Origin of the sequence: Yeguia hominis (assembly GCF_014384705.1) — a bacterium.
In the GTDB taxonomy this organism is placed as follows: domain Bacteria; phylum Bacillota; class Clostridia; order Oscillospirales; family Acutalibacteraceae; genus Yeguia; species Yeguia hominis.
Window position 1 is genome coordinate 1 of record NZ_JACRSN010000012.1, and the last position, 88,758, is coordinate 88,758.

At 51.2% G+C, this 88,758-nt stretch carries 83 protein-coding genes, 7 tRNA genes, 3 pseudogenes and 1 other annotated feature; of the genes and pseudogenes, 61 read left to right on the forward strand and 32 right to left on the reverse strand.

Translation table 11 applies throughout. From position 1 onward, the window contains the following. Positions 1–128, forward strand: a 128-nt coding sequence (locus IAG03_RS14560; protein ID WP_430472450.1) for an IS3 family transposase, incomplete at its 5' end; no start/stop codon positions are given. A 71-nt stretch (positions 129–199) separates the two neighbouring features. On the opposite strand, the gene IAG03_RS08630 is transcribed toward IAG03_RS14560, so the two are convergent. Next, entirely contained in the window at positions 200–3,271 is a 3,072-nt protein-coding gene (locus tag IAG03_RS08630) for a phospholipid carrier-dependent glycosyltransferase (RefSeq protein ID WP_249319727.1), read from the reverse strand. Between the two features lie 190 nt (positions 3,272–3,461). On the opposite strand from IAG03_RS08630, the gene IAG03_RS08635 reads away from it, so the two are divergent. From IAG03_RS08635 to sigG, 5 genes are all read left to right on the forward strand, one after another. Further along, positions 3,462–4,571, forward strand: a complete 1,110-nt coding sequence (locus IAG03_RS08635) for a GntR family transcriptional regulator (protein WP_249319728.1) — start codon at positions 3,462–3,464, stop codon at positions 4,569–4,571. 51 nt (positions 4,572–4,622) lie between these two features. Beyond that, a complete protein-coding gene (gene araD / locus IAG03_RS08640) occupies positions 4,623–5,315 on the forward strand; it encodes an L-ribulose-5-phosphate 4-epimerase (RefSeq protein ID WP_283243084.1) in 693 nt (230 codons plus the stop codon). 130 nt (positions 5,316–5,445) lie between these two features. Then, positions 5,446–6,369, forward strand: coding sequence for a sigma-E processing peptidase SpoIIGA (locus IAG03_RS08645; RefSeq protein WP_249319729.1), 924 nt, complete (start codon positions 5,446–5,448; stop codon positions 6,367–6,369). Next, positions 6,366–7,073, forward strand: coding sequence for an RNA polymerase sporulation sigma factor SigE (sigE, locus tag IAG03_RS08650; RefSeq protein WP_249319730.1), 708 nt, complete (start codon positions 6,366–6,368; stop codon positions 7,071–7,073). Before IAG03_RS08645 ends, sigE begins: the two co-directional genes overlap by 4 nt. Positions 7,074–7,158: 85 nt before the next feature. Beyond that, complete coding sequence (gene sigG, locus IAG03_RS08655; protein ID WP_249319731.1) at positions 7,159–7,941, forward strand: RNA polymerase sporulation sigma factor SigG; 783 nt, start codon at positions 7,159–7,161, stop codon at positions 7,939–7,941. A 53-nt stretch (positions 7,942–7,994) separates the two neighbouring features. Here the strand turns inward: sigG and IAG03_RS08660 are convergent, their stop codons facing one another. Further along, complete coding sequence (locus IAG03_RS08660) at positions 7,995–8,261, reverse strand: TIGR03905 family TSCPD domain-containing protein (protein WP_249319732.1); 267 nt, start codon at positions 8,259–8,261, stop codon at positions 7,995–7,997. Between the two features lie 201 nt (positions 8,262–8,462). Between IAG03_RS08660 and xylB the strand changes: the two genes are divergently transcribed. Next, the gene (gene xylB, locus IAG03_RS08665; RefSeq protein WP_249319733.1) at positions 8,463–9,992 is read left to right on the forward strand and encodes a xylulokinase; all 1,530 of its coding nucleotides are present in this window, start codon (positions 8,463–8,465) and stop codon (positions 9,990–9,992) included. A 46-nt stretch (positions 9,993–10,038) separates the two neighbouring features. Here xylB and IAG03_RS14565 read toward each other — a convergent pair whose 3' ends face one another. The 3 genes and pseudogenes from IAG03_RS14565 to IAG03_RS08675 form a co-directional block, all read right to left on the reverse strand. Beyond that, positions 10,039–10,251, reverse strand: a complete 213-nt coding sequence (locus IAG03_RS14565; protein WP_430472448.1) for an integrase core domain-containing protein — start codon at positions 10,249–10,251, stop codon at positions 10,039–10,041. A 218-nt stretch (positions 10,252–10,469) separates the two neighbouring features. Beyond that, a pseudogene (locus IAG03_RS08670) lies at positions 10,470–11,111 on the reverse strand (P-type ATPase actuator domain-containing protein); the annotation flags it as partial. Between the two features lie 188 nt (positions 11,112–11,299). Continuing rightward, on the reverse strand, positions 11,300–11,575 hold the full coding sequence (locus IAG03_RS08675; protein ID WP_249319734.1) for a metal-sensing transcriptional repressor: 276 nt from the start codon (positions 11,573–11,575) through the stop codon (positions 11,300–11,302). Positions 11,576–11,861: 286 nt separating this feature from the next. Here IAG03_RS08675 and IAG03_RS08680 point away from each other — a divergent pair, with 286 nt between their 5' ends. The 3 genes from IAG03_RS08680 (at position 11,862) to pheT (ending at position 17,406) form a co-directional block, all read left to right on the forward strand. Next, entirely contained in the window at positions 11,862–13,346 is a 1,485-nt protein-coding gene (locus IAG03_RS08680; protein WP_346726126.1) for a DUF1846 domain-containing protein, read from the forward strand. Positions 13,347–13,511: 165 nt separating this feature from the next. Beyond that, positions 13,512–13,744 (forward strand) — a binding site (T-box leader). Positions 13,745–13,924: 180 nt separating this feature from the next. Then, on the forward strand, positions 13,925–14,947 hold the full coding sequence (gene pheS / locus IAG03_RS08685) for a phenylalanine--tRNA ligase subunit alpha (protein ID WP_249319735.1): 1,023 nt from the start codon (positions 13,925–13,927) through the stop codon (positions 14,945–14,947). 65 nt (positions 14,948–15,012) lie between these two features. After that, positions 15,013–17,406, forward strand: coding sequence for a phenylalanine--tRNA ligase subunit beta (gene pheT / locus IAG03_RS08690; protein ID WP_249319736.1), 2,394 nt, complete (start codon positions 15,013–15,015; stop codon positions 17,404–17,406). 171 nt (positions 17,407–17,577) lie between these two features. Here pheT and IAG03_RS08695 read toward each other — a convergent pair whose 3' ends face one another. The 4 genes from IAG03_RS08695 to IAG03_RS08710 all read right to left on the reverse strand — a co-directional run bounded on the left by IAG03_RS08695 (position 17,578) and on the right by IAG03_RS08710 (position 20,695). Next, on the reverse strand, positions 17,578–18,057 hold the full coding sequence (locus tag IAG03_RS08695; protein WP_249319737.1) for a DUF2975 domain-containing protein: 480 nt from the start codon (positions 18,055–18,057) through the stop codon (positions 17,578–17,580). An 86-nt stretch (positions 18,058–18,143) separates the two neighbouring features. Continuing rightward, entirely contained in the window at positions 18,144–18,476 is a 333-nt protein-coding gene (locus IAG03_RS08700; RefSeq protein ID WP_249319803.1) for a hypothetical protein, read from the reverse strand. Then, positions 18,431–20,470 (reverse strand): ferrous iron transport protein B, encoded by a 2,040-nt coding sequence (feoB, locus tag IAG03_RS08705; protein WP_249319738.1) that lies wholly within the window; start codon positions 20,468–20,470, stop codon positions 18,431–18,433. Before feoB ends, IAG03_RS08700 begins: the two co-directional genes overlap by 46 nt. A 3-nt stretch (positions 20,471–20,473) precedes the next feature. Next, complete coding sequence (locus tag IAG03_RS08710; protein WP_249319739.1) at positions 20,474–20,695, reverse strand: FeoA family protein; 222 nt, start codon at positions 20,693–20,695, stop codon at positions 20,474–20,476. A gap of 204 nt (positions 20,696–20,899) precedes the next feature. Here IAG03_RS08710 and IAG03_RS08715 point away from each other — a divergent pair, with 204 nt between their 5' ends. The 16 genes from IAG03_RS08715 to IAG03_RS08785 all read left to right on the forward strand — a co-directional run bounded on the left by IAG03_RS08715 (position 20,900) and on the right by IAG03_RS08785 (position 31,908). After that, positions 20,900–21,724, forward strand: coding sequence for a Cof-type HAD-IIB family hydrolase (locus IAG03_RS08715; protein WP_249319740.1), 825 nt, complete (start codon positions 20,900–20,902; stop codon positions 21,722–21,724). 171 nt (positions 21,725–21,895) lie between these two features. Next, positions 21,896–21,971 (forward strand) — tRNA-Thr (locus IAG03_RS08720). A 21-nt stretch (positions 21,972–21,992) separates the two neighbouring features. Further along, a tRNA-Tyr gene (locus IAG03_RS08725) sits at positions 21,993–22,077 on the forward strand. 990 nt (positions 22,078–23,067) lie between these two features. After that, a complete protein-coding gene (locus IAG03_RS08730; RefSeq protein ID WP_249319741.1) occupies positions 23,068–23,535 on the forward strand; it encodes a hypothetical protein in 468 nt (155 codons plus the stop codon). Between the two features lie 237 nt (positions 23,536–23,772). Then, entirely contained in the window at positions 23,773–23,961 is a 189-nt protein-coding gene (locus IAG03_RS08735) for a hypothetical protein (protein WP_249319742.1), read from the forward strand. 75 nt (positions 23,962–24,036) lie between these two features. Continuing rightward, the gene (locus IAG03_RS08740) at positions 24,037–24,672 is read left to right on the forward strand and encodes a TetR/AcrR family transcriptional regulator (RefSeq protein WP_249319743.1); all 636 of its coding nucleotides are present in this window, start codon (positions 24,037–24,039) and stop codon (positions 24,670–24,672) included. A gap of 419 nt (positions 24,673–25,091) precedes the next feature. Continuing rightward, entirely contained in the window at positions 25,092–25,805 is a 714-nt protein-coding gene (locus tag IAG03_RS08745) for an ABC transporter ATP-binding protein (protein WP_249319744.1), read from the forward strand. Further along, positions 25,799–27,397, forward strand: coding sequence for a hypothetical protein (locus tag IAG03_RS08750; RefSeq protein ID WP_249319745.1), 1,599 nt, complete (start codon positions 25,799–25,801; stop codon positions 27,395–27,397). Before IAG03_RS08745 ends, IAG03_RS08750 begins: the two co-directional genes overlap by 7 nt. An 88-nt stretch (positions 27,398–27,485) precedes the next feature. Beyond that, positions 27,486–28,400 (forward strand): ATP-binding cassette domain-containing protein, encoded by a 915-nt coding sequence (locus tag IAG03_RS08755; RefSeq protein WP_249319746.1) that lies wholly within the window; start codon positions 27,486–27,488, stop codon positions 28,398–28,400. After that, the gene (locus IAG03_RS08760; protein WP_249319747.1) at positions 28,397–29,296 is read left to right on the forward strand and encodes an ABC transporter permease; all 900 of its coding nucleotides are present in this window, start codon (positions 28,397–28,399) and stop codon (positions 29,294–29,296) included. The genes IAG03_RS08755 and IAG03_RS08760 overlap by 4 nt, the downstream gene beginning before the upstream one ends. 92 nt (positions 29,297–29,388) lie before the next feature. Beyond that, positions 29,389–29,808 (forward strand): hypothetical protein, encoded by a 420-nt coding sequence (locus IAG03_RS08765; RefSeq protein ID WP_249319748.1) that lies wholly within the window; start codon positions 29,389–29,391, stop codon positions 29,806–29,808. After that, positions 29,798–29,998 (forward strand): methyltransferase family protein, encoded by a 201-nt coding sequence (locus IAG03_RS08770; RefSeq protein WP_249319749.1) that lies wholly within the window; start codon positions 29,798–29,800, stop codon positions 29,996–29,998. Before IAG03_RS08765 ends, IAG03_RS08770 begins: the two co-directional genes overlap by 11 nt. A gap of 131 nt (positions 29,999–30,129) precedes the next feature. Continuing rightward, a complete protein-coding gene (locus IAG03_RS14430) occupies positions 30,130–30,345 on the forward strand; it encodes a hypothetical protein (protein WP_346726127.1) in 216 nt (71 codons plus the stop codon). Continuing rightward, positions 30,321–30,827 (forward strand): alpha/beta hydrolase, encoded by a 507-nt coding sequence (locus IAG03_RS08775; protein WP_346726128.1) that lies wholly within the window; start codon positions 30,321–30,323, stop codon positions 30,825–30,827. The genes IAG03_RS14430 and IAG03_RS08775 overlap by 25 nt, the downstream gene beginning before the upstream one ends. Before the next feature lie 113 nt (positions 30,828–30,940). Beyond that, positions 30,941–31,429: an MGMT family protein gene (locus tag IAG03_RS08780; RefSeq protein WP_249319750.1), complete on the forward strand. Its 489-nt coding sequence runs from the start codon at positions 30,941–30,943 to the stop codon at positions 31,427–31,429. 20 nt (positions 31,430–31,449) lie between these two features. Next, positions 31,450–31,908: a GNAT family N-acetyltransferase gene (locus tag IAG03_RS08785; RefSeq protein ID WP_249319751.1), complete on the forward strand. Its 459-nt coding sequence runs from the start codon at positions 31,450–31,452 to the stop codon at positions 31,906–31,908. Between the two features lie 263 nt (positions 31,909–32,171). On the opposite strand, the gene IAG03_RS08790 is transcribed toward IAG03_RS08785, so the two are convergent. Genes IAG03_RS08790 through IAG03_RS08800 form a run of 3 tightly spaced genes read right to left on the reverse strand, consistent with a single transcriptional unit; the run spans position 32,172 to position 33,728 of the window. After that, entirely contained in the window at positions 32,172–33,209 is a 1,038-nt protein-coding gene (locus IAG03_RS08790) for a GH25 family lysozyme (protein ID WP_249319752.1), read from the reverse strand. A 4-nt stretch (positions 33,210–33,213) separates the two neighbouring features. Beyond that, a complete protein-coding gene (locus IAG03_RS08795) occupies positions 33,214–33,438 on the reverse strand; it encodes a hypothetical protein (RefSeq protein ID WP_249319753.1) in 225 nt (74 codons plus the stop codon). Continuing rightward, positions 33,435–33,728 carry a phage holin gene (locus tag IAG03_RS08800; protein ID WP_249319754.1) on the reverse strand — a complete coding sequence of 98 codons (294 nt, stop codon included), beginning with the start codon at positions 33,726–33,728 and terminating at the stop codon, positions 33,435–33,437. The genes IAG03_RS08795 and IAG03_RS08800 overlap by 4 nt, the downstream gene beginning before the upstream one ends. 737 nt (positions 33,729–34,465) lie before the next feature. On the opposite strand from IAG03_RS08800, the gene IAG03_RS08805 reads away from it, so the two are divergent. The 6 genes and pseudogenes from IAG03_RS08805 (at position 34,466) to IAG03_RS08830 (ending at position 39,965) form a co-directional block, all read left to right on the forward strand. After that, positions 34,466–35,254: a class I SAM-dependent methyltransferase gene (locus IAG03_RS08805; protein WP_249319755.1), complete on the forward strand. Its 789-nt coding sequence runs from the start codon at positions 34,466–34,468 to the stop codon at positions 35,252–35,254. A gap of 12 nt (positions 35,255–35,266) precedes the next feature. Next, positions 35,267–35,898 (forward strand): annotated as a pseudogene (locus IAG03_RS08810) (class I SAM-dependent methyltransferase). 188 nt (positions 35,899–36,086) lie between these two features. Beyond that, complete coding sequence (locus IAG03_RS08815) at positions 36,087–36,992, forward strand: alpha/beta hydrolase (RefSeq protein ID WP_249319756.1); 906 nt, start codon at positions 36,087–36,089, stop codon at positions 36,990–36,992. 121 nt (positions 36,993–37,113) lie between these two features. Beyond that, a complete protein-coding gene (locus IAG03_RS08820) occupies positions 37,114–37,332 on the forward strand; it encodes a hypothetical protein (protein ID WP_249319757.1) in 219 nt (72 codons plus the stop codon). Between the two features lie 50 nt (positions 37,333–37,382). Continuing rightward, positions 37,383–38,279 (forward strand): ABC transporter ATP-binding protein, encoded by an 897-nt coding sequence (locus IAG03_RS08825; RefSeq protein WP_346726129.1) that lies wholly within the window; start codon positions 37,383–37,385, stop codon positions 38,277–38,279. Further along, positions 38,236–39,965, forward strand: a pseudogene (locus tag IAG03_RS08830) (ABC transporter ATP-binding protein). Before IAG03_RS08825 ends, IAG03_RS08830 begins: the two are co-directional and overlap by 44 nt. A gap of 64 nt (positions 39,966–40,029) precedes the next feature. Here IAG03_RS08830 and IAG03_RS08835 read toward each other — a convergent pair. The 7 genes from IAG03_RS08835 to IAG03_RS08860 form a co-directional block, all read right to left on the reverse strand. Continuing rightward, entirely contained in the window at positions 40,030–40,371 is a 342-nt protein-coding gene (locus IAG03_RS08835) for a DUF4368 domain-containing protein (RefSeq protein ID WP_249319758.1), read from the reverse strand. Positions 40,372–40,531: 160 nt separating this feature from the next. Next, positions 40,532–40,816, reverse strand: a complete 285-nt coding sequence (locus IAG03_RS14570; RefSeq protein ID WP_430472449.1) for a recombinase zinc ribbon domain-containing protein — start codon at positions 40,814–40,816, stop codon at positions 40,532–40,534. Positions 40,817–40,826: 10 nt separating this feature from the next. Next, positions 40,827–41,291: a DUF3021 domain-containing protein gene (locus IAG03_RS08840; protein ID WP_249319759.1), complete on the reverse strand. Its 465-nt coding sequence runs from the start codon at positions 41,289–41,291 to the stop codon at positions 40,827–40,829. Between the two features lie 10 nt (positions 41,292–41,301). Then, on the reverse strand, positions 41,302–41,742 hold the full coding sequence (locus IAG03_RS08845; protein ID WP_249319760.1) for a LytTR family DNA-binding domain-containing protein: 441 nt from the start codon (positions 41,740–41,742) through the stop codon (positions 41,302–41,304). Positions 41,743–41,920: 178 nt separating this feature from the next. Continuing rightward, positions 41,921–42,169, reverse strand: coding sequence for a hypothetical protein (locus IAG03_RS08850; RefSeq protein ID WP_249319761.1), 249 nt, complete (start codon positions 42,167–42,169; stop codon positions 41,921–41,923). Next, positions 42,162–42,938 (reverse strand): ZIP family metal transporter, encoded by a 777-nt coding sequence (locus IAG03_RS08855; protein ID WP_249319762.1) that lies wholly within the window; start codon positions 42,936–42,938, stop codon positions 42,162–42,164. Before IAG03_RS08855 ends, IAG03_RS08850 begins: the two co-directional genes overlap by 8 nt. A gap of 676 nt (positions 42,939–43,614) precedes the next feature. Further along, entirely contained in the window at positions 43,615–44,907 is a 1,293-nt protein-coding gene (locus IAG03_RS08860) for a class II aldolase/adducin family protein (protein ID WP_249319763.1), read from the reverse strand. Positions 44,908–45,122: 215 nt separating this feature from the next. On the opposite strand from IAG03_RS08860, the gene IAG03_RS08865 reads away from it, so the two are divergent. Together IAG03_RS08865 and IAG03_RS08870 are read left to right on the forward strand one after the other, a co-directional pair. Further along, entirely contained in the window at positions 45,123–46,028 is a 906-nt protein-coding gene (locus IAG03_RS08865; RefSeq protein WP_249319764.1) for a sugar phosphate nucleotidyltransferase, read from the forward strand. A 53-nt stretch (positions 46,029–46,081) separates the two neighbouring features. Next, positions 46,082–46,888 (forward strand): alpha/beta hydrolase, encoded by an 807-nt coding sequence (locus IAG03_RS08870; protein ID WP_249319765.1) that lies wholly within the window; start codon positions 46,082–46,084, stop codon positions 46,886–46,888. Between the two features lie 345 nt (positions 46,889–47,233). Here the strand turns inward: IAG03_RS08870 and IAG03_RS08875 are convergent, their stop codons facing one another. The 4 genes from IAG03_RS08875 to IAG03_RS08890 all read right to left on the reverse strand — a co-directional run bounded on the left by IAG03_RS08875 (position 47,234) and on the right by IAG03_RS08890 (position 53,443). After that, positions 47,234–50,635: a coiled-coil domain-containing protein gene (locus IAG03_RS08875; protein WP_249319766.1), complete on the reverse strand. Its 3,402-nt coding sequence runs from the start codon at positions 50,633–50,635 to the stop codon at positions 47,234–47,236. After that, entirely contained in the window at positions 50,625–52,727 is a 2,103-nt protein-coding gene (locus tag IAG03_RS08880; protein WP_249319767.1) for an MMPL family transporter, read from the reverse strand. Before IAG03_RS08880 ends, IAG03_RS08875 begins: the two co-directional genes overlap by 11 nt. Positions 52,728–52,804: 77 nt before the next feature. Then, complete coding sequence (locus IAG03_RS08885) at positions 52,805–53,092, reverse strand: hypothetical protein (RefSeq protein WP_249319768.1); 288 nt, start codon at positions 53,090–53,092, stop codon at positions 52,805–52,807. Between the two features lie 42 nt (positions 53,093–53,134). Then, positions 53,135–53,443: a hypothetical protein gene (locus IAG03_RS08890; RefSeq protein ID WP_249319769.1), complete on the reverse strand. Its 309-nt coding sequence runs from the start codon at positions 53,441–53,443 to the stop codon at positions 53,135–53,137. Positions 53,444–53,605: 162 nt separating this feature from the next. On the opposite strand from IAG03_RS08890, the gene IAG03_RS08895 reads away from it, so the two are divergent. The 4 genes from IAG03_RS08895 (at position 53,606) to IAG03_RS08910 (ending at position 57,416) form a co-directional block, all read left to right on the forward strand. Next, positions 53,606–54,205 (forward strand): TetR-like C-terminal domain-containing protein, encoded by a 600-nt coding sequence (locus IAG03_RS08895; RefSeq protein ID WP_249319770.1) that lies wholly within the window; start codon positions 53,606–53,608, stop codon positions 54,203–54,205. Between the two features lie 264 nt (positions 54,206–54,469). Beyond that, positions 54,470–55,564, forward strand: coding sequence for a redox-regulated ATPase YchF (gene ychF / locus IAG03_RS08900; RefSeq protein WP_249319771.1), 1,095 nt, complete (start codon positions 54,470–54,472; stop codon positions 55,562–55,564). Between the two features lie 103 nt (positions 55,565–55,667). After that, a complete protein-coding gene (gene rbr, locus IAG03_RS08905; protein ID WP_249319772.1) occupies positions 55,668–56,213 on the forward strand; it encodes a rubrerythrin in 546 nt (181 codons plus the stop codon). Between the two features lie 21 nt (positions 56,214–56,234). Then, a complete protein-coding gene (locus IAG03_RS08910) occupies positions 56,235–57,416 on the forward strand; it encodes an iron-containing alcohol dehydrogenase (RefSeq protein ID WP_249319773.1) in 1,182 nt (393 codons plus the stop codon). A 93-nt stretch (positions 57,417–57,509) separates the two neighbouring features. On the opposite strand, the gene IAG03_RS08915 is transcribed toward IAG03_RS08910, so the two are convergent. The 5 genes from IAG03_RS08915 to ruvC all read right to left on the reverse strand — a co-directional run bounded on the left by IAG03_RS08915 (position 57,510) and on the right by ruvC (position 62,370). After that, a complete protein-coding gene (locus tag IAG03_RS08915; protein WP_249319774.1) occupies positions 57,510–58,139 on the reverse strand; it encodes a thiamine diphosphokinase in 630 nt (209 codons plus the stop codon). A 578-nt stretch (positions 58,140–58,717) separates the two neighbouring features. Then, complete coding sequence (gene glmM / locus IAG03_RS08920; protein WP_249319775.1) at positions 58,718–60,076, reverse strand: phosphoglucosamine mutase; 1,359 nt, start codon at positions 60,074–60,076, stop codon at positions 58,718–58,720. Between the two features lie 22 nt (positions 60,077–60,098). Further along, positions 60,099–61,178 (reverse strand): Holliday junction branch migration DNA helicase RuvB, encoded by a 1,080-nt coding sequence (gene ruvB / locus IAG03_RS08925; protein WP_249319776.1) that lies wholly within the window; start codon positions 61,176–61,178, stop codon positions 60,099–60,101. A gap of 70 nt (positions 61,179–61,248) precedes the next feature. Further along, positions 61,249–61,860: a Holliday junction branch migration protein RuvA gene (gene ruvA, locus IAG03_RS08930; RefSeq protein ID WP_249319777.1), complete on the reverse strand. Its 612-nt coding sequence runs from the start codon at positions 61,858–61,860 to the stop codon at positions 61,249–61,251. Between the two features lie 3 nt (positions 61,861–61,863). Next, the gene (ruvC, locus tag IAG03_RS08935; RefSeq protein ID WP_249319778.1) at positions 61,864–62,370 is read right to left on the reverse strand and encodes a crossover junction endodeoxyribonuclease RuvC; all 507 of its coding nucleotides are present in this window, start codon (positions 62,368–62,370) and stop codon (positions 61,864–61,866) included. Positions 62,371–62,768: 398 nt separating this feature from the next. Here ruvC and IAG03_RS08940 point away from each other — a divergent pair, with 398 nt between their 5' ends. Next, positions 62,769–64,100 (forward strand): PepSY1/2 domain-containing protein, encoded by a 1,332-nt coding sequence (locus IAG03_RS08940; protein WP_249319779.1) that lies wholly within the window; start codon positions 62,769–62,771, stop codon positions 64,098–64,100. Positions 64,101–64,243: 143 nt separating this feature from the next. Here IAG03_RS08940 and IAG03_RS08945 read toward each other — a convergent pair whose 3' ends face one another. The 4 genes from IAG03_RS08945 to IAG03_RS08960 all read right to left on the reverse strand — a co-directional run bounded on the left by IAG03_RS08945 (position 64,244) and on the right by IAG03_RS08960 (position 71,121). After that, complete coding sequence (locus IAG03_RS08945) at positions 64,244–66,313, reverse strand: elongation factor G (RefSeq protein WP_249319780.1); 2,070 nt, start codon at positions 66,311–66,313, stop codon at positions 64,244–64,246. Positions 66,314–66,615: 302 nt separating this feature from the next. Further along, positions 66,616–69,786, reverse strand: coding sequence for a hypothetical protein (locus tag IAG03_RS08950; protein ID WP_249319781.1), 3,171 nt, complete (start codon positions 69,784–69,786; stop codon positions 66,616–66,618). Between the two features lie 14 nt (positions 69,787–69,800). Beyond that, positions 69,801–70,580, reverse strand: coding sequence for a 23S rRNA (guanosine(2251)-2'-O)-methyltransferase RlmB (gene rlmB, locus IAG03_RS08955; protein WP_249319782.1), 780 nt, complete (start codon positions 70,578–70,580; stop codon positions 69,801–69,803). A 274-nt stretch (positions 70,581–70,854) separates the two neighbouring features. Then, positions 70,855–71,121: a hypothetical protein gene (locus tag IAG03_RS08960; RefSeq protein WP_249319783.1), complete on the reverse strand. Its 267-nt coding sequence runs from the start codon at positions 71,119–71,121 to the stop codon at positions 70,855–70,857. A 427-nt stretch (positions 71,122–71,548) separates the two neighbouring features. On the opposite strand from IAG03_RS08960, the gene IAG03_RS08965 reads away from it, so the two are divergent. The 22 genes from IAG03_RS08965 to IAG03_RS09070 all read left to right on the forward strand — a co-directional run bounded on the left by IAG03_RS08965 (position 71,549) and on the right by IAG03_RS09070 (position 88,606). Further along, positions 71,549–72,262: a DUF6062 family protein gene (locus IAG03_RS08965; protein ID WP_249319784.1), complete on the forward strand. Its 714-nt coding sequence runs from the start codon at positions 71,549–71,551 to the stop codon at positions 72,260–72,262. Next, entirely contained in the window at positions 72,259–73,146 is an 888-nt protein-coding gene (locus IAG03_RS08970; RefSeq protein WP_249319785.1) for a DNA-3-methyladenine glycosylase family protein, read from the forward strand. Before IAG03_RS08965 ends, IAG03_RS08970 begins: the two co-directional genes overlap by 4 nt. A gap of 398 nt (positions 73,147–73,544) precedes the next feature. Continuing rightward, a tRNA-Pro gene (locus IAG03_RS08975) sits at positions 73,545–73,620 on the forward strand. A 440-nt stretch (positions 73,621–74,060) separates the two neighbouring features. Continuing rightward, the gene (locus IAG03_RS08980; RefSeq protein WP_249319786.1) at positions 74,061–74,936 is read left to right on the forward strand and encodes a class I SAM-dependent methyltransferase; all 876 of its coding nucleotides are present in this window, start codon (positions 74,061–74,063) and stop codon (positions 74,934–74,936) included. Positions 74,937–74,957: 21 nt separating this feature from the next. Further along, positions 74,958–75,812: an energy-coupling factor transporter ATPase gene (locus tag IAG03_RS08985; RefSeq protein WP_249319787.1), complete on the forward strand. Its 855-nt coding sequence runs from the start codon at positions 74,958–74,960 to the stop codon at positions 75,810–75,812. Between the two features lie 5 nt (positions 75,813–75,817). Next, positions 75,818–76,687, forward strand: a complete 870-nt coding sequence (locus IAG03_RS08990; protein WP_249319788.1) for an energy-coupling factor transporter ATPase — start codon at positions 75,818–75,820, stop codon at positions 76,685–76,687. Beyond that, a complete protein-coding gene (locus tag IAG03_RS08995; RefSeq protein ID WP_249319789.1) occupies positions 76,684–77,499 on the forward strand; it encodes an energy-coupling factor transporter transmembrane component T family protein in 816 nt (271 codons plus the stop codon). Before IAG03_RS08990 ends, IAG03_RS08995 begins: the two co-directional genes overlap by 4 nt. A gap of 4 nt (positions 77,500–77,503) precedes the next feature. Beyond that, positions 77,504–78,241: a tRNA pseudouridine(38-40) synthase TruA gene (gene truA / locus IAG03_RS09000; RefSeq protein ID WP_249319790.1), complete on the forward strand. Its 738-nt coding sequence runs from the start codon at positions 77,504–77,506 to the stop codon at positions 78,239–78,241. Between the two features lie 29 nt (positions 78,242–78,270). Continuing rightward, positions 78,271–79,488 carry a DUF5711 family protein gene (locus tag IAG03_RS09005; protein WP_249319791.1) on the forward strand — a complete coding sequence of 406 codons (1,218 nt, stop codon included), beginning with the start codon at positions 78,271–78,273 and terminating at the stop codon, positions 79,486–79,488. Between the two features lie 382 nt (positions 79,489–79,870). Beyond that, complete coding sequence (locus tag IAG03_RS09010) at positions 79,871–80,569, forward strand: CvpA family protein (RefSeq protein WP_249319792.1); 699 nt, start codon at positions 79,871–79,873, stop codon at positions 80,567–80,569. Between the two features lie 13 nt (positions 80,570–80,582). Beyond that, positions 80,583–81,176, forward strand: coding sequence for a CDP-alcohol phosphatidyltransferase family protein (locus IAG03_RS09015; RefSeq protein WP_249319793.1), 594 nt, complete (start codon positions 80,583–80,585; stop codon positions 81,174–81,176). A gap of 72 nt (positions 81,177–81,248) precedes the next feature. Further along, entirely contained in the window at positions 81,249–83,522 is a 2,274-nt protein-coding gene (locus tag IAG03_RS09020) for an ATP-dependent Clp protease ATP-binding subunit (RefSeq protein ID WP_249319794.1), read from the forward strand. A 127-nt stretch (positions 83,523–83,649) separates the two neighbouring features. Next, positions 83,650–83,723 (forward strand) — tRNA-Gly (locus tag IAG03_RS09025). Positions 83,724–83,758: 35 nt separating this feature from the next. Continuing rightward, positions 83,759–83,835: transfer RNA gene (locus IAG03_RS09030), tRNA-Arg, on the forward strand. A gap of 69 nt (positions 83,836–83,904) precedes the next feature. Further along, positions 83,905–83,981 (forward strand) — tRNA-His (locus IAG03_RS09035). 57 nt (positions 83,982–84,038) lie between these two features. After that, positions 84,039–84,114: transfer RNA gene (locus IAG03_RS09040), tRNA-Gln, on the forward strand. A gap of 218 nt (positions 84,115–84,332) precedes the next feature. Further along, complete coding sequence (locus IAG03_RS09045; protein WP_249319795.1) at positions 84,333–85,460, forward strand: IS256 family transposase; 1,128 nt, start codon at positions 84,333–84,335, stop codon at positions 85,458–85,460. 422 nt (positions 85,461–85,882) lie between these two features. Continuing rightward, positions 85,883–86,356 (forward strand): hypothetical protein, encoded by a 474-nt coding sequence (locus IAG03_RS09050; RefSeq protein ID WP_249319796.1) that lies wholly within the window; start codon positions 85,883–85,885, stop codon positions 86,354–86,356. A gap of 24 nt (positions 86,357–86,380) precedes the next feature. After that, positions 86,381–87,568, forward strand: a complete 1,188-nt coding sequence (locus IAG03_RS09055) for a phage minor capsid protein (protein ID WP_249319797.1) — start codon at positions 86,381–86,383, stop codon at positions 87,566–87,568. Next, complete coding sequence (locus tag IAG03_RS09060) at positions 87,550–87,861, forward strand: hypothetical protein (RefSeq protein ID WP_249319798.1); 312 nt, start codon at positions 87,550–87,552, stop codon at positions 87,859–87,861. Before IAG03_RS09055 ends, IAG03_RS09060 begins: the two co-directional genes overlap by 19 nt. Positions 87,862–87,944: 83 nt before the next feature. Further along, positions 87,945–88,130, forward strand: a complete 186-nt coding sequence (locus IAG03_RS09065) for a hypothetical protein (protein ID WP_249319799.1) — start codon at positions 87,945–87,947, stop codon at positions 88,128–88,130. 122 nt (positions 88,131–88,252) lie between these two features. Beyond that, complete coding sequence (locus IAG03_RS09070) at positions 88,253–88,606, forward strand: hypothetical protein (RefSeq protein WP_249319800.1); 354 nt, start codon at positions 88,253–88,255, stop codon at positions 88,604–88,606. Positions 88,607–88,758 lie beyond the last annotated feature (152 nt).

The following is an 88,758-nucleotide window of genomic DNA, read 5'->3' on the forward strand; positions in this document are numbered from 1 at the left end:
CTTCCTTTGAATCCTTCTCTAAGGCGATTGCCGAGTATATTGATTATTACAATAACACCAGAATCCAAGCTAAAACAAAATGGATGCCTCCCTCTAAATTCAGGGAAGCATCCATGATGAAAAGTTAATTATTCAATTTTGAACCGGTGTCCAGAAAACCGGGTACATATCACTTTCGGCGAAGCGGGACGCTGCTTTTTTATCCAAAATACCAGGAAGAAAACCACTCGAGCGATTGAAGCGTGGAGAGCGGCACGCCGGCCCCGGAGATAACCGGGAAGAACAGAATGAAAAGTCCGAGCGCTGCGGCCGGCAGCAGCCAAGTTGCGGCCTGAACGGCGGCCTGTTGGAGAGACAAAGCCTTTTGGCTCTTTGGTTTCTGCCGGATTTGTTGATGGGTAAAGGAAAGCACCCATACCATAGAGAGAATCAAAAATGGAACCGCAGTATAGTAGTGATAGAGAAACGCAATTCGGGTCACGCCCACCCACGGCAAGTAGACGCTGAGATAGCCAACCCATAAAAACGCTGCGCGGCGATCACGATAAAGCAGTCCCCAAACGGCGGACAAGAGCATCGTTGCGATAGACCCCCACCAGATAATAGGATTTCCAAGTGCAGAAATGGAATGGGTCAGACCGTCCGCAGTGTTTTCCGCCCACGTGATGTGATACCAGACCGGCCGTTTGAGAATCGGCCACTCATACCAGGCAGAGGAAAATGTATGCGTTGCGTCGAGCGTTGCGTGATAGGAATACATCTTTGCCTGATAGGAGAAAAATTCACGGTAGGAATGTCCGGTTACGGTAAAGACCGGCAGATAGGCGGCAGAGTACAGGCATGCCGGAATGATGAGAAAGAACAGGCAGCACCAGAGAATCAGCGCACGATAACGCCGCAAAAGCGCAGGGCGTTCTGCTTTTGGCGTTTGATTTGCCGTACGAAAAAGCCGATAAAAAAAGAGGAAGGCAAGCCCAAGACCGCCGTATAGAGCGGTCCATTTTGCGGCAGCTCCGAGTCCGAAGGAAACGCCGCAGAAAAATAACGGCAGACAAATTTGGCGCAGGGTGGCGGTTTTCAGATCGGTATCGAGAAAAACTGCCATGCAGCCGTACGTCAGAATCAGGAAAAACACGGCGTAGGTATCAATGGTTGCAATTCGGGACTGTGTATAATGCATGAAATCCACGGCAAACAGACAGGTTCCGCAAGCTGCAAGCCCGGTCTTTCCGAAAAGCCGTTTGAGGAGAATATAAAATGCGGGCAGCATCAGCACGCCGAACAGTGCGCCGGAGAAGCGCCACCCAAACGGCGTCATACCAAATCGTGCAATGCCCAAAGCAATCAGGAGTTTTCCCAGCGGCGGATGGGTTGTTTCATAGGGCCAAATGCCGTGCAGATGCTCATAGGCGGTGCGTGCATGATAAATTTCATCAAAATACATCGAGTCATACCATGTCGGATACAGCGGAACGGCGTCCTGTTCGTCAAGAAGTGCCGCCGCATTTCCGGCGACTGGCGTAAGCGTGAGAAGGCGATCCTCGCCGTCGGCCTTCAGTGCAAACTCATTGAGAACTGTGGTGCCATAGGCAGTCAGACGGAGATACCGAAACTCTGCGGAGAGGGGGATACTTTCCCATGCATAGACTTCGCCCTCCGTGAGATCGTCCCACGACTGCCAGAAAACGCCGTCCATAGAGAGCTCCATGCGGAGAGAAACTCCGGCGCAGGTGTTTTGACGGCCGTCTGCACCGATTCCGGGCAGGTAAAGCAGCTTATCCGCCCGGCCGCTGGTTTCCAGGACGACAGACTCTCCTTCCGCCGGGATCCAGCTGGTCTGCGCACTTTGGAAAGAACCGAGATTCCAAAAGAGTAACAGCGCCGAACCGAATGTCAGTGCCAAAAGCGGGAAGAGATCCTTGGTGGTAAGACGCCGGCAACCATCCGCGCCTGCCGGCAGCGTTTTTTTAGGAAACGATATTTGGAGTTTCGAAACAGGCGCTTTTTTTCGGATGCACAAATCCCAGGCCAATTTGCCGGTGTAGAGAATCACCGCTGTCTGTGCAGCGGAAAGCAGCAGCATCGGCAGATGAAACGCCGAAACGGACGTATTGTTGAGATGCAGAACATACGCAACATTGAGAAAATGCGTAAAGGAGAGGCCAAGAAACGAGAAAAGCAATCGCAGATCTTTCCAAAACACAAAAGAGAGAAGCAAAAACAGCAGAGCCGGGAAGAGATAGCGCTCATGCATTTTTACAGAAAGTAGAAAGGTGCCGGCGGTTAGAAAATAGGCACAGAAGAAGAATCCGCCCCGGTTCGGTGTACGCCAGTAAATCCATCCGCTATAGAGTACGACGAGAACAATGGGAAGCACGGTCAAAAGTCCCCGGCAAAATGCAGAGGGGATCGCGGTTTCTATGGAACCCCAGTTGAGCCCGAACAGGGCGTAAAGGTTGTAAGCATTAATGGAAAAATAGGAATACGATTGCAGCGTTGCAAGATACTGACGCAGTAAGGTGAGGTAGTCAAAATGTTCTGTGAAGGGCAGGGCAATCAGCAGTACGCTGAGAAAGAAGGCGGCGATTCCGCGGAAAATCCAGCGGTATCGCTTCTTGCGCAGGAGAAACAGAACAAATAGCGGCGCGTAAAAAAGCGCCTGGGGCTTGAGCAGCACCGAAACAGCATAGACTGCGGCGCAAGGGAAAATCTTTTTTTGGAGCAGAAACAGCAGCGCGCAGAAAACAAACAGCAGACAGAAGCTGTCGACCTGGCCCCAGACAGAGGAGTTGATCAGGATGGCCGGGCAGAAGAGATAGGCGCCGCAGAGCAGCGCGGCGTCAACGGATCGGATTCTGTTTTGGGCAACACGGTAAAGAAGATATGCACACAGCAAATCTGCAAGAATGGAGGGTAATTTTAGAATCAGGTTCCAGACGGCGTCCTGCGAGGAAAGTCCAAACCAGAGACGGAGCTGTTCTAAAAAATAGAGAACGTAAAGGTAACCGGGTGGATAGTCCAGAAAAAAATCGGCGTGATACATGCCGGAAAGCCCGTGAATATGCGTCAGCTGCGCCCAGGCTTTAAAGGTGCTCATATCCTGCGGATACCCGTTTTGGGTCAGGGCGAGCCAAATGCGCAGAAGGAAGGCGGCAAAAAAGAAAGCGGGCAGAACCGCTTTTCGCAGCGGCCGACGGCTGCGCAGAGAGAACTTCCAGATCAGAACCGCGGCGCACGGATAGAGCAAAGAGCAAAGCAGAGAAAGCGTCATGCGGGGAGCTCCTTTTTTGTCAGAATGGATCAGAATGGAAGGGGGACCCTTCCTAGAAAATCGTTCTGGTTCCATAGTAGGGGATCACGATGAGAAAGTCAAGCATGCAGAAATAAAGTACGTACTACTTGAAATAGGATTGCAAAAAGTTGTACGGTATTGTATGATAGAAACAGAAAGAGGGGATCAGATGGAAGAACAGAGGAAAGAATCTAAATATGCGGCCTTGTGTTCGGATTTGCGGGAACAGATCCAGCAAGGAATATTTGGGTCCGGAGATAAGCTTCCCTCGGAAGGAACACTTTCCGAGCGGTATGCATGCAGCAGACAGACGGTGCGGCAGGCGCTCAATGTTTTGGAGCATGAAGGCCTGATTGTACGCAGGCGCGGAAGCGGGACATATGTGGCCGGCCTTTGGGAAAAGAAACAGCAGACACACCGCATCGGCGTGATTACCACGTATATTACGGATTACATTTTCCCGTTTATCATCAAAGGAATTGAGGGAACCGCTGCAAAGAGCGGGTACCACCTGGTTTTTGGCGCGACAAAGAACCGCGTGGAGAACGAAAAGCGGCTCTTGCGCGCATTTTTATCGGATGGGATTGACGGGCTGATTGTGGAAGGTACAAAGTCTGCATTGCCGAACCCGAACCTCGAATTGTATCATGAACTGGAACGGGCAGGGCTTCCTGTCGTCTTTTTAAACGGAAACTATCGGGAACTGAAAACAAGTATTTGTGTCCGGACAGATGACCGGAAATGCGGTGCCGATGCGGCGGCATACCTGTTCCGGTGCGGCTGTCGGAAACTTGGCGGTATTTTCAAGTCGGATGACATCCAGGGCCACGATCGGTACGCCGGCTTTGCAAAGGCGGTTCTTCAAAACGGCGGAACGCTTTTTGATGATGCATTGTTCTGGTATACAACCGGGGACTATGAAACGCTGTTCTCTACCGAAAATCTGACGCGGCTCCTCAGCGCCTTGCGGCAGTGCGACGGCGTGGTCTGCTATAATGATCAGGCTGCCTATGATCTTCTGATGGTGCTGCTCTCTCATGGAATTTCGGTGCCCGGACAGCTGGCGGTCATCGGTGTGGATCATGCTGGAGTTTCGGAATATGCGCCGGTTAAGCTTACAACATTTGAACATCCGAAAGAAAAAATGGGAATTGCTGCTGCAGAAAAGCTTCTCCGAATGATAGAGACTGGAGAGCGGGAAAAATCTGAGCAATTTGTGATGCCGTTGGTTCCGAGAGAATCCACCGGTGTTCCGGGAAAAAAGTCCGATAAAAAATGATTATAAAAAAGGAGGGAGCGGCTCTGTTTTAAGCGGGAGCCGGGAAAGAAAATGCTGGAGTCTTTAAAAAAACAGGTTTATGAGGCCAATATGCAGCTTCCGCAGCACGGTTTGGTGGTGTTTACCTGGGGGAATGTTTCTGCAGTCGACCGGGAAAAAGGCCTTGTGGTGATTAAGCCGTCCGGAGTGGACTATGCAGAAATGAAACCGGAAGATATGGTAGTGGTGGATCTCGAGGGAAATCGGGTAGAGGGAGACCTCAATCCGTCCTCGGATACGCCGACGCACTGTTACCTTTACCGCAGCTTTCCGGGAATCGGCGGAATTGTCCACACGCATTCCCGTTGGGCGACGATTTGGGCGCAGGCCGGACGCGGAATTCCTGCATACGGCACCACGCACGGCGATTATTTTTACGGAACGATTCCCTGCACCCGTGCGATGACGCCGGAAGAAATCCGGGAAGCTTACGAGAAAAATACCGGTGCGGTAATTGCGGAGACTTTTTCGGGCATGGATCCCACAACGATTCCGGCTGTGCTGGTGAAATCCCATGGACCGTTTGCCTGGGGAAAGGATTGCATGGAGGCGGTGCATAATGCAGTCGTCTTGGAGGAACTTGCCATGATGGCCTGGCATACGGAAGCAATTGCAAATCCGGCGCCGCCGATGCCGCAGGAATTGCTGGATAAGCATTTTCTGCGCAAGCATGGCGCAAACGCTTATTACGGCCAGAAAAAATAAACAAATGCGTGATCACGGAAAGCCTGACAGAACGATGTTCTGTCAGGCTTTTTTTCGGTGAGTGCTGATTGCGACAGAAACCGCAGAAGTATGCAGTCTATACTGTTCTTATAGCCCGGAGGTGAGCCCTTTGAAACAGACGATCTATGTAGATGTGCTGCTTGCCGTCAATTTGTTTGTCAACTATTTTTTGCTCTTGACGGTGCGGGGATTTTTGCATCTTACGGTTTCTCGGCTTCGGCTTTTGCTCGGTGCAGCAGTGGGCGCAGCCGGAAGCCTGTCGATTTTGCTGCCGACGCTCTCGCCGGTGCTTTCGGTTCTGTTTCAGCTGGCGCTTTCGGCAGCAATTGTGTTTTCCTCGTTTTGGCGGCAGCGTCTGGGACAGCTTTTGCGGGCATTTGTCTGTTTTTATCTGATAAGCTTTGCCTATGCCGGATTTATGCTGGCAATTTGGTATTTTGTGTCTCCTGAACGGATTGTGATCAAGAATTCGGTCGTATATTTTGAAGTTCCGCCGCTGCTTTTGGCGCTGCTTTCTGTGGCGGCCTATGGCATTGTCAGTCTGCTGAGCCGGTTGGCAGGACAGCGGGAGGCTGACGGCGGCTTCTGTAAGCTGACCGTTTGCTTAGATGGCCGGGAAGTTTCCTGTGTTGGAAAATTGGATACCGGCAGCACGCTCATGGAGCCTTTTTCGCGTGATCCGGTAGTGGTTGCGAGCCGACCGGTCTTAAAAGACTTGCTGGTGCAATCGCTGCCGGGATTTTTAGAAGATCCGGATGCCGGAAATGCGGCGCCGGATTTTGCGGAAGCGGGATCATCCGTACAGAATATCCGCATGATTCCCTATTCCGATTTGTCGGGAACCGGCGTACTGCCGGCTTTTCGCCCGGAATGTTTACGGATCCGCCAGGGAAACCGGGTGATAGAGGTTCGGGACTGTTATGTTGCGGTTCGTCGGGAACCGTTTCCGGGGGGGACTTTTGATGCACTGCTAAATCCGGCGTTTCTGACGCGCGGAAATCATAATCGGAAAGGAAAAGAGGAAATGGTATGAGGACATTTGCATGGCTTCAGAAACTTCGAATCTGGATTTGCCTCCGATTGCCGGAGGAGATCTATTATATCAATGGTCCGGAAACACTGCCGCCGCCGCTGACAAAAGAGGAAGAAAACCGCGTGATGGAAGCCATTTTGCAGGGAAAAGAAAACGCGCGGGAGCCGCTGATTACGCACAATCTGCGGCTGGTTGTGTATATTGCAAAAAAGTTTGAGTCCTCCGCGGTCGGCGTAGAGGATCTAATCTCCATTGGCACCATCGGGCTGATGAAGGCGGTCAATACATTCCGGCCGGAGAAAAAAATTAAGCTGGCGACATATGCTTCCCGCTGTATTGAAAATGAGATTCTCATGTTTCTGCGCAAACGGGTGCAGCAGCGCAACGAGGTCTCCATTGACGATCCGCTCAATGTGGATTGGGACGGCAATGAATTGCTGCTTTCGGACGTCTTGGGCAGCGACAGCGATTCGGTTAATCGGGAATTGGAGCAGGAAACGGAGCGGGAACTGCTGCTGGAGGCAGTTTCCCGTCTGCCTGATCGGGAACAGACGATTATGGAACTCCGGTTCGGCCTCAATGGGACAAAGGAACACACGCAGAAGGAAGTGGCGGATATTCTCGGAATTTCACAATCCTACATTTCACGTCTGGAAAAACGAATTATCGAGCGCCTGCGCGCTGATTTGGAGCGTATGGAATAAGCTGTATTTGGCGGTGGAAAGACTTTCATAAAAGATGCATGAATCGATCTCCCGGAGGCAATACTGAAAACCAGGGGGCGATTCGATGCAGTATAATAAGGTGGAAATTTGCGGAGTCAATACCTCAAAGCTGAAAGTACTTAGCGAAAAGGAAAAGCTTGCGCTGCTGACAAAAATGCGCGAAGGAACGCCTGCTGAGGCGGCGAAGGCGCGGGAAGAATTGATTAACGGAAATCTTCGGCTGGTTCTGAGCGTAATTCAGCGGTTCACAAACCGTGGGGAAAATCCGGATGATCTCTTTCAGGTAGGTTGTATCGGCCTGATGAAGGCGATCGATCACTTTGACGTGACGCAGGGTGTGCGGTTTTCAACGTACGGTGTACCGATGATTATCGGAGAAATCCGGCGGTATTTGCGCGACAATAACAGCATTCGGGTCAGCCGCTCCATGCGGGATACTGCATATAAGGCGATGCAGGTAAAAGAAAAAATGACTTCCGAAAACGGCAGGGAGCCCAGTGTTGAAGAAATTGCCAAAGCGCTCGGAATTCGCCGGGAAGATGTGGTTCTCGCTTTGGAGGCAATTGTGGAGCCGGTTTCTCTTTATGAACCGGTCTTTTCCGACGGCGGCGATACCATTTATGTCATGGATCAGATCGGGGACGGAAATGATGACGGAAACTGGCTTGATGAGATTGCGCTCAAGCAAGCCATTCACGATTTGAGCGACCGCGAAAAACGGATCCTCGCCATGCGGTTTTTTCAGGGTAAAACCCAAATGGAGGTCGCGGCGGAAATCGGGATCAGCCAGGCGCAGGTGAGCCGGCTGGAAAAAGGCGCACTGGAAAAAGTGAAGCGGGATTTATAGAAAAAAGGGACGCATTTTCGCGTCCCTTTTTGGCTTTTGCTTTTCAAAATATTTTATGCTTTTGCGGCGCGTTCTGCTTCTGCCGCAGCATGGACGGCGCGGGCAAGCTGGTCGGAACAGGAGGTCGGCCGGATGCCGCAGGTGATTCCCCGGCATTTGGATTCAATTTCCGCAGCGGTCATGCCGTTTACAAGCGTGGAAATGGCTTTTAAGTTGCCGTTGCATCCGCCGGTAAAGGAAACATTTGTGACGACGCCGTCATTGATGTCAAAGGTGATGGCGCTGGAGCAAGTCTGATGGGTTTTGTACTGATATCGCATGAAAAGCCTCCGCTGATATGCGGTTTTTCCTTTTGAAAAAACCGAATTTTTATTATCATAGCATGAAATCTACCGAAAAACAACGGAATGAGGACAAAATAATGATTGAAATGAAGAGAAATCCATGATACCATAAAGAAAATTGTTTGCATGATGGAGAAGTCGTCTCCAGTGTGGAAAACGTAGTTTGGGAGGTAAAAAATGGAATACTTATTGGGAATTGATCTGGGAACGTCCGGAACCAAAACCGTGTTGTTCGATACAGAGGGCAATGCCTGCTGTTCCAAAACGGTGGAGTATCCGCTCTATCAGCCGCAGAACGGCTGGGCAGAGCAGGATCCGCTTGACTGGTGGAACGCAGTCATAGAGGGTACCAACGCGGTGATTGCGAAGAGCGGCGTGTCGCCTTCCGAGATTCGCGGTGTTGGAATCTCCGGACAGATGCACGGTCTGGTGATGCTCGATAAAGACGGACAGGTGCTGCGCCGTTCCATTATCTGGTGCGACCAGCGAACTGCCGCCGAATGCGAGCAGATGAACCGGGTGATCGGCGCACAGCGGGTGATCGAGATTACGGCAAACCCGCCGATGACGGGCTTTACTGCTTCTAAAATTTTGTGGGTGCAGAATCATGAACCCGATTTGTACGCGCGTTGCGCGCATATTCTGCTTCCGAAAGACTACATCCGCTATATGCTGACCGGCGAGTTCGCGACCGAAGTTTCGGATGCTGCCGGAATGCAGCTGATGGATATTCCGAATCGTTGCTGGTCCGATGAAGTCCTCACAAAATTACATATTGACCGTTCGCTTCTCGGTAAAATGTATGAATCTCCGGATGTCACCGGTACAGTGACCCGCCAGGCCGCGGAGCTGACTGGTCTATCCGTGGGTACGGTGGTCGTCGGCGGTGCTGGAGATAATCCTGCAGCGGCTGTCGGAACCGGAATCGTCCGCGCCGGGAAAGCGTTTACTACGATCGGATCGTCTGCGGTGGTTTATGCCGTTTCGGATACGGTCTCGATTGATCTGCAGGGACGCGTCCACACGCTCTGCGCTTCTGTGCCGGGCAAATGGACTGTGATGAGTTGTACCCAGGCAGCCGGACTTTCTCTGAAATGGCTCCGGGATACCTGCTGCAGCGAAGAGGTGCTGAAAGCCAAAGAAGCGGGCGTGGATCCGTATGTGATTATGGATCAGCTTGCGGTAGAGGCCGGTATCGGTGCGGATGGGCTGTTATATCTGCCGTATCTGATGGGCGAGCGGGCGCCGCATCCGGATCCGGATTGCCGCGGTGTATTTTTCGGGCTTTCTGCGATTCATGACCGGAAGCATCTGATCCGTGCGGTCATGGAAGGCGTCGCCTATTCGCAGCGCGAATGTGTGGATGTATTCCGCGAGATGGGCATTCAAATCGACGATATGATGGCATGCGGCGGCGGTGCGCGCAGCAGCGTTTGGAGACAGATGCTTGCGGATCTGTACGGCTGCCCGGTCAGCACGGTCAATACTTCAGAAGGCCCGGCGCTTGGCGTGGCAATTCTGGCCGGTGTCGGTGCGGGAATCTACGGCTCTGTGGAAGAAGGCTGCGATGCCATTATCCGCAAAAAGAAAACACAGGAGCCGGATCTTGAAAACCATGCGGCTTATGAGGGGTACTACACGCTTTACAAGCGTCTGTATTGCGATTTGAAAGATGACTTTAAGACACTTTCTGCCCTCAAACGCTAATTCAAATCATTGTGAACTAGTCAATAGATAGTAGGCACAAAATTTTCTATGCCACTAGTTCTGTTCTGAACAGGACTGGTGGTTTTCCATTCAGCTTGCGAACAGGACGTTCGTTGTTAAAATAGGAGAGAGCACGTTTAATAGTCGCTCTGAGGTCGTCACTCTCCCGGTAGCGAAAGTGCTTTCGCAATGTGTCTTTGAATCTTCCCCAAAAACTTTCCATAACAGCATTGTCATGAGGATTTCCAGCTCTTGACATACTTTAGAATTGCATTGTATTCTTTGAGCAGGTTGCAATAACCTGCTGATGAGTACTGGACACCTTGGCCGCTGCGCAAAAGGACTTGGTGTTCGGTGCTCATTTTTCTTTTTTCAGAAGACGCTCTGCGGGTCTCATAACAAGGAAGCTGTCAAAGGTATCGCTGAGTTCCCACTCCGCAATCTCGTTATTGAATAGATCCAGGTAGCCAGCTAAATAGTATCCTCGCCGACTTTTGCAGCCCGCATTTCAAATGCACCGAACTGGTTGACGGTTCCGCTGGAAACTTCATCCCCGACGGTCTTATCAACGGGCAGCGATTCTCCGGTCATCACAGCCTGATTGATAGAGGTCTGTCCAGCGGTAATGGTGCCGTCTACCGGGATGGTTTCACCGGGCAAGACCCGAAGCAGATCTCCAACCTGCACTTCGCTGGAAGAAATCACAAATTCGTTTCCATTGCGAAGAACGCGTGCGGTTTGCGACGTCAGGTGTACGAGCCGTTCAATTCCGGCGCGTGCTTTTGCGACGGTCAGATCTTCAAGCAACGCACCGATTTGCATAATAAAAGCGACTTCGCCCGCAGCGAAATCTTCGCCGATGCAGACAGAGGCAATCAGGGCGAACGAGACAAGGACATCGGCTTTGATGTCAAAAGCGGTGATGAGGCCGATGACCGCTTCCAGAATGATGGGAATTCCGCAGAGCAGGATGGATACCCAGGCGATGTCAAAGGGCAGCGGAACCATTCCGGTCAGACTTAAAATGAGCGAGATTCCGGAAAGAATGAGCAAAATGATTTCTTTTTTCGTTCCGCCGAATTCCAGAAACGCCTCGCATTTTTCCATTGCTTTTTTCATAGCTTCCTCCTTTATACCATATGGGGTATTGGCATATTATACATATAGGGGTATGGGTTTTAAGGAGAAAAAATAAAAAATCTGTTTTTTTGGATTTCTCCGAAAAAACAGATTTTTAGAAAAGCAAACCGTACCTTGATGCAGCAGGTTTTCATAATCCGCTGCAAAAGAAAGGGCGCCTGAAAGCGTCAGCCCATATTGGCAAACCGCTCGACGGATTTCGTAAAATCTTCAATTGTTTTATCGGCATCTCCGTGCTCAATGCCGTCTTTGACACAATGCTTAATGTGTCCCTCCAGCACAACCTGTCCGCATTTGTGCAGCGCGGATTTTGCAGTGTTGAGCTGGGAAAGAATATCCTCGCACGGGACATTTTCATCGACCATTCGGTCAATGGCCTGTACCTGCCCGATGATTTTCTTGAGTCTGCGGTGTAAATTTTCGGCATCCATGCATTGCTTCATGGCGGGGTCCTCCGTGTCTTTTAGCGCTTTGTTTTATTGTACTGCTTTTGAGAAGGCTGTCAAGACTTCCGGGCGGGTAGAATTTTTTCCGGGCTTTGCGAAACTGAAAAAACTGTAAAATTCCATGGAATCTTTTTTAAGTGAGGGCTTACAAGGGAAGGAATTTGTGGTATAATGTCAAACAGTTGGGTTTTAGCGAAGGGAAAATTGGAAAGGGGGGCGTGGCACGGATTTCTGCGGCGCTTTTGTGGTGTGTGGAAAAAGCGAAGGAATCCTGCCGCCGTGTGTGAACAAAATCGGATTTGACAATGACCAATATCTACATATGCAATCAGGGCATATTCGGGAGAGAATCCATGCTCTGGGAGGAAAGCTTTATCTGGAGTTTGGCGGCAAACTCTTTGACGACTTTCATGCATCCCGCGTATTGCCGGGATTTAAACCGGACAGCAAAATCAATATGCTGCTCCAGCTGCGCGATCAGGCAGAGGTGATTATCGTCATCAATGCTTCGGACATCGAAAAAAACAAGGTGCGCGGCGACTTGGGAATTACTTATGATCTTGACGTTCTTCGTCTGATCGATGCGTTCCGCGGGAAAGGCCTTTATGTGGGAAGCGTTGTTATTGCACAGTATAGCGGACAGCCGTCGGCCGAGGCGTTCCAGAGGCGGCTGGAATCGCTGGGGGTCAAAGTGTATCGGCACTATCCGATTGAGGGATACCCCAATGATATTCCGCTGATTGTAAGCGACGAAGGATACGGAAAAAACGAATATATCGAGACGGAACGGTCGCTCATTGTCGTCACGGCGCCGGGCCCGGGAAGCGGGAAAATGGCGACCTGCCTTTCGCAGCTTTATCATGAACACCGGATGGGAAGAAAGGCCGGGTACGCCAAGTTCGAGACCTTCCCCATTTGGAACCTTCCGCTGAAGCACCCGGTCAATATTGCGTATGAGGCGGCTACCGCCGATCTCAATGACGTCAATATGATCGACCCGTTCCATCTGGATGCCTACGGTGTGACAACGGTCAATTATAACCGCGACGTGGAAATTTTCCCGGTGCTTCGGGCAATTTTTGAAAAGATCTTCGGGGAATGTCCGTATAAGTCTCCGACTGATATGGGCGTCAATATGGCCGGCAACTGTATTACCGACGACGAGGCGGTGCGGAAAGCGGCCAATGATGAGATCATCCGCCGCTACTATCATGCGCTTTGCGGACAGCGGCAGGGCTTTACTTCTCCGGAAGTTGTCTATAAAATTGAGCTTCTGATGAAACAGGCGCAGCTTACGACCGAGGAGCGCGCGGTAATTCGTCCGGCGCTTGCAAAAGCCGAGGAAACGAACGCACCGGCCGCTGCCATGCAGCTTAACGACGGACGGATTGTTACGGGAAAAACCTCCTCTTTGTTGGGATCTTCTTCTGCGCTGCTGCTCAATGCGCTCAAAGCGCTTGCGGGAATCGATGAAGAGGTTCACCTGATTTCGCCGACCATTATTGAGCCGGTTCAGAATCTGAAAGTGGACTATCTCGGGAACCATAATCCCCGCCTGCATACCGATGAGGTGCTGGTTGCGCTTTCGATTTGCGCCGCCACCAATCCGAATGCCGCTGCTGCCATGAAGCAGCTGAAAAACCTGCGCGGCTGCGAGGTGCACTCCAGTGTGATTCTTTCCCAGGTTGACGAGGGAATCTTCCGGAAATTAGGCATCAACTTGACTTGTGAACCGAAATACCAGACCAAAAAACTGTTCCATAAATAAACCGAACGGTTCTTTCCGGATCCTTGCAGGTTCAGCTTGCAAAATGCGGGGAATTATGCTATAGTAGCGGTATCTCAGGTGTGCTGGTTTTGAATTTGCGTGGGCATTGACTGAGAGAAAAAACATGTTTCTGCAAGAGAAGCATTTTGGCAGAAACCGATAAATTGCAACGCATGGAAGAAGGAAAGTACCCGGTTGACTCCGGACAGAGAGGGTGCGCCATAGGCTGAAAGCGCGTCTGCGGAAAGCGGCAGGAGAAGTTCCCTTCGGAGCGGCACAGCGGAACCCGATTTTCGGAAAGTAGGCTGTGACGGATGACCCCGTTACCGGTCGATGAGGGCTGCGGTTTTACGCAGCTGAAGCAGGGTGGTACCACGGAGACAATCTCCGTCCCTTTTGGGACGGAGATTTTTTGTACCCTTTTGCTGCAGGTGCCATGCAGGCGCGGATCCCGGATGACGGAGAAATGACCTTTCGGCGGCGAATCCGGGAACTGCAGCAGCGCAATCACAGAAAACGGTATGGAAAAATAAAAATGGGCATCCAAAGGGATCCCATGGATGAAAGGACGAACGCCCATGAGACAACAGATTGAAGCAATCCGGGAGGCTGCGGCAAAAGCCTTGTCGGAAGCAAAAGCAAAGCAGGAACTGGAAGCTTTACGCGTCCAGTATCTTGGGAAAAAAGGGGAATTGACCGCAATTCTCAAGCAAATGGGAAAACTTTCCGCAGAGGAGCGTCCGGTTATCGGACAGCGTGCAAATGAAGTGCGCGCCTATCTGGAAGCCAAAATTACAGAACGTGCGGAACAGCTCAAGGCGAAGGAACTTGAAGCGCGTCTTGCGTCGGAAAAACTGGATGTCACCATGCCGGGCAAACGGCCGGCAGCAGGCAGCCTGCATCCGCTCAACACGGTGCTGGAAACGCTGATCGATTTGTTCCGTTCCATGGGCTTTGATATTGCGGATGGCCCGGAAGTGGAAACAGACTACTATAATTTCGAGGCGCTCAATGTGCCGAAAGATCACCCGGCGCGTGATATGCAGGATACCTTCTATATCAGCGAGAATGTGCTTCTGCGGACGCAGACCTCCGGCATGCAGATCCGTACCATGGAGAACCGCAAACCGCCGATCCGGGTGCTCTGCCCGGGCAGAACGTACCGTGTCGATGAGGATTCGACACACTCCCCGATGTTCCATCAGATCGAGGGCCTGGTGGTGGACAAAGGCATTACGATGTGCCATTTAAAGGGGGTCCTCGAGCAATTTGCACATGAAATTTACGGGCCGGAAACCAAAGTGCGGTTCCGTCCTTCCTTCTTCCCGTTCACAGAGCCGAGCGTCGAAGTGGATGTCAGCTGTTTCTCCTGCGGCGGCTCCGGATGCCGGACCTGCAAGGGAACAGGCTGGATTGAAATTCTTGGCGCAGGTATGGTGCATCCGCATGTGCTGGAGGGCTGCGGAATTGATCCTTCGGTCTACTCCGGTTTTGCGTTCGGAATCGGTCTGGAGCGGCTGACGATGACGCGCCATAAGATCAATGATATTCGGCTGCTGTTTGAAAATGACGTGCGTTTTCTTGAGCAATTTGGAAGATAAAAAGAATTTGCAGAACGCAAAAAAGGAAGGAGGCAGGCAGAACAATTTGGTTCTGCCGATGCAATATGAAAACACCGTTAAAATGGCTTCGCCGGTATGTCGATATTGATATTCCCCTGGAGGAACTCTGCAACCGAATGGTTTTGAGCGGCTTTGAGGTAGAAGAGGTCATCGACCTTTCCAAAACCATGGAAAATGTGGTAACCGGAATTGTGGTCACCATGGAAAAACATCCGGATGCGGACAAGCTCATGGTCTGCGGAATTGATGTAGGCGGCGACGCACCGCTGCAAATTGTAACCGGTGCATCGAATCTGTTTGTCGGCGCAATGGTACCGGTCGCGCTGCACGGCGCGAAACTTCCGAATGGAATGCAGATCAAAAAGGGAAAACTGCGCGGTGTGGTCTCTGAAGGCATGCTGTGCTCCGGAGAAGAGCTTTGCCTCAAAGAGGCGGATTATCCGGGCGCCGAGGTTTACGGAATTCTGATCCTGCACGAAAACTGCCCGGCCGGGACGGATATGCGGGACGTTTTGGGCCTGAATGATCAGGTGATCGATTTTGCCGTTACGGCGAACCGTCCGGACTGCCAGAGCGTAATCGGAATTGCGCGTGAGGTTGCCGGCGTGCTCGGCAAAGAGCTGCACCTGCCGAAGCCTGCCTATCGGACAGCGGGCGGGGATATCAAAGAGCATATTTCCGTCTCTGTAGAAGATACCGATCTGTGCCCGCGGTATTATGGCCGTGTGGTACGGAATGTACGGATTGCGGAATCCCCCGTCTGGATGAAAGAGTGTCTTAGCGCAGCGGGAATGCGTCCGATCAGCAATATTGTCGACATTACGAATTTTGTGATGCTTGAAACCGGACAGCCCATGCATGCGTTTGATCTGCGGGATGTCCGCGGTTCAAAGATTATTGTTCGCCGTGCAAAAGCGGGCGAGACGATTACCACGCTGGATGACAAGGATCATACGCTTACACCGGAAATGCTTGTAATTGCCGATGCAGAAGGTCCTTCGTGCCTTGCCGGCATCATGGGCGGGCTGGATAGCGAAATCAAGCCGGACACCAAAGATATTTTCTTTGAATCCGCAAAGTTCCGCAGAGACAGCGTGCGGCGTACGGCTCGTGCGCTGGGAATGCGCACAGAGTCAAGCGCACGGTTTGAAAAGGGCATGGATATCCTGGGCGTCGAGTATGCCATGGAGCGCGCGCTGCAGCTCATTGACGAGCTGGACGCGGGCGACATTGTCGACGGCGTGATTGACTGCAACGAAGGATTGCCTGCGCCGCGGAAACTGGATGTTCCGGCTGATAGCGTCAATTCGCTGCTGGGGCTTTCCATTCCGGGCGAAGAAATGGCGCAAATTTTGAACCGTCTGAGCATTCCGACAACACTTTCTGATGCGGTGCTGCACTGTGAGATTCCGTCCTTCCGCGACGACATGGAAGGCCGCGCGGATGTGGCAGAAGAAGTCATGCGGATCTATGGGTATGATCATATTACCGGAGAACCGATGCGCGGCGCCATCACCCGCGGGCAGAAGTCCAAGGAGCGTCTGAATGACGATCAGGCAAAAGCCTGCCTGATTGCGCATGGACTCCGGGAGATGGAAACTTACGCCTTTATTTCTGCCAAAGCGCCGGATCTGCTTTCGCTGGACGCAAATGATCCGCGCAGAATGGCGGTTCCGCTGATGAATCCGCTGAGCGAGGAATATGCGGTGCTGCGGACGCAATTGGTCAGCAGCACGCTGAATGTGTTGGCAACGAACTACAGCCGCAAGAACCCTTCCGCCCGGCTCTTTGAAATTGCCCGGCGCTTTATCCCCAAGGCGTTGCCGGTAACCGAACAGCCGGCAGAGCTTCCGACTTTGAGCATCGGCCTTTACGGGGACGATATTGATTTCTTTGTGCTCAAGGGTGTTTTGGAAGACCTCTTTGCAGTGTTTGGCCTGACGCCGGACTATGCGCCGTATCGGGAGCCGTATCTCCATCCGGGCCGCTCTGCATCTGCGGAAATGGATGGAAACAAGCTGGCGGTGTTCGGAGAGCTGCATCCGGCGACGGCCGCGCGCTACGGATTTGAAACCCGGGTGTATGTCGCGGAAGTGTATCTCGACGTGCTCTACCAGGTTGCAGACGAAAGTGTGACCATCTTTAAGCCGATGCCGAAGTTCCCGGCCGTCGAACGCGATCTGGCACTGTTGTGCGACGAAGATCTTCCGGTGGCAACGCTGGAGAAGATTATCCGCAGCTGCGGCGGACATCGTCTGGAAAAGGTAACACTGTTTGACGTGTACCAGGGTTCGCAGATCGAAAAAGGTAAAAAGAGTGTCGCTTACCGGATCTTGCTTCGCTCACAGGAGGGCACGATGACGGAAGAAGAGGTCAGCACCGTCCTAGAGAAAATGATGCGAGAGCTGGAAAAAATCGGCGCAGTGCTTCGTTCGTAAAAACAGAGAACGAGAAGAATAAAAAGAGGCTATCGAATCCGTGGTTTGGATTCGATAGCCTTTTCGATTATTTTTGAAAACTGAAAATTGCAGCGGATCGTTCAGGGTGCGGTGTGGGAACGGCGAATTTGCGCCGTCAGAACAGTTCGAACGAAAAAGAAAGCGGAAGGCTTAACGTGTATCCTCAGAATCTTGGACGGCAAGATAGGCCTTTTCCACCAAATGGGAAAGCGCTGCAGATACCGCACAAACAACTGCGCTGACCAGCATGACCGCAAGAACAACCAACAGGACGCCGGGATTTAAAATCTCCAGTAATAGCAATGCCACAACCGCGAAAAAATAGAGCAGACAGTCAATCAGCGCCAGAAAGCTGATCCGCTTTAAGCGCAGGACGTTTTTCGGCGTATAGGAAGCATCTTGCGCGATGGCGTTAAAAATTCTCCAGGCATACCCCAGCGCCAGGTAGAACGGAATCACAGACGCCCAGAGAAAGAGCAGAAATGGCCAGAACAGGTGGCGCAGTTCCGGGTTCTGATGCGCAAATTTTTGGCCGAGCGAGACTGCAACCGGTCCGTATAAAATCAGAATGACCGCCCCTGCAATGACCGCAAGTCCTTTTAATAGGGTAGAAAGTTCGGTTCGTTTCATAAAATGCCCCCTTGTTGCCGGATGGCTTCATTTTATCCTGAACGGCAGGAAAAGTCAATCCAAAGCGCTTGCATCGGATGCTGTTTTTACCGGGGCAGAAAATCAAAATCGGTATATTTAGAAAAAAATTTGGCCGTGCAAAAAGGAAAATCCCACCGAATGTTGCTTTCGGTGGGATTCCCTCTTTTCGGGAAAACGTCGGCTTCCAGCCGGCATGAATTTATTCCTGCGCAGAGGGAGGCGGCCTTTTTTGATGACAACGCATGGTGCAGCCCGAACATCCGCAGCACCCGGATTTCCGGTTTCGTATTTTTCGCAGGAGGATTCCGGCGCAGCATAACACAAGCAGTCCCCAAAGTAAAATTTCCATCGGTCACCCCACAAACAGAGAAGCGACCTGGAAAAAGAGCGTCGCGCACACCCAGGCGATCCCGAGCTGTAAGAGAACGGTTCCGGCGGTCCATTTCAGAGATCCGGTTTCCTTGCGGATTACGGCAATGCTTGCGATGCACGGAACATACAACAGGCAGAAAATCATCAGTGCATACGCATTGACAGCGGTAAAGCCCTGTGTTCCCAAAAGTGCCGAAAGAGAAGCCATGCCGGCGTCGGAAGAAATATTGCTGATTCCATAAAGAACGCTCATGCTCGACACGACGACCTCTTTGGCTGCGATTCCGGAAATCAGCGCGACCACGATCTGCCAGTATCCCAGTCCGGCCGGACGCATGATGGGCGTTAGCCACTTCCCAAGATATGCGCCAAAGCTGTCTGACATTTCTCCGGCCATTCCGTGCGGTCCAAATTTTAGTAGGAACCATAGCGCGATCGACGCCAGGAAAATGGTGGTTCCGGCTTTGGTGAGATAGTCTTTGACTTTCGTCCACACATAGATCATAACGGTGCGGGCATTTGGCGTTTTGTATTCCGGCAATTCAATCAGGAGCGTGCCCTGGTTATCCTGATGGTCGATTTTATTCGTAATTAAAGCAATCAAAATTGCAACCAGAATGCCGATCAAATACATCGAGTAGGCTGCCAGCATGGCGTACTTTCCAAAAAACATTTCCGAAAACAGCACATAGACCGGAAGGCGCGCACTGCAGGACATGAAGGGCGTAATCATGATGGTTTTCAGCCGATCCCGGCGGTTTTCCAGCGCCCGGGAAGCCATCACGGCAGGAACGGTGCAGCCGAATCCGAGCAGCATGGGAATAAATGCACGTCCGGAAAGGCCGACTTTTCCCATAATACCGTCCATGACAAAAGCGACTCGCGACATGTAGCCGCTGTCCTCCAAAAAGGCAAGCGCCAAAAAGAGAATAAAGATGTTTGGCAAAAAGGTTAAGATTCCCCCGACACCGGCAATGATGCCGTCGACAATCAGGGAAGTCAGGACTGCGCCGACGTGAAGCGAGTTAAGAAGCTGTAATACTGTGTCTGAGAGCCAGCTAAGGCCGATTTCAAAGTATCCCTTCAGCCAGTCTCCAACCGTAAAGGTCAGGAAGAAGACCAGCGCCATGATGAGAAAGAAGATGGGAATTCCCCAGAAGCGATGCGTCAGAATGGCATCGACCCGGTCTGTCCGTGCACTTTTTTCTTCACGGTTGACAAGAACCTCGCCGATGATCTCTTCGATAAATTCGTATTTCTCGTTGATCATAACCGATTCCAGATCGGTTTGCCCGAGGTCGTCAAGACGAATCGGGTGTTTCTTCCGGACCTCTGCATCGTTTTCCAGGATTTTAATTGCGTGCCAACGAGTATTTTTGATGTTGGGATCCTGCTTTTTCAGGCGTTCAGAAATCTGGTCAATTTTATCTTCGATCGTATCGCTGTAGACCATGGCATATTCATTGTGGTGATCGTGTGCATGATGGCCATGTGTATGGTGGTGCTCCAGGTATCCGACCGGCTGATCTTTGTGGTGCTCCACCGCGTGCATCAGGGCGCTCAGACCGCTGCGTTTTCGGGCGGACACCGGAATGACCGGAATTCCAAGCATCTCCGGAAGACGGTGCAGATCAATTTCCAGACCGCGTTCTTCCACGATATCCATCATGTTGAGTGCAAGCACAACGGGCTTGCCAAGTTCAATGAGCTGTAAGGTTAAATACAGGTTGCGCTCCAATGCGGAGGCGTCCACAATGTTGATGATGACGTCGACTTCGTCCTCCAGGATGTAGTTGCGCGCAACAATTTCCTCCATGGTATAGGAGGTCAGCGAGTAGGTCCCGGGCAAATCAACCATCTTGTAGGTCTGATTGTGGTATTTCATATGCCCTTCTTTTTTTTCAACGGTAACGCCCGGCCAGTTTGCAACCTTCAGATTGGCGCCGGTTAAAGCATTAAAGAGCGTGGTTTTGCCGCAGTTCGGGTTGCCCGCAAAGGCAACATTGATGGTATTTGCCATTGCTTAGCCCCCTATCAGAATGCCTTCTGCAAATTTTTTCCCGATTGCGAACCGGGTGCCCCGGAATTTGATAATCATCGCGCCGGAACGTTTTTTGTTGAGCACAGAGACACCGGCTCCCTTTGTCATGCCGAGAATTTCAAATCGCCGTTTTACGGCGGTATCCAAGCGAATATCCATCACACGATAGCGTTTGCCCGGTTCCCCTTGCACGAGTGCAATCATCTGATTTCCCCCTCTTTTTGTTCCCTCCCGTTCAGTTTACCATTCTCGGAAACAGGCTGTCAACGAATTTGTGTGTTTGCAGTAGGATCCTTGCATTTTTTACAGAACTTTTATGTATGGACAGAACCGGGAATCTTGCATTCTGGAAAAAGTTTTTTTATAATAAATATAATAGACACAAGATTCCATCAGGAGGCGTATGGTATGCAGACATTTTCGGCAAAGATTCTTTTTAGCGATATCGACGGCACACTGCTCAATTCGCAGCATGAGATGCCCCAGGCGGTTGCAAAGGCAATCCGTAAAGTCGAAAAGCAGGGCATTCCATTTGTTTTTGTTTCTGCAAGAATGCCGAAGAGCATCCGGCGCATCCAGGCTGCCGCCGGCGGGCATTCTCCGGTGATCGCATACAGCGGTGCGCTGGCGCAGGATCAGGAGGGGAATTGTCTGTTTGAAGAGATCGTTCCGGCGAAAACGGCTGTCTCAATTTGCGAGATGGCGAATGCAGCATTTCCCAATGTCTGTGTCAGTATTTATGGCGGCGATCACTGGATGGTGTTGGATCCGGAAGATTTATGGGTGCGGGAAGAAGCTTCGATTACCGGGCTCTGTGCAGAGCAGGGATCGTCCTGGCAGGCAATTTGTGCGAAAATTCCGGTGCACAAAATCTTTTGTATGGGAATGCCTTCTGAAATTCTTCGGCTCGAGAAAGCCGTGTTGGATGCGTTCCCAAATTGCGATGGGTATCGTTCCAAAGATACCTATCTCGAAATTGTTTCTTCCGCCGCGTCAAAGGCGAATGCGCTTCGTCTGTTTTGCGGACGGTATCAATATCCGGTGGAAACCTCCCTTGCATTTGGCGATTATTATAATGATGTCGAGATGCTTCGGGCGGCAGGGCTTGGTGTGGCGATGGGAAATGCGCCGGAGGATGTAAAAGCGGCAGCGGACGCGGTAACGGAAAGCAATGATTTGGAAGGTGTTCGGCGCTTTCTGGAACGGATCGGCGTTTTATCGGCTGCTGACTGAAGTTGCGGCTGGTGATGCAAAAGGCCGGAGTGGGACAAGAACGCAGAGCAGAGACTATGCGCATCTGAAAAACGCGAAATTTAAAAGAATTTTTCGGGAATTTTGGAAAAAGGCTTGACAATCGCCCTCAAATCATGGTATAGTGTTCTGGCGCTAAGAAATACGCCTTATGCTGGTGTAGCTCAGTTGGTAGAGCAGCTGATTTGTAATCAGCAGGTCGGGGGTTCGAGTCCGTCCACCAGCTCCACCAATTACCAAAATTTCATATGGAGGAGTTCCCGAGTGGCCAAAGGGGGCAGACTGTAAATCTGTTGTCAGTGACTTCGATGGTTCGAATCCATCCTCCTCCACCAGGTTATGTGCCCGATTTTATTGTCGGGCACATTTTTTGTTTTTATGCGGATTTGCGTTTTTTGGGAATTTCAAAAAAGGATGAAGGATGGGTTGATTACTTTTGGCATCTAAATATCTGCCACTGCCAATTTGATACGAGATTTTGATTTTTTACAGAAAATTTACTGTAGGAAAGTGTGAAGTTGCGTGATTGATGATTCCAGAGAACATGCAGAAACCTGCAGCTATATGGGATTGGGATGGATTTGGTAATTCATTAGAATTAAGTGTTGATGCGAATATGCAAAACATGATGGGGAAAAAGTATCGACACCATTGTGTGTTAGGTCAAACAGGAGTAATATAGGGCACAGAAAGGGTTTTCCGTAATCACTTTTGGACATTATAAAAGAAATGCTTGACGAAGGAAAAATGGTTTGCTTCAGTTGAAGATTTTTCTTTAAAACTTGCAGATATTTGCAAGTTGCATCTTAGTAAATCGGATTTTGGTTTTTGTTTTATTGCAACACAAGCGTTGCACTTATTGACAGATCTCAAGATGGTAAGAAAGAATGAGTAGTTTCTTCCTTTGGTACTGAGAGAGGGCGGTGGTTTATCGTTAGAATTTATCTTGCCTTCTTCTAAATCCTTTGAGCACCCAAAGCAAACCTTTTATCTGTGGGTACCAAATTATTTATAAAGGTATGGCAAGAGCCGATAGGATGTGTTTACAAAAAAACCTATATCGATCAGATTGTATACATACAAGATGTAAAGGAAATTACGTCTTTTCCATATTCAGTTGCCCTGCAATAGTAGGCATCTAAAGTGTCCATCCTTTTCACCCACAAACCCGCATAGCGTTTAACCTTGTGGGTTTGTATCATCTGCAAATAAAAACCTTGAGAATCCTTTTCAGACGTTAACAAATGGGGATATAAGGAGTCACAATTAGTATGAAAACTTCGGGATATTTTTTGTATTTTGATTTTGTAAGGAGAAACTGAAAAATGCTTCCATTTTTATCTAAAATTCAAGAGCAAGGTCATGATATTGAATTTGCATATGCAAGAACCGCGACTCCAGAATCCTATTCTGAGGAGCGGCATTTCATCATTGCATTGCTAAAAAACAGAGCGGACAGCAGTTATTGTTTAAAATATTATATTTGCAAATGGAGAGAAAGCTCTACACGTGCAGAAGATCAATTTTTACTTAATGAGCCCCAAAGGGCTTCCTTGCTGGCAGAAAGAGCGAATAAGGTTTATTCAAGCAATGATGTACAGAGGATAGAGGGTTTTGACGGTTACATGTGTTATTTTTATCAAAAAAATCAAGTGGTTTATTCTTGGTGGGGAGCCTGTCCAGATAGGTGGGTCGAGATGGAAAACATTGTGAAGGAATTGATCAATGAAATACCATATCCTACGCCATTGCATAAGGTAGACTTTGTTGCAGTTCGTCAGGGGAAGGAGTGATTCTGTAAAAGCTGATTTTATGTAATTTCGTATTGGCTCTGCCAGTGAAAACGGTGGCCAAAAACTATTGCGTACCCCAAAAGAGATTGCATGAATTTTCAGCACAAAAATGTTTCTTTTTGCGGAAAAATTTGAACTACCGCCCCGGTATCTTTCGGCAGCTTTTGAGAGAGGGTTTCTCCAAAAAGCTGTCTTTTTCGTTTCTACGGCGGGTGGCGTCAAAAGGCCTGTTCGTCTTTGGGACGATGTGCGGCGGTTGCGCTGGGAATGATGCTCTTTGGCGCCGTCGGAACCGGTGCGTTTCCGGCTGCATATTTTGGGATCCCGAAACGGTTCAGCGTATTTGCTGCGGCCGGGTTTGTTGCAATTTTAGGAATTGCGCTTTATAACGGGACGGTTTGCGGCAATAAAGAAAGATCCGCTTGACAAAAAAACGCAAAACATGTAGAATAACAAGTGTTATCAATAACGATGTGTTATTTTTTACAAGGAGAGCTTCAAATGCCGGCAAGCAGGAAAATTACACGGAAAGAAATTGTAGACGGCGCTTTTGCGGTGCTTCGGGAAGGCGGATTTTCTGCGGTGAACGCCAGAAGCGTCGCGCAAAAATTGGGCTGTTCCACGCAGCCGATTTATCTTTCTTTTCAAAACATGGAGGCATTAAAAGCCGAACTGACGGCGCGCGCGATTCAGGAACACACCGAACGCGTCACGGCAGCGATCTGCGGCAATCACGGCTCCCACAGCCACTACAGTGATTATGGAATTGGCTTCGTGCGCTTTGCCGAGCAGGAAAAACAGCTGTTTCGCTGGCTGTATCTGGGGGAGGGGCAGAACGAAATTCATGACGAGGATGTTTTGCTTCCGGAAATTCTCCGAACGATATCGCAGGAATACGGCTATGAGGAGGCAGTTGCGCGACAGATTCATCGCGATATGACATTTTATTCTTACGGACTTGCCATTTTGGCGAATATCGGCCGGCTGCATGTTACAGATGAAGAGTTGATTCGTGCATTTAAACGGGAATTTTTGGCGCTGACTTCTATTTACGGTCCGCCGCCTAAACAACAGGATTCTCTGAAATCATGTTCGATTTCATCAGGACCCACTGGGAGGAATGATTTGAAAAAATGATTCTTCTCAGTGGGAATTGTCGGTTTGTTGGACAAAACACCAGGCAAAGTGCTTGCAGTCCAGAAACTGAAATTTACATAGAACGACTGCAAACCCTAGAACGCAAGCCCGGCCTTTCCGGCACATGGGAATTTCATCCAAGATAGAAGCAGCTGTAGAAAAGCGCGGATGACTTTTTAGAGAGAAAAATCGAGACCGCAGCGCGATTTGAAAGTGGGCCGATCTTTGCCCGCAGTGGGTGTTTCGGCCTGTGCGCAAGGCGGCTTGGGCAAGCCAGGACTTGCCCGCCCTGCGGCAGAAAAGAATTTTGTGCGGAGCTTTACAGGACAAACCACGCGGATCAATAAAAGATCTGGAATCTTGCGGTTCGCGTTCAAATAGAACGACGAAGGAAGCAATACAGACAGGAGGAAGACAGTATGCTGACCATTGAACATTTGACCAAACTTTACGGAGAGAAAAAGGCTGTGGACGATTTGAGTCTGCAAATCCAGTCCGGCGAAATCTATGGCTTTATCGGTCATAACGGCGCGGGAAAAACAACGACCCTGAAATGCACGGTGGGCATTCTGCAGTTTGATGCGGGCGAGATTCGGATTGACGGAAAGTCCATTTGGGAAGATCCGCTTGCCTGTAAACGGGAACTCGCCTATATTCCGGACAACCCGGATTTGTATGAATATCTGTCGGGAATCAAATACCTGAATTTCATCGGCGATATATTCGGCGTGAGCGCGGCGGACCGACAGGCACGGATTCGGGATTACGCGGATCGGTTTGAACTGACGAGCGATCTTGCACAGCCGATTGCGGCGTATTCGCACGGCATGAAGCAGAAGCTGGCGATTATTGCTGCGTGGCTGCATCAGCCGAAGCTGATTATCATGGATGAACCGTTTGTCGGGCTCGATCCGAAAGCGGCGCATTTGCTCAAAGGCATGATGCGCGAACTTTGTGATGCAGGCGGTGCAATTTTCTTTTCTACGCATGTCCTCGAAGTAGCAGAAAAGCTTTGTGACAAGGTGGCTATTATCAAAGGCGGAAAGCTGATCCGTTCCGGAACGATGGAAGAGGTCAAGGGCGACGACTCTCTGGAACAGGTCTTTTTGGAACTGGAGGGAGAATCATGCTGAAGGTCCTTTTAAAAAAGCAGATGACAGAAATTTTCCGAAGCTATTTTTATGACCCGAAGAAAAATCGGGCGCGTTCCAAGGGCGCGACACTTGCGTATATCCTGCTTTTCATTGTGTTGATGGTGGGCCTTCTCGGCGGGATGTTTTCCTATCTTTCGTATTCTGTCTGCGGCGCGATGGCGGCTGCGGGAATGGACTGGCTGTATTTTGCGATTATGGGTTTGCTCTCCATTTTGTTGGGCGCGTTTGGCAGCGTGTTCAATACCTATTCGGGCCTTTATCTTGCCAAAGATAATGACCTTCTGCTTTCGATGCCGATTCCGGTAAAGGTGATCATGACTGCCAGACTGCTCGGCGTGTACCTGATGGGCCTGATGTATTCCGGCGTGGTGATCCTTCCGGCGGTGATCGTTTATTGGGTTATGGTTTCGGCAAGCGCCGGCGTGATTTTCGGTTCTTTGCTTCTTCTGCTGCTGGTTTCCATTTTTGTGTTGACGCTTTCCGCGGCGCTTGGATGGGTGGTTGCGAAAATTAGCTTAAAACTCAAAAATAAAAGCTTTATCACGGTGTTCATTTCTTTGGTGTTTATTAGCGCCTACTACTTTTTCTACTTTAAGGCACAGACCGTGATCAATGATTTAATTGCAAATGCGGCTGCTTACGGTGAGAAAATTAAAGGTGCAGCCTATCCGGTTTATCTTTTTGGCAGCGTTGCGGTCGGAGATGGTGTTGCAATGCTGCTGGTGTCGGTAGTGATTCTGCTGTTGTTTGCGCTGATGTGGATTTTGATTTCCCGCAGTTTTTTGAAAATCGCAACCGCTTCCGGACGTACCGCCAAAAAGGTATACAAAGAACACGCCGCAAAGCAGAAGGGCATTCACGCCGCGCTGCTTTCCAAAGAGTTTTCCCGTTTTACAGCCAGCCCGAACTATATGCTCAACTGCGGTCTCGGAATTCTGCTGCTGCCGATTGCGGGAATCGCCCTGCTGGTCAAGGGCGGAGAGCTGATTTCTGCACTGAATCAGGTGTTCGATACAGAAACAGGCATCACGCCGATGCTCTTTTGTGCGGTAATCTGTATGCTGGCTTCCATGAATGATATGGCGGCACCTTCGATTTCGCTGGAGGGCAGGAGTTTATGGCTTTTGCAGTCTCTTCCGGTAACGCCGTGGCAGGTCTTGCAGGCAAAGCTGGAGGTGCAGCTGATTTTGACAGGACTGCCGGTGCTGTTCTGCAGTTTGTGTATTGCCCTGATTTATCCGTATTCCGGGGTGCAGATGCTCCTTACCCTCTTGCTTTTGCTGCTGTATGTGCTGTTTTCGGCGCTGCTCGGGCTGTTTATCGGACTAAAGATGCCGAATCTGGTATGGACCAATGAAATTACGCCGATCAAGCAAAATACCGGCGTCATGCTGGCGCTGCTGAATGGTTCTCTCTATGCCGTGATCCTGTTTATCGGATATGTTATAGTGGGATATCAGCTGGGCTTTTCGGGATACCTGCTTTGCTTTATTGCAGTAACGTTGGCGCTGGTAGTGTTGCTTTACAGATGGCTGAAAAAGAAGGGCGGCCAAGTGTTTGCCGCGTTATAAGAAAAATCGCTTCTATTCATAATATGGCGGATCAGTAGAAATAACAGGCAGTTGATGCTTTGACCGAAAGCAGAACGGAGGGAATACAGTGGAGCATGTGATCGAAATTAGCCAGCTGCAAAAACAGTTTGGCAGCGTCAAAGCGGTGCAGGATTTGAGCTTCCACGTGAAAGAGGGAGAGCTGTTTGCCTTTTTGGGCGTGAATGGTGCGGGAAAATCCACAACCATCAACATTCTCTGCGGGCAGCTGAAAAAGGACGGCGGCGAAGTGGCAATCTGCGGGATGGATCCGGAGACGAATCCGGATGCAGTGCACCGGAGCCTTGGCGTAGTATTTCAAAATTCTGTGCTTGATCAGCAGTTGTCGGTGCAGGAAAACCTGAAAAGCCGGGCTGCTCTTTATGGAATCCATGGAAATGCGTTCCAAAAGCGCCTTGCGGAGCTGACGGCATTGCTGGATTTTAAATCTTTGCTGAAACGTCCGGTCGGAAAGTTATCCGGCGGTCAGCGCAGACGGATCGATATCGCCAGAGCGTTACTGCACAACCCCAAAATTCTGATTTTGGACGAACCGACCACAGGACTTGATCCGCAGACCCGGAACCTTTTGTGGCAGGTGATCGGCAGGCTTCGGAAAGAAGAAAAGATGACGGTTTTTCTGACGACGCACTATATGGAAGAGGCGGCGGATGCAGATTATGTGATCCTTTTGGATCAGGGGAAAATTGCCGCAGAGGGGACGCCGCTGCAGCTGAAAAATACCTATACCGGGGATTTTATCACGCTTTATGGTGTGGAAGAAGCGGATGTCCAAAAGCTGGGCACCCCGATAGAAAAGCTCCGGGACGCCTATCGGGTTTCGGTGCCGAATACGGCCGCGGCGACAAAGTTGATTTTACAGCATCCGGAGCTGTTTCGGGATTATGAAATCACAAAAGGAAAAATGGACGATGTGTTTCTTGCCGTCACAGGGAAAAAACTGACAGGAGGTGCAAAAGAATGACCGGTTTGGGCGCGCTGATCGGGCGCAACACAAGGTTGTATTTTAAAGATAAAGGCATGTTCTTTACCTCTTTGATTACACCGGTGATTCTGCTGGTGTTATATGGCACCTTCTTGAACAATATTTACGAAGATTCCTTTCGTTCTGCCTTGGAGGCCGCCGGAGCGTCGGTTTCGGATGAAACGCTGCATGGCTGCGTAGGAGGCCAGCTGATTTCCTCTTTGCTGGCGGTCAGTTGTGTCACGGTCGCATTTTGCTCGAATCTTTTGATGGTGCAAGATAAGGTCAGCGGTGCGCGCCGCGATCTGACGATCGCACCGCTGAAGCCTGCGACATTGGCGCTGAGCTATTATTTGTCCACAATGCTGACAACGCTGATCATCTGTTTTGCAGCAACGGGTATCTGTCTGGGATATTTGGCCATAGTCGGCTGGTATTTGTGTGCAGGAGATGTAGCGGCGCTGCTGGCAGATGTGGTGCTGCTTGTACTGTTTGGGACGGCGCTTTCCTCCTGTTTGATTTTTCTGCTCTCCACCAGCGGCCAGGCGAGTGCAATCGGGACCGTGGTCAGCGCAGGATACGGATTTCTCTGCGGGGCATATATGCCGATTTCCAATTTTTCTGACGGGCTGCAGAAGGTGCTTTCCTTTTTGCCCGGTACATATGGAACTTCGCTCCTGCGGAATCATACACTGCGCGGCGTGTTTGCGGAAATGGCCCGGGTCGGCTTTCCGGAAGAAGTCGTGGAAGCAATCCGCGACAGTGTCGACTGCAATCTGTATTTTTTTGGAACCGCAGTCGGGATTCCTACCATGTATGCGATTTTGATTGGCGCCATTGCAGTGCTTGTGGGGCTGTATGTAGTGCTCAATGTCACCGTGAAAAAGCGTGCATAAAAACGTTATCGCAGTTTGGCACAAAGTCGTCTTGACAATCGAAAGATCTAGGATTACAGCATACAGAATGGCAGAAAGGATGGCGGCAGGATATGAAAGTTCCGTTTGAAGAACGTCTTCCCTATCCGCTTTTAGCGCTTTTGGTGCTGGCTGTTTTTTATGGGATTTATTTTACAAAAATGCTGCTGCAAAAACGGGCGGGCATTCAGACGCGCCAGATTGAACGCAGAAAAGAGCGTCGTGTGCATACGGTAGAAGTCCTGATGTCGGTTGCGACGCTGGGGGTCGTGGCAGCGCAGTTGTTGTCCATCGTTTTTCAGTGGAACTGGATGCCTGCCAACGCACGGTTTACGGGATTTTGGATTGGAATGATCGGGGATGCGATCTTTTTGTGTTCTGTAATCTGCATGAAAGACAGCTGGCGTGCCGGCATTCCGGACGAAGACAAAACCAGACTGGTCACGGATGGAATTTATAAATTTAGCCGGAATCCGGCGTTTTTTGGGATTTGATCTGATGTATGTCGGTGTGTTGTTGCTGTATGGGGATTTCCTGACAACAGGATTTACCGTCTTTGCAGTCGTGATGCTGCATCTGCAGACTTTACAGGAAGAGTCCTATCTCGCAAAGACGTTTGGAAGCCCCTATTTGCAGTATCGGGCACAGGTGTTTCGCTATCTGGGCAGACGCAAGCCCCAATAAAAATAGGATGCGAAATCGGAAAATTCGCAAGCTTCCGGATGGTCACACGGCGGAAATGGGTCTGGCGGCAGCGTGCCGGTTTATGCAGAGCAGCGCTGATCAAACAACATGTTCTGGAAAGGAAAGGGAGCATGCGTACAGAAAAAATGGAGATTCATTCGATTCCCGCTGTTCTATATGGGGAGCCGAGCGAAACGGTGTGGCTTTTTCTTCAGGGGCAGGGCGGCTGCAAAGAAGAGGCGGGGCAGTTCGCTGAAGTTGCCGTACCTGCAGGAAGACAGGTGCTGGGAATCGATTTGCCGGACATGGCGCGAGGCGCGATGTGCCGGGATTTTATCCATGGGTGATCGTGCCGGAACTGCAAGCGGTACTGGAATGGATGCAGCCGCGGTGGAAAACCATTTCTTTGCGGGCAAATAGTATCGGCGCATATTTTTCCATGCTTGCGCTGGCCGATCGGACAATTGAAAAAGCGCTGTTTGTGTCGCCGGTTGTGAATATGGAAAAGCTGATGCTGGACATGATGAATTGGGCTGGCGTGACAGAAGAGCAGCTTCGTCTGAAGGGCGAAATTCCGACAAGTTTCGGACAAACGCTTTCCTGGAACTATTTGTCTTGGGTACGGGAACATCCTGTCTCCGACTGGAAAACGCCGACCGCAGTCCTTTTCGCAGGGAAAGACCATCTGACCAGCCGGGAAACGATGGGGAATTTTGTGAAGGACTGCCGTGCGGTGCTGACCGTCTATGAAGCGGGAGAGCATTGGTTCCATACACCGGAACAGCTGGCAGAACTCCGCAAGTGGGAGCAGAAGAATCTTGCTTGCTAAATGCAGTCCGTGACCTGCTTACAACGGTTTGAAACGCCAGAAAGCGGAGGCCTTTTAACAACTGGATTGCATCGGCAAAAAATGAAGCATAGCTTTATTTGGAGGTGGCGGCGGTGGCAAAGAACGAGAAAAAAGACTTTAACGCAATGCTGCACAATCGGAAGGATATGCCCAAAATGCAAATCATTACGGATCCCAAAAGCGTTGCCAAGTACGGCGGAGACAGAATGTTTTTGGCACCGCCGGAGGATTATGATCATGTGATGAAACGAATTCCTTCCGGCCGGGTCATTACAGTGGGAAAAATCCGCGAATTCTTTGCCCAAAAGAATGGTGCAGATTTTACAGATCCCATGACAGCGGGGATTTTTGTATCGATTGCCGCCTGGGCAAGCGTCCAGCGAGCTGAGGATCCGACGCCGTATTGGAGGACGCTTAAGGCAAACGGCGAGTTAAACGAAAAGTATCCCGGCGGCATCGAGGCGCAACGAGAAAAGCTGGAGCAAGAAGGCCATACGATTTTGGAAAGAGGCCGGAAAATTAAAAAATATTTCGTGAAAAATTATGCGGATGTCCTGTTCGATTTGGATGCATCCGTCTAATACAGAGGGGAGGCGGCTGCATGCCGGTTCAAATTGTCAGGCTGTCGGATTGCCCGGAAAAAATGGAGCAGGCGGCGCAATGGTTCCACGAAAAGTGGAAGATTCCGATTGGTGCGTATCGGGAAAGTATGGAAGCGTGCCTGCAAGGCGTTCATCCGGTTCCGCAGTGGTATCTGGGTATGGAAGGCGACCGGATGATTGCGGGCTTAGGCGTGATTGAAAACGACTTTCACGTCAGGAAAGACCTTGCCCCCAATCTCTGTGCCGTATATACGGAACCGGAGAAGCGCTGCCAAGGAATTGCAGGCGCATTGCTGCAGTATGCGTGCGACGATATGAAAAGGCAGGGGATTGATACCCTGTATCTGCTCACAGACCATACCGGTTTTTACGAGCGGTATGGATTCCAGTTCCTCTGCATGGTGCAGCAGGAAGGCGCACATGCAGAGATGACAAGACTATATGTCCACAAAGCATGAAATCCGGAATCAGCGCCCCTTGTCGCATGTGGTCAACCGGCAGGCCGGGTATTAAAAAAGGTATGAAAAAGCCAGCGTCTGAACAACGCTGGCTTTCTTTTTGCTGTTTTCCACACGGGGAAACTCCGTACTGCGCTTTCCGGCAAGCGTCCAGCGGCCGGCTGGCATGCCGCGCTTTCAGAGAAGCCAGTATCTTGCTTAAGGCGCCCGCACATGTCGGTGGTTGCTGCCGCCTTTATCAGCTGTATGCCGATTTGCTTTTCTCAGATTGTCAGATAGCTTTTGTCAAAATAAAGATAGGCTTCCGACCCGCGAAGCTCGACATGCAGCCAGCCGTTCGGCAGAATGGAGATCACCGTAAAGCGTTCTCCTTTTCCAATCTGATAAAGCACCTTCCCTTCTAAAGACGGCGTTTCCCGCACATTGACCGCTGTCCCATTGCAAATTCCGGCCTTATATGCGCTTAGACCCTTTCGGCTCAGGTATTGATTGCTCATAAAGCCCGTTTGCGTTCCATGCCGGACCTTCGACCAGCCCCAGCCGTCATCGAGCAGCCAGACAACCGTTGTGCCTTCCGGCAGCGTCTTGAGAATTTTGGCGCCCGTATGGGCGTCTTCCCGCAGGTTGACCCAATCTCCGGTCACCCGGCAGCTTTTCTCTGCTTTCGGATTTTCTGCTTTCGGCTTTTCCGCCGTGACACCGGATGCCTCATACAGATAATTTTGATCGACCGTGCCCGTAAATCCGGCTACTGTTTTGCTTCGCAAGAGGTTGGTGCTGCCTCCAAACTGCCACATCTGACAATCTGACGGCTTTTGGCTGCCCCATGATGCGATCCACAGTGCATATTTCGGGAACAGGGTCTTTGCGTCCATCCGGTCGCGGATCCAGTATTCGCCGGTATAGACCCCCGCACGGTAGCCGGCTGCTTCTACCGCTTCGCACCAGGCTTTGACAATTCCGGTCAGGGCGCTGCGGCTGAGTGCCTGCTGGCTTTTGTCTTCGACATCCAGGTAGCACGGCAGGGAAAACTGTTTTCCCCGGATGCATTGCAGGAAAAATGCCGCTTCTTTCCGGGCTTCCGCTTCCGTTGTGGCATAGCTGTAATGATATGCCCCCAACGGAATTTTTTGCGCAGAAAATCCCCGGTAGTGTGTTTCAAACTGATTGTCCTTCTGACCGGATTCCCAGCCGAAAGATGCGCGCAGAATTGCGAACTGCACACCGCCTTCCTGCACCGCTTTTCTGTAGTCAACGCCGCTCTGCCAGCTTGAGACATCGACGCCAAATTGTTTCTTCATACCGCTACTTCCTTTCTAAATCTTCGATTCGATGGTTGAGAACCTTGATCTGCTCTTCAACTACCGGGATCCGCTTGGCAAAGTGATTGTGTTCCCGCACTTCGCGGGTCAACTCCTCCAGCTTAACCTCTGTCACCTTCTGGCCGGTTTTGATCCCGGAAAACACTCCGATTGCAGATCCGATGAGCGCCAGACCGCCTGTGATCAGCGCGATGAGAATTTCCGTCATTCTTTTTCTCCTCCTCCGCCGCCTGGCTCCCGGTATCCCAGCGCGCGGGCGCTGTCACAAAGCCCCACAGTTGTTGGATCCTGAATGAGATTCCAAATTGAAATGGCCGTTGCGCTCAGGATGGCGGGGTTTTCCGCAATTTTTTGAAGTGTTTCCCAAAGCTTTGCCCAGGTAGTCAGATCTTTCCACTCGATTCCCAGATACGTCAGTGCCGGCAGGAGCATTGCAGCGGCAAAATTCCACCAGAAAACCGGGTTTAGAAAGCGGACACGCCAGTTGATCTTTTTCATAGAACTTCCTCCTAAAATGCATTTTGACGGGAAGGCACCGCGTCCGTTCCGCTCAACGTCCGCTCCTGAAAGTGCGGCGCCTTCCGTCTACTTTTATTCTAGTAAAAGGAAATGGAAGATGCTCCCTGTTTTGGCTGTTTTTGAAAAATGAAAGGGCGTAAGAAAAGGACAGCTCACGGTACATCGAAAGCCGTCCTGTGAAAATTCCGTTTGCAGTACGACAACATACGGCAAAAAGGGCGTGAAAAGTCGCTTGCCTATTGCAAACGAAACGGATTTATGCTACAGTATGACCAGATAAACTGATTCGGTCATATTTCAGGGGCGCATACGCGGGAGTTGCCTGCGCAGTACGGTCTTGTGCCAAAGGGCGGAATGAAATTGGCCGCTGCCGCCGTGTACGGACGGATTTGAACTGTTTCTGATTCAGGAGCAGCTCGACATCCTGTATCCGCAGGCATTGAAACCGCTGCTGCAGGCGGCTTGCAAAGAATAATTTCCATAAAAGCGGAAGGCCGCAGAGATGCGGCTTTTCAAAACCAAATCGGTTAGTTTGATCTAACTATGTGAGAAGCCATATGGAAAGGAGACTACCATGACTCGTATGATCGAGCACGGACAAAAAATGAAAACAGTCTCCAACCAGAAGACACGGCCGGAGAGAAGATACGCGGACGGGACCATCGAGACCGTGAAAAGGATCGCAGGACTTGTCTGCCGGAAAGGAGAAATCCCCTATGAACGAACCCATCGCGCTCTCCGGGGTTCCGGAGACGATGCTGCAAACCGTTTATGCCAGAGCCAAAGAGAGTGAAGGCCGCGGCGCAATCCGCGATCCGAAAGCTGAGGAACTCATCGGTAAACTAAATTATGATTTTTCTCTTGCAGACAAGGACACCGCCATGCGCAGCGGCGTGGTTGCCCGTACGATCGTACTGGACCGATTGGTATCAGATTGGCTGGCCGGACATTCTGACGCGGCTGTGGGAAACATCGCCTGCGGGCTGGATACCCGGTGCTATCGAATGCGCGGATACGCGCATTGGTACAATCTCGATCTGCCGGAGGTCATCGCAGTGCGGGAAAAACTCCTGCCGGAAAGCGGAGCGGTTTCGCAGATTGCGATGTCCGCCATGGATGATTGGGGATGCAAGATCGAAGAAAAGGGTGCCCCGGTGCTAATTGTGATCGAGGGTCTGACCATGTATCTGCGCGAAGCAGAGGTGCGTCGTATCTTCACCGTGATCGCCAACCGGTTTCGGCAGGCAACGGTATTTGTGGAAACGATGAATCCTATGATTGTCAAGCGGTTTAAAGAAAAGTCCATTGATGCAAGCCATGCAAAATTTACATGGGGCGTGAAAAATGGCGCGGGTCTGGCCGAACTGCTGCCGGACTTTCGGTTTGTGGAAGAACACAGCCTGACCGAAGGAATGGCTGCATTTGTCCCTATCTATAAAGTGCTGGGAAAGATCCCCGCTGTGCGGAAGATCTCCAATAAAATCGTTGTCCTTGAGAGAAGCTGAGGAGGCGGCAAGATGTCATTCTTTGAGAACACCCGCAGGCCGGTGGGCTTGGGTGGAAAACTGATGGTGTCCATGATGAATATTGGACATCGCGCTTTAGCCGGTTGGGGAATGAACTTCCTAAATCTTTCCGCAGATGCAAAGGTGCTGGACTGCGGCTGTGGCGGTGGGGCAAATATCGAAACCCTTCTGAAAACTTGTCCGAAGGGCATTGTGAAAAGCGTTGATTACGCCGCTGTCAGCGTGGAAAAAGCAAAAAACGAAACGCAAAAGCAATCCACGACGGCCGATGTGTGGTGTGGCAGGGCAGCGTAGAAAAAATGGTCTTTGCAAAAGATTGGTTTGATGCGGTTACGGCCTTTGAGACGGTCTACTTCTGGCCCGATCTGTATCAATGTTTCCGGGAAGTTTCCCGCGTGCTGAAGCCCGGCGGCATCTTCCTGATCTGCAATGCGTGCAGCGGAGAAACCGAACAGGAGAACAAGTGGACAGAGAAAATCGACGGAATGACCATCTACCGGGATGTTCAGCTAAAAGCGTATCTGGAACAGACCGGCTTCCGTAAGAGCGAGATACAAAAAAACACGAAGGGCTGGCTTTGCGTCACGGCACAGAAGCCGCTTGAAAACGAGGACAAAACATAGACGACCGCAGATTCGGAACGCGATGCTGGAATAAAATCTCTAAAGCAGAACGCTGGAAAATATTTTTTAGAACGGAACCCGACCCGGTGATTTGTGCGCAGACCTGCAATAGAAGAAACAGCTGGCCTGTTACCCGGGACAGTGGGCGAACCGGATGAAAGAATAAGCTTCAAAAAGGAGGACGGATTATGAGTGCTTTTGCGGCGGTGCTGCGGGGCGTTTATCGGCTCGTCGGCGCCAAAAAGGCCTTTGGTTTGCCGGAGCACGAAATACGAAAGGTCATTGATAAACAGAATCGTCACCGCGGTGTTTTCACACCGACGGATCACAAGGCTTACTATGAAACGATCACAGTCAAAGATTTCCCCTGCCTGATTGTTCGGGCAAATCCCAAGCCGTCCGCGCGTGCAATCCTTTACTTTTTCGGCGGTGGTATGGTCATTGGCCCCGATCAGGGGGATCTTCCCGTGATGCGTAAGCTGATGCGGGATACCGGCTGTGATGTATGGTTTCCGTTCTATCCGCTCTGTACGGAGCACTGCATTACCGAGACTTACGACATGGTCTATGCATGCTATTGCCAAATGATCGCGACGTACGGCGGCGGAAACGTCAGTACCTGTGGGTTTTCCTCCGGCGGAGCGCTGGCTCTGGGAATTGCCGCACACAACAATGCGCATCCCGATCCATTGCCGCAGCCGCGGCATATTGTCGCCGTTTCTCCCGGAGAGGTACCGTGGAACGACGCTGAAAAGACAAGAATGCAGGCGCTGAATGCAAAGGATGTGGCCATTGACTATGCTTTTATGGTCACAGTGGAAAAATTCATGCGCCACGGAGAGAAAAATGTACCGGACTATATGATTTCCGGTTCCCGGGGGGATTTTTCCGGCACGGGGGATATCCACTTCTTTTATTCCGCGGACGAGGTGCTCTACGGCGCTCTGCCGGATTTTGAAGCGGCTTGCAAGCGTGCGGGGGTTCCCTATACCGCCTTTGCTCGGCCCAAAATGGTGCATTGCTACTGTATGCTGCCCTGTTTTAAGGAGTCCAAGGAGGACTTTGCGAAAATCACGGATATATTGAAAAAATAGAGACGGAGACGGGACATGAAGCATTTTGAATTCGCAAAAAAGCCGTGCGGATGGTCGTGCTTTGCAGCGGCTGCATGTGCGATAGCAGCACGCACCGCCATCGTCTCGAAAAGGAGCAGATATGAAAGACAACGAATTACAATTTGACCGAAGCTGTTATGTACTGTACTCCAAGTCTTGCAAAAAGCAGATCCGGGAGAAAATAGCCCTGTACTATCCGCCGGAAAGATGCGAGTCCGTCTGGACGCACGTGCAGCAGCAATATGTTGCTTTCCTTTCAGACTGGCGTACGGACCTCGGCGGTAAAAAGAATTTTCACAACGGCGCGGGCGGCAATTAGAAACGTTTGTCACGGTCATCATCCTCGCGCTCGGCATGGCAGCGCCGGTTGTGGCTGCATTTAATTTTGTGGACACGCTGGCGCAGGTCGGCACGACGGTTTCTCAGGTGGATGAAATTCTGAAAGCCGAGGAACAGGAACACGGTACACGGCGTGTCGCATTTACCGATCACAGCATCGAGGTCAAAAATATTTCATTTGGCTATCACGATGACCAGGAAATTCTGCATAATGTCAGCCTATCGATTCCGCAGAACCGCATGACGGCACTTGTCGGCTCCTCCGGTTCCGGCAAATCCACGATTGCAAAGTTTATTGCGGGCTTTTGGGATGTAAAAAACGGCACGATTACGACGGGCGGACACGATTTGAAGGAAATTCCGCTCGATGAGCTTTATGACCAGGTGGCCTTTGTTTCGCAGGACAACTACTTGTTTGACGACACCGTCCGGGAAAATATCCGCATGGGGCGAAGAGACGCAAGCGATGCCGAGGTAGAAGCAGCGGCGCACAATGCTGGCAGCTTTATCCACGACTTGGAAAATGGATTTGATACGATAGTCGGCGGAGGCGGCGCCCATCTTTCCGGCGGTGAACGGCAGCGGATTGCCATCGCCCGCGCCATGCTGAAAGACGCCCCAGTCATCATTCTGGATGCGGCGACGGCGTATATCGACCCCGCAAACGAAGCAATCATTCAAAAAGCGGCGGCAAAGCTGGTCGAAAACAAAATGGTTATTGTAATCGCCCGCCGGCTCTCCACAATTACGGGTGCGGATCGGATCGCCGTGGTGCAGAATGGTCATATCGAAGCACAGGGCAAGCATGAAGAACTGCTTGAAAGCTGCGCGCTCTACCGTGAAATGTGGCAGGCGCATATCGGACAAAGGATGGTGACGCAGAATGATCGAAGCGTTTTACAAAATTTGGCATTTTGCCGGAAATGAGACCCAGAACATCAACAAATCCGTGGCAGTGGGCTTTTTAAACGCCATACTGTAAATGTTTCAGGTAGCGGCGATTTACTTTATTGTACTCGCGCTGACAAGCGGGGAGAAAAACACAAAAACCGCATGGATCGCGCTGCTCTGCGAATTGATTGCAATTTTCGGCGGTGCCGTGAGTGCGAGCTTTTCCAAAATGCTGCAGACGCACGCCGGTTACTTTATGGCGGCGGATCGCCGGATCTCCATCGCTAACCGGCTGAAAAGCGTGCCGATGGGCTTCTTTAACGAGAACAGCCTCGGTCAGATTTCGGGTGTATGCACGACGGTTGTCGGCAGTATTGAGAGCATGGTTCCGATGGTGTTGGTAAACATTCTCGGCGGTTTGATTACGACCGCCGTGTTTGCAGCGCTGATCCTCGTTTTTGACTGGCGAATCGGGCTCATTGTTCTTGCGGGGATCGTCCTGTATCTGTGTGCGGTTTCCGCAATGGAGAAAAAGTCTGCAGCGATTGTCAATGATACGCAAAAATCGCAGACAGCGCTGATCGAAGCCGTTTTGGAAACGGTTCAGGGCATGAGCGTGATCAAATCCTTCAATCTTACGGGCAAAGGCGACAAAAAACTGCAGGATGCACTGGAATATAACCGCCGCAGCAATGTGGAGGTATCGGACATTCTGACGCCCTATACCGCTTTACAGGAAGCCGTTTTGCAGATTGCCGGAATCGGCATGATGCTTGCAGCCGTTTTGCTTTGGATTAACGGCGCAATGAGCCTTGCCAATGCGCTGATGATGCTGGTCATGTCCTTTCTGGTATTCAATCAGATTAAAGCATTCGGCATGAGCGTTTCCATGCTGCGCCTGGCGGCAGCTGCCATTGACCGCACAGCGGCCACCGAGGAGATGCCGCGCATGGACGAAAACGGAAAGGCACTGAAGCCCGAAAGCCATGAGATCGTCTTTGACCATGTGGGCTTTTCCTATGAGCGGAAGCCGATCCTGCACGATATTTCCGTGACGATTCCAGACAAAACCACCACTGCGGTCATTGATCCCTCCGGAAGCGGCAAGACGACGTTCTGCAACCTGATCGCCCGATTTTGGGATACGGACAGCGGCAGCGTAAAAATCGGCGGCTATGATGTGAAGGATTATACCCTTGCATCTCTCATGGATCAAATCAGCGTGGTGTTTCAAACTGTGTATCTGTTTGCGGACACGATTGAAAACAATATTAAATTCGGCAGACCGAATGCAACGCATGACGAAGTTGTAGCTGCGGCGAAAGCCGCCTGCTGCGATGACTTCATCGAAAGTCTGCCAGAGGGGTATCAAACTGTGATCGGAGAAGGCGGCGCGAGCCTTTCCGGCGGCGAAAAGCAGCGCATTTCCATTGCGCGCCATGCTGAAAAACGCGCCGATCGTCATTCTGGACGAGGCGACTGCCAATGTAGATCCGGAAAATGAGGACCAGCTGCAAAAAAACCATTGAAGCCTTGAAGCGCAACAAGACCATCATCATGATCGCGCACCGTCTGAAAACCGTGCGTCATGCCGATCAGATTTTGGTTATCGACCACGGCCATATTGTACAGCAAGGCAAGCACGAGCAGCTGATCGCCGAACCCGGTATTTATGCAGACTTTGTCGGCGGAAAGAAGCAGGCTGTCGGCTGGAAGCTGTAAATGGAAATCAAAAACAGGAACACCATCTCATCTGCCAAAGCCCCATAAGGATGTTTTCTCTTTTTCAAGCGGTAAATCTGTATTCCTGGGGATTTGTTTTGATTTTAGCCATAAGACTTTTGATTTCGTCCTCTATTGGAATGTCAATCAGTCCGATAGCTGTGAAGTAGATGTCCACCTTCACATAGCAGTGCCCGCTTGATTTGTCATTGTTATGAACCTCTATTCTGCGGATCAGAGAATTCACAAGGGTTGGTGTCAATTCTTCGAAAGATGTACTGCTTCGCAGAACTTTCAATAAGGTTTTCAAGTCAAGGCTCGTCTGTTCAATGCAGGCAAGTTTCTTTTCATCCTCCGCCACCTTATTGATAAGGGTGCGCTGTTCGTTCTCGTAATTGACTGACATTCTTGCATAGCGTTCGGCAGATATATATTACCAAGGACTTGATCTTCATAGATGCGCTCAATCTGCTTGTCAAGATCTTGAATACGACGCCTTCCGTTTTCAATAGTAGCCTTGTGCTTACTGATTTCTGTCCGCTTGGATACGATGTCTTTCTGCGCCATCAAGTAAAGAAAACCGGCTCATAGCACCTCACGAAGTCCGCCAAGCTGTTGATTGCTTCCAGCACGATTTTTTCAAGCACCACATTACGGATATAGTGTATCTGACAATTTCCTCTACCGCTTTTGTAGTTGGCGCACCGGTAATTCTCTTGATTTGCGTTCAGACTTTTGGCAGCACAGAAGTGGAGCTTTGAACCGCAATCTGCACAGAACACCTTGCCAGAAAAAAGACTTGTCCTATGTATGTGGTTTATTCTGTTGTTAAAACAAAGCGCAGGATGCAAAGCGGCGGGATCAATTCATATCGTTATTATCCTTAATGCCTTCGTTCATTTTTTTAATCTTCCTTTTCCACACAGAATACTGAGTTACCCAAGCAGCGAGGAAGATCGCTACGAATATACCTACATAAGACAGAATTCCACCGGTCGAATGGGGCATCCAGTTGGCAAAATAAGAGATGGGGAACATAATCACGCAAGCAATTGCAAAATAAACCCCGCTTTGCTTTGCAAGACTCCACGAATCAATTTCCCAAATAACCGAAGCCATTGCAAAGCCTGTGCCCATTATTCCGCTCAGACCGGTTTGAATGAGAACCGCATTTAATTCGCTCCCCATTTTATTCACAAGCTCTGGATTGACCGGATGGAAGAAGCCATCCCCAATACAGATTGAGATAATCACCGTAATGACATATCCGATTGCAATGCCAACAGGGAAACCAATTACTCCTCGTCCAATCAGTTTTTTCTTCATTTCTGCCACCTCACATTCCTAACAGTTGTTTGATTTTGGCGACGGATCGCCGTGAAACATAAGTAACCGTACCGTTTGAAAGCGTAATGCAAATTGTCCCGACAAAGCTCAAATCAAAGCTCTTGACCTTTCTCAGATTGATAATATCCGAGTTTGATATTCGGACAAAAGTCTTGCTGTCAAGCCGTTGTTCCGCCTCGTATAGCCTCAGGCGGAGCGCATACTCGCCGTGATTTGTCTCGGCAAACACCTTACCTGATTCAGCAAAAACACGGTAGATTTCAGACGGTTCCAGAACCTCGACCACATCCTCCCTGAATCCGGCAATGACCTGCGGCTGCTCGTCTGACAGTCTTTTTATGATTGCATTGACTTCATCGGTCATTTTGTCCGTCATCACGATGATTTTTGGCTCTTTGCATTTTTCGTCTATCTTGATTTCAATTTGCATCGGTTCACCTCCTCGCTACGGTTACAGTATAGGAAAATCAAGAACCGATTTCTACCGATTCTCGATAGGTGGTTGTTTTAAGAACATAGGTGGTATTTTTTACGGGAATCTCATACTGGTCTGTATGGGCGGCTGATAAGTATCTGCGGTACGGGGTTGCTCCCATACCGCAGACGGATCATCTTTCCGGCTCATTTTTGCGCTTTGCGCTTCTCTGAACCGGAATGGAGAGCAGCTCTCTTGTGCGCTCTCCGAGCTGCTTTTCAATGGCTGTCAGCCGTTCTTCCGGCAAATTGAGAGACGGATGGCGGGTAAACTTGAAGTCCACCATTCGCCGCAGCTGTGCTTTCTGCCTTGCACCCACTATCGCCTTATAGGGCTGTGGCTTCACGGCTGTTCCTGTTTTTTTGAATTTGAGATTATCCAAGTGCGACATCCAACATCATCATTACGCTGAAGCCGACGGCAAACCATATCGTGCCGGTATTGGAATGACTGCCCTGAGACATCTCTGGGATCAGCTCCTCCACCACAACATAGAGCATAGCCCCGGCGGCAAAACTCAGAAGATACGGAAGCGCCGGAACGATCAGCTGTGCTGCCAAAATCGTCAACACCGCCCCGACGGGTTCTACCACACCGGAGAGCAGACCGTTCCGAAAAGCTCTGCCTTTATGCATGCCCTCCGCCCGCAGCGGCATAGAAATAATCGCTCCTTCCGGAAAGTTCTGAATAGCGATTCCCAATGACAACGCCAGTGCCCCGGCCGCTGTAATCTGTGTATCGCCGGAGAGATACCCGGCGTATACCACGCCGACGGCCATGCCTTCCGGAATATTGTGGAGTGTTACGGCTAAAATCATCATGGTTGTGCGCTGAAGCCGGCTTTTTGGGCCTTCCGGCTGTCCGCTTTTTGCGTGCAGATGGGGGATCATGTGGTCAAGAGCAAGTAAGAACAGAACGCCGACCCAGAACCCGAGAGCGGCAGGGAAAAAGGCGAACTTTTCCATAGCTGCCGATCGTTCGATTGCAGGAATCAGTAAACTCCACACCGAAGCGGCTACCATGACGCCGGCGGCAAATCCGGTCAGTGCGCGCTGTACGACATCGCGAAAAGATTTTTTCATAAAGAACACGCACGCTGCCCCGAGCGAGGTGCCGAGAAATGGGATCAAAATTCCCCAAAAGGCTTCCATAAGACAGGCTCCTTTCTCTGTTTGCACGCAATGAAATTCCGAAGCCAATCCATTCCGATACTCCATCTGAAAGCGCCTCTAAAAAGGGGCGTTATGCGTTCTATAAACAGAAGTTCAGGAAACGGCTTCGGCGTGATTTCAAAATCAAAGTGTTCGTCCATGGAACGAATGGCGGCATTCGGCCGCCGCTGTAAAAGGCGTGGGGAAGACCCACATGCTCTTTATGGAGAAGCAGAGCGCTTTTTGTATTATGGGGCCGTTGGTTAGCACCATCTAACTTGCAAGGCCATTATACCAGCAACGATCCGGATTTGCAAGGATGACCGGAGACTGCAAATGGAACCAGAATTTTTGCTGCCTGTAGAAAAGTGGCGTGCAGAATAACGCTGAAGCGTACAGTTTTGGCGATTATGAGCCGGAACGGACGCAGCTTCTGCAGAAGCGAAAATTTGTTTCGAAACCGCTTCCCAAAATAGATGTGCGGGAACTTTGCCGGGAACGCAATTGCGATCTGCAGCACATTCCGTCTGCAGGCGGAATTACAAAGCCGGCTGACCGCACAGACCGCGCAAAAACCGTGAAAACAGCGATAACCGGAAGGCGTCATACCTTCCGGTTACCAGTTATCCGCAATTCTTTTCGTACATCACGAAACGTGTCCGCGACTTTTTTACGTTTAGTCTTTTAGATGGAAAGCTTCTTTCAATTCGTCAATTTCCTGGGCGGTGATATGAACGACCGGACCGAGATCGCTGGAAGCGATGATGGAGTTGGCGGTTGCTTCGGCAACTTCCAAGCGGTCAAAGGCCTGCAGAAGGGTTTCGCCGGTTACGGCGACGCAGTCGTTTTTATAGAGGATGACCGGCGTGTGGCGGTTGAATTTTTTGGCGGCGGCAGCGGGATAGGTATAGATCTCCTCGAAGGGTTCCTTCCGGACCTCCCGCAGGAAAATATAACTTTCCGGAATGGTACGCGGATCAAAATCCGCATCCGTTACTGCGAACGCCATCATATGCAGCGGGTGCGCGATCAGAATCGCACCGATCTCCGGGTTTTCCTGATAAATGGCTTCGTGGAATTTGACCGCGCGGGACGGAATTTTGCCCTGTTCTTTCATGCCGGCCTTGATACGAACGAGATCTTCTTCCTGCAAATATGCACGGTCAAAGCCAAACGGCGTAATGAGAAAAGAACCGTCCGCGAGCTTTACGGAATAGGTCCCGTGTGTCGCGTTGAACAGCCCTTGCCGGTACGAACGGTGGATAAAGGTAATCATATCCCGGCGGGCGGCGCATTCCTCGGTAGAGTGGGTTTTGGGAATGAAATCATCCATCAAAAGATGGTTGCGGGTTTGCGTGATGGCAAATTCCTCTGCCGGAATGGGATTCGGCGTGCCGATTTTATTGGCGACAATTTCGAGACTTGCACTGTATTCGAGCGTTTCAAAGGCCATGAAGGCGGCAAAGAGATCTTGGGCGCCGATGCAGACGCCGTGATTTTCGAGAAGCACGATATTGATGCCTTTTTCGAATTCGTGTGCAATATTTTCGCCCAGCTGATTGCTTCCCGGTACTGCGTAAGTGGCCATGGAAAGCTCGCCGCAGGTCTTTCGGACCGAGGAAAGCAGGTCGACGTCCGGCAGCTTGCGCGCAATGGAGAAGGCTACCAGCGCAGGCGGGTGTGCGTGCAAAACAGCACGGATGTCCGGACGGCGCTTATAAATCGAAGCGTGAAACGGAAGTTCAGACGAAGGCTTGTGAATTCCCTCGCAGGTTCCGTCCTTTTTTACACAGATGATATCCGCGCGGCTGAGCGTTCCTTTGTCAATACCGGCGGGCGTAATCCAGATATTTCCGTCATCGTCCAGAATGGACAGGTTCCCGCCGGAGGTTGTGGTCATTCCGCGCTCATAGATGCGTTGCATAATCATGACAAGCTGATCAGCCGGATGTAAATAGGCAAAGTTCATCGCGGTCCCTCCTCTTTTTAAAGGATCTTGTTCTCGTGTCTATTGTAACCTTCTGCATAAAATCTGTCAACGGCAGAATATTTTTCAAATGGATGAAGAAGAAAACTTCTGTTTCAGAAAAGATTTTTAGGAAACACGGAAGGGGGGATTGCTTTTTTTATTCAGTCGGTTATAATCAAAAGAGTCATGAAATCGCAGAAGGGCAGGAAAACGGCATGAATAAAACACTGGTAATCATGGCGGCGGGTCTGGGAAGCCGTTACGGCGGGCTCAAGCAGGTCGATGGAATGGGACCGCACGGAGAGCGGATTATGGACTATTCGATTTACGACGCGGTTCGGGCCGGATTTCATAAGGTCGTTTTTATCATTCGAAAAGAGCACGAACAAATTTTTCGGGAACAGGTCGGCGATGCGGTGTCCCAGCTGGTTCCGGTGGAATATGTGTTTCAGGAGCTTGACCGTCTTCCGGATGGATATACAGTTCCGGAAGGACGTGTGAAACCGTGGGGAACAGGACATGCGGTTCTTTGCTGTGCGGACGTTGTGCAGGAGCCGTTTGCTGTCATCAATGCGGACGACTATTACGGCCCGGAAGCGTTTCGGCTTTTGGCGGATTGGGCGGAAACGGTGGATCCGACTTCGACGGAAGAATTCTGTATGGCCGGATATATCCTGAAAAACACGCTGACGGAAAACGGATCGGTCTCGCGCGGTGTATGCCAGACCGGGCAGGACGGCCTTTTGCAGTCCGTGACCGAGCGGACGAAGATCCTGCGTCATGGAGATGCGATAGAATATGAAGAAGATGGCGTCTGGCATGCGATGGATGAAAACACGATGGTGTCCATGAACTGCTGGTGCTTTCCGCCTTCGTTTTTACAGGCAGCAGAAGTGCGGTTCCGGACTTTCCTCGATGAAAATCGCGAAACGCTCTGTAAGGCAGAATATTTCCTGCCTTCAATTGTCTGCGAGATGATTGCACAGGGGCAGTGCCGCGTTCGGGTTTTCCCGACGCAGGAAAAGTGGTTTGGCATTACCTATCACGAGGACCGTGCTGCGGTGCAAAAAGAGCTCCTTGCGCGGGTCGAAAGCGGACAGTATCCCTCTCCGCTATGGTAAATCTCAGAAATCCGGAAGCTTAGGCGGCCGCAAGGAAAAAGGAGGGCAAACGTTTGAAACAGATCGAGTTTTCTCTGGACTATGGAACCAGGGTAGTGGCGTATCTTCATGATCCGCTTGAAGGGCAGGCGCCGTCTCGGGCAGCGCGGCCTGCAGTTGTGATTTTTCCGGGAGGCGCATATGCGTTTTGTTCCGACCGGGAGGCAGATCCGGTTGCCATTCCCCTGTTCGAAAAAGGCTATCAGGTATTTGTGGCTTTTTACCCGGTTTTAGAAGAAGCGGCCAATATGCAGCCGCTGGCTTCTGCTGCGCGCACGCTGATGGAAATTCGTGCGCATGCGGCGGATTGGATGGTGGATTCCAGCAAGATCGCCGTGTGCGGATTTTCAGCGGGCGGTCATCTTGCGGCGAGCATTGCGACCTTGTGGGGAAATCCGAAGCTTCAGAAAATGTGCGGAATAACGGGCAGACAGGCCCGTCCGGATGCAGCAATTTTATGCTATCCGGTGATTACGGCCGGGCCGGAAGGGCACCGGGAGTCGATCCGTAATGTCTCTGGTGCAGAAGAAGGCGATCCGCGGCAGGCGTTCTGGTCGCTGGAAACGCAAGTGACGCCGGAAACGCCGCCAGTGTTTTTGTGGCATACTTTTGATGACGAAACCGTCCCGGTGGAAAACACCCTGCTGTTTGCGTCAGCGCTCCGGAAAAACGGCGTTCCGTTTGAGTGCCATATTTATCCGCACGGTGTGCATGGCATGTCGGTTTGCACCAAAGAGGTCAACGCAGAAGATCCGCATGTCCGCTCTTGGGTTTCTCTTTGCCTGGAGTGGCTTGAAATCCAGTTCGGTTTTGCGTATTGAGCGGCCGCCTGCGAAATCCGTGCGGACCGTGCGAAACTCTTAAATCACTGCCGGGAAAACCCGGCAACAGAAACAGCATCCGGATGGAATCAAACCATGCGGATGCTGTTTTTTAACGGTTCAGTTTGAAGGGCAGATGTCTCCAATTGCTGCCGGATTCATAAACGTTTTTGTCCAATTGAAGTGCAAAAAGCGGGAAGAATCTCCGGCAGACCGAATCAAGAAGCCGGTTTGCGCAGATCGCGTTTCCGATTATCCAGAAGCGAGGCACTTGGAAAATTTGCAGTGGAGCCTGCCCTTTGCAGAAAAGCCTGCACAGGGATCGCACATCAAGGAAATACGTTTTTAACCGTGTTTCCGTTTGGTTGTGCGATTCTTTCTGCGCCGTATTCCAATAAAAAACAAGATGCCGAGGATTGCGACGCCGCCTGCAAGGGCAACCCAGACCCACCGCATAGCGGAAGATACGGAGATCACAGTAAACTGGTCGCTGTTTTCCAGCTCAAAGCAGAGATAGCTTCCAATGACATTGCTCGAAACTTTTGTCCACGCATCTTCTCCGCCGGTATAAACCGCAAATTTCCCATCGTTTGGAAGCCTCCAGCGTACGGTGTGCGATTTTTGACCGTCCTCTGGAATTCGAAGCTTCCAGGTTTCCAGAGCGGTTTCGGAAAAGGATGCCGGCGCCGGTTCCAAACTAGCCTGCAGTTTGTCATCCGCAGAAAAGGTTCCTTCCACAAGCAGGGAAGCGTGCCCATCCTGTGTGGACGCGGAAGCAAGGGTTGTGACATAAGGTTCATAAGTTGCCGTTACGACCGTATCAAAATGCAGCTGCGTCAGATTCGTTCGATCCCAACGGACAAAACATCCATCTTTTTCGGGCGGTGCGGGATAACAGTCAGCTGAAAAGGAATCCCCATATTGGAACTCCTGTTCTTTCAAAGTTTTGCCGTCCGCCACAAAGCTTAGCGTCAGCGTTCGAAACTCCTTTGAAATGCCTTTTTTCTTGCAGAGCGCCGAATAGGAAATCGGCTCCGCCTGGCCGGAAAGGCTAACCCGGTCAATACCGGCCAAATCATCGGAAACAAACTGGTTTTTGCTGCATTCCCCGGTGATTTCACCCGCTACCGCGCCGCCAAACTGGGTGCAGTCTGCGATGGCAACCATGGATAAACAGTCGGAAACGCGGTTGCCGGATCCTGCGATCCCGCCGACATATTTTCCGCCGGAAAGCGTACATTTTGCGTCGCTGTCCCGGATCGAGGAGAGCGACAGCCCGGCCACGCCGCCCACATAGTCTCCGCTTTCACTGGAAGTGTCGCCCCATCCGCCGCACCCGGAAATGGTGCCCAGATCCATCCGGCCGGCAATTCCGCCCGCACAGCTTTTTTTAGCGGTAACCGAACCGTAGTTCTTGCAGTCGAGCAGGATGGCTTTGGTTTGGTATGTGAAATGCAGAGAACGGTTGTCAGAGGAAAGCAGATCGTCCTCCGGATCAAGATCATATTCAATCGCCATGGAACCCGCAATTTCGCCGACGTTGCGGTCGGCGCAGACTTCTCCGTAATTGATGCACTCCAGCGCCTTGCCGCGCGTTGCGCTTTGCAGGCTTTTTTCAGAAACGTCCTCAAAAAGATCAGTGTAATCCAGATCCTGCGTACCGTTGAGCAGATTGAGGAAAAGGTTCATAACCTTCATGAACTGATTGTTGATGGCGCGGATATCGGAAAGAAGAGACGCATTTGCACTGCTGAGTTCCTGATTCAGCGCCGAAAGTTCATTGCCGATTCCGCCGAGCGACGAATTCAGCGCGCTTGAAGCGGCGTCAAAATCAGAGCTTAGCGGGGAGAAGGAAATCGGCTCCTCTTTTGAAAGCGAACTTGCCCACTGCGCAATGCCGGAGAATGCATCCGCCAGGGCAGCGGATGCTTGCTGTACCGGAGCCAGCACCGCGTCCAGGTCCGCCAGGATCGGTTCCAGTTCAAACGCCAGAGAACGCATGGTTTGCAGCACTTCTCCGAGATGTTCCATCGCGTTTCCAAAGTGCGAAACGCCGGAAGCAAAGGCCTGCATGGCGGCGGATAATTCGGTTGCAACCTGCCGAATCGTTTCCAGATTTTCATCCCGCAACGCGCCCCGATCGGTGTTGACAATCAAGTCTGCAGCGTCGCGCAGCACAGCGACATATCCGTCAAGCACGGCTGCCACAGCTGTCCGAATCTGCGCCCTGGTTTCCGGCGTTAGGGTGCCGCCGGCTTCAAGCTCCTCCAGCGCTCTGCTGACAGCAGTTTCCAATGTGTCTGCTGCCTCCCGCAAAGCGGCAAGATCGTTCCGGAGCGGTTGGGTGTCCGGTTTGGCGTGACCCTTTTTCAGCAGAGAAAAGGCGTTTTCCAGACGGTCCATCGCGGTTTCCAGCGCATCGCAGGTGGCTTTGATCTCCGTGCAGAAGTCCTGAAGCTGGGAGAGAAGCTGGTCGCTATCCTCCGCAAGGTCGTCCATTTGCGCCCAAAGTTCCCGGAACGCCCGAACAGCTTCCGCTGCGTTTTCGGATGCCGCCGACAAGTCCTCCATAATCGGTGCAGATTGATCGAGATACCGTTCCGCCAGAAGCAGCGTATCGTTGACAGCGGACAGGTTGTCATTCACAAAACTTTCCGCTTGCTCTGTGATGGCAAACGCACTTTCCCGGGCGCTTCCGGCATAATCGGAGATGTTGGAAATTCGATCCGTAATCCCGTCGGAAGCAGATTGTGTGTCGTCCAGCGTGCGGTCAATGCGTGTCTGCAGTTCGTCGAGTCCGTCTGAAGAAAATTGCAGCGTAACGTCCGGCGCCATCTGGCCGATGATTCCGCCGACATCCTTGCGGCCCTGGACAAATCCGCGATTGACGCAGCTTGCCAGATATCCGTTTTGACGGCCTGCAATACCGCCGACATTGTAACCGACGTGCGGATAGCCGACAGCGCCGGTGTTGGTGCAGCTTTGCACAATGCCCGTGGAATAGCCCGCAATGCCGCCGGTGTCTGTTGTGACAGCGGTTTCGGTGGCTTCCTCTTTTTTGAGAATGCTGTAAAGCGTATTTTCCGGATTTCCCAGTTCGGCGGCGCTGATGTCCTCTTCCGTGACCGTTGTATTTACAGAAGCCGCGCTGGTGCAGCGCAGAATGGTGCCTGCGTTTTCCCCGACGATGCCGCCGGTGAACTGCGTGCCGCGCATAATTCCCGAAACCGTGCAGTTTGTGATGCTGCCGCCAGTTTCGTTGCGGCCGGCGATGTCGCCGACGTCGTCGCTTCCGAGGACAACACCGGAGAAATTACAGCTTTCAAGTGTTCCGCTGTTTTCTCCGACAATACCGCCGACCGAGCGTTGGGTTCCGGCGGGTTGGATTTTCCCCTCTACAGAGAGATTTTTTACTACTGCACCGGCTTCTATCCGGCTGAACAGTCCGGAAGGAGAATTGCTTTGTGTCAGTTGCAGGCCGGTGATGCAGTGTCCTTGCCCGTCAAAAGTGCCGAGAAAAATTGGAATGGATAGTTCAGCGCCTGCGGCGTCGAGATCCGCAGTTAAAACGACGGATAGTCCCTTGGAATAGGCATCGGAAGAACAGCGTTTCGCAAAATCGGCGAGTTCCTCCAATGTTCCGATGGAGACCCGGTTTTCCGCTGCCAATACGGTGGGGGAGACTGGCAGGAGCAGGAGCAGCGTCAACAGGACAGAGATAAGCCGAATGGTCACGTTATGCTTCATCGCCAGTTCCCTCCTTTTGTGAATTTTCAAAAGCCTCATCTTCTCTAATTTTGCCGGAGATTAAGCTCAGATCGACATCGCCCTCTACGCTTGCCCGCATCATGCCGCTGACTGTACCGTGAATTTCGCCGCTGACCATGCCGTCCACGTATACGCGTCCGCTGGCTTCTTTTTTACGGATCACATGCGGAACCGCAAAGGAGGTTTTGTCGACAATTTTGCTGCCGATCAGCAGAATCTGCGGAAGGACAAAGAGCACCAGGAACATGGAAATAATGGTGCCGCGTCCGAGACTTTGCCCGATGCCGGCGATGGCTGCTTCGGAGGTCATTTGTCCAATGAGCGTTCCGGCTACGGCGAGAATGGCGCCGGAGGTCAGGACGGTCGGAAATGCGAAATTCAGCGTTTCGGTGATCGATGTTTTATGATCCATTTTGCCTTTGAGCTCCTGATAACGGCTGGCGATGACGATGGCATAGTCGATGTTTGCGCCCATCTGAATCGAGCTGACCACCAGATAACTCATGAAGAAAAGCCCGGTTCCGGTGAAGAACGGAATAGAGAAATTGATCCAGATACTGCCCTGAATGACCAGAATGAGCAGAAGCGGCATCCCGGCGGATTTAAACGTAAACAGCAGGACAACCAGGACAATGAGCAGCGACACAATACTGACAACGGTATTGTCACGCGCGAACGATTTTTGAAAATCGTACTCATTGGTGGAGTCCCCGGCAATATAAACGTTGCCGTCAGGATAATAACACGCAGCCGTTTCGTGGAGCGTATCGATAAAGTGATAGGTTTCCTCTCCGCTTTTCGGAAGCGTTAAGTACAGCAGCATCCGGCTGTATTTATTTCCCTGCAGCTGGGCTTTGGCGCTTTCAATCTGGCTTTTGGCGTCTGTGAGCGTTCGGGTTTGTTCTTCGCTTAACGATACAATTCCGGCGTCTACCTGATCGCAGACAAACAGGAACATATCCATCAGAGGGACTTTATAAGACGCAATGTTGCCGGCAAGCTTGCCGTAATCTCCCTGTTCTGTGGCGTAGGCTGCATAGAGAATGCAGGCCATCTCATAATCCAGATCGGCAATCTCTGAAAATTGCCGCGGCGTCAGCTTATCGGCCAGCATATAGCCGTCCATGGCCTCCACATTGGAAAGTCCCATGGAGTGGTCAATTTCGTCGAAGCCGGCCAGCTCCTGCAGCAGCTTGGCTTCTTTTTCGTAATCTCCTGCGGGCACCACCAGCGCCAACATGTTCGAGGAGGGAAACGTATCGTCAATTTGCTGCTTTGCAATTTGCGTTTCATTGAGTTTTGGCGTGTGCAAAGAGCTGTATCCGTAGGCATAGGGGCATTTCCCGGAGAAATAGATGCCAAACACTAAAAGCGCGGCAAAAATAACCGGAACAAAGAAGCGGGTTGCATAATCCCACTTTCCGATAAAAGAGATTTTGGGAATGAAATTTTTGTGCCGCGTTTTTTCAATCAGTGGCCCAAACAGAACCAAAAGCCCCGGCATAACAATAAAGACGGATAAGAGGGCGTACAAAATGGCTTTAATCAGACAGATGCCCATATCCGGCCCGATTTTGAACTGCATAAACAGCATCGCTGCAAGACCGCCGACGGTCGTCAGGGAACTGGCGCTGATTTCGGGAATGGCCTTGCTCAGTGCGGTGATGGCAGCATCGCGAACCGGCAGGGTTTCCCGCTCTTCCTTAAAATGATTGCAGAGAATTACAGCGTAATCGAGCGATAGCGCCAGCTGCAGAATACTGGTAACGGAGTTGGAAACAAAGGAGATTTTTCCCAGGAGAAAGTTACTGCCCTGGTTGAGAATCATAGCCGTGACGAAGGTCAAAAGCAGAACCGGCACTTCACCATAGGTCTGGGAGGTCAGAATCAATACCACGATGACAATAATGGCGACGTATACCATGATGACGCTGACCTCTGAAGCAATGGTATCCTGCAGGGTGTTGCCGAGGTCCGTCGAGATAAACAGATCTTCTTCCCCGAATAAGGATTTTATCGCTTCCAGCGATTCCAGGCAGCTGTCGTCGGTCTCATCATAGTCGAATGTCACGGAGAAGAGTGCAGAAGAGCGGCTGTAGTGGCTGGAGGTTTCATCAAAGGCAACACTCTGGACGCCTTTGACTTCTGTCAGCTTTTTTTGAGCGCTTCGGCTTCCTCATAGGTGATGTTTGCGACCATGACTTCCGCAGTGCCATAAGTGATAAATTGATCTTCCATTACGCTTAGCGCCTGTTTGGTGTCGGAAGAGTCGGGAAGGTAATAGGTCAAATCGTTTTCTACTTCGACCCAATTTCGCGAAAGCCCTGAAAAAATCAGTAAAATAACGGTCAACAGGAAAAAAAGATTTCGTTTATCCACAATAAACGTGGCGAGCTTCACCATAAAGCTGTTTTTGGCAGCGGTTTTTTGCGGCATGGGAGATCCTCCTTCCAGTGATTTGATGCGCTGTTTTTTCTGCTACTCCAGTGAAAGCGGTTCAGTGGATTTTTTCCCGCTTATTTTCATCACGCTGCGTTCCGAGGAAACGGTGCCATAGAGACTGTCTCCGCAAAGCGTCAAAACAGTATGGCAGTTTAAAACACTGACCGCTGTGCGCAGATCATGAGAAAAGGAGAGGCGCTGTCCATCTTTTTGTCCGCTGATCGGATTATCTATTCCCATAAGAGAGAAAATCCCTGTAATTTGGCCGGCGGCGTTCTCCTGCCAGACGAGGGTTCCGTAGCGCTGGCCAAGCTGGCTCTCCAAAATAATTTCGTATTGCTGCACCGTGCTTTGACCTCCTTTTTCAGACTATCGTCAGTTTATCGTATTGTATTTCAAAAAACAAGAGTCAAAGGAACAATGAATGTCACACGGAAGCGGATACGAAAACTGTATGCTGAAAAAATCCGGCTTCTGTGGTACAATCAACTTGTAGGGGGATTCCCGATGGAAAAACGAATCCATGCAGCGGCCGACCAAACGAAACAGGCGCTTGCTGCGGCTCTGAAGAAATGGATGGCGCAAAAGCCGATGGATAAGATTACCATCCACGACCTCACGGAATGCTGCGGCATCCGGCGTCAAAATTTTTATTGCCATTTTGCGGATATTTACGACCTGATGCGCTGGATGTTCCAAGAAGAGGCCGTATCCACATTGCGCCAGCATGAGGGCACGCTGCTGTGGCAGGAAGGACTTCTGCAGCTTTTTCGGTATCTTGAGGAAAACCGGGCGGTCTGCCTTTGCGCGCTGAAATCCGTGGGCCGCGATGATCTCAAACGGTTTTTTGAGGCGGATATCCATGCCATCATTCACCGGACTGTGGAACAGATCAGCGAAGCTGTCGGCATTGCCCGCGCCGGCGTTACAGCGGAAGATATCGCTTTGATGACGCATGTCTATGTAGTGGCTTTTGCCGGCGTTCTGGAAAGCTGGCTTTTAGGCGAGATCGAACGCACGCCGGAAGAACTGATTGTTTTTGCGGATTGCTTTTTGCAGGATCATATCCGTGGCGCCAAAATTCGGATGCAGTATTTGGGCGTGTGATGCCGGCGGATACCAAAATCCCTCCTGTTTTGCAGCGTCGTTTTTTCGGGTGCGTTTGACGCATAAATTCAAAAAACAGCTTGAGAGAATCATGCCTTTCTGTTATAATTAGATGTTGCATAGGGCCGTTTCGCCGTCGCGTGATACCGGGAAACCAGAGGTCTTTTGTACGAATCAGAAAATCAGCGGCCGCTTCCTGAGAAAGCGGCACAGAACCCCCCAATTTTTCAGGACACAGAACCTTTTAAGGAGATGTCAAACCATATGAAATTAGGTATCGTCGGGCTGCCGAATGTCGGCAAAAGCACGCTCTTTAACGCAATCACAAATGCCGGCGCGCAGTCGGCCAACTATCCGTTTTGCACAATAGAGCCGAATGTCGGTGTTGTTGCGGTTCCGGATCCGCGCCTGGACAAGCTGGCGGAGCTTTATCAGCCGGAAAAGTACACACCAGCCACCATTGAATTCGTCGATATCGCAGGCTTGGTGCGCGGTGCTTCCAAAGGGGAAGGTCTAGGAAATAAGTTTCTCGCGAACATCCGGGAAGTGGACGCCATTGTCCACGTGGTCCGGTGCTTTTTGAATGACGATATCGTGCATGTCGAGGGCAGCATCGATCCGGCGCGCGATATTGAAACCATCAATCTGGAGCTGATCCTCTCGGATATGGAGGTTTTGGATCGCCGGATTGATAAAACCAAGAAAATGATCAAGGCAGATAAAAAATATGCAGAGGAATGTGAATTCCTGGAGCGGGTTCGCGCTGCGCTGGATGCCGGCCGGCCGGCGAGAAGCGTCGAATGTACAGAAGAAGAGCGCGAGATCCTTTCCGGGATTTCTCTGCTGACCAATAAACCGGTTATCTATGCGGCAAACATGGATGAATCTGACTTCAAAAATGGAATTGCGGAGAATCCGTATTACGCCGTGGTGCAGTCGGTTGCGGCGCAGGAACACGCCGGCGTACTGCCAATCTGCGCAGAACTGGAAGCGGAGATTGCGGGGATGGATCCGGAAGAAAAGACCATGTTCCTTTCGGATATCGGGCTTTCAGAGTCCGGTCTGGATCGGCTGATTCGGGAATGCTATTCGCTTTTGGGCCTGATTTCCTATCTTACGGCGGGCAAGCCGGAGGTGCGCGCCTGGACGATCACCAAGGGAACGAAAGCGCCGCAGGCGGCCGGTAAGATCCATAGCGATTTTGAACGGGGATTTATCCGGGCTGAAGTGGTTCCGTTTGACGTTCTGATTGCGTGCGGAAGCATTGCTGCCGCCAAGGAAAAGGGCCTGGTTCGTTCCGAGGGCAAAGAATATGTGATGCAGGACGGCGACGTGGTGCTGTTCCGTTTTAACGTCTGATTTTCAGCAAACGTTATTTTTGGCTGGCCTCTTTTATATTTTTGGGCGGATCCACTCATACTAATGGTTAGGAAACCCAAAAACAATCAAGGAGGTTCTATGAATGGAACTCAAAGGAAGCAAGACAGAAGCCAATTTGATGGCAGCATTTGCAGGAGAATCACAGGCCAGAAATAAATATACGTATTATGCCGCGCGGGCGCGCAAAGATGGCTATGAACAGATTGCGGCCATTTTTGAAGAGACTGCCAATAACGAAAGAGCACACGCCAAACTCTGGTTTACACTGCTGCACGATGGAGAGATTCCGAAGACAGATCTAAACCTCTCGGATGCAGCGGACGGAGAGCAGTACGAGTGGACAGAGATGTATCAGGCGTTTGCGAAAACTGCGGAGGAAGAAGGCTTCCATAGAATCGCGGCGCAGATGCGTCTGGTAGCGGAAATTGAGAAATCCCACGAAACGCGCTATCGGAAGCTCCTGCAAATGGTGCAGCAAGACGTGGTGTTCGAAGAAAAGGACGGAAAACCGGTCGTCTGGGTTTGCCGAAATTGCGGACACCTTCATGTCGGAGAAAGTGCACCGGCAGTCTGTCCGGTTTGCGGCCATCCGCAGGCTTATTTTGAACGAAAGCCCGGAAACGATTAAAATTTGAAAGGGGAACCTTGTATGCAGAATTTTGAGTACTATTCACCGTGCAAAATTGTATTTGGAAAAGGTGCGGAAAACCAGGTCGCCAAAGAGCTTTTGTGCTATGGCGCGAAGCGCGTGCTGCTGGTGTTCGGCGGGGGAAGCGTACGCAAAAGCGGTCTGCTGCAGCGGATGGAAGAAAACCTGGATGCTGCGGGAATTGCACATGCATCCTTTGGCGGCGCAAAGCCGAATCCGGTGGTTTCCCATGCACGGGAAGGCGTTCAGAAAGCGCGAAGTTTCCAGAGCGATTTTATTTTGGCGGTGGGCGGCGGCAGTGCGATTGATACCGCGAAAGCGATTGCGCATGGCGCTGCGAACCCGGAAACAGATATTTGGGAATTCTGGCTGAAAAAGGTTCCGCTTACGCGCAGCCTTCCGGTTGGTGCGGTTTTGACCATTCCGGCAGCCGGAAGTGAAACGAGCGACTCGGCCGTCCTTACCAATGAAGAGACCGGCGAAAAGCGCGGGCTTTCCACGGACTTTAATGTGCCGAAACTTGCCTTTATGGATCCGGAATTGACGTTTACGCTTTCTGATTTTCAGGTAACCTGCGGCATCACAGATATCCTGATGCATACGCTGGACCGGTATTTTACGCATACGAAAAACAACGAACTGACAGATGCCATCGCAGAAGCAGTTTTGCGGACGGCGTTTAAAAACGGCGCAATTGCCGCAAAGGATCATCACAATTACGAGGCAATGAGCGAACTGATGTGGTGCGGCAGCATTTCCCACAACCGGATGACCGGTCTGGGCGCGCAGACGGACTTCTCAACGCACAAGCTCGGCCATGAACTCAGCGCGCGTTTTGACGTCGCACACGGTGCAAGCTTGTCGGCGGTATGGGGTTCCTGGGCCAAGGCAGTCTACAGAGAAGAGCCGGAACGGTTTGCGTGCTATGGAGAGCGCGTCTGGGGAATCCAAAAATCCACCCCGGAAGAGGCAGCAGTTGCGGCCATTGATGCAACGGTTGCATATTTCCAGCGCATTCATGCACCGGTTTGCTTTACGGAACTGGGAATCGGCGTGCAGACTGACGAAACGCTCCACGCGCTTGCGCATGCCTGCACGAGCAAAACCGGCGGAAAGACCGGATTCTTTAAACGGCTTTCCGAAGAGGACGTTTATGAAATTTATCGTGCTGCAAACCATTAACAGGGTTGTGTGCCGATCTAAGAATCCAAAAAACAAAGCCCCGAGATGGCAGATGCCATTTCGGGGCTTCCGTGTTCTTTCCGCAAAAAAGAATTACGCTTCATGGTCCATTTTCGAAAAGATCAGCATGAGGATGCCGCTGCCGACACAGATTTCCACAGAATCCGATTCCCACTCGTTGCTGACGCCGATAGGAAAGGTGTTGGAGATGGTTGCATCCTGAAGCGGGTATTTGGCGCCGCGGATGGTTACCTGCGTGCAGGTGTCTGTCACGGAGAGCATGGATAACGAAAATCCTGGACGTTTCGGAAACGTGATTTCGGCATTTTGTATCAGGTATAGCGTATTGTTTTGATCCGTAATTTTTACCCGTGCACCGTGTTTTACCGCGAACGCGGCAGCCTGAATGTTGCCTAAAAGATGATCGAGGCGGCCTCCCAGCGCACAATAGAGAACGATCTCCCGATATCCATGCTGGACTGCATAACGGATTGCCGCCATCGTATCGGTATCATCCTTTTCTTTTGGCAGCTCCAGAGAGGGAATCGCTTCCGGAAGAGATCCTGTATAAGAGTCGCAGTCACCGACGAAAAGGTCCGGAACAATGCCGCCCTGGGCTGCGTAAGCATAGCCTTTATCGCAGGCGATCACAAAAGCGGCGTTTTCAATTTCATCGAGTGGGGAAAATGTGCCGCCGGATACAATTGCGCAAAAATCTTTCATGAAAATCCTCCTGTGAATCCAAAAGAGCGTATGCCTTCCGGCTGCCCTCAGTGTAAAGGAACAGAGCCTTCGCCCTGCATGGAGTCCTACGTGCAAATTTTTATTCAGTATAGCATCAAAGCAAGTTGAAAGCAAGAGAACCGGAGAAACAAAAAAACCGCAGCAAACGTTCCCTGCGACCGGGGACTCGGCCGCGTTTTGCGAACCGTCGAGACTGTAAAGACCGTGTCGGCCCGCAACCTTCCGATGCCATAAAAAAACATAGCTGCAAGGACCTGTAGCGTCCAAGTTTGCAAAAATTTGAACACCACCGAAATCGTCGGCAGAGAAAGACGGGAGGCGCGCTTGCGTTTTGTACCGGGTCAGGTTGTCCCGAAAGAATCAAACAAAGCAGTATAGGCTTTGCCGCAAAAGCGCAGGGGCGTTTTGCAGACCGCTCGATATGCAAGCGTTAACGCGCTTGTGTTACCAACCCCTACTTTTATCGGATGGTAAAACTGCAGAAAATCACAAATCCGCCGGCTTAGCCGACGGATTTGACAGGGAAGCTGTTTGCAACCGACCGATAAAACCCAACGTCAGGAATTTCCGCCGAGACGTTCCCGGAGCGTTTCGGCAACCGTTTCCGCGATTTCGTGAATGGATGCATTGTCGCGGCCCTCAACCATAACGCGCAGGAGGGGTTCTGTGCCGGACGGACGAACGACGATACGCCCCTCGTCCCCGAGGGTTGCTTCTGCCTCTTCAATAGCCATTTTGACATGCGGATCCGTGTAGAAACGCAGTTTTCCATCCGGCGCAACGTGTATGTTTACGAGAACCTGCGGGTATTTTTCCATGACGGATGCCAGACTGGACAGCTTTGCCTCCCGGCGCCGTAAAATGCAGAGAAGCTGTGCAGCGGTGAGCTGCCCGTCTCCCGTAGTGGCAAAATCGTGGAAAATGATGTGGCCGCTCTGTTCGCCGCCAAAGTTGTAGCGTTCCAGCAGCATTTCCTCCAGGACATAGCGGTCGCCGACCTTGGTTGCGGCAAATTTGATCCCATTTTTTTCACAGAAGCGAATGAAGCCCAGATTGGACATGATGGTGCCGACAGCCGCGTCTTTTTCCAGCTTTCCGCGGGATTTCATATCGAGAGAACAGATTGCCATCAGGACGTCTCCGTCAATCAGGTTGCCGTTTTCGTCAACGGCCAGACAACGGTCCGCGTCTCCGTCAAAGGCGATGCCGGCGTCAAGATGGTGTGTGCGTACATAGTCCATCAGCACCTCCATGTGGGTAGAACCGCATGCGGTATTGATGTTGACACCATCCGGCGTGTCGCTGAGCATATGGCATTCTGCACCGAGTTCCGTAAATAACAGTTTTGCAGTGCGGGAGGCGGATCCGTTTGCACAGTCAAAGGCGACTTTCATCCCGCCGAGTGCAAAGGGAACGGTGCTCTTAATGTGGTCGACATAGTCGCGCACAACATCCGGGGCGGATTCTACGCGGCCGATTTCCCCGCCGACCCGGCAAAGCGGCTGTGCTTCATGATCCAAAACAATGGCTTCAATTCGCTCTTCCAGGGCATCGGGAAGCTTGTAGCCGTCGCCGCTGAAAATTTTGATGCCGTTGAATTCAAACGGATTGTGCGAAGCGGAAATCATAATGCCCGCGTCCGCCTTATATTTTCCGACAAGATAAGCAACTGCCGGCGTCGGTACGACGCCAAGCTGCATGACATTGGCGCCGACGCTGCAAAGTCCGGCTGTCAGAGCATTTTCCAGCATATCGGAAGAAAGACGCGTATCCTTGCCGATTAAAATTTTCGGCCTGCGGTAAGTGCCGTCTGTCAGTACCATGGCTGCGGCGCGTCCGACCTGCATAGCGAGTTCACAGGTGAGCTCCCGATTTGCCACACCGCGAACGCCGTCTGTTCCAAATAATCTCCCCATCGTTAAAAGCCCCCATTATCCGTCAAAATAATTTTTGTTGGCCGTCCGTATTCGGCGGCTGCATGCCCAGATGCAGATACGCAGAAGCTGTCGCGCAGCGTCCGCGCGGCGTCCGGCTTAAAAATCCGATTTGCATCAGATACGGTTCGACAACATCTTCAAGCGTCACGGCCTCTTCGCCGATTGCCGCAGCAAGTGTTTCGATCCCGACCGGACCGCCATGATAAAATTCAATGAGTGCACGCAGCATTCGCCGGTCTCCGGAATCCAGACCCAACTCATCAATTTCCAACCGATCCAGACCTATGCGCGCACTCTGCAAAGTTATGACTCCGTTGCTGATGACCTGTGCAAAATCACGCACCCGTTTTAACAGCCGGTTCGCAATTCGCGGGGTTCCGCGGGAACGCGAGGCGATTTCCAGCGCACCGTCCGCTTCAATTTCAATTCCAAGGATTTTGGCGCTCCGGGTAATGATTTTTGCAAGCTCCTGCGGCGTGTAAAGCTCCAGGCGCAGCACAACGCCAAAACGATCCCGGAGCGGCGCGGTAAGCTGTCCGGCCCGGGTGGTTGCGCCGACCAGTGTGAAGCGTGGCAGCGGCAGGTGATAAGAGGCGGCCATCTGCCCCTTGCCGTTGATGATGTCCAGCGCAAAATCTTCCATCGCCGGATAGAGAATCTCTTCCACACTGCGGGAAAGACGATGCACCTCGTCGATAAACAGGACGTCCCCGGCGTTTAAATTGGTCAGAAGCGCCGCAAGATCCCCCGGACGTTCAATTGCAGGACCGCTTGTTACGCGAAAGTTTACGTGCAGTTCATTGGCAATAATGCCGGCAAGTGTTGTTTTTCCAAGTCCCGGCGGTCCGTAAAGCAGGACGTGGTCGAGCGCTTCTCCGCGGATTTTTGCAGCCTCAATAAAAACTGCGAGATTTTCTTTGGCTTTTTCCTGCCCAATATACTCGGAAAGAGACCTAGGACGCAGTGGGTTTTCTGTTTCCAGATCATCCGGTAAGGACGTCGGATCCGTAATCCGGTTTTCAAAATCAAAGGCATCGCCCTGTTCTTCCAACCCAAAATCCGTATGCCCGGTATATGCCATAACGGTTTTCCCTCACTTTTCAGATTCCTTTTGCAAGCCTTTGTTAAAAACGCCTACAGATGGTTCGCACTCAGTTTTTTTGCATCATCGAACGAAGCGAAAGGCGAATCAGCTCTTCAACCGGCAGGCTGCTGTCGAGTTTGCCGACTGCGGCTGCGGCCTCGGAAGGCGTATATCCAAGTACAGTCAGCGCGCTGACCGCTTCTGCCGCACCCGACGAAGCGGAGACGGAGACAGCGGCGGAAACGCCCGGCGCAAGATTCTCCTGTGCTGCGGCAAGTTTTCCGGCCTTATCTTTCAGTTCCAAAACGATTCTTTGTGCAAGCTTTGGGCCGACGCCAGAAGCGCGGGTGAAAGCCTTGCTGTCGCCAGCAGCGGCGGCAAGTGCGACCTGTTCCGGAGTCAGCTCCGAAAGAACAGCCAGTGCGGCTTTTGGACCGACGCCGCTGATGGCAGTTAAAAGCCGGAAGCAGTTTTGCTCTGCCCGCGTTGCAAACCCGAATAAATCGAGTGCATCTTCCCGGACATTCAGGCTTGTAAACAGTGTTGCCGCCTCTCCGAGTTTCGGCATCGCACGCTGTGTGGAGAGACTGGTCAGGCATTTAAATCCGACGCCGCCGCACTCGATCACGGTGATGCCCGGTTCCATATGGGTCAGGACGCCCCGAATACTGTAAAACATCCGTTAATTTCCTCCTAAAAAGCTGCTCCGCCGACGCAGCGCAACGGCTGACTGTCCATGGCAAATTGCCATCGCAAGCGCATCCGCCGCATCGTCCGGCCGCGGAATTTCTTTTAAGTGCAAAAGCCGCCGGGTCATTTCCATAACCTGCAGTTTTCCGGCTCCGCCGTATCCGGTCACCGCGACTTTAACCTGGAGCGGCGTGTATTCAAAAATGGGAAGGTTTTTCTTTTGAAGGGCCAGCAAAATGACACCGCGGGCCTCTGCTACGCTAATCGCTGTTTTTTGATTGTTGTAAAAAAACAATTTTTCAATCGAAACGGCTTCCGGCTTCCAAGTATCCAGAATTTCCAGCAAGTCGTGATAGATGGTTTCCAATCTGCGGGGAAACGGTTCTTCTGCTTCGGTGAGGATCGCCCCATAAGTGAGCGGACGATACTTTCCGGAGAGACATTCCACCGCGCCATAACCGACGATGGCATATCCAGGATCGATTCCCAGAATCCGCATGACGGCAACGCTCCTTTTCTCTAAAGGGTCACGAGTTTAAATTGTTTTCCCGTTTTTGGCAGGAAAAGCGAATTTTATGATAAACATGAATGCCTGAAGTTCAGTCAGAGCACAAAGTCCGAAACTGGGCTATGATGACGCACTGCGGTCAATCTGCGACAGACGAAAGGCCAAAGGACGCCAGTTAAGAAACGCGCTCATGTGTGCAGTGCCGGTTCTTTCCCGAACAAAAACGACCGGCCTGCAAAATCAATACGAAACAAAATTATTATAACACAAAACCGACTGTTATGGAACCAGAAAAGCCATTTTCTCCGCATAACCTGCTTTCGATTCGCAAAAGCTAAAAGAAACCTGAGAAAAAAGGGGGCATGGGCGGCCTTCTCCGCCGGAATATCATGTCAAAACGCAAAAAGATTCAAATTTCCAGCATCCTTGTCGCCACCATTCTGGTTCTCGGCGGCACGACAGTCTGCGGTTATTTGCTGGCCGGACGCTATCGTATGGCGTTGGAATACAGTTATCGCCGTGCGCTCGGCGATTTGGAAACCAGTATTTCTGCAATGGAAACTGCGCTGACAAAAGCGCGGTATGCCAATACAGCACCGCAGCAAAACAGTCTTGCCGCGCAGCTTCTGCAGGAAACTTCCGCAGCAAAGTCTGCGCTTGCGGTCCTGCCGGTAAAAGACGGAATGCTCGATCGAGTCAGCCGGTTTGTCGCGCAGGTGGGGGATTACGCCATGACCCTTTCCCGAAAAATCTCGGCCGGAACTGCGATCAGCGAGTCGGAATACGAAACGCTGGCTTCCCTGGGTCAATATGCTTCGGAGCTAAAAACCGAAACCGTCAAGGCGGTTCAATATTTTGGAGACGGGCAAAAGATCGGAGACGCCGAAAAATTGCTTGACAACCTGACAGAAGAAAAACCATCTGCCTTGGGAGATGCTTTTGAGAGCACTGCCGAACAGCTCGCGGATTTTCCGACACTGCTCTATGACGGGCCGTTTTCCGACCACGTCGGTCAGGAAACTCCGCTTTTTCTGACCGGGAAAGCGGAAGTCTCTGCGGAAAATGCACGGCGCGCAGCAGCGTCGCTTGCAGGCCTTCCGACAGAAGCATTGACGCAAGAATCCGATAGTACGGGCGGGCTGCCGCTGTATCGGTTTGCGTCCGACGGGGTGCAGATCTCGATCACAAAAGCAGGAGGCGTCCCGCTGTCGCTGTTGCGATCACGCAAGGTGGAGAAAGCGGTTCTGACGGAGAAAGAGGCGCTGGAAAAAGCCAACGCGTTTCTTTCTGCGCAGGGAATAAAAGGCATGCAGGAAAATTACTATATCACCGGCAATCAGATTTGCACGTTTCACTTCGTGTATTCTGATGGGGAAGTGCTCTATTATCCGGATCTGATCAAAATTTCAGTTGCGCTGGACAATGGAGAAATCCTCAAGTACGAGGCAACCGGTTATGTCATGAATCACCATAGCCGGGACGCTTTTCCGGCGTCGCTTTCAATCGATGAAGCGGAACGCAAAGTCAGTCCGCATCTGGAAGTGCAGACACGCAAAACGGCAGTCGTTCCGACGCCCGCAGGGGGAGAAGTGTGCTGTTACGAATTTTTGTGTAAGGGCTTTGCCGGAGAACAGGTCCTAGTCTATATCAATACTGAGACCGGCCTGGAGGAAAATATTTTAATTTTGCTGCAGTCAGACGAGGGAACGCTTGTCAAGTAGAGTTTTTTGAAAATCCTCTTTCTGCAGATGTCTTTTTGATGTGCCGGTAATTTGCAGAAGTCAAAAAATCCCAGTTCCGTCCGGATCAACGAAACTGGGATTTTGCTTGTGTGAAAAATCAGAAATGCGCAGGCGTTGCAGGATCAGGCGTCTCCGGCCTCGCTTGCAGCAGCCTCAATCACTTTTTTTGCAACAGGCGCCGGCGCTTCTTCATAGCGGACAAAGTCAAATGTAAAGTTTCCGCGGCCTTGCGTGCACTGCCGGATGAAGGTGCAGAAATCATGCATTTCCGCCATCGGGACTTCTGCTTCGACGGTCTGATAACCGCGCTCTTCCGCAGGGTTCATGCCGAGAACACGGCCACGGCGTTTATTGACTTCGCCCATGACGTCGCCCATGTTGGCGTCCGGCACAGTGGCCTTGAGCGTGCCGATCGGTTCAAGCAGAACCGGGTTTGCCTGCGGAATTCCGTTTTTGTAGGCGATCGATGCAGCCATCTTAAAGGACATTTCGGAAGAGTCTACCGGATGATAGGAGCCGTCGTACAGGGTTGCACGCAGACCAACCATCGGATATCCCGCGAGTGTACCCTTTTGGATGCAATCGCGCAGACCCTTTTCAACAGCCGGGAAGAAGTTCTTCGGAACGGCGCCGCCAACGACACGCTCGCCAAATTCGAGAGACTCGCTGTCGCAGGGTTCGAACTCGATCCACACATCGCCGAACTGTCCGTGACCGCCGGATTGTTTCTTGTGACGGCCCTGTACCTGAACCTTTTTCCGGATGGTTTCGCGGTAAGCCACCTTGGGTTTCTGGATGGTTACTTCTACGCCAAACTTGCTCTTGAGTTTGGAGGAAATGACATCGAGATGCTGCTCGCCAAGTCCGGAGATGGTCATCTGATGCGTTTCCGCGTTATTGGCAAAATGGATCGTCGGATCTTCTTCGACCAGACGAAGGATGCCCTGTGCAACCTTGTCTTCTTCTCCTTTTTTCTTCGGGAGAACAGCCATGGTGATGGTCGGCGTCGGGTACTTGATGCCCTCTAAAATGACCTTCCGGGTCGGTGCGCAGAGTGTATCACCGGTGTTTGTGCCGGAGAGCTTCGGAATTGCGCCGATATCTCCGGCGCAGATGGCTTTGGTTTCCTCCTGCTTTTTGCCGCAGACGAAGAGCGTCTTGCCGATACGTTCCGGATTGCCGGTACGCATGTTTACAAGCGCAGTCTCCGTGGAGATTTTTCCGGAAAGTACTTTGATGTACGAAAGTTTTCCGACAAACGGATCTGCGATGGTCTTAAAGACGATCGCAGCAGCCGGATCGGCTTCATTTACCGCGATTTCCACCGGATTGCCGTCCGGATCTTCGCCGGTCTCTGTGCCGCGGTGCGCGGTCGGCGCGAGATCGCACAGACCGTTGAGAAGCAGATCAATGCCCTGCAGCAGAACCGGGTCGCCGCAGAATACCGGTGCGATCAGGCCGAAGCGCGCGCCTTTGCTGACGCCTTCAATGATCTCTTCCGGCGTGAACGGCTCTTCGGCGAAATATTTCTCCATAAGCTCATCGCTGGTTTCTGCGACAGCCTCATACAGTGCGGCACGGAAATCATCCATCCGGTCAAAATCCGGCATTGCGGTTTCCGACATTTTGCCGTTCTTGTAAGTATAAGCCTTGGATTCTACAATGTTAATATAGGTATCGGCTTTTCCGTTTATCACATACGGAATGACGACCGGGCAAACAGAGGTCCCGAATTTTTCTTTCAGGGCATCGAAAATGGCATAAAAATCGGCGTTTTCATCGCAAAGTCCATTGATGAAAAATACTTTTGCAAGTCCACGGGCATCCGCTGCTTTTACCGCTTTTTCACTGCCGACTGCAACGCCGGATTTTCCGTGAATCGTCACAAGAACGGTGTCTGCCGCGCGAACCGCTTCGCACACGCCGCCCTCAAAGTCAAAAAGACCCGGAGCATCGATAAAATTCAGTTTCTTTCCCTGCCATTCGACCGGAGCAACCGCCGTCATAACGGTGGCTTTTCTCTTGATCTCTTCAGAATCATAGTCGCACACGGTATTGCCGTCCGAAACTTTCCCCAGACGGTCTGTTGCACCGGACAGGAACAGCATCGCTTCCGCAAGCGAAGTCTTTCCCGCGCCACTGTGTCCTGCAATCGCGATATTTAGAATACTTTTTGCGTCATACTGTTTCATGTGCTTATTTAAGCTCCCTTCGAATGCATACCAGGTCATGACAAATCCCAGTACCAAAAACAAATTTCCGGAAACTGTTTTGATTGTAAGACGGCGAAATTCCCATCAGTAATAGGTTTTTGCCAGATTTCAAAAACAGTCCCGTTTTTAATTATAACTTATTCACATATCTATTACAATCACCAATTTTCAAATCATGAATTTTTCTATATCGAATGCTCTGGTTTTGGACAATATATACAAATAAAGTCGGGGCTCCATTTGGGAACCCCGACTTTTTACAGCAAATCGTACAAACGATCCTATGGTTTGCGAATTAAGGGAATGATTGCAATGACAGCGGCCCAGAAAACCTCATACAGCAGCAGAGAGAGCGTGCGCATCTGGTAAAGTCCGGAGTAGCAGGTCATGAATGCGACCAGGACAAAGCCCAGAACGACTGCAATAATCTGCAAAAGAACGGAGATGGTGATATTGCTCTTTTGCCGGACGCTTGCAGCAAGCAGCCGCATCATGGTCATCGGGCGTCCTTTGGTAAGCATGACCGCCGGACTGCGCGGTGTGCTGGTATCCATGGCCTTTTCGCAGATGCCGGAAAGGGAAGACGGCAGAATGCGAATCATCCGGCCATCTACTTCGAAACAAGCCGCAATCAAACCCGGCGTGATATTGTGATCACAGGTGCGGATCATCACGGCAATTCCGTTGTGTTCCATCCGGAGCAGCTCCGCGGCCCGGCGTGTGTCCGCATGATACGTCAGTACGAACATCGCGGCAGCAACTCCGCCAGTTGCCAGATAGGTGACCTGTTTGCCGGCCTGCAGATAACGCGTTTCGACATCACGCGGCGGCAGCGGAACACCATGGTTTGCAAGCAACTCCCGGCTTCCGAGCAGAACGCGTTTCCCGCGCGACCACCCGCTGACGCCGAGCCCGTCTTCATAGGCGATCTTTTCAATTTTGGGAATCAGATTTTTTTTGGCCTTTAAGACCTGTTCAAAAACATCGCCGAGCGGGCCGCCGACCGCGTTTACAAGCGCAGCGGCCTCTAAAATGGCTTCATCTACATGCGGTGTGCCAAAGGTTTTGATGTTGTTCAGCTCCACCGTGCCTTTGGGGAATAAGTCGTCTGCATCCACCATAACGGCGGTTGCTTTGGAAAATTCCTCAATCGCTGCATATCCGCTGATCATGCCGCCCCATTTGGAGGCAATGCTGCTCAGCCGGTTCAGCGGCAGGTTCACGCAAAGCAGGTTTGCAGCCGGAACGCAAATGCAAGCCGAAACCGTAAAGGCAGTGATGGCTTCCGGGAAGCTTCCAAACATCAGAAGGCTTGCCGCAAACAAAATCAGAGAAGCTAAAAATCCGACCGGCGTAATCATCTGTGAGACAGAATTTCCCGGATCCGGAAGATGGGACAACCGGATAAATTCCTCTGGGAACTCCGTGTGGTGCTGATAGGCAACAACCGGATCGCTTCCAGCATAATCGGCCGCGATTTTTGCTGCCTCCGCATTTCCGGAGAGCGTTTCTACGGCGTATTTTTGTTCCGGAGAAGAAACAAACTGAAAGTTCCGGTCAATCCGCCGGAGCATAACCGATTTCCCAAGTCCGTTGAGCAAAAGCGCAACCGCTGCGAGAGAGGAATACAGGTGAAGCGTACCGGACATCACGCTTTCCTGGAAAAAGAAGGCGGCGATGCTCTGTATGACTGCAGCCGTTGTGGCGACGGCGATTCCGCTATCGGGATTGGCTCGCAGACGGAACAGGCCGCGGAACCCGTGCAGAATGCTCTTGAGATTGAATGCGGTTGCGAGAAGCAGGAACACCAGGTTGGAAATCAGATACGGAATCGGACCGGAAGAGAGGTGCAGCTTCAAAGAGCCGATGTGCGTGTATTCGCTCAAAAATCCGGCAAGCAGCAAAATCAGCGTACAGCCTCCGGTAACCAGCGTCCGGAGCTTGTTTTCATGCATCTGCATCTCAATCTGCCGGGAAACCATATCGGCATCCTGCGGGGTTTCGTACTCGTGAATCTCCGGTTCATACGCGGGCTCTTCGTCGTCCATAAACGCCTCATCCGGCTCATCCGGCAAGGGTTCGTCTGAATAAACGGGCATCGACGGGCCTTCTGCGCGCCGTACGACCTCTGCATGGCTTGGCGTCGGCGCAGCGAGATATTCTTTTGCTTCTGAGAGCAGTGCCTCGTGCAGCCAGTTGGTATCCATAAAGTGTACCGGCTTGTTTCGCGATGCATAAAGAATCTTTCCGTTTGGATCCGTCAGGACTTCCTGCGCCTCCGGCGGCTCCGGATGATGTTGCGGTTTGCGCGGATGCTGCGTCTTTCCTTTCGGGGAACCTGTTTCCGTGTCGGAAGTTTTTGCTTTTTTTCCGTCGGGCTTTTCGTTTTCAGAAGAAGGGCCTTTGCTCTTTTCGGCCGTTTGCGGTTTGGTCTCTTTTGCCTCGTCTGATTTCTGCGCCTCCGCCTTATGTAGCGCACTCGTCTGAGGCTGGTGGTAAATGGCCGGGATTTTTTCATCCACTTCGTTTTCAATGGTTTTCAAAACAAGCTCAACGGTGTTTCCGCCATGCACCGGCTTGGCCTGTGCTTTTGCAGAGATGTTTTTCGGAATCCGCGGGCTTGTGACCGAACGGCGTTGCTTTTCCGGATCTTCTTCTAGGTACCGGACAATCGGTTCCTCATGCTTGGGCGGAAGCGGCGGCTTCTCCGGCATCGGTGCTTTCGGTGCGGGAGGGAGATCCTCTACCGTGCTTTTTACGATTTTGGGAGCCGCCTTTTTGGCAGGATGTCTGCCCGTATGCTTTTCTGCAGCAATTGCGGCCGCAATGCGTTCCGCTTTCGCGGGGTCAGCCGGAGGCTGTGCGGGTACGGCAGGCGCCGGAGCGACCGCCGGGCGGGCCGGTGCTGCAGGCCGAGATGCTGGCGCCACAGGCTGCGCCGGTGCTGCGGATTGCTGTACCGGCGGGGTTATAGCCTGCTGTGCCGGCGGGGCGGCAGTTTCCTCAAAAAGATAAGAAAACGCAGACTTTTGCGAATTGGGTGCGGCAGCTTCTTTCGTATTCCGAAGTTCTTCTGCCGATTTCAGATGCAGACCGTAGTAAATATCTTCGGTCTCTTCAAATGTGTCCCGCGCCTTTTTTTCACGCCTGCGGCCTTTTTTCTTTTCAGGTTCCGGCTTTTCCGCCGGCGCCTGTGCAGCAAAACGGACTTGTCCCGGTTGTGCGGCCGGCGGCTGCGGCATCGGCATTTCCCTTGCGGGAGGAGTCTGAATTTCCGGCATGGGCTGTGGAGCTGCCGGCATCGGTGTTTCCGGTGCGGCAGGCTTTTGCGGCTGCGGCGGGTTAACCGGTGCCTGGACAGCGGTTTGTTTTTTGGCGTTTCGTTTGGATTGCGCCTCTGCTAAAACGTCCTCTACGGAAAATGAATGTCTTTTCTTTTTAGGATCGCTCAAGTCGTGCACTCCTTTCATTTAGCCTGGGCTGCCATACGGCTGCGCACTACTTCATAGCACAGGATGCCGCACGCGACAGAGGCATTTAATGAATTGACGTTTCCGCGAATCGGAAGGGAAACGATAAAATCAGATTTTTCTTTTACAAGGCGGCCGACGCCGTCGCCTTCGGAACCAACTACCAGCGCAACCGCGCCGCTGTAATCCACATCGCACCAGCGCTCTCCGTCCATATCCGCTGCATAGATCCATACGCCGCGCTTTTTCAGCTCGTCCATTGCTGCAGCAAGATTCGATACACGCGCTACCGGCAAATACTCCACTGCTCCGGCAGAGGCTTTTCCGACAGCGTATGTAAGACCCGTGGAATGCCGTTTGGGAACGATCACACCGTGCGCACCGGCGCATTCCGCCGTACGGATGACTGCACCGAGATTGTGCGGATCATGCAGGCCGTCCGCGATAATGAAGAACGGCGGCTCTCCGCGTTCTTCTGCAAGACGGAACAGGTCGTCCAGCGTCGCATAAGCCTTTACCGAGGCAACGGCGACAACGCCCTGGTGGTTTGCATGGCCGCAGAGAAAGTCGAGCTTTTTCGGGTCGGCTTCCTTGATCACAATCCCTTTTGCTTTCGCTTTTGCAAGCAATGCGGAGATTGCACCGGCCCGGTTCCCCCGGGCAACATAGAGGCTGTCAATCGTACGATCGGAACGCAGCGCCTCCAAAATAGCATTCCGTCCGATGATCAGATTTTCTTCCCGGTCTCCAACCGGCTTTTCCTGGATATCTGTCACAAATTGCCCCGCTTTCTGAACCCGGCGGAAAAGAACAGGCCGGATTCTCTATATATTCATGATTCATGGATACCTGTTCAGTCCAGAAGCATTCGGAAAAAGGCCGTGCGTGCACGCTCTTTGGCGAAAAGTGCAGCTTGCGAAAACAGAGCGTGGAATCCCGAAAGATCCGGGTTTTGCACAGACCACAACGACCCACTTTTAAGAGTATCATTATATCACAGAAATTGTGCCTTGAAAATATAAACTCCAAAATTATGGGAAAATTCAGAATTTAGACAAAATTCATGATGCCAAAGGTAAAAAGCGCGCCAACAGCTGCCGCTAAGATCATCCATAAGAGCTTTTTAAGGGCCAATCTTCCGTGCTTTTTGATTCCGCTCGGTGCGTCAATCTGCCGCAGGACCTTCAGCGCTTCTTTTTCAAGGGCCTGGCGCTGCGCGCTGTCGTATTCCGGTTTTACCACAAAATAGGCGCGTTCATAATAGATGGATCCGGTTTCCTGCACTTCAATAATCTGTCTGCTGATTCCTTTTATCATGTGTTTTCCCGATTCCTCCGTTTTTTCATACAATCCTATTTTGGACTCTTTTTCCAAGATTATACCGCCGGGCAAGCTGGTTATACTTTTTGTATTTACAGTTATTTACATAATTCGACGCATAACTTCAGAAAAGTACAGTTGAAAACTCTGTTGAAACAGTGGATAACTTTTGATAGACAGGCCATTTTTTACGGACATGTATATGCGATGTATTCTCCGTTATGTCAACTTGTGAATGAATCTTCTGCTTTTTTTAAAAAACTATCCGTAATATCTTAGAGCGGAGCGCTGCCGCAAAATTACAGAAGGAATGCGGCCTGTGAATTTTATTCGACGCCGAAGGATTTACAACGACCGAAATTTAGGGTATAATCTACACGGATTCAGTTTTGGACAGGCTGATTTCCAGAAGGAGGCTTCCTGCATGCGTGAAGATATTTGCTCCATTCCGATTCATGATGTGTTCGAACCGCGGGACGGCTGCCCGATTTGCCGGATGCGCGACATGCTGGAGGACCGGATTGCCACCTATATTACCGGCGCCGCCATGATGGAACCGGATGTCCGCATAGAGACCAATCGTCTGGGGTTTTGCAAAGATCATTTTGATCTGGTGCTTTCCCGCGGAAGCCGTCTTTCGGTCGCGCTGATTCTGGAAAGCCATCTGAAAGAAGTTGAAGAAAAGCTGGTTTTCCCGAAGGGGGATCGCCTGCCCGCAAAAAAAGTTCTTGCAGACCTTGACCGCGCAGAGCATTCCTGCTTTATGTGCGAAAATATCGAAACCAATATCCGACATCTTCTGGAAACGGTCACGCATCTCTGGCAGAAAGAGGAGGACTTCCGGACGCTTTACGCGCAGCAGCCGTATGTCTGCTTGCCGCATTACCGGATTTTGCTTTCGGCTGCAGAAAAGATGAATAAAAAGACTTACCAGCCATTTGTGCAGGAAACGCGCCGTTTAGCCGGAAATTATCTGCGGGAGCTGGAAAAAGACGTCACCCATTTTTGCCGGATGTTCGACTACCGCAATAAAGATTCCGATTGGGGAAATTCGAAAGATTCCATCGAACGGTCGATTCAATATCTCACTTCCCGTCAGCCCAAAAATGAAGGAAAGGCAGATGAAAAGAACCGATGAATGCTGTTTATGAAAACGGAAAGATCCTTCTTTCTGCAGACGCCTCGATTTTTAATTTGGCACAGACGCTGGAATGCGGGCAGTGTTTCCGTTGGGAATGCGCAGAAGACGGCGCTTGGCACGGCGTTTCCTCCGGAAAAGCGCTGAGGGTGCGCCAGACCGAGCAGCAGATTATTTTCGAGGGAACCACAGAGGAAGAATTTCAAACCTTTTGGTCCGACTATTTCGATCTGAACACAGATTACGAACGAATTCATAAAAAGCTTTGTGAGCGGAATGCAGCGCTGCGTCTTGCGGCGGTTTCGGCAAGCGGACTGCGGATTTTGCGTCAGGAACCCTGGGAGACGCTTTGTTCCTTTATCCTCTCTCAGAACAATAACATTCCGCGGATCAAAAAAATTATCGAAACGCTCTGTTCCTGCTTCGGAGAAAAATTGCCAGGTGGAGAATATTCTTTCCCTTCGGCGGAAGTGATCGCAGAATTGAGCGAAGAAGATCTGTCTCCGATTAAATGCGGATTCCGTTCCAAATATTTGCTGGATGCTGCTAAAAAAATTGCAGAAGGCAAATTTGATCTGCATGCCATTGAGATGATGCCGACAGAGGAAGCACGCAAAATGTTGACGATGCTGCGCGGTGTTGGTCCGAAGGTTGCGGAATGCGTTTTACTGTATGGCTTCCACCGCTTGGAGGCATTTCCGGTCGATGTCTGGATGACGCGCGCCATGACCGGCCTGTTTCCGGGAGAATCTCCGGACAGTTTTGGCGAATACGCCGGAATTGCACAGCAATATATTTACTATTACAGCCGTCTGCATCCGGAATTGTTTTCCGGCGACGCGCCGGAGACTTCAACTTCAAAAGAAATCGGCGCATTGTCTTGACTTTTCGAAGAAAAACCAGTATGATAAGAAAGCTGTTTTAGAATGCGGGACGCTTTTGCGCGCTTCTGGCGAACAGCAGACAAAGAAAGTTGTTTCCTGTGAAAAAAGAAAAGGACGTGCGGGCACCATTTTGTTGGCTGCAGGTACCTTCTTGTTTTTACTGCAAACCTTTTTACCCATAGCAGCATGTATTTATCGGGGTGTAGCGCAGTTGGCAGCGCGCCAGTTTTGGGTGAGGTTGTGAGCGCTGCCGGTGGCAGAGAAAGCGAGCAAAACGAAGCGCCGCGGTCGACAGAAAAGCGACGCTGCAAGGCGCTTTTCGTCGGGCACCGCAAGAGGGTTACCAAAACGGAGTACGGCGGTCGGCCGGAATAGATAAAAGAAACTTCATATTATATCGGGGTGTAGCGCAGTTGGTAGCGCGCCAGTTTTGGGAACTGGATGTCGTCGGTTCGAGCCCGGTCACCCCGACCAGGATGGATATTCATAACGCAAGTTGGTTATGAATATCCATTTTCTTTATGTTTATCGTGCGCGGCAGGTTTGGAGAAACCCGTCGTTTGCTCTTTATACAGGATACAGGGAAATTTGCCACGATCCAGTTTCGGCGGATTGCCGATCGTGCGGCATTCGGGCGCAAAGAAGCCCGCAAACCGCCAATGAAATAGATTGCTGCGCTACGCGTTGCGCGCAGTTTTTACCAGCCAATAAATTTGCAGGAACATGCACAGAATTTTAAGCCTGTACCCATTACGGAATCTTTGCTTTTTGGCGGGATCTATGCTATAATATTACGAATTATGTGCAAACGGCATTCCAGTGCGGAATTCCGACGGAATGTGCAGCGCCACTTCAGTAAAAACGGGCAAAAATACGTGCAGGGCGATCTCCTGCCGAAAACAGAGGAGTCAGATGTGAGGGCAGCAGTTGGATGGAAAGAATATGAGCTTCTGGATGCGTCCGGTGGAGAACGGCTGGAACGGTGGGGAGATATTATCCTGATCCGCCCGGATCCGCAGGTGATCTGGAACACGCCGCGTGACAACCCCCTTTGGAAACATGCGCATGCACGGTATGTGCGGTCATCTTCCGGCGGTGGGTCGTGGAAGGTCTATAAGCAGCTTCCTCCTGCCTGGGATCTTCATTATCACACGCTTTCATTCCGGGTGAAAACCATGGGCTTTAAACATACCGGGATTTTTCCGGAACAGGCGGTGAACTGGGAGTATTCCGCAAAGAAAATTGCGGCGGCAAAAGGCCCGGTGAAGGTGCTGAATTTATTTGGCTATACCGGCGCGGCAACGCTTGCCTGCCTGCAGGCCGGCGCCAGTGTGTGCCATGTGGACGCCTCCCGGGGGATGGTGACCTGGGCGCGGGAAAATGCGGCGCTCAGCGGGCTTGCGCAGAAACCGGCGCGCTGGCTTGTGGATGACTGCGCAAAATTTGTGGCGCGCGAACAGCGGCGCGGAAATACGTATGAAGCGATTATCATGGATCCGCCTTCTTACGGACGCGGCCCGTCCGGAGAGGTTTGGCGGTTAGAAGAACACATTTATTCTCTGGTGGAAATGTGTCTTCCGATTTTGTCGGAACGTCCGCTGTTTTTTATGCTCAATTCTTATACCGCCGGGCTTTCCCCTTCGGTGATGGAATATATTCTGCATGTCCTTATGCGGAGCCGGCTGGGCGGATCGGTTCATGCCGATGAGATCGGCATTCCGGTCTCATCGACCAAACAGGTGCTGCCGTGCGGCAGTACGGCAATCTGGGAAGCAGACGCAACCTTATAAAAACGGACGGAGTTTTGAAATATGGCGTATTTACAGGCGGACAACGTCACATTTGCATATGAATCACAGGAAAACCGGGAGACGTTGGCAGAAGTCCTTCACGGTGTGACGATTCACATTGAAAAGGGAGAATTTGTTGCGCTTTTGGGACATAACGGAAGCGGCAAATCGACGATGGCCAAGCAGTTCAACGCGATGCTGCTGCCTTCCGGCGGAAAGGTATACGTAGACGGACTCGATACCATGGAGGAGGCGCTCAAATATGAAATCCGGCGCAGGGTAGGCCTGGTTTTGCAGAATCCGGACAACCAGCTGGTTGCGAGCATCGTGGAAGAAGACGTCGCATTCGGGCCGGAAAATCTCGGCGTACCGCCGGAAGAAATCCGGCAGCGTGTGGATGACGCACTCAAAACGGTTGGCATGTATGAATTCCGGACGCATGCGCCGTATAAGCTTTCCGGCGGACAGAAGCAGCGGATTGCCATTGCAGGCATCATCGCCATGCAGCCGGATTGTATCGTGCTCGATGAACCGACCGCGATGCTCGATCCGCGCGGACGAGAGGAAGTTTTGGAAACAATCCACCGTCTGAACCGTGAGAAAGGCATCACAATCGTGCTGATTACGCATTATATGGATGAAGCGGTCGATGCCGGCCGGGTTATTGTGATGGATAGCGGCAAGGTCCTTGTGGAAGGCGTGCCCAGAGAGGTGTTCTCTCATGCGGAACTGCTCAAGCAGCATGAACTGGATGTGCCGCAGGCCACAGAGCTTGCCTATCGTCTGCGGGCGGCGGGTTTGCCGGTCCCGGAGGGCATTTTAAACGAAGTGGAATGCGTCCAGGCAATTGAAGCGCTGTTTGACAGAAAGAGGTGACCCTATTGGCGGCAGTATTGGAACTAAAGGATTTGAGCTATGTATACGGACAGGGGACGCCTTTCTGCAAGACCGCAGTCGATCATGTCAGCCTTTCCATTGAAGAAGGGGAATTTATCGGCGTGATCGGACACACCGGAAGCGGAAAATCTACCCTGATTCAGCAGTTTAACGGTCTGCTGCGCCCGACGTCGGGGCAGGTGCTGCTCAAAGGCCGGGATATTTGGGAACAGCCGAAAAAGATCCGGGATGTCCGGTTTCAGGTCGGCATGGTGTTTCAGTATCCGGAACATCAGCTTTTTGAAGAGAGCGTTTTAAAGGATATTGCATTCGGCCCGAAAAATATGGGGATGAACGAAACGGATGCCCAAAAGCGTGCCTGTGAGGCGGCGGAGTTTGTGGGACTCAAACCGGAGCTGTGGGAGAAATCTCCGTTTGAGCTTTCCGGCGGCGAAAAGCGCCGGGTGGCTATTGCGGGCGTGATTGCGATGGATCCGGATGTCCTGATTCTGGACGAGCCGACTGCGGGGCTGGACCCGCATGGACGGGATGTCCTGTTGGCACAGATCGAAGCGTATCACCGCCAGCGCGGCAACACCATTTTATTGGTGTCGCACAGTATGGAGGATATTGCCCGCGCAGCAGACCGGCTCCTCGTGATGGATCACGGAAAAGTGGCCATGTTTGACGAAACGGCCAAAGTGTTCGCGCGGCCTGCGGATCTTGAAAAGATCGGGCTGCGGGTCCCGCAGGTTACCAAGATTATGACCATGCTGCACGAGGATGGATACCCGGTGGAAAAAGGGGTTCTGACCGTGGAGCAGGCATTGCGGCAGCTTCTTCCGCTGCTTCAGGAAAAGGAGGGACGGGCATGATTACCGATATTACACTGGGACAGTTCTTTCCCGGAAAATCCGTCGTGCATCGTCTGGATCCGCGCGCGAAGCTGCTTTTGACGCTGCTTTTAATTGTCTTTTTATTTGTCGCAAGCAACTTTGTCGGACTCGGCGTGATGGTTGCGACGATCCTGATTTCGATGCTGCTTTCGGGCGTGCCGATTCGTCTGTATTTTAAAAGTATCAAGGCGATCATTGTGATCGTCCTGTTTACATCGGTGCTCAATTTGTTTTACGGATCCGGGGATCCGATCTTCGAGTGGGGCATTTTGAAAATCACCATGAATGGGATCTACAACAGCATTTTTATTGCAGTTCGCATTATCAGCCTGATTTTGGTCAGTTCCATTCTGACGTTTACCACTTCTCCGACAGAACTGACCGACGCACTGGAGCGTGTGATGAAGCCGCTCAAGCTGATCCGGGTTCCGGTGCATGAAATCGCGATGATGATGACGATTGCGTTGCGCTTTGTTCCGACGCTGCTGGAGGAAACGGACAAAATCATGAGTGCGCAGAAAGCGCGCGGTGCCGATATGGAAAGCGGCGGACTGATGCAGCGCATCCGGGCCTTGATCCCGATTTTGATTCCGCTGTTTGTCTCGGCGTTCCGCAGGGCCTATGACCTTGCCATGGCGATGGAATGCCGGTGCTACCATGGCGGTGAGGGACGAACAAAGATGAAGCAGCTTCATCTGAAAGCTTCGGATATCTGGATCTGTGCGGGGATTATCCTGATTTGTGCCGGCACAATTGTGCTGAACCTGTATATTCCGAAGGTTGGGAGGTAAGGCAGTGCGAAACCTGCTTCTGATGATCGGATATGACGGTGCGGCCTACCATGGATGGCAGGTGCAGCAAAATGCGCGCGCGGTCCAGGAGGTGTTCCAGGAAGCGCTGCAGAACGTTTTGGGCGAACGGCCGGATATCAAAGGCTGCAGCCGGACGGATACCGGCGTTCATGCGCGGGAATACGGGATCAGTTTTCGGACTGCGCACCGGATCCCCTGCCACAGGTTGGTTTTTGCGCTCAATCGGTTTTTGCCGCCGGATATGGCGGTGTTTTCCTGCCGGGAGATGCCGGAAGATTTTCACGCCCGGTATTCCTGTAAGGGTAAAGAATACGTCTACGAAATCTGGAACAGCGAGATCCGCTCTCCGTTTTTAGAAGGACGCGCGCTGCATTACCGGTATCCGATGGATGCCGCTCTTTTACAGAAAGCGGCCACGTGCTATCTGGGAAAGCACGATTTTACGTCTTTTTGCACAGTGGATAAACGGGAACGCAGAAATATGGAGCGCACGGTCACCCGGGCGGAAGTCGTACGCAGCGGGGAGATGGTCTCCTTTACGGTAAGCGCGGACGGTTTCCTTTACAATATGGTCCGCATTATGACGGGAACACTCCTGCGGGTTGCACAGGGGAAGATTTCGCCGGAGGACCTCCCGCAGATTCTTGCCGCTAAAGACCGAAAGGCGGCGGGTCCGACGGCACCGGCTTGTGGGTTGTATCTGAATAAAGTCTTTTATTGAAATATGGGGAAAGAAAGGAGGATCCTGCAATGAATCCAGAAAACAGGCCGGATCAGGAGCCGACCCGGGAAGAAAAGATTGCCGCTTTTCGGAATCGAAAGCAAAAAGACCGGGTTCGCCGGATTCCCAAAATCATTTTTCGAAGCATCGGGATCCTTCTTGCTGTATGCTTGCTGCTTACGGTTTGGGTAAACCGTAAATTTCTTTTTTCCGGAGAATTTTCTGAAACGGTACAACTGTTGCTTGCAGAGATGAGCGGCGGAGACGGATTCCCATATTCCATCAAAGGCGACTCTGTGATGCCGTCCAACTTTTTTGTATCCGGTAAGGAGCTTGTGCTGGCCAGCGATCGGTCGCTGAACATGGTGACGGCAAAGGGGCATACTGTGATTGAGACACAGCACAGCTACAGCACGCCGGTTTTGCGGGCAAGCGGATCCCGCTGTCTGCTTTACCATCTCGGCGGACTGGATTATCAGGTGGAATCCGTATCCGGAACCGTGCAGAAAACAACGGCAGAACAAAAGATCATTGCCGGCGATCTTGCGGCAAACGGGCGGTATGTTCTGGTTACGCAGGCGGATAATTATGCCTCTGCGCTTTATGCGTATCTGCCGGATGGAACGCTGCAATATCAGTATCTGTTTTCCAATTGTTATGTTACGTCGGTTGCACTTCGGCCGGACGGCGCCGGCGGCATTGCCTGCGGGATGTTCAGCAAAAACGGTGCGCTGTATTCCGCAATTTACGTGTTTGATTTTAATACTGAGGAACCGCTTGCGGTATTGGAGCAGGCGGATGTGTGCTATCTGGATGTTTCTTACGGGGAACACGGCACTGCTGTTTGCGTGGGAGACACGATGTTGTCTGTAGTCGACACGGCAAATTATCAGAAAAACGATTATGCATACGGCCAGGAAACCTTGCAGGCCTGGTCTGTTTATGATGGTACGGCGGCGCTTGCGCTGTCGGCCTATTCCGGTGCATCGGAGAGCCATGTGCGGATCATTGGCGCCGATGCGGCTGAGGTTGTATCGATGCCGGTCTCCGGAGAAGTACGGGACGTCGCCCTTTACGGAGATACCGTTTGTGTGCTGCATGACGGCGTTTTAGATGCCTACCTTGTGGGAAATGGCGCGGCGGCGGCTTCCCGTGATGTAGGCAAGGATGCCCGTGCAGTCGCGATGCGCGATACGCGTTCGGCGTATTTGCTCGGTGTCACGGAAGTACGATATGTGTCTTTCTAGCTAGTGCGATCTGCCTGCAAAGAAGAACATTCAGAAAAGCAGGACCGCGAAAGCGGATCTAAATTTCAGAATATCACGGAACCATTAATTTTTGCTTAAATCGTAGTTGCAGCGGCAGGTAAGAGTTGTCTCCGCAGATTGTTTATGGTATGATACTACCATCGGTTGCGCCGTCTGTGCTTTTGTGGGCGAAAGAAGCGCTGACGCGGAGGCGGCTTTCTGGAATGGATCAATACCGGAAAGACAGTGGAATTCAGCAAACAGAATTTGCCGAATGTTTGAAACTCCCATCGTGACCGGTAAGGCAGGTGAAAGTTTGAAAAATTCGGGAAGCAGATTCCCAAATTTGATAGGGAATGATTTTTGAGAGGGAAGCCTCATTATGAAGTATCTCTTTGACGGCATTTTGATTTTGGTTTTTCTTCTTTGCGTTGGAATCGGGAAGAGAAAAGGATTTGTCCGGTCTCTGTTTTCCCTGTTCAGCGGCGTTCTTTCAGCAATTGCTGCGATGCTTGCGGGCCGGTTCCTTGCTGGATGGTGTTACGATACGCTCATCCACAAGGCGCTAGTCGAGCGGTTTACAAAAGCGATTGCCGCTTCAGAAGCAGCAGATCGAACAGAAGCGCTTTGGGAGAGCTTGCCCCGTGTTTTGCAAAATTTGATGAACCATGCAGGAATGAGTGGGAAAAGCCTCGGTGCTTCTGCAGAGAAGACCGGGGAGGCGCTTGCAGAGCATGCGGCGCGTGTTCTGCAGCCGGTGGTGACGGCGCTGCTGGAAATTTTATTTGCGCTGATTTTGTTTTTTGTGTGTTTGCTGTTGCTGCGATTCCTTGCACGCGTGCTGGATGGAATTTTCCAGCTGCCGGTTTTGCACACCATCAATAGCGGACTTGGGCTGTTTCTTGGCGCTTTGACAGGCCTTTTGGCTGTGTTTTTAATTTGTATCTGGACCGGGCCGATTCTTTCTCTGTTTTCCGGTGAGACGGCCGCGTTTTTACAAAAAAGTCTGGATGCATCCTGTATTGGACGGTTCCTGTTGGAGCATAATCCATTCGGCGGAGATTTTTTCCGCAATCATTGAGGAGAATCGTACGATGATTCAATTTGACAAAAAAAATCTGAATGTTCCCAATGCGCTGACGCTGCTGCGGATTATCCTGATTGCCCCGTTTCTCTATTTTTTCCTGACGGGAAATATCACTTGGGCGCTGATTGTGGTTGGACTTTCCGGACTGAGCGACGCGCTGGATGGATTTATTGCACGGCGGTATCATCAGATTACCCCGCTCGGGAAGCTGCTCGATCCGTTGGCAGACAAGCTGACACAGACGACGATAGCACTCTGTATTTCTATCCGGGTTCCAATTTTAATCCCGATATTCGCCATTTTTGTGGTCAAGGAAATTTTGATGCTGATCGGCGCCTGTATCCTTCTTAAAAAGAAAAAACGGCCCGGTGCAGCGCGCTGGTATGGAAAAATGGCGACGATTCTGTTTTATGTTTCCATTGTATCCGTTTTGGTCATGCATGTCTTTTTCCAAGATACGCCGGTACTGATGGGGATTTCCATGGCGCTGCTTGTGGTAACGGCTGCGTCCATGATTTATGCATTTATAGAGTATTACAAGGTGTTCCGCGCGCTGCTGCAGGAAGCAAATACGCCGGCGCTGAATGCCTCTAAAGAATAAGGGTGTCCCAATTTTGCCGCGGGGCAAGAAACCCGATTCCGTTGCGGCAGCGGAGAATGGAACGATACCATGATGATGTGTTCAAGATGTCACAAACGGCCTGCCGTTGTATTCATATCGCAGTCTGTGGATGCCTCCAAAAGCGAGGGCCTTTGCCTGGTGTGCGCCAAAGAGCTTGGAATTAAACCGGTCAATGACCTGATGGACCGCATGGGCATCACGCCGGAGCAGATTGAGGCAATGGAAGAAGAACTCAGCGATGTTCTGGCGGAAGCCGGTCAGGATAGCGACCTTTCCACAGAGGATTTCATGCCCGGTGGGGCAGCGACGTTTCCCTTTTTGCAAAATTTGTTTTCCGGAAATTCCGGAGAGAAAAAGGAGCAGAAACAACAGGCTGCACCGAAAGAGAAAAAAACAGAGTCCCACGTGAAAAATAAGCGAAAGTTTATCGGCGCGTACTGCACCGATCTTACCGCAAAGGCACGGAATGGAGAGCTCGATGCGATTATCGGACGTGACCGGGAAATCACCCGTGTGATCCAGATTTTGAGCCGCCGTACAAAGAATAACCCCTGCCTGATTGGCGAACCGGGTGTTGGAAAAACGGCAATTGCAGAAGGGCTGGCGCTGCGGATTGCGCAGGGAGAAGTGCCTTCCCGCCTGAAAAAGAAGGAAATTCAGCTTCTGGATCTGACAGCGCTTGTTGCCGGGACGCAGTTCCGTGGACAGTTTGAGAGCCGGATCAAGGGCTTGATCGAAGAAGTGAAGGCAAGCGGAAATGTCATTCTGTTTATCGACGAGGTCCACAATCTGGTGGGCACCGGAGATGCAGAAGGCTCAATGAACGCGGCAAACATCTTGAAGCCGGCACTGTCCCGCGGAGAGATTCAGGTGATCGGTGCGACCACGTTTGTGGAGTATCGGAAATATATTGAAAAGGATGCCGCGCTGGAACGCCGGTTCCAGCCGGTAACGGTTGCAGAACCGTCTGTTCAGGAGACAGTAGAAATTCTTTCCGGTGTAAAGTCTTACTACGAGACCTATCACCGTGTCCACGTGCCGGATGCAATCATTCGCCGTGCAGTGGTACTTGCAGAGCGTTATATCACGGATCGCTATTTGCCGGACAAGGCAATTGACCTGCTGGATGAAGCTTGCACCCATGCGTCTTTACGCAATCCGGCGATCACCGAGTATGAGGATGCAACGCAGGAACTGGATACGCTCAAGACGCAGGAAGAAGTGCTTTCCGGCGATACGGAGCCCAATTATGAAGAGATGGCAAAGGTGCGCTATGAAATTGCGCGGATGGAGGATCAGGTACACGGACTCGAAGATGCGCTGCAGCACGCGACAGTCGAAGAGCAGGACATTGCCCATGTGATTGAGCTGTGGACGGGGATTCCTTCCAGCAGAGTTCAGGAGAACGAGCTGAAAAAACTCAAAGATTTGGAGCGGGATCTGAATTCCAAAGTAATCGGACAAGAAGAAGCGGTCGCAGCGCTTTCTGCAGCAATCCGGCGCAGCCGGGTGCAGATTAGCCCGCGCCGCCGTCCGGCTTCGTTCATTTTTGTCGGACCCACCGGTGTTGGAAAGACGGAGCTTGTAAAGGTATTGGCATCGGAGCTTTTTGATGCGCCTGAGACGCTGATCCGGCTGGATATGTCAGAATTTATGGAGAAGCATTCTGTTTCCCGGATTATCGGTTCGCCTCCGGGATATGTGGGCTATGACGAAGCGGGTCAGGTGACAGAAAAGGTGCGCCGCCGTCCGTATTCTGTGCTGTTATTTGATGAGATTGAAAAGGCGCATCCGGATGTGATGAACATCCTGCTGCAAATTCTGGATGAAGGCCGGATCACCGATGCACAGGGCCGGCAGGTGAATTTTGAAAATACCGTCATTGTGATGACCTCAAATGCGGGAAGTGAACACCGCGGCGAGGCGCTGGGATTTGCCAAAAGCGCTGCAGATATGAGTCGGGAAAAGGCCATGAAAGCGCTGGCGGATTTCCTGCGCCCGGAATTTTTGAGCCGGATCGACGAGATTATTGTATTCCGCCCGCTGGAAAAGGCAGATTTCGTCAAGATCGCTGCGTTGATGATGGATGAATATCGGACGGCGCTGTCCGAACGCGGGATTGCGTTCCGGTATGATGATGCGGCGTGCGCCTGGCTTGCCGAACATGCGATCGGCGGAAAAAGCGGTGCGCGTGATTTGCGGAATTTGATTCGCAAAGAGGTCGAGGATCGGATTGCCTCTGCAATGATCGATGCAGAAGGAACGCCGCTTTCTGCAATTGCAATTACGGCGGATGACGCCGGACTGCAGCTGCAGACGCTGTAAAGAAGCCAGCAGTGGACGGCGCTCGTTAGCCGTATCGGTTTGTAGCGAAATTCGAGTCAGGAAATCCCTAAAAATACTTGACAAAAGAACCGGCGATGTGATATACTATATTGCGTCGCCGAGATGCGCGGGTGTAGTTCAGTGGTAGAACACTAGCCTTCCAAGCTAGTCATGTGGGTTCGATTCCCATCACCCGCTCCACTTCCAGCCTGTGAAGTGCGCAGGCGGATTGATCTGCGCCAATAGCTCAGCTGGATAGAGCAACTGCCTTCTAAGCAGTAGGCCAGGGGTTCGAGTCCCTTTTGGCGCGCCAAAAGGCTTTTATTTGAACTTCATGTGAAAGCCGTTTTTTGATATCCCCGGAGTTTCCGGAGGAAATATGGTGGATTTAGCTTAGTTGGTTAAAGCGCCAGTTTGTGGCACTGGAGACCGTGGGTTCGAATCCCACATTCCACCCCAAATGCACGGGGCAATGGTTCGCCGTTGCCTCGTGTTATTCTCTATCTATATTTATTTTGGGCTGTAGCCAAGGGGTAAGGCAACGGACTTTGACTCCGTCATTCCGCTGGTTCAAATCCAGCCAGCCCAGCCAAAAGAGACAAACAAGTCTAAAAAGCTTGTTTGTCTCTTTTTTATCCCACGAATAATCAAAATATTATGTGTTTTGGAGCGATTTTAATAGAAAATCGCTCCGTTTGAGATAAGGTAAGACAAGTTGCGCAAATTGAAACGAGCAAAAAAGAAGACATAGCTTGCAGGCTCTGGTAGAATGAAGTCACAACACAAACATTCGAAAGGAGACAGCAAACGATGTCCGAGAAAATTGTACAGCTGACCGAGGAACTAATCAAGGGGCAGATCAGGGAATTGGTCCGAAGCAGCGCGGAAAAAACCCTGAACGAGCTGCTGGAAAAGGAGGCGGAGTCTCTGACGCAGGCGGCCCGCTGCGAGCGCAGCGAGGCCCGTCAGGGCTGCCGCAGCGGCCACTATGACCGGAACCTCGCCACGATCTCCGGCGACGTCACGCTCCATATGCCGCGGCGCAAGGGCGTGTCCTTCGAGACGGCCGTCATCGAGCGGTATCGCCGCCGGGAAAGCAGCGTGGAGGAGGCCCTCATTGAGATGTGCCTGGCAGGCGTTTCCGTGCGTCGTGTGGAGGACATCACCGAAGCCCTGTGGGACAGCAAGGTCTCGCCTGCCACCGTCAGCGAACTGAACAAGAAAGCCTGCGTCCGCATTGAAGACTGGCGGAACCGGCCTTTGCAGGGCGGACGCTATCCATATGTCTATGTGGACGGCATCTGCCTGCGCCGCAACTGGGGCGGAGAATACGAAAATGCTGCCATTCCGGCGGCAATTACCGTGAATGAGGACGGGTTTCGTGAGGTTCTGGGCGCTGTCGAGGGGATGAAAGAGGACAAGGCCAGCTGGGTCGGCTTTTTCCAGCGGCTGCGCGGGCGGGGTCTAGACGGCGTAAAGCTCATCGTCGGCGACAAGTGCATGGGGATGCTGGAGGCCGTGGGCGAAGTATTCCCAGATGCCAAATACCAGCGCTGCACCGTGCATTTCTACCGCAATGTTTTCTCCGTTGTGCCCAGATCCAAGGTTAAGATGGTAGCGAAAATGCTCAAGGCGATCCACGCGCAGGAGAGCAAGAAAGCCTCCTGCGCGAAGGCAAAGGCCGTTGTTGCCGAGTTAAAAACAATGAAGCTGAAGGAGGCTGTCAAGAAGGTCGAGGACGGCATCGAGGAGACGCTGACCTGCTGTGATTTTCCCAGCGAGCACTGGACGCGTATCCGCACCAGCAATGCGATCGAGCGGCTGAACCGTGAGATCCGCCGCAGGACGCGTGTGGCGGGAACGCATTGGGGCAACAAGAAGTACATGAATATGAAGCATCTGGAGGCGGCTTTGAACGACGTCCCTGTTGCCGGCTGACTTCATTCAGCCGGAGTCTGCAAACCTTTTTGCGCATAATTCTTGACAGTACCATTTCAATAGTATGGATATCATTTGATGGATCCGGAAATGTTGTTGAAACAGTGCTACTAAAAATGAACAGGAATTATTTTTGCAGGATTAAAAAAAGTGAACTGCTAATGATTCGTGTCATCAATGAAAAGATAATTTTTTAAAACCCAGTTTTCCATAATTCAGATATGGATGGCACGGAACGTGATAGGAACTACTTTTGTTGTTATCGAATGACCAATAGAATATACATGGATCACACAAGAGACAACCATTGCTGTAGTTGGCTATTTCCGTATATTCTTATTCGAAAAAATAACCCTAAGGGGCGAGCAGAACTAAAAAAGCAAGGAAGAGAAGTGCTGAACAAGGCAATTTGGTGATAAATTATGAAGTTATGGAAGTGCAATCATTGGGATCTGTATCTTTATCAGGACAGAAGGACAGGTGTCCGCCTGCGCTTTGATAAAGGTGTAGACCCTGAGGTTCGTAGAGCTTGTCTTGCGTTTGTTCAATGGATGCGGAAAAATTTTGATTTCCCAATACGGATTCCAATTTATTTAAAAAACAAAGAGTTTATAGTATCGAATCAAGGCGAACAGGCATCGGCAGCTTTTTTCGGTCCCTATGACAAGCGTTTCGAGCCATACATTCGAATTTCAGTTGGAGACTACAAAACACTTTTAAAAAGTCGTGGAAAAGATCGTGCACTTGCGGCAATTCTTCATTCCGTTGCACATGAATTGTCGCATTATTACCAGTGGATCAAAGATACACTAGATGATCCGCGTGCAGAAAGACAAGCGCGGTATTATGCAAGAAGAGTTCTGGATATCTATGCGCAAACAAGAGAACATCCATAAAATATTCTTAGTTTAATCGTTGCTATGGCCACAGAGGAATTTCTACGCAAGGGAATTGACTGCATCGAATACAAAGACGGCAAGCGGGTAAACATTGCAAGTTATGTGCAAATGGCGCTCCGCACTGCGGCCACGCGTTCGTATTTGCAAGGCGAGGCAAAAGGCCGCGACGAACTGGGGATTGACACGGTGCTGGTATCGCAGTATGGAGCATGCTCCAATACGTGTTTGCCGTGGCAGGGGCGTGTGTACATAGATAATGTTTGGGGAAGCTGGAACGGAGAACGTGAGGGAGACCGGGGCAAAAGTCGGGACGGAAACTGGTATGTGCTGCTTTCCGTAGCGGTCAAAAACGGCCTCTTTCATCCGAACTGCCGGCACACGCTGTCCACCTGGATTTCCGGAATCAGCACCATGCCGGAGCCAATGGACAAAGATAAAATTCGGAAAACTGCTGCGCTGGAACAGAAGCAGCGGAAGTTGGAACGGGATGTACGTCTGTGGAAACGCATGGAAGCCGGTGCAGTGGATCCGGAGAACCAGAAACAGGCACGGGATCATCGGCGCACAGCGCAAAAGAAGCTGCGGGAATTTATCGTGGCACATGATGATGTATTAAGGCGCGATTATTGGCGGGAAAAGGTATATACAGCGCCGCAAAAGGATGATATAATAAAGACACTAACCGAACAAGTGAAAGCCCTTGACCCTTCCTTACAATTGGCTCTTACAAACTACACCGGATTTAATGCTACGAGGATAAACCAAGCGTTAAACGGCACAATAAAACGTTCTGAAACAATTAACAAGTCGATTGATCAACTTGATTTAGCGCTTGCATCTGGGGTAATCCCGGAAGAAATAACGGTTTATAGGCAAACGATTCCTCGAAACGTTAATGTTATTAGGAACCTCATGAATAAAAACCGTTTTGATTTGAACGAATCTACTTTAAACAAATTGATTGGTCTTGTAGATGTTCAATACGGGTATTTGTCAACAAGTTTAATCCCGTTAAACCTCCCCGGAAGAAACGTGAGGTTAATATTACGGGTACCGAAAGGATTTGTTGGGGCACAATACATTGCACCGATAGCAACTTTAAAATACAGGTGGCAGGAAGAGATTCTTTTTAAAACCGGTTTAAGGTACATCATTACAAAAGCGAAAAAAGAGGGGGATCAGATAACGATATGGGGAATCATTCTGTAGACGATGAACACAAAGAGGATATGGAAAGGCTCGATTGGAAAGAGGATATGATGCAAAAAATGGACAGCTCATATTCCGAGACTGTGGCTATGCTGCTATGCAATATTTGCAAACATTATTCTCCACCTGGCATGTGCGGCAAGACGCAAAAACCCATTCCGAGCGAAATCCTAAATTACAAAATTCGAAAATGTGATCAATTTGCTTTGGATGATAGTGTGTTAATGCCGGTGTTAAAAGATATTTTTGTTTCTTTGTACGATGATGGCCCCGAAGAAGTATATAAAAAATAAATTTGTGCGTATCAAAGGCGCGAAGAATAACCGCCCGCCAATCGGTAGGGCAGTATTTCTATGCATGAATACAGGAGGAACCCATGATTTGTCCGTATAACATGAAATCTCAAGTCAGCGTGCAGCAGTGGATGCAGGAATATGGCGGCGAAAACGGAGATCAAACACCCGCAGGGACAACGATCACAAATGAGCAGTTCGAATATATGGAATGCGCCCGGGAAGATTGCGGCGCGTTCTATGACGGAAGATGCCATTATAACGGCTAAATTTCATATGGTTTAACGAAGCGGCTTTCAAGCTGCTTTTTTTATGCCCAAAACATGCTGAATGGCAAAAAACTCTGCAAGGAAATGAAAGCCGACAGGCTATAAAAGGAGCGGATTTGCGCATGAAGGAACCTAATGAAGAGATCGTGACACAGGACGAAGAGCAGCAAAACCAGCAGCTGGAAACAAACGCCGCAGGTTTGCCCCAGACACAGGAAGAGTTGGACGCGCTGATTGAAAAACGGATCAAGCGCGAGCACAAAAAATGGGACAAGCAACAGCAGCAAACAGAAGAACCGGCAGAACCCAAACAGGCAACAGAAACCGCTGTACAAAGCATTGCAATCCAAAAAGAGCTTACAGAAGCCCGGGCGCAATTGGAAGCAGTGAAAAGCGGCGTTCGGCCCGATGTAGTGGAAGATGCGGTTTATCTCGCAACGCGGGAAATTGAGGGGTCAATCCCAAATTCTGTGTAAACGCTAAATCGTGGTGCAAAATAGAGCAAAATCATTTTAAGGCGGGAGCGGCGCAAGCTGCTGCCGCCTTGTCTATAAAATAACAGCGCTTCGAGGGTATGTCAAGGGCGGAGGCGTCAGCCTCCGTTCATCAGAGCAGTGCTGCCGCACCG

Excerpts from the sequence above, each read along its gene's own strand:
- IAG03_RS08820 (WP_249319757.1), top strand. The coding sequence starts at position 37,114 with ATGAAAGACAACGAATTACAATTTGACCGAAGCTGTTATGTACTGTAC.
- IAG03_RS09015 (WP_249319793.1), top strand. The coding sequence starts at position 80,583 with ATGATTCAATTTGACAAAAAAAATCTGAATGTTCCCAATGCGCTGACG.
- IAG03_RS08750 (WP_249319745.1), top strand. The coding sequence starts at position 25,799 with ATGCTGAAGGTCCTTTTAAAAAAGCAGATGACAGAAATTTTCCGAAGC.
- IAG03_RS08695 (WP_249319737.1), bottom strand. The coding sequence starts at position 18,057 with ATGAAACGAACCGAACTTTCTACCCTATTAAAAGGACTTGCGGTCATT.
- pheS (WP_249319735.1), top strand. The coding sequence starts at position 13,925 with ATGAGACAACAGATTGAAGCAATCCGGGAGGCTGCGGCAAAAGCCTTG.
- IAG03_RS08885 (WP_249319768.1), bottom strand. The coding sequence starts at position 53,092 with ATGCCGCAAAAAACCGCTGCCAAAAACAGCTTTATGGTGAAGCTCGCC.
- IAG03_RS09065 (WP_249319799.1), top strand. The coding sequence starts at position 87,945 with ATGATTTGTCCGTATAACATGAAATCTCAAGTCAGCGTGCAGCAGTGG.
- IAG03_RS08765 (WP_249319748.1), top strand. The coding sequence starts at position 29,389 with ATGAAAGTTCCGTTTGAAGAACGTCTTCCCTATCCGCTTTTAGCGCTT.
- glmM (WP_249319775.1), bottom strand. The coding sequence starts at position 60,076 with ATGGGGAGATTATTTGGAACAGACGGCGTTCGCGGTGTGGCAAATCGG.
- IAG03_RS08995 (WP_249319789.1), top strand. The coding sequence starts at position 76,684 with ATGATTACCGATATTACACTGGGACAGTTCTTTCCCGGAAAATCCGTC.
- IAG03_RS14565 (WP_430472448.1), bottom strand. The coding sequence starts at position 10,251 with ATGTCAAGAGCTGGAAATCCTCATGACAATGCTGTTATGGAAAGTTTT.
- IAG03_RS09010 (WP_249319792.1), top strand. The coding sequence starts at position 79,871 with ATGAAGTATCTCTTTGACGGCATTTTGATTTTGGTTTTTCTTCTTTGC.
- araD (WP_283243084.1), top strand. The coding sequence starts at position 4,623 with ATGCTGGAGTCTTTAAAAAAACAGGTTTATGAGGCCAATATGCAGCTT.
- IAG03_RS08985 (WP_249319787.1), top strand. The coding sequence starts at position 74,958 with ATGGCGTATTTACAGGCGGACAACGTCACATTTGCATATGAATCACAG.
- IAG03_RS08710 (WP_249319739.1), bottom strand. The coding sequence starts at position 20,695 with ATGATTGCACTCGTGCAAGGGGAACCGGGCAAACGCTATCGTGTGATG.
- pheT (WP_249319736.1), top strand. The coding sequence starts at position 15,013 with ATGAAAACACCGTTAAAATGGCTTCGCCGGTATGTCGATATTGATATT.
- IAG03_RS08865 (WP_249319764.1), top strand. The coding sequence starts at position 45,123 with ATGAATAAAACACTGGTAATCATGGCGGCGGGTCTGGGAAGCCGTTAC.
- IAG03_RS08740 (WP_249319743.1), top strand. The coding sequence starts at position 24,037 with ATGCCGGCAAGCAGGAAAATTACACGGAAAGAAATTGTAGACGGCGCT.
- IAG03_RS09060 (WP_249319798.1), top strand. The coding sequence starts at position 87,550 with ATGGGGAATCATTCTGTAGACGATGAACACAAAGAGGATATGGAAAGG.
- IAG03_RS08730 (WP_249319741.1), top strand. The coding sequence starts at position 23,068 with ATGCTTCCATTTTTATCTAAAATTCAAGAGCAAGGTCATGATATTGAA.
- IAG03_RS08855 (WP_249319762.1), bottom strand. The coding sequence starts at position 42,938 with ATGGAAGCCTTTTGGGGAATTTTGATCCCATTTCTCGGCACCTCGCTC.
- IAG03_RS08875 (WP_249319766.1), bottom strand. The coding sequence starts at position 50,635 with ATGAAGCATAACGTGACCATTCGGCTTATCTCTGTCCTGTTGACGCTG.
- IAG03_RS08815 (WP_249319756.1), top strand. The coding sequence starts at position 36,087 with ATGAGTGCTTTTGCGGCGGTGCTGCGGGGCGTTTATCGGCTCGTCGGC.
- IAG03_RS09070 (WP_249319800.1), top strand. The coding sequence starts at position 88,253 with ATGAAGGAACCTAATGAAGAGATCGTGACACAGGACGAAGAGCAGCAA.
- IAG03_RS08630 (WP_249319727.1), bottom strand. The coding sequence starts at position 3,271 with ATGACGCTTTCTCTGCTTTGCTCTTTGCTCTATCCGTGCGCCGCGGTT.
- sigG (WP_249319731.1), top strand. The coding sequence starts at position 7,159 with ATGCAGTATAATAAGGTGGAAATTTGCGGAGTCAATACCTCAAAGCTG.
- IAG03_RS08745 (WP_249319744.1), top strand. The coding sequence starts at position 25,092 with ATGCTGACCATTGAACATTTGACCAAACTTTACGGAGAGAAAAAGGCT.
- IAG03_RS08910 (WP_249319773.1), top strand. The coding sequence starts at position 56,235 with ATGCAGAATTTTGAGTACTATTCACCGTGCAAAATTGTATTTGGAAAA.
- xylB (WP_249319733.1), top strand. The coding sequence starts at position 8,463 with ATGGAATACTTATTGGGAATTGATCTGGGAACGTCCGGAACCAAAACC.
- IAG03_RS09020 (WP_249319794.1), top strand. The coding sequence starts at position 81,249 with ATGATGTGTTCAAGATGTCACAAACGGCCTGCCGTTGTATTCATATCG.
- IAG03_RS09050 (WP_249319796.1), top strand. The coding sequence starts at position 85,883 with ATGAAGTTATGGAAGTGCAATCATTGGGATCTGTATCTTTATCAGGAC.
- IAG03_RS08675 (WP_249319734.1), bottom strand. The coding sequence starts at position 11,575 with ATGAAGCAATGCATGGATGCCGAAAATTTACACCGCAGACTCAAGAAA.
- IAG03_RS08965 (WP_249319784.1), top strand. The coding sequence starts at position 71,549 with ATGCGTGAAGATATTTGCTCCATTCCGATTCATGATGTGTTCGAACCG.
- sigE (WP_249319730.1), top strand. The coding sequence starts at position 6,366 with ATGAGGACATTTGCATGGCTTCAGAAACTTCGAATCTGGATTTGCCTC.
- IAG03_RS08970 (WP_249319785.1), top strand. The coding sequence starts at position 72,259 with ATGAATGCTGTTTATGAAAACGGAAAGATCCTTCTTTCTGCAGACGCC.
- ruvB (WP_249319776.1), bottom strand. The coding sequence starts at position 61,178 with ATGGCATATACCGGGCATACGGATTTTGGGTTGGAAGAACAGGGCGAT.
- ychF (WP_249319771.1), top strand. The coding sequence starts at position 54,470 with ATGAAATTAGGTATCGTCGGGCTGCCGAATGTCGGCAAAAGCACGCTC.
- IAG03_RS08790 (WP_249319752.1), bottom strand. The coding sequence starts at position 33,209 with ATGAAGAAACAATTTGGCGTCGATGTCTCAAGCTGGCAGAGCGGCGTT.
- IAG03_RS08795 (WP_249319753.1), bottom strand. The coding sequence starts at position 33,438 with ATGACGGAAATTCTCATCGCGCTGATCACAGGCGGTCTGGCGCTCATC.
- IAG03_RS08760 (WP_249319747.1), top strand. The coding sequence starts at position 28,397 with ATGACCGGTTTGGGCGCGCTGATCGGGCGCAACACAAGGTTGTATTTT.
- IAG03_RS09055 (WP_249319797.1), top strand. The coding sequence starts at position 86,381 with ATGGCCACAGAGGAATTTCTACGCAAGGGAATTGACTGCATCGAATAC.
- IAG03_RS09005 (WP_249319791.1), top strand. The coding sequence starts at position 78,271 with ATGAATCCAGAAAACAGGCCGGATCAGGAGCCGACCCGGGAAGAAAAG.
- IAG03_RS08915 (WP_249319774.1), bottom strand. The coding sequence starts at position 58,139 with ATGAAAGATTTTTGCGCAATTGTATCCGGCGGCACATTTTCCCCACTC.
- IAG03_RS14430 (WP_346726127.1), top strand. The coding sequence starts at position 30,130 with ATGCGTACAGAAAAAATGGAGATTCATTCGATTCCCGCTGTTCTATAT.
- IAG03_RS08860 (WP_249319763.1), bottom strand. The coding sequence starts at position 44,907 with ATGAACTTTGCCTATTTACATCCGGCTGATCAGCTTGTCATGATTATG.
- IAG03_RS09045 (WP_249319795.1), top strand. The coding sequence starts at position 84,333 with ATGTCCGAGAAAATTGTACAGCTGACCGAGGAACTAATCAAGGGGCAG.
- feoB (WP_249319738.1), bottom strand. The coding sequence starts at position 20,470 with ATGGCAAATACCATCAATGTTGCCTTTGCGGGCAACCCGAACTGCGGC.
- IAG03_RS08635 (WP_249319728.1), top strand. The coding sequence starts at position 3,462 with ATGGAAGAACAGAGGAAAGAATCTAAATATGCGGCCTTGTGTTCGGAT.
- IAG03_RS08940 (WP_249319779.1), top strand. The coding sequence starts at position 62,769 with ATGTCAAAACGCAAAAAGATTCAAATTTCCAGCATCCTTGTCGCCACC.
- IAG03_RS08835 (WP_249319758.1), bottom strand. The coding sequence starts at position 40,371 with ATGTCAGTCAATTACGAGAACGAACAGCGCACCCTTATCAATAAGGTG.
- IAG03_RS08660 (WP_249319732.1), bottom strand. The coding sequence starts at position 8,261 with ATGCGATATCAGTACAAAACCCATCAGACTTGCTCCAGCGCCATCACC.
- ruvC (WP_249319778.1), bottom strand. The coding sequence starts at position 62,370 with ATGCGGATTCTGGGAATCGATCCTGGATATGCCATCGTCGGTTATGGC.
- IAG03_RS08945 (WP_249319780.1), bottom strand. The coding sequence starts at position 66,313 with ATGAAACAGTATGACGCAAAAAGTATTCTAAATATCGCGATTGCAGGA.
- IAG03_RS08805 (WP_249319755.1), top strand. The coding sequence starts at position 34,466 with ATGAACGAACCCATCGCGCTCTCCGGGGTTCCGGAGACGATGCTGCAA.
- ruvA (WP_249319777.1), bottom strand. The coding sequence starts at position 61,860 with ATGTTTTACAGTATTCGGGGCGTCCTGACCCATATGGAACCGGGCATC.
- IAG03_RS08715 (WP_249319740.1), top strand. The coding sequence starts at position 20,900 with ATGCAGACATTTTCGGCAAAGATTCTTTTTAGCGATATCGACGGCACA.
- IAG03_RS08845 (WP_249319760.1), bottom strand. The coding sequence starts at position 41,742 with ATGCAAATTGAAATCAAGATAGACGAAAAATGCAAAGAGCCAAAAATC.
- IAG03_RS08895 (WP_249319770.1), top strand. The coding sequence starts at position 53,606 with ATGGAAAAACGAATCCATGCAGCGGCCGACCAAACGAAACAGGCGCTT.
- rbr (WP_249319772.1), top strand. The coding sequence starts at position 55,668 with ATGGAACTCAAAGGAAGCAAGACAGAAGCCAATTTGATGGCAGCATTT.
- IAG03_RS08785 (WP_249319751.1), top strand. The coding sequence starts at position 31,450 with ATGCCGGTTCAAATTGTCAGGCTGTCGGATTGCCCGGAAAAAATGGAG.
- IAG03_RS08800 (WP_249319754.1), bottom strand. The coding sequence starts at position 33,728 with ATGAAAAAGATCAACTGGCGTGTCCGCTTTCTAAACCCGGTTTTCTGG.
- IAG03_RS08840 (WP_249319759.1), bottom strand. The coding sequence starts at position 41,291 with ATGAAGAAAAAACTGATTGGACGAGGAGTAATTGGTTTCCCTGTTGGC.
- IAG03_RS08960 (WP_249319783.1), bottom strand. The coding sequence starts at position 71,121 with ATGATAAAAGGAATCAGCAGACAGATTATTGAAGTGCAGGAAACCGGA.